Annotated in this window: 72 protein-coding genes and 6 pseudogenes (1 of these 78 cut by a window edge); 30 read left to right on the plus strand and 48 right to left on the minus strand. The window is 46.2% G+C overall.

What is annotated here, in order from left to right; genetic code table 11:
• Nucleotides 1-823, minus strand: the 5' end (the start) of a protein-coding gene (locus KQP79_RS13920; protein WP_004300134.1) for a family 20 glycosylhydrolase. Its footprint begins 1,484 nt before the window's first position; 823 of the gene's 2,307 nt are visible here — the first part of the coding sequence; the start codon lies at nt 821-823; its stop codon lies beyond the left edge, outside the window.
• Nucleotides 824-1,007: 184 nt separating this feature from the next.
• Here KQP79_RS13920 and KQP79_RS13925 point away from each other — a divergent pair, with 184 nt between their 5' ends.
• Both KQP79_RS13925 and KQP79_RS13930 read left to right on the plus strand, forming a co-directional pair.
• Nucleotides 1,008-1,922: a cation diffusion facilitator family transporter gene (locus KQP79_RS13925; RefSeq protein ID WP_004300135.1), complete on the plus strand. Its 915-nt coding sequence runs from the start codon at nt 1,008-1,010 to the stop codon at nt 1,920-1,922.
• 533 nt (nt 1,923-2,455) lie between these two features.
• Complete coding sequence (locus KQP79_RS13930) at nt 2,456-3,685, plus strand: site-specific integrase (RefSeq protein ID WP_004311878.1); 1,230 nt, start codon at nt 2,456-2,458, stop codon at nt 3,683-3,685.
• A 65-nt stretch (nt 3,686-3,750) separates the two neighbouring features.
• On the opposite strand, the gene KQP79_RS13935 is transcribed toward KQP79_RS13930, so the two are convergent.
• A complete protein-coding gene (locus KQP79_RS13935) occupies nt 3,751-4,062 on the minus strand; it encodes a helix-turn-helix domain-containing protein (RefSeq protein ID WP_004311879.1) in 312 nt (103 codons plus the stop codon).
• Nucleotides 4,063-4,067: 5 nt separating this feature from the next.
• Nucleotides 4,068-4,235 carry a helix-turn-helix domain-containing protein gene (locus KQP79_RS13940; protein WP_008771129.1) on the minus strand — a complete coding sequence of 56 codons (168 nt, stop codon included), beginning with the start codon at nt 4,233-4,235 and terminating at the stop codon, nt 4,068-4,070.
• 658 nt (nt 4,236-4,893) lie between these two features.
• On the opposite strand from KQP79_RS13940, the gene KQP79_RS13945 reads away from it, so the two are divergent.
• The gene (locus KQP79_RS13945; RefSeq protein ID WP_004311882.1) at nt 4,894-5,301 is read left to right on the plus strand and encodes a deaminase; all 408 of its coding nucleotides are present in this window, start codon (nt 4,894-4,896) and stop codon (nt 5,299-5,301) included.
• Nucleotides 5,302-5,335: 34 nt separating this feature from the next.
• On the opposite strand, the gene KQP79_RS13950 is transcribed toward KQP79_RS13945, so the two are convergent.
• The 11 genes from KQP79_RS13950 to KQP79_RS14000 all read right to left on the minus strand — a co-directional run bounded on the left by KQP79_RS13950 (nt 5,336) and on the right by KQP79_RS14000 (nt 17,801).
• A complete protein-coding gene (locus tag KQP79_RS13950) occupies nt 5,336-5,554 on the minus strand; it encodes a hypothetical protein (RefSeq protein ID WP_004318621.1) in 219 nt (72 codons plus the stop codon).
• Between the two features lie 11 nt (nt 5,555-5,565).
• Nucleotides 5,566-7,458 (minus strand): type IA DNA topoisomerase, encoded by a 1,893-nt coding sequence (locus KQP79_RS13955; RefSeq protein ID WP_005680137.1) that lies wholly within the window; start codon nt 7,456-7,458, stop codon nt 5,566-5,568.
• 209 nt (nt 7,459-7,667) lie between these two features.
• Complete coding sequence (locus tag KQP79_RS13960) at nt 7,668-8,540, minus strand: hypothetical protein (RefSeq protein WP_004318625.1); 873 nt, start codon at nt 8,538-8,540, stop codon at nt 7,668-7,670.
• The gene (locus tag KQP79_RS13965; protein ID WP_138343246.1) at nt 8,540-9,742 is read right to left on the minus strand and encodes a DUF6047 family protein; all 1,203 of its coding nucleotides are present in this window, start codon (nt 9,740-9,742) and stop codon (nt 8,540-8,542) included. The genes KQP79_RS13960 and KQP79_RS13965 overlap by 1 nt, the downstream gene beginning before the upstream one ends.
• An 11-nt stretch (nt 9,743-9,753) precedes the next feature.
• Nucleotides 9,754-11,520, minus strand: coding sequence for a DUF6047 family protein (locus KQP79_RS13970; protein WP_004311887.1), 1,767 nt, complete (start codon nt 11,518-11,520; stop codon nt 9,754-9,756).
• A gap of 20 nt (nt 11,521-11,540) precedes the next feature.
• The gene (locus KQP79_RS13975; RefSeq protein ID WP_004311888.1) at nt 11,541-12,611 is read right to left on the minus strand and encodes a DUF6047 family protein; all 1,071 of its coding nucleotides are present in this window, start codon (nt 12,609-12,611) and stop codon (nt 11,541-11,543) included.
• Nucleotides 12,612-12,640: 29 nt separating this feature from the next.
• Nucleotides 12,641-12,952: a hypothetical protein gene (locus tag KQP79_RS13980; RefSeq protein ID WP_004311889.1), complete on the minus strand. Its 312-nt coding sequence runs from the start codon at nt 12,950-12,952 to the stop codon at nt 12,641-12,643.
• A 6-nt stretch (nt 12,953-12,958) separates the two neighbouring features.
• Complete coding sequence (locus KQP79_RS13985) at nt 12,959-14,407, minus strand: DUF6047 family protein (RefSeq protein WP_004311890.1); 1,449 nt, start codon at nt 14,405-14,407, stop codon at nt 12,959-12,961.
• A 4-nt stretch (nt 14,408-14,411) separates the two neighbouring features.
• Complete coding sequence (locus KQP79_RS13990) at nt 14,412-15,227, minus strand: DUF6047 family protein (protein ID WP_004311891.1); 816 nt, start codon at nt 15,225-15,227, stop codon at nt 14,412-14,414.
• Nucleotides 15,228-15,231: 4 nt separating this feature from the next.
• Nucleotides 15,232-16,656 carry a DUF6047 family protein gene (locus tag KQP79_RS13995; RefSeq protein ID WP_004311892.1) on the minus strand — a complete coding sequence of 475 codons (1,425 nt, stop codon included), beginning with the start codon at nt 16,654-16,656 and terminating at the stop codon, nt 15,232-15,234.
• 5 nt (nt 16,657-16,661) lie between these two features.
• Nucleotides 16,662-17,801 carry a DUF4099 domain-containing protein gene (locus KQP79_RS14000; RefSeq protein ID WP_138343247.1) on the minus strand — a complete coding sequence of 380 codons (1,140 nt, stop codon included), beginning with the start codon at nt 17,799-17,801 and terminating at the stop codon, nt 16,662-16,664.
• A gap of 230 nt (nt 17,802-18,031) precedes the next feature.
• Here KQP79_RS14000 and KQP79_RS14005 point away from each other — a divergent pair, with 230 nt between their 5' ends.
• Genes KQP79_RS14005 through KQP79_RS14015 form a run of 3 tightly spaced genes read left to right on the plus strand, consistent with a single transcriptional unit; the run spans nt 18,032 to nt 19,451 of the window.
• The gene (locus tag KQP79_RS14005) at nt 18,032-18,484 is read left to right on the plus strand and encodes a M23 family metallopeptidase (RefSeq protein WP_008771124.1); all 453 of its coding nucleotides are present in this window, start codon (nt 18,032-18,034) and stop codon (nt 18,482-18,484) included.
• 16 nt (nt 18,485-18,500) lie between these two features.
• The gene (locus KQP79_RS14010; protein WP_004311895.1) at nt 18,501-18,659 is read left to right on the plus strand and encodes a hypothetical protein; all 159 of its coding nucleotides are present in this window, start codon (nt 18,501-18,503) and stop codon (nt 18,657-18,659) included.
• 45 nt (nt 18,660-18,704) lie between these two features.
• Nucleotides 18,705-19,451 (plus strand): toprim domain-containing protein, encoded by a 747-nt coding sequence (locus KQP79_RS14015; protein ID WP_004318633.1) that lies wholly within the window; start codon nt 18,705-18,707, stop codon nt 19,449-19,451.
• A 126-nt stretch (nt 19,452-19,577) separates the two neighbouring features.
• On the opposite strand, the gene KQP79_RS14020 is transcribed toward KQP79_RS14015, so the two are convergent.
• From KQP79_RS14020 to KQP79_RS14125, 22 genes and pseudogenes are all read right to left on the minus strand, one after another.
• Nucleotides 19,578-19,739: a hypothetical protein gene (locus tag KQP79_RS14020; protein WP_004308096.1), complete on the minus strand. Its 162-nt coding sequence runs from the start codon at nt 19,737-19,739 to the stop codon at nt 19,578-19,580.
• A pseudogene (locus tag KQP79_RS14025) lies at nt 19,740-20,483 on the minus strand (DNA adenine methylase).
• A gap of 38 nt (nt 20,484-20,521) precedes the next feature.
• Nucleotides 20,522-22,534 (minus strand): annotated as a pseudogene (gene mobC, locus KQP79_RS14030) (conjugal transfer protein MobC).
• Between the two features lie 33 nt (nt 22,535-22,567).
• On the minus strand, nt 22,568-22,867 hold the full coding sequence (locus tag KQP79_RS14035) for a hypothetical protein (protein WP_004308101.1): 300 nt from the start codon (nt 22,865-22,867) through the stop codon (nt 22,568-22,570).
• 138 nt (nt 22,868-23,005) lie between these two features.
• Entirely contained in the window at nt 23,006-23,692 is a 687-nt protein-coding gene (locus KQP79_RS14040) for a relaxase/mobilization nuclease domain-containing protein (RefSeq protein WP_138343248.1), read from the minus strand.
• An 89-nt stretch (nt 23,693-23,781) separates the two neighbouring features.
• The gene (mobA, locus tag KQP79_RS14045; protein ID WP_224202605.1) at nt 23,782-24,126 is read right to left on the minus strand and encodes a conjugal transfer protein MobA; all 345 of its coding nucleotides are present in this window, start codon (nt 24,124-24,126) and stop codon (nt 23,782-23,784) included.
• Nucleotides 24,127-24,368: 242 nt separating this feature from the next.
• Entirely contained in the window at nt 24,369-24,986 is a 618-nt protein-coding gene (locus KQP79_RS14050) for an RteC domain-containing protein (protein ID WP_004308105.1), read from the minus strand.
• Between the two features lie 214 nt (nt 24,987-25,200).
• Entirely contained in the window at nt 25,201-26,487 is a 1,287-nt protein-coding gene (locus KQP79_RS14055; RefSeq protein ID WP_138343249.1) for a sigma-54-dependent transcriptional regulator, read from the minus strand.
• Nucleotides 26,465-28,873, minus strand: coding sequence for a hybrid sensor histidine kinase/response regulator (locus KQP79_RS14060; RefSeq protein WP_004308107.1), 2,409 nt, complete (start codon nt 28,871-28,873; stop codon nt 26,465-26,467). The genes KQP79_RS14055 and KQP79_RS14060 overlap by 23 nt, the downstream gene beginning before the upstream one ends.
• Before the next feature lie 234 nt (nt 28,874-29,107).
• Nucleotides 29,108-29,644, minus strand: a complete 537-nt coding sequence (locus tag KQP79_RS14065; RefSeq protein WP_008775197.1) for a methylglyoxal synthase — start codon at nt 29,642-29,644, stop codon at nt 29,108-29,110.
• 54 nt (nt 29,645-29,698) lie between these two features.
• Complete coding sequence (locus tag KQP79_RS14070) at nt 29,699-30,517, minus strand: arginase family protein (RefSeq protein ID WP_004308109.1); 819 nt, start codon at nt 30,515-30,517, stop codon at nt 29,699-29,701.
• 6 nt (nt 30,518-30,523) lie between these two features.
• Nucleotides 30,524-33,081: pseudogene (gene glgP / locus KQP79_RS14075) on the minus strand (alpha-glucan family phosphorylase).
• Between the two features lie 6 nt (nt 33,082-33,087).
• Nucleotides 33,088-34,863, minus strand: a complete 1,776-nt coding sequence (locus tag KQP79_RS14080; protein ID WP_004308112.1) for a cation:proton antiporter — start codon at nt 34,861-34,863, stop codon at nt 33,088-33,090.
• 12 nt (nt 34,864-34,875) lie between these two features.
• The gene (gene pfkA, locus KQP79_RS14085; RefSeq protein WP_004308113.1) at nt 34,876-35,862 is read right to left on the minus strand and encodes a 6-phosphofructokinase; all 987 of its coding nucleotides are present in this window, start codon (nt 35,860-35,862) and stop codon (nt 34,876-34,878) included.
• A 22-nt stretch (nt 35,863-35,884) separates the two neighbouring features.
• Complete coding sequence (locus KQP79_RS14090; RefSeq protein WP_004308114.1) at nt 35,885-36,382, minus strand: RNA polymerase sigma factor; 498 nt, start codon at nt 36,380-36,382, stop codon at nt 35,885-35,887.
• Between the two features lie 100 nt (nt 36,383-36,482).
• Nucleotides 36,483-36,911, minus strand: a complete 429-nt coding sequence (locus tag KQP79_RS14095; protein ID WP_004308115.1) for an Hsp20/alpha crystallin family protein — start codon at nt 36,909-36,911, stop codon at nt 36,483-36,485.
• Nucleotides 36,912-36,987: 76 nt separating this feature from the next.
• A complete protein-coding gene (gpmA, locus tag KQP79_RS14100) occupies nt 36,988-37,737 on the minus strand; it encodes a 2,3-diphosphoglycerate-dependent phosphoglycerate mutase (RefSeq protein WP_004308116.1) in 750 nt (249 codons plus the stop codon).
• Nucleotides 37,738-37,749: 12 nt separating this feature from the next.
• Nucleotides 37,750-38,802: a class I fructose-bisphosphate aldolase gene (locus KQP79_RS14105; protein ID WP_004308117.1), complete on the minus strand. Its 1,053-nt coding sequence runs from the start codon at nt 38,800-38,802 to the stop codon at nt 37,750-37,752.
• A gap of 23 nt (nt 38,803-38,825) precedes the next feature.
• The gene (locus KQP79_RS14110; protein WP_004308118.1) at nt 38,826-39,308 is read right to left on the minus strand and encodes a ferritin; all 483 of its coding nucleotides are present in this window, start codon (nt 39,306-39,308) and stop codon (nt 38,826-38,828) included.
• Nucleotides 39,309-39,354: 46 nt separating this feature from the next.
• Nucleotides 39,355-40,002 (minus strand): MarC family protein, encoded by a 648-nt coding sequence (locus tag KQP79_RS14115; RefSeq protein ID WP_004308119.1) that lies wholly within the window; start codon nt 40,000-40,002, stop codon nt 39,355-39,357.
• Nucleotides 40,003-40,082: 80 nt separating this feature from the next.
• A complete protein-coding gene (locus KQP79_RS14120; RefSeq protein WP_005680129.1) occupies nt 40,083-40,538 on the minus strand; it encodes a ferritin-like domain-containing protein in 456 nt (151 codons plus the stop codon).
• A 1,216-nt stretch (nt 40,539-41,754) separates the two neighbouring features.
• Nucleotides 41,755-43,041: an IS1380-like element ISBfi1 family transposase gene (locus tag KQP79_RS14125; protein ID WP_004312659.1), complete on the minus strand. Its 1,287-nt coding sequence runs from the start codon at nt 43,039-43,041 to the stop codon at nt 41,755-41,757.
• A gap of 177 nt (nt 43,042-43,218) precedes the next feature.
• On the opposite strand from KQP79_RS14125, the gene KQP79_RS14130 reads away from it, so the two are divergent.
• The gene (locus tag KQP79_RS14130) at nt 43,219-44,346 is read left to right on the plus strand and encodes an AraC family transcriptional regulator (protein ID WP_004312658.1); all 1,128 of its coding nucleotides are present in this window, start codon (nt 43,219-43,221) and stop codon (nt 44,344-44,346) included.
• A 156-nt stretch (nt 44,347-44,502) separates the two neighbouring features.
• On the opposite strand, the gene KQP79_RS14135 is transcribed toward KQP79_RS14130, so the two are convergent.
• Nucleotides 44,503-44,745, minus strand: coding sequence for a transposase (locus tag KQP79_RS14135; RefSeq protein ID WP_004318648.1), 243 nt, complete (start codon nt 44,743-44,745; stop codon nt 44,503-44,505).
• Nucleotides 44,746-44,975: 230 nt separating this feature from the next.
• Here KQP79_RS14135 and KQP79_RS14140 point away from each other — a divergent pair, with 230 nt between their 5' ends.
• From KQP79_RS14140 to KQP79_RS14200, 13 genes are all read left to right on the plus strand, one after another.
• Complete coding sequence (locus KQP79_RS14140; protein ID WP_004318649.1) at nt 44,976-47,024, plus strand: hypothetical protein; 2,049 nt, start codon at nt 44,976-44,978, stop codon at nt 47,022-47,024.
• 72 nt (nt 47,025-47,096) lie between these two features.
• Entirely contained in the window at nt 47,097-51,065 is a 3,969-nt protein-coding gene (locus KQP79_RS14145) for a two-component regulator propeller domain-containing protein (protein WP_264386533.1), read from the plus strand.
• 390 nt (nt 51,066-51,455) lie between these two features.
• Nucleotides 51,456-54,614, plus strand: a complete 3,159-nt coding sequence (locus KQP79_RS14150) for a SusC/RagA family TonB-linked outer membrane protein (RefSeq protein WP_004318652.1) — start codon at nt 51,456-51,458, stop codon at nt 54,612-54,614.
• A gap of 18 nt (nt 54,615-54,632) precedes the next feature.
• Nucleotides 54,633-56,525, plus strand: coding sequence for a RagB/SusD family nutrient uptake outer membrane protein (locus KQP79_RS14155; protein ID WP_004318653.1), 1,893 nt, complete (start codon nt 54,633-54,635; stop codon nt 56,523-56,525).
• Nucleotides 56,526-56,568: 43 nt separating this feature from the next.
• Nucleotides 56,569-57,330, plus strand: coding sequence for a glycerophosphodiester phosphodiesterase family protein (locus KQP79_RS14160; RefSeq protein ID WP_004308129.1), 762 nt, complete (start codon nt 56,569-56,571; stop codon nt 57,328-57,330).
• 971 nt (nt 57,331-58,301) lie between these two features.
• Entirely contained in the window at nt 58,302-58,652 is a 351-nt protein-coding gene (locus tag KQP79_RS14165; protein ID WP_004308130.1) for a reverse transcriptase N-terminal domain-containing protein, read from the plus strand.
• Entirely contained in the window at nt 58,630-58,827 is a 198-nt protein-coding gene (locus KQP79_RS14170) for a reverse transcriptase domain-containing protein (protein WP_008775183.1), read from the plus strand. Before KQP79_RS14165 ends, KQP79_RS14170 begins: the two co-directional genes overlap by 23 nt.
• A gap of 120 nt (nt 58,828-58,947) precedes the next feature.
• Entirely contained in the window at nt 58,948-59,238 is a 291-nt protein-coding gene (locus KQP79_RS14175) for a helix-turn-helix domain-containing protein (RefSeq protein WP_008771115.1), read from the plus strand.
• Nucleotides 59,239-59,574: 336 nt separating this feature from the next.
• On the plus strand, nt 59,575-60,855 hold the full coding sequence (locus tag KQP79_RS14180) for a fimbrillin family protein (protein WP_004308132.1): 1,281 nt from the start codon (nt 59,575-59,577) through the stop codon (nt 60,853-60,855).
• 53 nt (nt 60,856-60,908) lie between these two features.
• Nucleotides 60,909-61,163, plus strand: coding sequence for a hypothetical protein (locus tag KQP79_RS14185; protein ID WP_225483524.1), 255 nt, complete (start codon nt 60,909-60,911; stop codon nt 61,161-61,163).
• Nucleotides 61,126-61,389, plus strand: coding sequence for a fimbrillin family protein (locus KQP79_RS14190; protein WP_225483525.1), 264 nt, complete (start codon nt 61,126-61,128; stop codon nt 61,387-61,389). The genes KQP79_RS14185 and KQP79_RS14190 overlap by 38 nt, the downstream gene beginning before the upstream one ends.
• A gap of 14 nt (nt 61,390-61,403) precedes the next feature.
• Nucleotides 61,404-61,883, plus strand: coding sequence for a DUF1566 domain-containing protein (locus KQP79_RS14195; protein ID WP_224262685.1), 480 nt, complete (start codon nt 61,404-61,406; stop codon nt 61,881-61,883).
• Between the two features lie 298 nt (nt 61,884-62,181).
• Nucleotides 62,182-62,355: a hypothetical protein gene (locus KQP79_RS14200; protein WP_004308133.1), complete on the plus strand. Its 174-nt coding sequence runs from the start codon at nt 62,182-62,184 to the stop codon at nt 62,353-62,355.
• A gap of 97 nt (nt 62,356-62,452) precedes the next feature.
• Here KQP79_RS14200 and KQP79_RS14205 read toward each other — a convergent pair whose 3' ends face one another.
• A complete protein-coding gene (locus tag KQP79_RS14205; RefSeq protein ID WP_004308134.1) occupies nt 62,453-66,418 on the minus strand; it encodes an ATP-binding protein in 3,966 nt (1,321 codons plus the stop codon).
• A gap of 902 nt (nt 66,419-67,320) precedes the next feature.
• Here KQP79_RS14205 and tnpA point away from each other — a divergent pair.
• The 3 genes and pseudogenes from tnpA to tnpC all read left to right on the plus strand — a co-directional run bounded on the left by tnpA (nt 67,321) and on the right by tnpC (nt 69,772).
• Nucleotides 67,321-67,755 carry an IS66 family insertion sequence element accessory protein TnpA gene (gene tnpA, locus KQP79_RS14210; RefSeq protein ID WP_004308135.1) on the plus strand — a complete coding sequence of 145 codons (435 nt, stop codon included), beginning with the start codon at nt 67,321-67,323 and terminating at the stop codon, nt 67,753-67,755.
• Between the two features lie 4 nt (nt 67,756-67,759).
• The gene (gene tnpB, locus KQP79_RS14215; RefSeq protein ID WP_074759520.1) at nt 67,760-68,104 is read left to right on the plus strand and encodes an IS66 family insertion sequence element accessory protein TnpB; all 345 of its coding nucleotides are present in this window, start codon (nt 67,760-67,762) and stop codon (nt 68,102-68,104) included.
• Nucleotides 68,105-68,186: 82 nt separating this feature from the next.
• Nucleotides 68,187-69,772: pseudogene (gene tnpC, locus KQP79_RS26030) on the plus strand (IS66 family transposase).
• A gap of 274 nt (nt 69,773-70,046) precedes the next feature.
• On the opposite strand, the gene KQP79_RS14230 reads toward tnpC, so the two are convergent.
• Nucleotides 70,047-70,208, minus strand: a complete 162-nt coding sequence (locus tag KQP79_RS14230) for a hypothetical protein (protein WP_004314566.1) — start codon at nt 70,206-70,208, stop codon at nt 70,047-70,049.
• Nucleotides 70,209-70,218: 10 nt separating this feature from the next.
• Between KQP79_RS14230 and KQP79_RS14235 the strand changes: the two are divergent.
• The 6 genes and pseudogenes from KQP79_RS14235 to KQP79_RS14260 all read left to right on the plus strand — a co-directional run.
• A pseudogene (locus tag KQP79_RS14235) lies at nt 70,219-70,668 on the plus strand (DNA methylase); the annotation flags it as partial.
• Nucleotides 70,669-70,875: 207 nt separating this feature from the next.
• Nucleotides 70,876-72,000, plus strand: coding sequence for a helix-turn-helix transcriptional regulator (locus KQP79_RS14240; RefSeq protein ID WP_004318663.1), 1,125 nt, complete (start codon nt 70,876-70,878; stop codon nt 71,998-72,000).
• Nucleotides 72,001-72,346: 346 nt separating this feature from the next.
• On the plus strand, nt 72,347-73,552 hold the full coding sequence (locus KQP79_RS14245) for a hypothetical protein (RefSeq protein WP_004308143.1): 1,206 nt from the start codon (nt 72,347-72,349) through the stop codon (nt 73,550-73,552).
• 33 nt (nt 73,553-73,585) lie between these two features.
• Nucleotides 73,586-73,855: a hypothetical protein gene (locus KQP79_RS14250; RefSeq protein WP_004318665.1), complete on the plus strand. Its 270-nt coding sequence runs from the start codon at nt 73,586-73,588 to the stop codon at nt 73,853-73,855.
• Between the two features lie 62 nt (nt 73,856-73,917).
• On the plus strand, nt 73,918-74,097 hold the full coding sequence (locus KQP79_RS14255) for a transposase (RefSeq protein ID WP_224263081.1): 180 nt from the start codon (nt 73,918-73,920) through the stop codon (nt 74,095-74,097).
• A 130-nt stretch (nt 74,098-74,227) separates the two neighbouring features.
• Nucleotides 74,228-75,202, plus strand: coding sequence for a transposase (locus KQP79_RS14260; protein WP_224202418.1), 975 nt, complete (start codon nt 74,228-74,230; stop codon nt 75,200-75,202).
• Nucleotide 75,203: 1 nt separating this feature from the next.
• On the opposite strand, the gene KQP79_RS14265 is transcribed toward KQP79_RS14260, so the two are convergent.
• The 7 genes from KQP79_RS14265 to KQP79_RS14295 all read right to left on the minus strand — a co-directional run bounded on the left by KQP79_RS14265 (nt 75,204) and on the right by KQP79_RS14295 (nt 83,113).
• Nucleotides 75,204-77,363, minus strand: coding sequence for a BACON domain-containing protein (locus KQP79_RS14265; RefSeq protein ID WP_004308145.1), 2,160 nt, complete (start codon nt 77,361-77,363; stop codon nt 75,204-75,206).
• A gap of 83 nt (nt 77,364-77,446) precedes the next feature.
• Nucleotides 77,447-78,337, minus strand: a complete 891-nt coding sequence (locus tag KQP79_RS14270; protein WP_138343250.1) for a hypothetical protein — start codon at nt 78,335-78,337, stop codon at nt 77,447-77,449.
• Between the two features lie 54 nt (nt 78,338-78,391).
• Nucleotides 78,392-78,898: a hypothetical protein gene (locus tag KQP79_RS14275; RefSeq protein ID WP_004308147.1), complete on the minus strand. Its 507-nt coding sequence runs from the start codon at nt 78,896-78,898 to the stop codon at nt 78,392-78,394.
• Nucleotides 78,899-79,807 (minus strand): fimbrial protein, encoded by a 909-nt coding sequence (locus KQP79_RS14280; protein WP_004308148.1) that lies wholly within the window; start codon nt 79,805-79,807, stop codon nt 78,899-78,901. It lies immediately after the preceding gene.
• A 47-nt stretch (nt 79,808-79,854) separates the two neighbouring features.
• A complete protein-coding gene (locus tag KQP79_RS14285) occupies nt 79,855-80,778 on the minus strand; it encodes a FimB/Mfa2 family fimbrial subunit (protein ID WP_004308149.1) in 924 nt (307 codons plus the stop codon).
• A gap of 238 nt (nt 80,779-81,016) precedes the next feature.
• Complete coding sequence (locus KQP79_RS14290) at nt 81,017-82,177, minus strand: hypothetical protein (protein WP_004318672.1); 1,161 nt, start codon at nt 82,175-82,177, stop codon at nt 81,017-81,019.
• A gap of 108 nt (nt 82,178-82,285) precedes the next feature.
• The gene (locus tag KQP79_RS14295; protein WP_225693909.1) at nt 82,286-83,113 is read right to left on the minus strand and encodes a hypothetical protein; all 828 of its coding nucleotides are present in this window, start codon (nt 83,111-83,113) and stop codon (nt 82,286-82,288) included.
• A 419-nt stretch (nt 83,114-83,532) separates the two neighbouring features.
• Between KQP79_RS14295 and KQP79_RS14300 the strand changes: the two genes are divergently transcribed.
• Entirely contained in the window at nt 83,533-84,045 is a 513-nt protein-coding gene (locus tag KQP79_RS14300) for a hypothetical protein (RefSeq protein ID WP_171033839.1), read from the plus strand.
• A gap of 7 nt (nt 84,046-84,052) precedes the next feature.
• On the opposite strand, the gene KQP79_RS14305 is transcribed toward KQP79_RS14300, so the two are convergent.
• Both KQP79_RS14305 and KQP79_RS14310 read right to left on the minus strand, forming a co-directional pair.
• Complete coding sequence (locus KQP79_RS14305) at nt 84,053-84,619, minus strand: DUF3575 domain-containing protein (RefSeq protein WP_004318675.1); 567 nt, start codon at nt 84,617-84,619, stop codon at nt 84,053-84,055.
• Between the two features lie 581 nt (nt 84,620-85,200).
• Nucleotides 85,201-85,555, minus strand: a pseudogene (locus tag KQP79_RS14310) (hypothetical protein); the annotation flags it as partial.

Below are 85,555 nucleotides of genomic sequence, written 5' to 3' on the forward strand. Positions count from 1 at the left end.
GCGTAGCATAGGCTACTATTTCTTTTATATCATCATGAGTGTAATAACCTCCATACAGCGTATCTCCTTCCACAATGCGTATCTTATCTTCCGGAATCAGGAAATCGGTATTATCTTCTTCTTTCGCACGTGCCATACAGGTACGATCCTGCGTATTGAATTTACGCCAGGCCCCTTTTTCTGTAAGCAACGGGTATTTCTCGATCTCTATACGCCAACCCTGATCGTCGGACAGATGCCAGTGGAACTTATTAAGTTTATACAAAGACATCAGATCTAATACATGCTTCACTTCTTTTTTATTCCAGAAATGGCGGGAAGCATCCAACATAAATCCACGCCATTCAAACCGTGGCGCATCTTCTATTTGCACGACAGGGATAGAATAATTCTGTTTCTCTCCCTGCACTTCTATCGTTGCAGGAAGCAACTGGCGAATAGTAGTAATAGCAGAAATAATACCCGAATAGTCAGTTGCCTCTACCCGAATATACTCCGGTGTAGACTCAAGTTTATAAGAGCTAGGCTTTCCAACAGTATCCTTCAACTGAAAATACATATCTACCTGACTCTTATCGGTAGTGACTTCAACAGAAGACGATATGACATTCCGAAGAATCTCCTGCAGATACCCGGCAGCCGGAAACAAGGACTGATCGGAAACCCCAATCTTCATTCCATCTTTTAAAACAAACGAGCCAGACTGCTCGGTCAGACTAACGGGGGTAGGTAAGATTGCAATCTCTTGCTTGACGGTAGGCGTGCAAGAAGAAAAAATACAAGCTGACACAATGAGAAAAGAGCTACTTAGTTTTTTGAACATGCGGTTAACTATTTAATAAATTAATTGTCCTGTTTTTAATTGACCATCTATATATAATACAACTAAAACGTATAAACTACTAAAAAGGCAGAAAAAGTTTTTTGCGACTTCATATCACAGACTCCTATTAATGTTTATCTTTGCTCCCCAATCCCATTACAAACAATTATAAAGAGTCACTTCAATGTCAAGAGAGAAAATACTAATCACAACCTCGTGGATCAGCACAATTGGCAATGCAATCTTGTCCGTATCCAAAATCATAATCGGTTTATTTGCCGGTAGTTTAGCCGTAGTCGGCGACGGTATCGACTCGGCAACCGACGTCGTTATCTCTATCGTTATGATTTTTACGGCACGCCTCATCAACCGCCCTCCTTCAAAGAAATATGTATTCGGATATGAGAAAGCGGAAGGGATCGCAACAAAGATTCTATCACTCGTGATATTTTATGCCGGTGTACAAATGTTGCTATCATCCACTAAAAACATCTTTTCAGATGAAGTGAAAGAGATACCATCGGCTATCGCCATCTATGTCACTATATTTTCTATTATCGGTAAACTCTTACTGGCTTCATACCAGTACAAACAGGGAAAGAAGATCAACAGTTCCATGCTCACGGCAAACGCTATCAATATGCGTAATGATGTTGTCATTTCAACCAGTGTTTTGTTAGGATTGATATTTACTTTTATCTTCAAATTGCCGATACTCGATTCGATAACAGGATTGATAATCAGTCTCTTTATCATCAAATCTTCCATCAGCATCTTCATTGATTCCAATGTGGAGCTAATGGACGGGGTGAAAGATGTCAATGTATATAATAAGATATTCGAGGCTGTAGAGAAAGTGCCCGGTGCCAGTAATCCGCATCGCGTCCGGTCACGAATGATAGGGAATCTCTATATGATTACCCTTGATATAGAAGTGAATCCACAAATCACGATCACGCAAGCCCATGAGATTGCCGATGCAGTGGAGAAGAGCATCATTAATTCGGTAGATAATGTATATGACATTCTGGTACATGTGGAACCTGCCGGTAAATGTCAGACAGGAGAAAAATTCGGGGTCGATAAAGATATGGTTTGATCCATCTCTACACAGAGTTTCTTTCACTTTCCTCTATCACCTATCACCGACACTTCCAAAAGCTCTTATTCATGGGGATTTCAGGGGTGGTGACAGGTTGTTTGCAACCTATCACCGCATCTATCACCTATCACCGCCCGATCAATCAATGATTAACAAGGAGAAAAGAACAAGTCTCTATACGACATATTAGTTTCAGCCGCTTGAAACTTTTAGTTTCAAGGCTTGGAACAAAGTGTTTCCCGGTGTGAAACAAATCGTTTCAAGCCTTGAAACAAAGTGTTTTTTCAAGATGCGCAAATATAGTGCAAACCTATTAAAATTCAAATAGTTATAAAACTAATGTTTTAATCGGATGTGGTGAATAAAGCTAAATAGAGCATATTTGGGAGTGAGTTATGTTACTTATCTGTTACCTCTTCCAATTTGCCTACTAATCGGATATAAGGCATTAGTTTTCAATATATTGCATTATTCTTCATAACTTCAAATACCTCAACAGTAATTAAATTTGTAACTAAAAAAGTTGAGTTATGAGAAGTACATTCAGAGTGTTGTTTTACACTAAAAATCAATCGATTAAGAATGGTAAAGTACCTGTAATGGGACGTATTACCATCAACAAGACCACAGCTTGCTTTAGCTGTAAGAAGGAGGTGTCTATTTCTTTATGGGACGCCAAAGCTAATAGGGCTAAAGGGAAATCCGAAGAAGCTAGAATGTTAAACCAGGAACTTGATAATGCCAAAGCCCAAATTGCCAAGCATTACCAATACATATGCGATCATGACAGTTTTGTCACAGCCAAGAAAGTCTATAGCCGCTATGTCGGTTTTAAAGAAGATTCCCACACCCTTATGGAGCTTTTCAGGGAACAGCTTGAGTCATACAAGGAGAAAGTAGGCAAGGAAAAGGCAAAAAGCACCTATCTTGGTTTAGTAGCCGATTATAAGAGCGCATTGCTTTTTTTGAAAGACAAAAAGAATGTTGAGGACATTGCACTTGATGAACTTGACAAAGATTTTATTGAAGACTATTATAATTGGATGTTGGGCACATGCGGCTCGGCCAGTTCTACAGCATTCGGACGTGTTAATACCATGAAATGGCTAATGCATATCGCTCAAGAGAAAGGTTTAATAAAAGTTCATCCCTTCACGGGTTTTGGATGTAAGCCGGGATATAAAAGACGTTCATTTCTCTCTGAAGAAGAACTGCAGAGGCTTATACATGTAGAATTGAGGTATAAACGTCAGCAGGCTATGCGTGACATGCTACTTTTCATGTGCTTCACAGGCCTCGCCTTCGCAGATCTGAAAGCAATTACTTATAAGAATATCCATACAGATTCTGATGGTGGCACATGGCTCATGGGAAACCGTATAAAAACAGGCGTAGCATACGTCGTGAAATTATTACCTATAGCAATTGAACTTGTAGAAAAGTATAAGGGTGATAACAAAAAGAAAGATTCTCCTGATTGCGTTTTCCCCGTCGGTGATTATGAAACCATGAAAAGTAGTTTTAAGGTTTTAGGGAAAAAGTGTGATTGTAATGTAAATATCACCCCTCATATCGGGAGACATACCTTTGCAGTTTTGGCTATATTGAAAGGCATGCCGTTAGAAACTTTGCAAAAAGTATTAGGACACAAATCGATTCTTTCCACACAAGTCTATGCTGAACTGATCAATCCGAAGGTTGGGGAAGATACGGATAGGATGTGCGACAAGATTGGTTCCGTGTATCGCTTGGCCAATTAGAATAAGTATGAAAAAACACCCTTCAGCAAATGTTGAAGGGTGTTTTTCGTATTCAGGCAGGTTGCTTATTTCAAGTAACGCCTGAAATCTTTATAGTTCTTTTTTAGTACCTCGTATAGCCCGCTTTCCGGATAGAGCAGTTTACCCCCGACAGAGGTAATTGAGGTATAAGGTATTGCCTTTTCATCCCGTAGTGTTTGTAATGTACGCTTGGAAACATGAAGCATCCGGCATACCTCATCTCCACTCAGATAATGTTCGTCTGCAATCGTCGGACGTATCCGTGCCGCAGCAGCCTCCAGATTTTTTCCTGTCCGTTTGATCCATCCGGTAAGTTCCTTGAACTCTTCCGAATCTTTAGTGATAATGTCTGCCATACTCTTTATTTTCTTTTTTTGATTAGTCCTTCCTCCAGAATTTGCTGGATGTCCACTTCTTTATAAAAGAATTTTCCACCGATATTAGAATAAGGAATCAGCCCGTTATCCCGGTAAGTCTGCAGTGCCCTTTTGGAAATATTGAGAGCCAGGCACACATCCTGCGCATCCAGTCACTTGTCCGGTGTTACGGGGGCTATTTTCTTTTGAAAGTCCATCATTTGCACGGACAGCATACTTAGTTGTTTCTTCAAGTCCTGATAAGCACTTGTTTCGATAATTGTCAGTTCCATGATTTATAAATTAAATTGTGAATAATGAAATTGGGTGCAAGATAAAGGGAATATTACTATAAATCAATCGTTTAGTTTCCAGTGTCGTTAATAGTCATTAATAGTCATTTTTTGTCAGCGTAGCTTTTCTTATACTTTTTATTTAACGGGGGAGTCGTGAAATCCGACATCCCTTATACAAATGGTAACTCTTTCATCTTTTTTCCTTTTTTGCCCTGCCACATTTCTTTATGATATGGATTTCTTCGGAGAAATCAGAAATATGAGTATCTTTGGAACGAAATATAGATTTAAATGGCAGGCAATAGCCTTCCAATTAGATATAGACATAACATTCGCAGAATGTCTCAAGACGGAAATCTGGTAAATTTCAATGAATAGAGGCTTTTTGTGTATTGCTTATGCTATGCTTTGTCATAGCGTGGCTTACACAGCTACTATTCATAGGTTTACCAGAACCTCCGTCTTGGAGTTGGGTAAGGCCACGCTTTCTCAAATACTTCTGCCGAATAATATTTATAGGTTAAATATTATACTTATGGCAAAACTCCAATTACTTGCAATCACTACTCTTGACGGATACCTCTTCGACAGGACTGTTTCTTCCCCTTTGTGGGATAATCCGAACAAATATGGCCTCACCAAAATACGGGAACGTGCTACACAGACTCTCGGGCCGGATGTATCTTTCATCTCATTGACACAATGGAAAAAGAAAAATGAAGGTATTTATTTCATAGAAGCGGCTCCGGATACAATTTCCGTTATAAGCAGCATGTTCAGATACTGGTTGGTGGATGAAATCATCCTTTTTGTCGCACCGTATATCCAAGGGGACGGCATACGTCTGTTTACAGAAATTCCCGGTCCTTCCTCATGGGAAATGACCGGGAACAAATGTTTCAGATCCGGTATTTGCAGGCTGGCCTACAAACGGATTGAATAACCTGCAATTATCTTCTTATCCTGACTGACTTGGTTTAGACAGGCATCTTATATTTCTCCCAATATTTTCTTGCCTTGTCCGGTCCTATCCAGTTCCGTTGGTCATCGATTCCCCTGTCCGAGAGTTGTTTCCTGACCAGCTTCTGGATATCAATCTCCCCTTTGGCTATCTTGATCAGCAGTTCGGAAGCAATCGTATTCAGCATTAAGTCCGGATTCAGTTCATCCGGTATCTCTTCCATTTCTTTTTTCATAAGTCGCTTCTTTATTTTTTAGGTTTATTATCCTTGAAAGTCATCTCAATCCTGTAATTGTCATCCAGCTCGAGTGATGCCTCATACTTCTTTCCTTTCTTGCTGGTAAACTTCAGATATCCGGTACGTTTCCCCGATAGCAGCAGGAGCATCTGATTATCCGTCAGTTCCCTGCCGTTGAACGTTCTAAATAACAGGAACCCACAATTGGGATCGCTGCATTTGGCGACCTTGTTAAAGACGATAATCGTTTCTGCTCCGCATTTGGGGCAGTTACAATGTGGCAAGTCCGGATGGTTAAGTTTCAGGGCAAGCAGTTCCGAGGTGATTTGTTGGGTATAGGAATTGATGCTCTGAGTAAATGTTTCCGTGGAAACTTTGCCGGTTTCGATTTCATGCAAGGCGCATTCCCACCCTCCGGTCATGCTCACGTTGGCGATCATCTTCTCTTTTACAATATCATATACTTCCAGTCCTTTGGGAGTGGGAATCAGTGACCGTCCGTTTCTTTCCACGTAGTGTCTGGCAATGAGCAGTTCGATGATTCCGGCACGTGTAGCCGGTGTACCCAAGCCGGAATCCTCCATTGCCTCTTTTTCCTTTTCATCGTCCAATGTTCTGCCACAACCTTCCATCGCAGCAAGCAGGCTTGCCTCAGTGAATATGGGCTGCGGTTTGGTTTTCTTGACCAATGTATCAATACCGAGCACGGGCAATATTTCGTCTTCCTGAAATTCGGGCAGAAGACTTCCTTCTTCTTTCTCACTGGGTTCGTTATAGATGCCTCTCCACCCCGGAACTTTGATTTGGCTTCCTTTTATCCCGAAAAGAACGCCGTTACAGTCCGCTTGTACGGATACCGTTTCTTTCAGGCATTTGCCGGAGAAAGCCTCCAACATGCGTCCCGCGATCATGGAATAGATATTCTGCTCGTCAAGGGAAAGCCTCTGGGGATAGTTCTCCGTAATGATTAACGCATGATGGTCCGTCATCTTGCTATCGTCCACACAGTGCCGGTTTAAAGGCTGGTTACAGAGGTTTTCCGCATGCCATGTGAAACGGGGATGTTGCTTAAGCAGGCCGATGAGGGAAGGGACTTGTTCGAAGATGTCTTCTGTGATATAGCTACATCCGGTACGGGGATACGAAATGTAGCCTCCTTCATATAATTTTTGAGCAATGTTCAGCGTCTGTTCTGCGGTCAGTCCGAGTTTGGTATTGGCACTTCGTTGCAGGGCGGTCAGGTCATAAAGTAGCGGAGCTTCTTCTGGAACCTCTTTCTTCTCCACTTGCACCACTTTGGCTGTCGTCTCTTCATACACTTTTTTACGGTCCACATCGAGTTTTTCCGGTGTATCATATTTCCCGGTACAGGTTAAGACGAGTTCTTTCCCTGCTTTCGTTGTCCGTAGCTGTAGCAGATAATAGGGTTTGGCTATAAAATCCCTGTTGTCCAGATATCGACGGCAAATCATGCCAAGTGCCGGTGTCTGTACTCTTCCCAGAGAATAGTTACTCTTGCCTGCAGCCATGCTCAAAGACAGGCTGGCATTCATACCGACGACCCAATCTGATTCTCTCCTGGCTTTAGCGGCACGGTACAGGTTGTCAAACTCCTTACTTGATTTGAGGCTATCAAATCCTTCCCGTATCGATTTTTCTGTCATGGAAGATATCCACAAGCGTTTGGTTTCCTTATGATATCCCAGATATTCAAGCACATATCTCATAATTAACTCTCCTTCCCGCCCTGCATCAGTACAGGATATCACTTGATCAGCCTGACCCAACAGTTTACGGATTACTTCCAATTGTTTCAGAGCCGTCGGATCAGCCTTGTATCCATCTTCGGTTTTAATCTGACGGACAACCAGTTTGAACGGGTCGGGAATAATAGGCAGCATCTCCTTTTCCACATGGACAATGCCGTAGTCTTGAGGCAGGGCCAATGCCAACAGATGGCCGTAAGTTCATGTGACGGCATATCCGTTCCCACTCAAGTATCCTTCCTGTTTCTCCGTTACGCCCAGGACCCGGGCAATGCTGCGTGCCACCGAGGGCTTCTCACAAATACAAATTGTTTTCATGTTACTTTCTTTTTTAATATGAATGACTATTTAATTTTTACACTCTTGACCTTTGATTTTTCTTTCCGTACCCTTTTCTTCGGTTCTTTGGGAATGGAGAGCTTCTCTTTCTTTTCCGATACTTGTATGCTTTCCGTCAGATTCGGCAGGGGTATTTCCTTTGCCGGAAAACGGCTGATTAAATCCATTGAGATTCCTGACATTCCCGCATTCAGTTTCACCTGATCTGCCGGTTGGAGGTATTTCTCCCCGTTCTTTCCGGTTGCCAGTTCGTACATGACTGTTTCACGGCCCTGGAGGATTCCTTCGTAATTTTGGTAAGGAAGGTTTGATTCAGACAGTCCGTTCTGCTGAAGCATCCCACAAATCTCATCGGGTGGCAATCCTCCGAACTTCCGGTCAAAAGGAGAAGAAAGAATGTACTTGTATGTTGCCAGAAGCTGCTTTTCATGGCTCATATCGGGACATCCTTCATATTCCTGCAGTTGTTTGATTTTCTTTTCAATGCTGTTCAGAGCTTTGAAAGTATGTCTGTCCTTATTCTGAATAGGCATACTACCCATTCGGACCAGTTCCATCTGGATACGGTTCAGGCTGGACGTTTCCCATTTATTCAACAGATTACTGCGATTGCTCCGGTAATCATCCCGGAGGATAGCGATTGGATTTTTGGTACGAAAGAATAATCCGATCCGTTTTCCCCATGAGGGTTCGTGGAGGTTGGACGCGCTCCAGCGGATCGTGTTGAAACGGTAAGTATCCATGAATCTCCTGAAATGATTCCGGCTGGTAAACAGGTTTCTGAAAGTTTGCAGGAATGCTTTCCTTCCGGCAGCCCTGCGGCTACGTGGTATCTCTTTTTCGGGAATGAATGTATTATTTATCAGTTCCATATGCATTATAATTTGGGCTTCGCCTGCTTTTTAACGGAAGCGGTTTTTGTCTTGACCTTTTTCTTTTCATTGCCACAGGACAGTCCGGGCTTGTCTTGCGGTTTTTCGGCTGTTTGAGCTTCTCCTTTCTTAGAAACAACAACAGGCGGGCTTACCCGATGATAGTTCTTCCGGACTCCATCCCTGTTTAACAGTGTTTGCGCCAATGACCTGGCAGCATTTTGTAATTCATCCATCTTCTGCCGGAAAGGATAATCCCGGTACAATTCCTTTTGCCGGGTAATCTCACGGATACCTTTCTCCACAAACAAGAAATCCTTTTTATAGGCAAACGATTCGTCTGCCGGTAAATGGGCGTATCCTCTGGCTGCTATGTCCTGAAGTGTCATAATGTTCCGGTTACGGATAGAGAGTTCCAATGCGCCGGCTGTGACAAACCGGTTGAGATTTTCTCTCGTAGGATGCATGTCGAAAGTGACGGACGGCTTGTAATTCGCCAGAATTTCCATCCCGACCTGCGGCATGGTGGTCTGATTCCCGTTGGAGAGTTCCAGCATCCGGCGGGAGACGGTTTCTATCCGGTAAATATTCAATGACTCCACATCCTGCAAAGAGCTTGAGTAGAAATTGTCCGCTGTCGATTGCAGGTAATCCCGAAACTTTATAGTCCCGGAAAGTCCGTCATTGAATACGCGGACACCTTGTTCCGTTTCAGCTATGGTGTAGAACTGTTTGGCTTGCTTTCCTGCCGCAATCTTCTCCATCGCATCTTCGTGTGCAATAAAGCACTTATAAGCTGGTGAGTAGTCCAGATCCCGGATATTCTCTGCCGTCAGTTCCCTTTGGCATGCTCTCAAATAAGCCGCTTTCCGTAAAGGTACGGAGTTGTTTTCAGTGATGCCTCCGTAAGAGGCGATGAAACTGAGGGCTTTCTCACTGTCTTTCGCCGGTAGTTCGCTGGTGAAAGGAATATCTTTAGCAGGTATTCCCTCAAAATGCAGCAATAAGTTATCCGGTATGGTTTTCTGATCCATAGCAATCCGGGCGGTCAGATCCATAAATACCTGAAAAGAGTCCTTATCCGTCGGAACATACGACACGACCATGACAGTCGAGACTTGATTATCCGGCTGTAACACAATAAACAGGCTCTTTAAATCCGCTTTAGCGGTGAATGTATCTTTTATTTTTTCCATCCATGCAGGCATGATAATCAGTTTTAGATGCGGGGATTATGTGACTTGTTCTGACGGGAAGCCGTCTTTCTCTTTTCCGAAGCCGCCGGTCCGGTCAGTTGCAACGGAGGACAGGTCAGTCTGTATCTCAGGCCAAGTATCTTGTCCGCGAGTTGCTGCTGCCTGTTTTGAATATTGTAGAATGCCTTTTCACTATATCCCTTTTTGGATTGCAGTTCGGACATTTCTTGATCCAGCGGTTTAAAATTTCCTTTGTGGGTGAACTCCTTATAGCTTTCATTAGTATTGAAATCAGCCGGTAATCCGTATTCCCGTATAAAGAGCAGGGTGAATATCTCGGCATTCTCCGGCGTTACCGAAAGCCGGTAATCTTCCGTAAACTGTTTGAATGCATGGTATGTCGGCTCTATGGGATAGCCGCCTTTCTTCAACAGCTCGGATTGCTCTATCGGATACAATGGCATTTTCGCCAGCTGCCCGTAGAAAGGATTGGACCGGAAAAGGTCCAGATGCTTCTGCATGTAATGCTCCGTGCTATGGTTCGGGCAGGAAATATAGAATTCTCTGATTCGTCCCAGAGCCTGTACTTCCGGAGTGAAGAAACGGTCAGCCAGATATTGCAGGTAACACTGTTTATAGATGGCTCCTTCATCCGTGGCGGGCAGGTAGACGGCTCCTTTGGGAGTCTGGAGGGAAATGATGGGGTCTATCTCTTTGTTTTGCAGGCTGTCCGGGATAAGCCCGTAATCACGTTTCAGGATATAGGCCGCCTGATCCCGGATCTGTGATTTGACCTTCTCCTGTCCGCCTTTATTTTCAGCCGGAATATTCTGCAGCGCATTGAACTGGGAGTTGAAAGAATTCTTGTGTATGAACGGAATCCTTCTGGTTGTATAGTCTATCCCATAGATTCCTGCGGTTTCCTGTAAGGATAGTAACCGGAGTATCTGGGCATTGGCAATACTGGGGAGCACGTTATAGGAGGAAGCAAACTTGTCATAGGCATCGAATGTCGGTTCTATGCGGTGGCTCCTGTCCAGCCGGGCATTCCGCAGGATAGTCGCATCCAGATATTGTGCTTTCTCCGGCAGAAAAGAGTTTGTATATAAGGAGAAGGCATTGGGAGATGCTTGGAATGCCTTTACCACTTCTGCGTCCGGACGGGTCAGCTTGTACAGGTTGACAAACTCCGGTTTCTCTTCGTCCGTAATGAAGAAACGGTCGGCCAGATGTTGCATATAGGCATGGCAGCATGTCTTTCCAAAGCCGGAATATTCGAACAGAAGCACTCCTTTGGCGGTTTCCACGGCGGTCAGGGTTTCCGACGGATCGTCGTGGAGAGTATCCTGTGCCAGCGCGAACCGTTTGGCTTCCGGCTGTACAAGCAGGTGGTCGGCAAGTCCGCTGGCTACCAGCATGGGCAGGCTTTTTTCTTCATCGTGAGAATGCAGGTATTCCAGTCCGCGCAATGAGACATTGCCCTGCATGCTTCCTCCGTTCCGGGTGATGAATTTTTGTACCAAGCTGTTATCCTTGTCAAAGAGCCGGATATCCGGGTAGCTTACTCCTGCCGGAAACTGGTAGCGGCACAGATAAAGATCCGGCAAGTGGCTTTGGACAAGGGACGGCTTGTACATTTCCCTTTGCCGCTGGAGGTATTCGGTGAATCGTTGATTCATCATCGATACTTCTTTCTCCGGCATCAGGTGCATCTCCAGTTGTCGGGGTTGCCCTTCCAAGTCCTGGGTAACAAAGAAAATCATAATGTTTGAAATCTCTTGCTTTTGCATACGATTGAAATTTAAAATAGTTACATGGTGATACTTCTACTCTTTTTCTTTTCCTGTTTGGGCGGTTCATAGCCCCGTACCGCATAGTCCGTCTGTAGGATTCTCTTTGCCGTATCCTTGATGGTCCGTTCAAGTGCATTTTTCAGCAGTGTGCCATCCTGCTTCCCCACATAAGACAGCCTGATCCGTTCATCCAGGGAGACAAAGCTGTTTTGATGGTTGAACCGGCTGTCTTTTTCCAAATTCCCGATTTGCCCGGTCTTGCAGATCCGGTCGAGTACGCCTATGTTATAATTCTTCTGGCTCTTGCCCAGATTCAACTTTTCGGCCAGTTGGTTATAACATTCCAAAGAGGGAGCCATGCTGCATTCTACCGCCGGGGTATAGTTGGCTATCATATTTGAATCCAGGAAATGAGCCTTTTGGGGAAGGTATATCTTTTTTAAGCCATGTTCAAACATGTTCGAACACTTTGACGCCTCTTTGATCAGATTGATATTGGAAGTGCTGAAATAATATATTTGCAGTTTATCCGCATCCCTGTAAACCGGCGAGAAGAAATTATCGCCAATATGCTGCAGGTATTTCTGCGCACACTGTATCCCCCTGCCGGTATCATTGAACATCAGGACTCCCTGGTTCGTATTTATTGCAGTAATCACCCTGTTGTAGATATCTTTTTCCTTTTCTTGATGGAATGCGCGGTAAGCGTTCAGTTGTTTTTTCAGCAGGGGATTGTCTTTGGCCTTTTGAAGCATTCTCTGGATGCTATCCACATTATGGATGCCATAAGGAGATGTATTCTCGTAAACGAAGGCGATATCCCGCAATGGGAAATGAGTTGCACAAGACAGTCCTCCGTTATGGGTCATGTCCTTGATGAACCTTTCAATGTTCCCCGGTTGTACAGCACCCTGATATGGTATTAAATAGACTTCTTCCTTAGGAATGTAGGAGCCTTTCAAGGCCAGTTCTGCCTGCCCGAAAAGAAATTTGCCGCCATCTGAATTGATGCCATAACGATTCTCTATGGTCTGGAAATGTTCAATCTGCCTGTTGCTGTTCAAATTGAAACCAATGTATGTACTCATATTATTTTATGGTTTAGATGAATGGTTGATTAAGATAGTCTATGCCGTTTCGACGGGTCGGGAACTTTTTTATTCTTCATTTTCTGCTCCATTTTCTGTTTTTCTTCCAGGTCTATAGTCCATGGAAAACAGGTCATGATCTTGTCCGGGCAGCAAAGGGAGATTCTTTTTTGTTTCATGGACTCATCATCCAGCCGGATATAGACAAAGTAATCCAGTTCCCCTTTTCCGGTTTCTTCAATGGCTGTTACTGTTCCTTTATAGGGAACAACGGGAGTTTCCTCTTCCGGATCGTTCTCTACAATCCGCGCTCCGAGGTACATCTGACTTTTAGGTATCATATCGCTTTATTTTAAACGGTTATTGTTATGTCTGTTCTTATTCTCAGTCTTTTTAACGGTATTCTTCTCTTCCGGCAGCGGACAGAGCAGTCCGTCCTTTATCACGTATGTCCTGACGCCGAAGGGCTTGGAGGAACCCTCAATTCTGCCCTGCTCAAAGTCGGTCTTGCAAAAAAGGAGATGCCTTGTCGCCTCCTTGTTGTTTTCCGGGAGATACAGTGCGTATCCCGAAGCCAGTGCCGTCTTTTGAACTTCATTCAGTTTTCGGCTTCCGACGGTGAAGGTAACGGTGGAGTCATTCAACATATTCTCAAGGGAACGGTGCCCTCTCACATCGAAATCCCTTTTCAAAATTCCATCGGCAGCCTTCCGGATTTCCGTAGACAACCGCTTGAACTTTCCCGTATCGAATTCGCCGGCAGATTTAACCTGCGTGACTTTTTCAAATTCCTTGGCATACGGCAGCAGTTCATTGAAATAGGTAAACGGTTGTTCATGAATATTCATATAACCGTTACGCATGACGGTCAGCAGCCGGTAAATGTCATGGTTCTCCCGGCTGATGGAAACCTGCGTATCCTTATTGAAATGCCAGTCGGTGGCGAATTTTATAAAATCCCCGGCTGTCGCTTCCATCGAATGGTAGCATACCGGTTTTAAACTGTCGATGAATTCTTTGGGCAGTTCGTCAAGACCGATATAGGATGCCGGATAAAAATCGAAGGAATAATCCAGTTCCATCGGTTTGCACGGCTTGTAAGCGGCATCTATGAGAGGAACCAGGTTCTTGTCCATGAACGTACTGTCGTAGACGGCCAGATGGCCGGTATCGTAGTGCGGGTCGAAGTAATGGTCCGTGATGTACCGGATGCACTCCCTGAATCCGTTCCTGCCGATCTCGTTACCGGAAAAGATAAGGTATCCGAAGTCATTCTCCACCACTTTTAAGGGGAATGTGTACCGCGGCTGGCACCGGTACAATGTCCTTTTTTCCTGTTGCTGTAATCGAAACTCCAAGTATGCGGGTTCCTGCATGAGATACTTCTTCAATATGCCGCCGTCCGGTTCATTCTTGTATTTATAGGTATAGACCGCATCACGCAGGGAAATGCGTTTGGCAGGGGGAATGCAGTGTTCTTGAAAATACGGCAGCAGTTCCTTGCTGATATATTCCTCGAAAGGGGTATGGGTATCTACCGGTGGAACCTGCCTCATGTTCGCCAGGTCAAACCGGAGCAGTTCCGTATCCGGAATATAGGGGCAGCACTCCGCTTCCTTGATATTGTCAATCAGGAATTTGCGGAACAGGCTGTCCGCATCTCCTTTCTGAATGAATGTGAGGGCATTTCGGGGCTGGTGGGGAGAGTACTGATGGTAACGGTCCATACCGACAAAAATACTTCCCGGCTTGTCGGGATCGAAAAAAGGATTTTCCATTTGGTTTCTCTTGTCCATATTTCTACAATTTAGGGTGGGTATTTCTTTTCTTTTTCACGTCCTGCTTTTTATTCAAAGCCTTTTCGATGACTGTTTTCACTTTGAACACCTGTTTGTTCGCAGGAGGATCCTTAGAAAATACGATCCGGGTGAAATCCCCGTTTATCCATGCATAGGCATGGGACGGGTTGCTTTTTGCCTCTCCCGGCAGGAAGAGTCCGTGCCCTGCCGCCAATACTTGCCGGTGAGGGGTAAAGAGCCGGACACCGTCTACGGTGACACATTCCATCGGGTCGCGGAGGATGTTCCCAACAGTCCGGTGTCCACGCACATCGTAATACTGCTTGAGGAGTTTGTCCAGCAAGGCTTTATCCTGGCCGGTTTCTTCTATCTGCTGCCGGATATCCGATGCTGTACCTTGTTTGGAAAGCTCCAGTAATTTACGGTCCTTGCTTTCTATTTCCTCCAAAATATCAGCGATATTACGGTTGCGATGGCTGCTGGTACAATGCATATTGTGGCAGAAACTACCGAAATCCTCCCAGGTCGGCTTCATCTCATTCCGGTAGACCAGCTCCATTTCCGGTGTCTTATCCATCTGCAGGTAAGCATATTCCGGGTACAGGCCTTCACCCGGATTGACATAGGATCCATCCTTTAGGACTCCTTCTGCCCGGTAAACATTTACCGGACCAAGATTGAAATGGGGATCGAAGTAATGGTCTGCCATAAATTGCAGAAAGTCCTGCCTGTTTTTCTGTCCTTCCGTCGTATCAGTAAAGAACACAAAGCCATGGGCTGTCTCTATGGCTGTATAGGATTGTTCAGGTTGCTTCATATCATTACATTTTGAGGGAATTGTTCCTTTTCGTTTTCGATACCTTTTTCAAAGCCGGTACATATGGAATGATTTTGCCGTTTTTCTCCTGATACACGGTCTTGTTTACGGGAGATTTGGTATATGCCATTACCCGGTTGCATGTCTTTTCGGCATGGAGGAAATGTAAATCTGGCATTGACTTGGATATTTGGGGACAGTAGATCCACTTTCCTTCCAGCAAGGCTTGCCTCATGGCTTCGCCGGCATCGGTTCCATTGATGAGAAACGGGACGCTCCTGTCATTCAGTGTCCTTTCCAATGTACGGTGTCCACGGACATCGAAATCCGTCAGAAGGATATTCTTCGCTTTCCAACGCATGTCATCCAGCACATCTGACAAATCTGGCCCCGAGGACTGTCCGTTGATACAGTCGTCTATCCGGGTGACATACTCCTGAAAGACATTCCGGTATCCGAAATCGGGATCATTTATTATATCCCGCTTGAATCCGTTCTCCATCAGATACAACAGTTTGCTGATATCCGCATTGTTACGGCTCGCAGGACATCCGGCAAATTCATTCAGGCGGAGAAATTCAGAAGCGCTCGGCTCCATGTCCGTTTCAAACGCCAGTTTCCACTGTTTCCTGTCACGGAAAGCCTCTTTTGAGAATACAGCATTATCAAAATCATATTCCCCTTTTCCGCTTTGGGGATTCTTCCGGTAGCAGGCATCCACCAAAGGACAGATATCGTCGGACAGGCAGTTGACGTTGTATTGCCTGACAGGACCGGGTTCGCCATGAACCCAGAAATAATTGCCGGATAACTGTTGGTAAAAGCTCTTCAATCCCTCCCGTCCCATTTTGGTATCACTGAAAAACAAGATTCCTTTGGACGTTTCCACAGCATGCAGCGGTAATTTGTAAACCGGATTATAATCATACCTGGCAGCCAGCTCATCCTGCTTCTGATGAAAATGGACCAGCTCGTCCAACTGCTGTGTGGTCAGTTTCGGAAGTTCTCCCGATATCATGAGGATATCGCTGCGTGACTGCGCAAACAGGACATTTCTCAGATTGGTACTTATTAGAGGAGCCAGTCCCTTTTCCCGGATATAGGGTAGTAATACCTGATTGATATATTCCTTTTTGGAAATATCTCCGGAGATAGCCGGTACATCCGTCATCTTCGGGAATGAATAGATTTCCAGACGGGTATTCGGTACGAAGGCGGAGTATTTGGCTTTTATCGATTGTTGGCTGAACAAGGCCATAAACGTATAGACAGGGTCTTGCCTGTCGGGATTGGCAGGATAAAGCATATAGGAGGATTCTGCATGGGGTTTCTCCTTGCCGGTTTCATAACCGACAAGGAGCTGGCCTTCACCGTCTTTCCTGAAAAGCTCGTCCAATAGTTTGGGATCATCAGAAATATAGGTTGCCATTTTTCTTACATTTTAGGTGTGATGGACGGTTTACGGGTACGCGGTTTCTTTTCCGCTTGCTGTGAGGCTTCCTCTTTTTTCCGGGGTTTTCCGGCTACTTGTACCGGTGCATGGGGCTGCTGCTGGCTTCCGTCTTGTTCCTGACCTTGTTTCTGTGCCTCTTCCAACTTCTTGGTGCTTCTTTCCCAGAGGAATTCCACCCCTCGCTCGGCGGCACTCATCTGGATGGAGGTGGCATAAAATTTTCCATTATCAGACTTGAAACGGATCGGTACTTCCTCACCGCGCACGGCAGCATCGTATTCTTTCGGAGAAAGCGTATAATCTTTCACCTTACGCGGAATGCGTGCCTGCTCTACGGGCATATGGAACAATTCATTGGTCACCGGGTCTTTGGAAAGGTAGCAGGATTTGGTTTCTTTGGTACGGTAGTCAATGACTACATCCACCGCCTTGCCGAGATTGCCGGTCTGGTTCAGGGCCTTGAGGTCTTCTTCCGTCAGGACATGTCCCCTGTAGTCTTCCCCGATCTTGGGAGCCTGACGGATGTAGTGGATGTCGAACTTGACAGCTCCGTTCTCGTCGCGGAACAGGGAGAGTTTGGCATCCCCGTTTTCACGCCCCAGCTCGGAATTTTTTGCCACACGGAAAGCGATAGCGGAAGTCTTTCCCTGCAACATTCTTTCGAGGCTGTCCTTTGCGTTCTTCAGTCCGTCCGGGGTAATGCCGTATTTGGCGGCCTGTTCCCAATTCACTTCCCGCTCGTTGAAGCGATGGTTATTATACACCCTGGTCGAAGCCAGTTCCCTTCTGACTGCTTCGTTCTGTGGTTCCTGCGCCGCTTCGATCTTTTCTTTGGCCTGCTCTACGAGCGTTTCCTTCGGCATGTTGTAGAGGGAGTAACGACCGGGATTATTGTACTGGTAGAGAAAATTCTTCCCGAAGTTGGTGAAGAAGTTTCCACGTTGGTCCACTTTGATAAACTGGTCCTTGTTCGCCTCGTTAGCTTCGAGCGTTTCCAGCTCTCCGTTCGCTGCGATTCCTTTTACACCTTTGGCTTTCTGCTCTTTCTTGTCATACGCCATCAAATACCCGTGTTCCGGGGTTGCTTCCTTGTTTTCAGGAGCTAAATTCACATCGTTCATATACGTTAATTTTAAAGATTAATGAATCATTTACGAGGGTAAAATTACTATCTTTGTCATTAAATAGTTTGATTATGAGGAAGTTGTCATTAATTGTCATGTTCTGTCACTTATTGTCATGTCCGGCTTTTGCACAGTCCCCGTCAAAGGGATATAAAGCCGGACTCAGTGCTGTCATCTACCGTATCCACTCTGCCCGGCAGTGAAAGTCTTTCATATGAGACAGCCGGTTGCCGGTTACCGTACTGGCCGATTATCCTATTCTGTATCCATTGAATGAAAGTCGGAGGAGGTATGCCGTTTCTTCCGGTTTCGGTATAAGGATGCATCCGGTGAAAAAGAAAAGGATACTCCATGCCGGAGTGGATCTTGCCGCACCCTATGGCACGCCGGTCTATGCTTCAGGAAGCGGGAAAGTCGTTGAAGCCAGGTATAGCAGCAGTTACGGCTGGTACATCGAAATCCGGCACGCGGGCGGCTTTTCCACGTTGTATGCACACTTGAGCAAATTGCATGTGAGGAAAGGGAGCGATGTACGCATAGGTCGGCATATCGGCAATGTCGGTCATACCGGCATAGCGACCGGCAACCATCTGCATTTTGAACTGAGAAAAAACGGGAAGCCGCAGAATCCGTTGCAGTGGGTGATACTAAAGGATTCCCGTTCTAAAAAGAGTCATTAATTTAATCCGTTACACAATGAACATTGAAGAAGCCAAGAGCATTCAGTTGGAGGATTATCTCCGGCGTATGGGGTTCAACCCGGTAAAACAACAAGGGGACAGTATCTGGTATTGTTCCCCTTTCCGTGAGGAGAAGACACCTTCTTTCAAGGTGAGCGCATCCCGCAACCTATGATACGATTTCGGCATCGGACAGGGAGGGGACATCATCACCCTGGCGATGGAGCTTCAAAAGACGAAGGATATCTCTTATGCGCTTAAAACGATAGAGGGACATTTTCCGGCTGCTTTCCGTCCGGTAGCAGCCTCTCCCCGGCAGGCGGAACCGCAGGCTACCGGCTACCGGCAGGTACGCATTGATCCGCTGACGAACCCGGTCTTGCTGGGATATCTCAAAGAAAGAGGCATCTTGCCTGAAATCGCAAGGGAAGCATGCAAGGAAGTGCATTTTCAGAACAAGGGAAAATGGTATTTTGCCGTAGGCTTTGCCAACCGGAGCGGCGGGTACGAGATCCGTAACAAATACCTAAAAGGCAGCATATCGCCCAAAGAGATTACCCATATCAAAAATGGCAGCGACCGTTGCATAGTGGTTGAAGGCTTTATGGATTATCTCTCATACCTCACGCTCAAGGCTACGCATCCCGGTAACGGACAGCCTAAAGGAAACGGTCCGGACTATATCGTTTTAAATTCGGTCAGCAATGTAGGCAAGGCTATCCCTGTCTTGAAAGAGTATAAGAGTGCCCTCTGCCTACTGGATAACGATTCCGCCGGAAGGCAGGCTTTTCAGCAGATGGCGCAAGCCGGATGCCCGGTCAGGGACAAGTCCGACTGCTACCGGGAGTATAACGATTTGAACGATTACCTGTTGGGCAGGAAGATGGCGCAGGAGAACAAGACGGATCATCAGCACGAAACAGCCCCGAAGCTGATTGAAAAGCCTGCAAAGAAACAGTCCGGTTGAAAATTATAAAATACCGGTCCTTGTCTGATGCATGAAAGGCAGGCAATAAAAAAGAGAGTCAAATCCCTGCTGGAGGGAATTTGGCTCTCTTTTTATTGCTACCCGGCTACCACCGGATATTTATTCTTAATAATTTCTGATCAGCAATTCATTGACCGCTTCTCTTTTCTCGGCTATGGAACAGATGGAACGGAAGATGCTGATTCGCTGGATATGGAAACCGGCATAGAGGTCGTCGAAGAAGGTGTTCTCAGGGTTCTTTTGCCGGGGATCGGAGTTGGAAAGCATTCATTTGGCACCGGTTTCACCTATTCCCTTGCAGAAATTTGCCAGGTTGATCTGCTCTTCATCTCCGAAGTCCTGTGGCATGTAGGAGGTGCAGGAGTTACCCTCATTGACCGGCTTATAAGGCGGGTCAAAATAAAATAGGGAGTTGGCTCCGGTGTATTCTGCGGTCTGCCGGTAGTCACCGTCCAGAATCACAACATCTTGCAGCAGCTTGTGGTTAAAGCGGATCAGTTCCTCTTCCAACAGTTTTACCCGTCCCCCGGCACCAAAAGTGACGGACAGCTTTCCGCTATGGTTCACGGAGTAGATGCCGTTATAACAGGTACGCATGAAGAAGATAAACAGGGCGGCACGGGTGATGTTATTCGGGTTTCCTTCATTGTAGTAGGTACGTTTCTCCATGAAGTAGACCCTTCTTCGGGTATGTTCCTCCAGCGCGATGTATTCGTCCTGTATCCGGGCAAGCACTTTAATAAGCTGCTCCGGGGATTCCTTGATGACGCGGTAGACATTGATCAGAGCCTCGTTGGAGTCGTTGATGACGCAACGGATTTCCGGATAGGCTTGTCTTATTCAGAAGAAGAGGGCGCCGCCACCGACAAACGGTTCTACATAGGTATCCATCTGTCCGAAGTCTTTCGGAAGGGATTCGATAAGTACGGGAAGCAGTCTTCTTTTACCTCCCACCCAGGGGAAGCAGGGTTTTCCCGGCAGGTTGGCCGGAGAACTTTTCTTTTTTTCCATGTTTACAACATTTAAATGATTAATAAATTAAATAGGGATTATTCATCGTCTGCCGTTTCCAGCAGGTGTTTCAAGTTGGGATCATTTTGGATGCGAAGCAGCTCTTTTTCGATGATTTGCGTCACGTCTTCCTTGATTTGATAGTAGTTCCTTTCGATTTCCTCTTGCATGTGGTCCTTACCATCCGCACCGGTAAAGTCGGTTATGACGGGGATAGGCTTGTAGGCTTTTGTTTCGGCGGCTACCCGTTCATTGTCCACCACGATCTCGCAATGGAATATCTTCTGTTCTATCTTCTCCCCGAAGTTGTCGCAGACACTGCCGACAAACTCTCCTTGCGAGAGGTTGGAGATTTTGGAGGCAGGTATCAGCGAGTCGAGCTGGGTACTGATATTGGTTGAGGTGTCTTCACGGGTCATATTAATGGATTTGCGCTGTTGGAGCACTTTCCCAAACCTTTCAGAAAGGTTTTTCGCTGTTTCTCCGACCACTTGCCCGGAAAAGATATTTCCAATTGTGTTCTGGATCACCCGCGCCTCCTTATCACCGTAGTCACGTATTAACTGGCTGAAATCCTGTGCTCCCAGACATACTGCCACTTTGTTGCTACGGGCGGTAGCGATCAGGGTGTCAAGTCCTTTAAAGTAAAGTGTGGGAACCTCATCCACTAGAATAGAGCATTTGAGCCTGCCTTTTCGGTTGACCATTTTAACGATACGGGCATTATACAATCCTAACGCACATGAGTAAATATTCTGTCTGTCAGGGTTATTGCCGACGCACAAAACTTTGGGTTCCTCCGGATTATTGATATCCAGCGTGAAGTCATCTCCGGTCATAATCCAATATAAGGCAGGTGAGATCAGCCTTGATAGCGGAATTTTGGCGGAAGCTATCTGCCCTTGGAGCTGCTCCATCGCACCACCTTTCCATGCATCCATAAAAGGTGACAGGTAATTCTCCAGCTCCCGGTAAGAGGTCAGTATGGTGAACAGGTCGGAATACGGTTTATTCAATAGCTCTATGGCATGTGGGAAGGTGCAGAATTTCCCGTTTTCATAGATTTTAAGATACCAGATCACCGCCGCAAATAGCACAATCGGGCTTTCTACAAAGAAATCTCCCTGCTTTTGAATCCAACTCTTGTTCAAATTTAACATGATTACATACGCTGATTCGTATGCATCCGCGATATCGGATAGAAACGAAGGATTGAGGGGATTGCACCGGTGGCTGTATCTGGGATCATCGAAATTAATCACATAAAATCCGACCGGCTTGGCATACTTATCCTTGTTTTTAAGCAGCTGGTTATAAGCAATTATGCTTAAATCCGGATACTTAAAATCATAGATATAGGCGGCGAATCCTTTCTCTATCTGCTGGCGGATATAGTTATTGATGATGGCATAACTCTTTCCTGATCCCGGCGTGCCTAATATCAATGAGGCGCGGAAGGGATTAATCACGTTTATCCAGCCTGAATAGGTCTTTCGTTGGTAACGGAAACGGGTGGGCAGGTTTACCGAGTATTCATTGGCAATCAACCTGCGCTCCTGCATGAAGCTCTCGTTCTCGTCGTTAAAGACGTCATCCATGAGTTGGTTCTTCAACAGGCGGCTGATCCAGGTTCCGGCGGTAAGCAGGCTGATATATCCGGCAGCTACGGTAGCTACATATAATAAGGTTAGAAGCGCGACGGGGAAGCGTGCCGTCAGTAAGAGCTCGCTACCAAAAAAGAGCAGCATCCCGGCTATAAGGTAACAGCCGATACTCCTTCATGACATCTCCACGTCCTTCCGTCCTTTCGCTCCCATGCAGGAGAAGAAAAGGAAGAGCAGACTGAAGGACTTGCTCACCAGCGAATGGGAAAACAGCCCGGTATCCCGCTGGAAATTGAGCAGTATCTTGTCCACGACACCGATGTTCAGGTTCATGGAAAGAAAATAGGGATAGCAGAAATAATAGACATTCATCACTAAAAATAGGATGCTGATGGCCCTCATGAAGTCAAGGTTCTTATTGAGCCCTCTGGTTTCGTCTTGTGACATAAGCGGTATGATAATTAATGGTGATACATTTTATTAGCCCAGATGCGGACCTCTGCGTTTTCTCTTTTTCTTTTTCCCGTAAGGGCTTTGCGTCAGGTCGTCTGCCGGATACGGATAGGATTCCAAAGAGAATATATCAAGCAGTCCTTCCACCAGCTCCGTCTCTTTCATTTCCGGTTCGGACGGATGGATAACAGGGGCTTCTTCAGTCTTTTCCGGTGGGATCGTGCCGTACTTCCGGTTTATAACCGATGCCGAATATTCTTTGCCCAGAAGCGAGCCCTTGAATACGGTCTTTGAGTTATGGTCGATGTAGGTCACGCCATAGATCACACCGGAATCGTTCTGCCAGAGTATGGCGGCAATGCCTTTTCCAGAAAGTTCCTGCAGGAATCCCTGACGGGTGGGCTGTCCTTGCAGGGCGGTAGCGATAGCTTCCTTCGTCTGTACGGGTACGGGATGTCGGGCAATTCATTGTTTGCTTTTCACAAATTTCTTTTGGAGTGCCTCGTAGCCTACGCTTTTACCGATCTTGCTGGATTTGATGGCTACGCCGGTCCGTTCTCCTTTTTCATCGGTAGCCGCATAGACCAGTCCATGATAGGTCTTTCCCTTTATCGTCTTGTGGGCCTCTTCCACCGTTACATGGAAAAGGCCAAGCAGGGCTTTAAACTCCTTGACGGATTGGAACTTGTATCCCTGCATGACGGGCTTGACCACATTGGCTATCTGATGCTTGATATCCCCCTTCCGGTAATCGACGGCAGTCAGCGGCAGGGATTCCCGTCGCTCCATCTTCTCGGCGGGTAACAGATGGTATTTCCTCTCCAGCTCCCGGTAAACAGCGGTCGAGCGTTGCCATTCTTTGTAATCTTTAATTTTCTTTCCCTGCTCGTCAATACGCAGGGAGACGATATGGATGTGGGGCCTGCCGATATCCTCATGCCGGTAGATGATATAGGGTTGGTTGCCATATCCCATTTTTTCCATGTATTCCTGGCCGATAGCGGTCAACTGTTCATCGGTCAGCACATCGTCCGGGTGTGGATTTAATGAAATGTGGATAACGGGCTTCTCAGTCCGGCGGTTAGCCGCCAGATACGGTTCGAAGGAACGGATGCAGTGCTGGATGGTCGGATGGCCGTCTGCCGGTTCCATGATCCGGTTTCATGCCAGTGGCCGTGCCTGCTGCTTGTCCACTTTTTCTTGATTGTAGTATAATGCCCCGTAAACGGAGGCTCCTGATGTTATTTTTGCAACCATTGTTCAAATTCTTGGGTGAGACGGATAATCTCCCGGTTGAGAGATATTAGTTCAATAGTCAGTTGCTCCAATTTATAGAGCATGGCAAGAGCCTTCTTTTCGGATAGTCCGGTATGCAGAGCTTTGACTGCCTGGTTATAGTTTACTCCGATCCGGCGGTATTCGCTCTGCAGGTTGGTCAGCTTGATGTAGTAGTCCGTTGCCGCCTTATCTATTTTCACGACTTTCATCGGTTTGTCGAAAAGGGCGGCAAGGATGAACTGGGATTTATTATTAGCTCCCGAATTCTCAAAGAGCCTCTCAAACTCGATGTTCTGGAGTTCGTCCAGACGGAATCCGTAATAATAAGAATGAAGTTCTGATTCCTCTTTGGGATTCCGTCCGCCTCTTCATTTGCTCGAAGTGTCAGCCCGTCCGGGTTTGCGTGTACTATTGATTTTAGCCATATCTTTTCAGGTTTTATTTATCCGGCAGCAAAATAAGTGATAATTTTGATACGAACCTAAAATCGGAAAGTGACTACAAATGACAAGAGATGACTATTTGTGACAGGGGGTAAAAATACCCCTGTTCACTTCCCGTTTCCGCAAGCCGCGATGTTCTTTTCAAAGGTTTCCTTTAGTTTGGGCAGCAGGACGGAATAGTTCTTTTTGCGCCGGGCAAGGTCGGCACGCAGGTCATATGGTTTGGGAATGGCAACATTGAAGAGTTTCTCAAAAGCGGAAACGATACCGGCGAAAGAGAGGCGTTTGCCGCTTTCGTCCGTAATCAGCCCGCTGTAATCCAGCGAGGAGATCAGTTCCATCAGGTTGACCAGCGAACCTTTCCAATGGAGCGATGAAAGAAACGAGGAAGGTGTCGTGATGGTTCCGGGGTACTGTACACCAAAATTGACCAGCTCTATTTCCGCCTCCACCAGCAGGAGGCATTTGTCCAGATAGAATTCGGCTACTGCCGTGTGGAAATGTCCTGTTCGGGTGAATAACTTCTTTAGGGAAATCAGTTCTACCTTGCTGTGAAGCAGATGGCGCAGCCTTTCCGATACGGAAACCGATTCGATGGCGAGGTCGTAAAGGTATTGTTCATATTCGGTATAGGAGGAAGAGAATTCTTCATCGGAAACTGTCTGTTTTGGGCTTGAAGCCAGAGATAAATAATTGAATATACGGCATTCTGTAAATGGTTTCATACGGCATACATTTGATTTGTTTATACCGGAGTAAGCCAAATGAAATGCCTCTGCTATCGTTTAAAGCTCTATACCTTTTTAAAATACTGACAATCAACAATAAACAAATTTCATATAGAAACGGGTGTAAATAAAAAGTGTAAGCCGTCCTTGACAAGAATGTTAGGACGGCTTACACTTTTGTAAACCTCATTTGCTTCGGGTTATCCTCCGGTCAGTCGATGATATGGTATTTCCTTAGTTTCTCATACAGGGTAGTCCGGCTGACATTGAGCAACCGGACCGCCTTGGAACGGTTGTCACCCGTCTTTTCAAGGGTCTGGAGAAGCAACGCCTTTTCTTTTTCTTCTTCCGTCCACTGCGTTTCTTCTTCTTTAGGAAGGGAGATTTCAAGGTTCAGGTCTGAAACGGAAATCCATTGCTCTTGGCAGATGAGTACGGCTCGACCTATTACATTCTTCAGTTCACGGATATTCCCCGGCCAGGGATATTCCAGCAGTGCCGCCTCTGCCAGCCGGTCAAAGCCACGAAACGATTTATGGGCCTTGGCGCAAGTGAGTTTCAAGAAAAAATAAGCCAGAGGAAGGATGTCTTCCCGGCATTCTGCCAGTGTAGGAATCCGCAGAGTGAACTCATTGAGCCGGTGGAACAGGTCTTCCCGGAAGCGTCCTTCTCCGATGGCTTTTTCCAGATTCTCATTGGTGGCGGCAACCAGCCGGATATCAAAAGAGTATTCTTTCGTGGAACCTACCGGCTTGCAGCGTTTCTCTTGCAAGGCCCTGAGCAGGAGCATCTGTGTCTTATAGGAAAGGTTGCCTATCTCGTCCAGAAACAATGTCCCTCCGTTAACGGCACGGAACAATCCGACCTTGTCGCTTTCCGCACCGGTAAAGGCTCCCTTCTGATGACCGAAAAACTCGGAGGCGGCAAGCTCATCGGAAATGGCCCCGCAGTCGATAGCCAGATACGGCTTGTTCTTCCGATGGCTCCGGGCATGTATCTCGGCTGCAATGTGCTCCTTCCCGGTGCCGGAAGCCCCACGGAGCAGAACGGAGATGTCGGCACAGGCAATCATCTCTATCAGACGGTACATCTCATGGGCTTTGGGGCTTTCACCTCGGTAGAACTCCTGTTCGTTATCGTTTTTATCCAGTATCTCCGTTATCAGAGCCAGGAGATTGTCTGGCTGCACAGGCTTACACAGGTAGTTGATGGCTCCCAGTTGCATGGTTGTCACCGCATTCTCCACCTGTCCGTAGTTGGTCATGATCAGAAAAGGGATAGAGTAGTACTTCTCATTCATCCATTTCAGGAGCGAGGTGCTATTTCCGTCCGGCAGGCGCAGGTCTGCCAGTATTAGGTCGAACTCCTTTTGCCCGATGGCTTTACGGGCATTCGCAAGGGTTGCCACGCATTCGGTTTTCATCCCTTTTTTCACCAGCCAGTTGCTGATGCTACGGCTGAACACAATATCATCTTCAATAATCAGGATTGTTTTCATAGGCTTTCCTCCCGTATTTTTCAGCGTATACTATCAGTTTTTCCACTGCCCGGATGATGTCCCGCATTTCCATGGATTGTCTATTGGTCCACTCTGTCGCAGGTTCTGTCACCAGTTCCCGTAAATGAGACAAGGGGAAATCCAGACGGACGGTTTCCCATAGGGGCAGGTTCTTATGCAGGATGGAGGAGGCGGCGGCCTCCTTGTCTTGTCGGTCTAAGGCAGCGGTTAATGCGGCAAGGTCTTTCCGGCTCTCTTCGATAAACAGGGCGAGCATTTCCTCCCTGTTGTCCTCTCCTGAAAGGATGAGTGAGAAATCGGGAGCATACTCCTTTCTGTCTTTTTCTCCTATCACTTGTGCCACTGTATTTATCAGTTCTTCCATAGAGAATGGTTTATGGATGCAGCCCGAAAAGCCGCCCGACAGATACTCGTTGTCATCATCCACCCGTGCCGTTACCGCTATGACGGGGATTGTCTTTGCGTTCTCCATATTGGATGCCCGGAGCAGTTCAAGTATTCCGTAGCCGTCCGTTTCAGGCATCTGTATATCCGTCAGCAGCAGGTCATATCTTTGTGACCGTAGCCGGGTAACCAGTTCACGGCTGGTCTGGCAGCAGTCGCACCGCACTCCGTTACGGTTAAACATCTCTTTGGTAATGTTCAGTTGCATCCGGTCGTCATCAATGACCAGTACGTTGATTCCATCCAGATGATAATCAGTAGCGATGCGTGTCTCATCCATCTGGGTGGATTCATCCGCCTCAAGGAGTGGCAGGAATGCGGTAAACGTGCTGCCTTCACCCGGTTTGCTTTTTACGGTAAGGCTTCCCTGCATCCCGGAGACCAGCCTGCTTGCAATGGCCAGCCCCAATCCGAAACCGGGAACATTACGGGCATTGTCCAACCGTTCAAAAGCTGTGAATATCCGGGTTGTTTCTTCCTCCGTCATCCCGGTACCGGTGTCCTGTACCGAGAAATGCAATTCTTTATTCCGGTATTCCGCTTGCAGGCGGATTTCACCTTGCCGGGTGAATTTAATGGCGTTGGAAAGCAGATTGTTCAGGATTTGCTGGAGCTGGGAACGGTCACCGCTTACTACCACATCCAGACCGGAAAAGGCGGTTGTCAGCCGCAGCTTTTTCTTTTTGGCCAGCGAACCGTAGTTCCGGGCTGTTTCGCTGAAAAGGGTCTCCAGCCGGAAAATCGAAAGGATGGGTTTGTTCCTGCCGGTATCCAGCAGGTAGAATCCGATCAGCGTATTGACCAGCCCGATCATGTAATCGGAAGAATGGAGTATATTTTCCGCATACTCGTCCTTGCGGCTCTTCTTTTCTTCCCCGGGGAGCAGTTCGGCGCATCCTTTGATAGTAGCCAGTGGCGCACGAAGGTCATGAGCGATGGTGAGCATCATGCGTTTTCTGGATTGTAGGAGCTCCGTGTTCTCACGATTGGAGGCTTCCAGCTGACGCTGATACTGGTTTATCCTGTTCAGATCCCGGTGGATGATAAGATACAGGAGGACGGTCAGCAACGAGATGAGGACAGCCAGCAGAGAGACCGTATGGAACGAGCGGTCGCGTGTGGAAATGAATTGCCTGTAACGCTCATCAAGCCGTATTCCAGCATCCGCCTCAAAGTCCCTGACAATCCGGTGTAGCCTGTGGTTCAGGTCCGTGTTGTTACTGTACAGGAGGTCCATCTGTTCCAGCAGCCTTTCCCGTTCGGCTTTCTGCATGTCGGTCACCTCCCTGTCAAGGGAGTGCAGCATGCTCGTGACAGATGTGGTACCCTGATGTTTACCAATGGACTGTCGCTGGCGTTCCAGCTGTTCCTTCTGCTGCAGATAGGCCGATTTTTTCCTCCCGGGCCTGATGAATGACCAGAAACCCTTCTTCGGAGTTTCCTCCTCCTTCTTTTTCTCGGCAGGAAGGACATCCGCCTGCTGGATATGGGACACGATTGCCGGAATCTTGCTGTTCACGATCTCGCCGGTCTTGCGCAGACGCCCGAACGTGTCCATGACCGTGTCTAACAACAGTTCCTTTCTTTCCAGCAGCAGGCATAACGAATCTATGCGCGACTGTTGTTCGGGAGACTTCACATACCTTTTCAGTGTCTGCAACATGTTACAGACACTGTCTTTTTTTGTGTGGTAGAGTCCAAGGTCGCTTTCATCCCAGACGCTGGCTGTTTCACCGTAAGTGGCCAGTCCCAGCAAGCCCGCGTATGTTTCTCCGGCCAGATGCCGGATACAGGCCAGTTCATGCTCATCCTGTCGCAGGCTGTTCCGCCTCGTCTGTTCCTTGCGGAAGATATGAATGGTCAGGACGAGCAGGAGAAGCAGTATGACATATCCTAAAAGGATTTTAAGTTTCAACCACATGGAAGTCTTCATTCTTATATTGGAATCCTACAAAAAGGCGTGTTCGCTCATATAAAAGGGAATAATAGAAACTTATGATAAAAGTTTATTACTGTTTCAAACCATTTGAGGATACCTCGCAAGTTTGCTATCACACAGTTGATCTTTTAATCTTTTTTTATACTCACAGAAAGGATAGGAACCTGCTTTTTATGACTGAAACATATCACATCCCCTTTATTGGACATTACATTCTCATTCGATCATATTGTTTTCATTTCGGCTCATCCGTTTCTTCACCCGTTCTACTGCTTCCGATACAATTTCTTTGTTTTCAAAGCGTTGTGTATAATTGGTATAGTCTGGATGAATCCGTTTGTAGGTCGGGTCAAGAAACAAAGGACTGGAAATAATATGGTCCGCTGTCGAACGGTTACAACAGAAAACTATATTTTCAACTCCCGCCAGCCGGGTCAGTGCCTTTACATCCGTGTCATGTGGCTGCAATGTCATCGGATCCGTGAAAAAGAACAAATAATCAATCTCTCCTTCCACAATACGTGAGCCCATTTGCTGGTCACCACCTAAAGGACCGGATTTCAGAATCGTGATATCCCATTCTGTTTCAGGATGTTTCTCTTCGAGCGCTTTTTTAATGAGTGTACCGGTGGTTCCCGTACAATAGAACTTATGCCCTATCAGACGTTCCGAGTTCCAAAGAACCCATTCTATCATGTCCTTTTTCATTGCATCGTGTGCAACCAGACCGATTTTACGAACAATTGTTTTCATCATAATAATAAAATATGGTTTATGTGATAATATAATTAACAATATCCAACAGCTTTATAAAAAACAGGAGAATGACTGTATGAGTTTGAGCAGCTCCTTGTTCGCCCGGCTGTCCACGGTGGCTTCCCGCCTCTCCTCAAACAAAGTAAGCGTTGCGGAGCATTCCCCGCAGATATCAATGCCGACTACACGTTCCTTTCGAAGGACAATTGCCAGTAATTCCTCCAGTTCCTGCAGGCTGAAAGACCCTTGATCCCAGTCTGTTACTGCGGATGCCGGGTTCAGGACATCCTTGTCTATGGACAAGTAAACCGGTCCTTCAATATACGCAGAGGAGAAATTGCGCCAGCCCTTCTCGTGAGCTAACGTCGCTTCGCTATAAAAACTGACTCGTTGTCCGTATTCTTCCGGTACGGTGCGTATCAGTTTGTCCGATGCACCGACTATCACCACTTTCTTGCAAAGCATATTCCAGTCTAACATGTCTTTTACCCAGCTCCCACAAGAAAGCATGCCCTTGAACAAGGGAGGCTGCATGTCGGGGTGATGGTCGAATACAATCAGAGAGAACGGAACTCGAAGTTTGTCTGTCCATAATTTGGTCAGGTAATGATAATTGCCCGAATCAATGAAATGGATACCTTCCGCTGGATAACCGGCAATCACCCGCTTCAATTTTCGTATCCCCTCCTTGTCACAGTAACCTCTCGTTCCAGAAAGGTGACGGCAGTCTAGCCAAATGAACTGATTGTTCCGTGCAAATACCTCATGGGCATACACACCGGTGAAGTTCATGATGACAACCGGCCAGACGGTTTCTCGGTCCGCCTTCTTCTTACACCGTCCATTTGTCAGTAACTCTTGCTTATTCATGTCCGTTCAGAACCATCGTACATAACAAAAATCTTGCCGGTGAGGTAACAGGGGATGGTTGGGATACATTCTGAATGCCTGTTTGAAGCTTCCAGCGCTGAACATTCTGGTTATTGCCTTGAAAGTGTATAGGTTTCCGTCTTTGGATGTCAAAGAAAAAGGAATGACCTCATGGATGCGATCCTCATTCTCCTCATGCCGTATAATGACCGATTCCAATCCGATCGCGTTGTCCAGCCCTTTCTCGTCAATGACGACCGTCATCTCGTATTCCTTACCAGCCTCCACCGTGGCGTCCAATCCTTTTCCCGCATTCACGGAAACGATTTCCACGGCATTCCATCTGCTGTCGACAGCTGCCTTCCAGCCGGCAAGCGTTTTCGCCTTTGCATAATTGTCCGCCGCCAAAACATGAAAGTGTTCCGACAACTTGTTGTAAAATCCGTCATAGTAGTCATCCAGCTGTCTTTTCATCGTGAAGCGGGGAGCTATTTGCGCAACCGAGTTCTTGATGTACTTGACCCAGGTTTCCGGATAGTCTTTTTCTTTCCGTTCATAATATAACGGCAGGATATTATGTTCCAGCAGGAAATAAATTGTTTCCGCATCCAGTTGGTTCTGGTACTGTTCATCCTGATAGGTGGCCTTGTCGGTGATGGCCCATCCCGCCTCCTTGCGGTAGCCTTCGTACCACCAACCGTCCAGCACGGAGAAGTTGAGTACGCCGTTCATCAGAGCCTTCTCACCGGAAGTTCCGGAAGCCTCCGCAAGACGGGTGGGAGTATTCATCCAGATGTCAACCCCAGAAATAAGATGCCGTGCCAGGTCCATGTCATAATTCTCAAGGAAGATGATTTTACCCAAGAATTCAGGACGGCGGGATATCTCCACAATCTGCTTGATGAGCCCTTGCCCGGCAGTGTCGTTTGGATGGGCTTTTCCTGCAAAGACAAACTGTATGGGATGTTCCTGATTGTTCACAATCCGCGCCAGACGATCCAAATCGGTAAACAAAAGATGAGCTCTTTTGTAAGTTGCAAAGCGCCTTCCGAAGCCGACAAGAAGAGCATTCGGATTAAACTTCTCGAAAATGGAGACACCCAATGCCGGGTCAACCTGGCTTTTGAGCCAGTCCCGGCCGCATTTCCACTTGATGTAGGATATCAGTTTGGTTTTCAACCTTTTCCGCATGTTCCATATCTCTTCATCGGGTATATTATAAACGCCTTTCCATATTTCCTGATTGGACTGGTCGTTCATGAAATTCTCATCGAAATTGTCCTTAAACAGCTTTTTCCACTCCGCCGTACACCAAGTGGGAAAGTGTACGCCATTCGTCACATAGCCCACATGGTTCTCTTCCGGGAAATAGCCTTTCCAGAGAGGCGCGAACATCTGCTGTGAAACGGACTTGTGCAGCTTGCTGACACCGTTTACCGCCTGGCTGGTTTTGCAGGCGAATACCGACATGCAGAAACGTTCTCCCTTGTTGCCCGGAGTTTGCCGTCCGAGGTTCATCAACTCGTCCCACGTAATGCCCAGCTTATCAGGATATCCTTTCATATATTTATTGAAAAGCCCCTCATCGAAATAGTCATGGCCGGCAGGCACAGGTGTATGCACAGTGTAAAGCGAGGAAGCCCTAACCAGTTCCATGGCTTGTCCGAAGTCCAGGCCTTCGGATATATAGTCGCATAACCGCTGGATATTGATCAGTGCGGCATGCCCCTCGTTGCAGTGATATACATCTTTCTCGATGCCCAATACTTTTAATGTCATCATTCCTCCGATGCCGAGCAGTATTTCCTGCTTGAGCCGGTTTTCCCAGTCACCGCCATACAGGTGATGGGTAATCGGACGGTCGAACTCGCTGTTCAGTTCATTGTCCGTATCCAGCAGGTAGAGGGAAACACGTCCCACATTGGCCTTCCATACATTGGCATGGACCGTGAAACTGTCGGCATAGGGAACATGGATTACCAGTTGTCGCCCGTCAGGCTGCATCACTTTCTCTATCGGAAGCTGCCCGAAATTCTGTGGGTCATAATGAACCTGTTGCTGCCCGTCCATCGCCAGAGCCTGGTCAAAATAGCCATAACGATATAAAAGCCCTACAGCGCAGAGGTCTACGTTACTGTCCGAAGCTTCCTTCAGATAGTCACCTGCCAATATGCCCAGACCGCCGGAATAGATTTTAAGAACCCTGTCCAGACCATATTCATGCTGAAATAGGCAACTGACGGACGGCTGTGGTCCGGCTCCACATCAAGATACGCCTTAAAAGTGGAATATACGTTTTCCATCTTACGCATGAAGTTTCCGTCATGTGTCAGTGCCTCCAGCTCTTCATAATCCATCCGTTCCAGAAACAGTACCGGATTCTGTTCCGCCTCTTCCCATAGTTCCGGGTTCAAACCACTATATAAACTCTTCGCATCCTCGTTCCAGGTCCACCAAAGATTATGTGCCATCTCCGCAAATCTCCGCAATTCTGCCGGAAGGTGTGAACCGACTGTAATCTCCCTCCATTGTGGGACGTTTACATGATAACTTGAATATTCCATAACATTTTACTTATTTGATAGTTCATGATTTTTTTCTGTGGAGGTTTCTCCTGTTTCCGGTTCTTCCTGTGGAAATGTCCCGGCTGTACCCTGGAAATTCTCGAGGAACTGTTTTTCCATACTTAGCGATCGTTTCCGTATCCGCTTGGAAAAATAGATAACGACAATGATCAGGAAAGATAATATCAGTCCTGACCCCAAAGCGACATTGAAAAGACGGATGATGATACCCATTACGATAATGATACAGATCAACACCTTGATCACTATCATTGATACCAGCAGCCCCCTGTTGAACCTGTTGTCCGCCCAAAGTTTGCGGAATTCGACGGAATTGTTTTTCTTCATGATGATGGCGCACAAAAACGGGGATATGATAAGGAGGACAAGAACGAAGCTCAGCAGGCTTCCTTTCATCCCCGGAATACGTCCCATTACCAGAGGATACGCATAGGAGAAGAACAGCGCTATGAAAAACAGGCATACCACCAGATAAAGGGTGACGGATACCAACATGGACCTGATGAGCTTGTGCCAGGAGCCTTGATGTCTTGTGGTCATTGTTCCAGAAGAATAATGCGTCAGGTAATCTTTCAGGAATTGTGGCAAGTGCCTGTCTGCAAAACAGTAGACGGGATCCGACAGTCTTATCATATAAGGAGTAAGGAAAGTGGTGATGACCGATACTGCCACTATGACCGGATAAAGGTATTTGTCCATTACATTCAGACTGATTCCTAACGAAGCGATGATGAACGCAAACTCACCCACTTGTGCCAGGGAAAAGCCGGCTTGTATCGCAATCTTTAGCGGTTGTCCGGAAAGCAACACGCCGAAACTCCCGAACAGGACCTGCCCGCATAGGACCAGTGCCGTCAGGATAAAAACAGGAACGGCATATTCCCATATCATGGCAGGGTCGATCATCATTCCCACTGATACGAAGAAAACGGAGGCGAACAGGTCCTTTACCGGTTGCACGATATGTGCGATTTCTTCCGCTTTATCTGTTTCTGCCAGCAGGGATCCCATGACGAACGCACCCAGCGCGGCGGAGAATCCCGCCTTTGTCGCTATCATCACCATTCCCAGGCATAGTCCCAGGGAGGTTGTCAACAGTATTTCATTGCTAATAAAGCGGTTCAATCTTTTCAGAAGGGTAGGAATCAGATAGATTCCCAATGCTGACCAGAAAATAAGAAAGGCCGCAAGTTTCAATATGCTCTCCAGCATTTCGAAGCCTTCAAAATGCTTGCCTACAGCCAATGTGGAGAGGACCACCATCATGATTACCGCCACCACGTCCTCAATGATTAGTATCCCCAGGACAATACCGGTAAATTTCTGATCGAGAAGCCCCATGTCACTGAATGCTTTGAATACGATGGCGGTGGAGGACATGGACAGCATTCCGCCCAGAAAGATACAGCTCGTGTGTGAGAAGCCCATCGCATTGCCTGCCGTATATCCCAGGAACATCATGCCGCAGACGATGATAACAGTGGAGAATATGGCCGAGGCTCCCACACTTATCAGCTTTCTGAACGAGAAATCCAGTCCTATGGCGAACAGGAGGAAAATAACACCGATATCCGCCCATATCTTGATATTGGCCTGGTCGGAAACAGTCGGGAATAGGGAAATGGAAGGACCTGCCATAATACCGGCCACAATATATCCCACTATGACCGGCTGTCCCAGCCATTTGAAAATGACGGTTATGATACCGGCTATAATCAAGATAGTGGCAAGGTCTGATATTAAAGGGGCAACTTCCGACATAGGAGTAACATTTTATATGGACAACTCGTTAAGGACACGGATCAGGTTTTTGTCAATGGGCTTGTCGTTCTTGATAGCCTGGTCAAAAGGAACATAGACAATCTCATTGTTATGTATGCCTACCATGATATTGTGCTGGTCCTCCATCAGGGCCTGTATGGCGGCCTCACCCAGCCGGCTGGCCAATATGCGGTCGTTGGCACTTGGCGCTCCTCCCCGTTGTAGATGTCCCAGGATAGAGACCCTGACATCATATCCGGGGTATTCCCTTTTTACCCGGTCGGCATAGTGCATGGCTCCGCCATTCTTATTGCCCGGGCTTTCCGTCACGATGACGATGCTGCTGTTCTTGGTCTTCCGGAATCCGCGTCCGATAAAAGTCTCCAGCTGATCCGCATCCGTCCGGTCTTCCGGAATAATGGCGGCCTCGGCTCCCGAGGCTATTGCGCTGTTCTGGGCGAGGAAACCGGCGTCGCGTCCCATCACCTCGACAAAGAAAATTCGGTCGTGCGAGGTGGCTGTATCCCGGATTTTGTCCACACACTCCACAATGGTGTTCAGGGCCGTATCATATCCGATTGTAAAATCGGTACCGTACAGGTCATTGTCGATGGTACCGGGCAGTCCTATGCACGTGACAGGGTATTCCTCGGCAAATATGCGGGCTCCAGTCAGTGAGCCGTCGCCCCCGATGACTACCAGCGCCCCGATTTTTTCTTTCCTCATGGTATCGTATGCCTCTCTGCGTCCTTCCGGGGTGGTGAACGCTTCGGAACGTGCCGTTTTCAGGATGGTTCCCCCACGCTGGATGATGCTGCTCACATCCTCGGTCGTAAGTTCCCTGGACTCGCCCGCTATCAGGCCTTCGTACCCTCTGTAAATTCCTTTGACTTTGAAGCCGTTGAAAATGGCGGTACGGGTCACGGCACGGATTGCCGCATTCATTCCGGAAGCGTCCCCTCCGGAAGTAAGGATTCCTATATATTCATCTTTTTTCATCTATCTCAGTTCTTGTTTTGTTTCATTCTGCCAATATAGCTTTCAGTTTTTTCCGGCAGTGAAAAATACGGCTCTTTATGGTTCCCAAACTCACACCGGTTCTTTCCGCTATCTCACGGTATTTGAACCCTGACAGGTACATCTCAAAAGGTATGAAATGCGACTCCGGTATACTTTTGATGGCATTACGTATCTTTTCCAGGTCATAGTTCCTGTCCACCTCCTCTGTACGGGACTCGTCCATGATCCGCGAATAATATGCAGGATCGGAGGATATGTACAGACGGGTATGACCGACCTCCGCCCGGTAACCGTTGATAAACGTGTTACGCATGATGATAAACAGCCACCCTTTGAAATTTGTGTTCTTGTTGTAACTTTCTTTGTGAAGCATTGCCTTGAGCAGGGTATCCTGCAGCAGATCTTCCGCCTTCTCCCTGTCCGCTGTCAGTTTGTACGCGAAACGGAACAGTTCGTCCTGTACGCTAAGCAGCTCTTTTTCAAAATTGAATTCCTTCATCGGTTGTGCCGGTTCCCTGTTCCGGAAGTGCCTGTTAAAGGCCGGACGGCTCTCCGGACAGGAAAAGCCTGTCCGGCCTTACACCATTCCAGATATGGAATTATTTAACCTCGATAGCCTTGGAAGTTTTTTGTTTTTCTTCCTCCTTCACTTTCGGGATTTCAATGGACAGGATCCCGTGTTCGACTTTTGCGGAAATCTTATCCTTCTCCACGTTTTCAGGTAGCAGGATGGTCTGCTGGAACTTGGAATAAGAGAATTCGCGGCGGAGATACTTCTTGTCTTTCTTCTCCTCCTTCTTCTCTTCTTTCTTTTCCATGCAGATTGTCAGGTTGTTGTTTTCGTCAACATTCACCTTGAAATCATCCTTCGTCATTCCGGGAGCCGCCATTTCAACCTTGTAGTCCTTGTCATTCTCAATGACATTGATGGCAGGAGCCGTAACTCCCGTTTTTGCCAGCCACTCATTCTCGAAGAAATCGTTAAAAATACTCGGCAACCAGTTTGAATTTGTTTTTACAGGTACCATTTTTACCTCCTTTTTTAAATTGTTAATAAATAAAATATTCAAAAAGACAATACAAATCAGTCTGATTGACTGACTCTTATCGTCTGATCATACCTTGTTCGGCTACAGCCTCCGTCCGTCTCCGTATCTCCTCCTGGTCTCCGAGGAAATAGTCCCTGACAAGCACCGGCCGTTCATCAAATTCGAATACATAAGGTACTGCCGTGGGCAGGTTCAAGAGGGATATGTCCGTATCGGAAATATTCTTGAGATGCTTGACTATCCCGCGCAGACTGTTTCCATGGGCAACGACAAGCAGGTTGTCCCTATGCATCAATGTGGGTAGGATGACACATTCCCAATAGGGCATGACACGCATGACGGCATCCTTCAGGGATTCAGTCCGTGGCAGTTCCATTTCGGGAACACCGGCGTAACGGGTGTCGTTCCCCGGATAGCGGGGATCGTCTTCCTTCACCGGCTCGGGCGACACGCCGTAACTTCTCCGCCAGATATGGACTTGTTCCTCGCCATATTTGTCTGCTGTCTCCCTTTTGTTAAGTCCCTGAAGTATGCCGTAGTGTTTCTCGTTCAACCTCCAGCTTTTCTCCACCGGGATCCAGTCTTCATTGAGACGGTCCAGAACACAATTCAACGTTTTCACAGCCCGTTTCAGATAGGATGTGTAAGCCGCCTCAAAAGAGAATCCCGCTTCTTTCAGCATATCACCGGCTTTACAGGCTTCTGCGATCCCCTTATCACTCAGGTCTACATCGGTCCAACCGGTAAAGCGGTTTTCCTTGTTCCATAGGCTCTCGCCATGTCTCAACAATACGATCCTTTTCATGCCATATAGTTTTTATGCAACGGTTATCGAAGGATCCAGATAGACATCCTGAATGGTGTTCAGAAGCGAGACCCCGTCTTTCATCGTCTTCTGGAAGGCTTTTCTCCCACAGATAAGTCCCATACCTCCGGCACGTTTGTTCACCACTGCGGTTACGACGGCATCATGCAGGTCAGATGTCCCATGGGACTCGCCCCCCGAATTGATCAGGCCAACCCTTCCCATATACCCGTTGGCCACCTGGTAGCGGCAGAGGTCTATCGGATGGTCGGAGACCAGTTCCGTATACATACGCCCGTCGGTCTTACCGAATCCGATGGCTTTAAAACCTCCATTGTTGGACGGCAGCTTCTGCTTCACGATATCAGCCTTGATGGTGACCCCGATATGGTTGGCCTGCCCTGTCAGATCTGCTGCCGCATGATAGTCAATCCCGTCTTTCTTAAAACTGCTGTTTCTCAGATAACACCACAATACCGTGGCCATCCCCAACTCATGGGCATATTCAAACGCCTGTGAGACCTCCACAATCTGGCGGCGGCTTTGTTCCGAACCGAAATAGATAGTTGCCCCCACGGCAACGGCACCCATGTTCCATGCCTCCTTCACTGTACCGAACATGACCTGGTCATAACTGTTCGGATAAGTCAGCAGCTCGTTATGGTTCAACTTCACGATGAAAGGAATCTTATGGGCGTACTTACGTGCCACAGCTCCCAGAACTCCGAATGTGGATGCCACGGCGTTGCATCCTCCCTCGATAGCGAGTTTCACAATGTTCCCGGGATCGAAGTAAAGAGGATTGGGTGCAAAGGATGCTCCGGCAGAATGTTCTATCCCCTGATCCACCGGCAGGATGGAGACATACCCGGTATTGGCCAGACGCCCGTGCCCGTACAGGGCTTGCAGGCTCTCCAAGGTGCGTATATTCCTGTCGGAATCCACCCATGCCTTGTCTATCATATTCGGCTCGGGGATATGGATGAGTTTCTTGTCTATTGTCTTGCATACATGGTCCAGGTAGTATCCTGCCTGCGTTCCCAACAAATCAATAATCGTGCTCATGTCAGTCGTTTTTTTATTCCAAATCAGGACTGGCGTTCCCCCAGTTTTGCATCCATGAAAAGGATGCCGCTCTCTCCGGCTTTCTTCATCAGGTTTACGATGTTCAGGAAATTCGCCTCTTCCTCCACCTGCTCCCTGACAAATCCCCAAAGAAAATCACGGGTGGCATTGTCTTTCTCCTCGGAAGCCAGATGTACCAGTTCGTCAATCAATCTGGAAACATGTCTCTCGTGTTCCAAGGCATGTTCAAAGACTTCGGTGGGACTGCCCCAACCCTGTGGAACCACATCGACCTTGTCCACTTTTGCCTCCGCCTCACGTTTGGCCATATATTCGGCGATGGCACATGCGTGTCCTGTCTCTTCCGCCGATTGCTTGCGCATCCAGCGGGCCATGCCGGAAAAACCTTCCTTTTCCAGATAGAAGGACATTGAAAGATACAGGTTGGCGGACCATAATTCCGCAGTAATCTGCCCGTTCAGGGCCTTTTGTAAATTCTCGGTCATAATGAATCTAATTTTTAATGTTGGTACTATTTTTTATTTTTCATATTCAGGGGCAAGCGTGTGCTTGTCTCAAAATATCTGTCAGGACAGGTTGCATCCCGTTTATGAAACATTCCACGGCGATGACCATCAGAATAAGCCCCATCAGTCTCATCATCACATTATTTCCGGTTTCTCCAAGAATTTTCAAAAGCCGCGTTGACACGCAAAGGATAATGAAAGAGAGGAGACAGACTAGGGCGATCACGCAAACCAGTGCAATTTTGAAAATATGCTCAGGGGCATCTTCCATCAGTGTTATGCCGCTTGAAATTACACCCGGACCGCACAGCATCGGAACGGCAAGAGGCGTGACGGTGATGTTCCTGGAATATTCTTTTTTCTCGTTCTCGTTCAGTTTCACATGGGTGAAGTGTGCCTGCAGCATGTCATATCCGATTTTAAAGATGATGATACCTCCCGCAATCCGGAAACCATTGGTCGAGATCCCGAAAAAATGGAACAGGAACCTGCCGCACAAGGTGAAAAGTACCAGTATGACGAACGTGAGGGCGCAGGATTTTAAGGCGATGCTCCGGCGTTCTCCGGCACTCATGCCCTCGGTCATCTGCAGGAAAACCGGCATCACTCCGAGGGGGTCCATCAATGTGAACAACGAAGTGAAACACAACATTGAGTATGCGAATATATCCATAGGATGATACTTGTTTTATTTTTAGACCATTATTTTCTCTGTGAACAATAAACTCCGGTCAGGTTACACGATTTGACACATCATATGAAGCAGGGCAGCCTGCGTTCATATTCCATGGCCAGGATACGCAACAATTCCATAAACGCCGTACTTACATATATCCGTTTTGTGTACAGCCCCTTGATGAAAGAATGGATGGATGAATCCGTATTCTGGCATAGTACGTGAAGTTCGGATATCTGACGGGATATATATTGTTCATGTTCAAGCAGGGTGTTCAAGGCAGCCAGCGGTGTCGGCCATTGCCGGATGTCGCGCCTGATTTCATGGATGGTTACAGCACCTCCTTCATGATAGATGCGGTTCATCATCTGATAGACCTTGCCCATATTGTCCTGTGCCTGTGCACTTAGCCATGAGGCCAATATCGGAAGTTGCTGCCCCTCAAAATAGACCTGCAATGACAGGTACAGGTTAGTTGACCAGATTTCTGTATTGATCAATGTGTTCATCGCATATTCAATTCGTTTATCCATGGCTGTTCTGATATTTGAAATTAGACAAAATAAATCGTAATTCATATCCTGCAATAATCATGAATTTATGTGATAGCATCTGTAAATCGGACTCTTATGGAGTTGTAAAATGAATTTTAATGCTTGCGAGACAAATAGTCATAAAAATGTATAATTATCATGCCTTTTTGTCACAAGATCCCTACAACATTCTCAACAAGATATCCAGTTCTTTCTCTATCATGTTGATCTTGTCGTATATGTAATCCAGCGTATTATGATAGTGCAGGCAGGCCCTGCATTCCTGCAATTCCCTTGACAGGGAGAGTATTTGTTGCCAAAGTTCCTCTTCTGTATGTCCAGGGGGATTATTGAATGCCATAAATGGATTCAGAGAAACTGTTTGGCATGTAATTTGTGTAATAATAGCCGCAAGTCCCGAAAAGGGGCAGGAATGGAAACAAAAAGGCAGAGAATTCCACTAAAGACAGTAACAGACAGAGGAATGAAAACGGAAGGCAGGACCTGTCCGGTTTTGAAACAAATTGCTTTCATAATGCGATTATATGACAACTCTGTTCCCTGAAGTTGTGTTTATATAAAGTTAAGCGTGGGAACTTTGGTATTACCGTTCAGAAGTATCCCCATACTCAACAACATATAATACACAAAGCCCCACGCCTANAAAGTTAAGCGTGGGAACTTTGGTATTACCGTTCAGAAGTATCCCCATACTCAACAACATATAATACACAAAGCCCCACGCCTATATATGCTAACAAGATATAATAGTGCATAGGGACACCTGATGTATTATCCAATTGTTGTCTTGAAATTGGGGATTTCCTGAACATGGATAATGCCTAACGCTTACTGTTATTAATCTTTTTTGGTAAAAGACAAGGCAAAAATACTAAAAGAATTGATTCGCGTCAATAAAAATCCAACTTTTTTATTATTTTACTCTCTGCGCCACTGAATTTCATCGCTCTCCGCTCTCCAAATCCCGTGCCCTTCAGCGATAAGTAATCCTGAGTTCATCAATTGCCTCATAAAAGAGCTTTTGTACATCCTAAAATCCGCAACCTGTAATATTTTTGATATCTGGGGTTGCAGATACCTCTCTAAAACGACTCGTTTTCGTAAAGAACCCTAATGGTGCAGTCGCAAGAGACAAAATCCCCTTACCCCATGATGCGACTTGAGGCAATACGCAAAAGGCCACGAAGATTTGAGGCTACCCAAAATCAAATTTGAAGGCCATCATGTATGCATCATTGCTTGTGTATATGTTCAGTATGTGCTGTCTTGCAGTCTTAATCCATTTTGCAGGGACAGAAACATACTTGAATACAAAAGTTTTGATTCTGCTTGTGCGTTTAAGTCCAAAGCTCTTCATGTTTGCGTCAGATATGAGGTGTCTGTAAAAGTTTCGTATTAAAGCGGTCAGAAGCAGGAACACCGTGTTTTCCGCCATGAACGATTTTGGCAGCCGTTTCCAGCCAAAGCCGTTGTTCATGTCGTCCAATACACGCTCAGCACCGCCACGCTTGTTGTAATACTCCACGATGTCACGGTCTGTCGAAGTATAGTCATTTGTCAGTATGCATCTGTATGTATATTCCCCTTCCCACAGGTCGAGTTCCTTGTTGATGCTTCTTTGCCGCTGTATGACAAGGCGGTACGCTTTGCCGACCCATTTCTCTGCAATGATGGAGCATATCTCAAACTCGTGACCGTTTATGTATTCGGTCTTCCATCCGCGCAAGGCAAAGATATCGTCATACAACGATACACACCTGTTTGCGCGGATATAAAAATGCCGACTGTGCTTCTCCACCATTTCCACCATAGCCTCAGAGCATGAGCCACAATCCATCCTCGCACGGTTTATATGTATTCTGGCATTCTCCAAACGCTCAAAAATACGTTTTAGAGTGTCTTCCTGATGGAAACGGACATTGGTATTGCCGTCGCGGTTCTCTATCCCGACGATGACATCGCCGACCGTTGCTATTCCTGGACTGTAACCGGTAAACTTCTTGTAGGTTATTTTTGCGTCAAATTTCTCCGTCTCAATGAACTGGTGGTCAAAATCAAAGTCATATTCATTGTCTGGCAGCAACTGTCCAGTTGCCAGCAATGCATTGACAAGCAGATTGTTAAGGTCGGAAGCCACGTTGAAGTCGTAGCTTTTGCCCGAATCAGACCTGTAGGTCAGATTCGGTGTGGTCAATTCACGAATGGCCCTAAGTATTGTGTCTGCGCTGCATGTACGGAGGGGTGGATGCAAGCAAAGTGCTTCCATAAGGTGTGAGGTCACGTCTTCGACACATGACCCTCCACAGAAATATACGCACATCAGAGAACGTATTATCTCGCTATATTGATAGCCATACACTTTGCTACGCAAACCTAAAGTAGAGTCTATTGTACAAGACAACATCCTGTCGAATTTCTCCATAATTGGAAATATACCACCAAAAGATGTGAGTTTCTCGGATTTTATTTGTACTTTTACCATGCTTGATGAGGTTTTGTTTGACTATTTTTGCAACACTAAGTTAAGTGAATCCTTTGACATGACAAAATCCTGAGCCGCTCGGCTTTGCCGCTTGGCTTGTCCAAGAACTTTTTGTTGTTCAGGATATTATAAAAGTTAAAATTTATAGTGTTGCGGAATTAAGGTAATAACAATACTATGAAATCGTTATTCATATTACAACTTGTATGTTGCGTCATTACAGCCATGCTAGCATTGCAATTAGCCATGGCAAGTTTGCAGGTGAGATGGAAGGTGTGGCGCTACGAAATATCAAGATGGATTCTCGTTGCATCCATGCTATTCTTCTCCGTCCACTACCTCTTACAGATGATTCATGGACTCCGTGCACAAGGTACCGATGTGGGCGCAGCATTCAACATATTGTTCTATACTCCAGTGGCATTTGCCATCACTCTCTCCATAATCAACATAGAGAGCACAGGCAACAAAGTGCGACGGTATTGTTTACGTGGTATGATGGCATACATACTCATCGCCATAGTTTTCGTCATTGGCATGTTCAAAAGTCAAAGTTTACACATTGGCAATATGCTCTATGTGATGCTCGGTCTTTTTGTGGCTAGCATGGCATATTTTATTCTTATCATTCGCAAAGAAACAAAAGCCCGAAAGCAGAAGCTCATGGAGAATTTCGGAATCGACTTGATTCCATACGTGCGCTATTCGCAAGCCAGCATCATTTTGCTATACTTTGCTGCTGGACTCCTTCCTGTAGCAATCCTCTTCAATACCTTATTATATATAATAGGTCCCTTGATATTACTCTCTGTCATCTTTTTCGTCCACACTTTCATTGCTATGGGCTATTACATCACACCCAAAGAAGTCATTCCTGAGGAAAATGACGCAGAAGCAAAAGTCACGGAAGCAGAAGACATGAAAGACGGCAAGAACACTCATGGCACAAATATCTTGACAGCTAATAGAAAGATGGAAATAGAATTAGCCCTCAAGAAATGGTGTGAAGAGGGATTTTATAAGGACTATGAAGTTAACATCTATTCGCTAGCTACCAAGTTGGGATACAAGAAAAACGAACTGACAGAATACTTCAATCAGTCAGAATACACCAATTTTAGAACCTGGCTTAGCGACATTCGTTTTAATGAGGCTGTTCGCATGATGAAAGCCAACCCCGAATATAGCATTGACGCTATTTCCACAGAGTGCGGTTTCTCATCCCACACATGGATTTATCGTATATTCAAACAAAAAACGGGCATGTCACCTAGCCAATGGCGCAAACAGTTTGCCTCCATCTAAATGCGTATTTTTGTAATTTCGCATTAAATAGCATTTAAAAGAGGTGTGTCAGCGTTTTGACACAACCTCTACTTAAAAGATTTAATTTACAATAGTATTGCGGAATTAAGGTACATGAAACCGATAACCTGTCATAGTGGCATTGGGAAAAGCCGTTCAGACGATCCGCATCATGGTCGGCAAAAGATCTAAAGTGACCTCTTTGGCTGTCTTGCGCTTGGAGACATGAATCATTTCAAGCACCTTTATGACGTCTTCAGACTTCGTGCCACGTATCATGGTCACAAGTGTACCTCTGCCACCACGTCCCGCACGATTAGTGACAACAGTATATAATTCTCCGCAGCTTAAAGAAGTCTCGTCAATACAAAGGCTAGGGACCTGAGGTTGTGCCCGCATTCTGACACATTTACATTTGTAGTATTAAATATCCCAATAAAAATATAAGTGTATATTGTAATGGGATCTTAATAGAGGATTAAAAAATAAATACTTAATGGGCTGTTTCTTATGAATTCTACTGAAATCTTATAATAATTGCTCAAAAAATCACATTCTTTGTATACGTAATATCCTAATTTTGGAACGCAAATTAAAAGAATATTAATAAACTAAATTATCTGATTTATATGACAAAATTAAGATGTATGCTTTGTTGCCTGATGATCTGTACTATTACTATTGATGCTAGGACTGTTAATGATATATATAAAAGAATATCTGCACAAGTCTCCTTGAAGGTTCCCGGTAATCAATCACGAAACTATTCCCTTGCTTTTCAAGGAGCCGTTGATGATAAGGGAATCTATCTGTTAGAGTCTGAAGAAAAAATACCATTAATCATTACAGAGAGAATAGAACGTGACAATGTTAAATGTGTAATGGTAGTAAGTATTACGGCATTGGAAGACGTGTACTTTAATTATCAACAACAGTTGAAAACAGGCTTCCGACATAATGACTGTATGTTTTATCTACCAGGATTCTGGTATAGTCGCAATTTACGTTCTCCTAAAGGTGCTCCTTCATTTCATATATCAGAGAGTTGGCTGGTACGTGAGGATCGTCTGAGCTCACCCCTTACCGGTATCTTCAATCAGAAAGATGGACGTTATATGACTGTGGCACGCAAGGACGATTTTCAATGGGATGCCCTTGCTACCCACCAAACAGGCGAAATCATCCTCTCGGGCAAAACGTCCCTAGGGTTCACCGGCTTTGAGAGCCATGACGGAACATCAACACTATCTTTTGGATTTCCTTACCGAGAAGCTCCTAAAACCTATATTCGTAAGTTGACGCTGGCTCCGGAGGTTACATCTTTCCAATATCTAAAAAAAGGAGAAACAGTACTCCTGACCTGGGAATTTATCGAGGGGCAGGCTACAGACTACTCAGATTTTATTTGCCATACTTGGGAATATTGTTATGATACATACCGTCCCCAACCTGTGAAAATACCTTTTTCTCCAGAAGAGATAAAAGGAGTGCTGAGCAATTATTTTGTGGAAAGTTTTGTTGGGGACAAAGCTCTTGCCTATTACTCCAGCCCTGAAATGAAAGTGGCAGCCTGTGCCAACATGAATGTAGCAGAGATAGGTTTTGTCGGTCGCGTACTTCTAAACGCTTTCAATGCATGGGAGTTTGGCAATGAGAATGGACGTGATGACCTTGCAGCTAGCAGTAAAAAGATATTTGATAGTTACTTAGAAAATGGCTTTACGGAAACCGGTTATTTGCGTGAATGGGTAAATCTGGAAAATGATAGTGATGTGAAAGAAGAACGCCCAGTGCATAGCATACGTCGTCAGTCGGAAGGAATTTATGCCATGTTTCATTATCTGAATTATGAACAGAAGTATAAACGTCACCATCCTGATTGGGAACAACGCTTAAAGAAAATGCTCGATATGTTCTTGCAACTGCAAAATCCAGATGGAAGTTTTCCACGTAAATTCCATGATGACTTTACAGTTGTTGACGGAAGTGGAGGAAGTACTCCATCCGCTACATTACCTCTGGTTATGGGATATAAATATTTTAAGGACAAACGCTATCTGTCCGCTGCCCGGCGTACTGCGGAATATCTGGAAAAAGAGCTTATATCAAAGGCTGACTATTTCTCCTCTACGCTGGATGCAAACTGTGAGGATAAGGAAGCTTCCCTCTATACCGCTACGGCAACTTACTATTTATCATTGATAACAAATGGTACGGAACATAACCACTATGCCTCTCTGACACGAAAAGCGGCTTATTTTGCCTTGTCCTGGTATTACGTCTGGGACGTTCCGTTTGCTCCCGGGCAGATGTTGGGTGATATCGGTCTGAAAACTCGCGGCTGGGGAAATGTCTCGGTGGAGAATAATCATATTGATGTATTTATTTTTGAATTTGCCGATGTGCTCCGTTGGCTTTCCAAAGAGTATAATGAACCTCGTTTCTCTGATTTTGCTGAAGTCATTTCTACTTCCATGTGCCAGTTACTTCCTTATAAAGGACATATGTGTGGAGTGATAAAAGTTGGTTATTATCCGGAAGTGATCCAGCACACCAACTGGGATTATGGAAGGAATGGAAAAGGATATTATAATGACATGTTTGCTCCCGGTTGGACGGTAGCATCCCTTTGGGAATTGCTGACACCGGGACGTACTGAGAATATACTGTTGAAATAGCTCTGATATCCACTTTTCAGGATATTCTTATATCCTGTTGTATGTTAATTAATGAAACTAACAATTAAGACAATGCAGAGACTACGTATTTTAGTTATATTAATACTTCTTTCTTTGATGCCTCTTTATTCCCTTGCCGTTCTGAATGAAGGACAATATGCATTCCGTTCACTTGATATCAATAATGGATTATCCCAGAATACGGTCCATGCCATCCTTCAGGATAAACAAGGATTTATGTGGTTTGGGACGAAGGATGGTCTTGACCGGTATGATGGTATCTCTTTTCGGACTTTCATGAAAGAATCCGGAACCTTGGGCAATAATTTCATCACTTCTTTGTATGAAGACAATCTTGGGCAAATATGGATTGGGACAGACGTAGGCCTATATGTCTATTGCCCACAAATGGAAAAGGTCAGGCATTTTACTCTGATAAGTAATTCAAACATAGATATAGACTGTACGGTCAATCTGATAACTGGGGACCAGAAAGGAGGTATCTGGGTTGTAACTCAGACGCGGGGAATCTTCTATTACAATCCCCAGGATAGCCAGTTGGTTAATTATCAGTCGGACGGGTCCGGTACTCTGAACCTTAAAACTTCCGGCCAACTCTATTTTGATTCGGACGATGTCTGCTGGTTGGACATACGTGATGGAAATCTGTATTATTCAAAAGACAAGCTTAAAACTTTAACTCCGATTTTTCCAGAAGATTCAAAAGTGTCTTTCAGAGATGAATACATCTATAAATTGCTCCCCGGACCCTATAATTGCATGTATGTGGGAACTGTATTCGGACTGAAAGAAGTGAACCTAACTAATAAGACTATCCGTACCCTTCTTTCCAAGGATGAATTGGGAGGTGATATTTATATCAGGGAACTTGCATTTTATTCAGATGACGAATTATGGATAGGAACCGAATCGGGACTTTATATCTATAATCTGCACACGGCAAAAATCATCCACTTGCAGAACGTCAACGGTGATCCCTATTCAATCTCTGACAATGCCATCTATTCGATTCTCAAAGACCGTGAAGGCGGAATGTGGATAGGGACTTATTTTGGGGGTGTGAATTATTACCCCCGGCAATATACCTACTTTGATAAAGTCTATCCCCAGAAAGAATCAAACAAAATGGGAAAAAGGGTGCGGGAGTTTTGTGCCGCCCATGACGGCACACTCTGGATAGGTACAGAAGATAAGGGGCTTTTCCATTATTATCCTAGTACTGGAAAAATCGAACCGTTCATTCATCCGGATATTTATCATAATGTTCACGGATTGTATTTGGACGGAGATTATCTGTGGGTTGGGAATTTTGCAAAAGGATTGAAGCGTATTGATTTGAGGACATACGCTGTAAAGCACTATGATAATATTGCAAGTGATATCTTTTCTATCTGCCGGATAACTGCGGGCGATCTGTATCTTGGAACAACAATAGGATTGTTTCGGTACAACCCAGATACGGAACGTTTTAAACGCGTCCCCGAACTTGGGTGGACGTTTGTTTATTATATAAAGGAGGATAAGCAGGGGAATTTATGGCTGGCAACTTATGCCGATGGCGTCTATAAAAAGAATGTCCGTACAGGTGGTTGGGAACATTTCGTACATGAGGAAGCAGACTCGTCCACCCTTCCATCCAATAAGGTGCTGAGTATTTTTGAAGACAGTCAAAATCAGCTATGGTTTACCACACAAGGAGGTGGCTTCTGCCGCTTTGTGCCTTCCGCCAACACCTTTGTCCGTTATGACGGTATCGGTCTGCCAAGCAACGTCATTTATCGGATTGAAGAAGATGAAAAGGGATTGTTCTGGGTTTCAACCAATAAAGGGCTGGTGCATTTTAACCCGAAGAATTCCAGTTTTAAAGTGTATACAGTTGCTAATGGGTTGCTGAGTAACCAGTTTAATTACCAGTCCAGCTATAAGGATAAGAATGGACGGATTTATTTTGGCTGTATTAACGGTTTCATCTCCTTTGCCCCCTCCTCCTTTATTGATAATGATTTTTTACCCTCTGTTTTGATTACCGATTTTATGCTCTTTAATAAAAAGGTGGTAGTCGGAGAAAAAGGCTCTCCATTGAAACAAAGTATCACTTTGTCAAACCATATCGAACTTCAGTCAAATCAGAATTCGTTCTCCTTCAGGATAGCTGCGATAAGTTATCAGTCACCGAGCATGAATACACTGCTATATAGACTGGAAGGGTATGATTCCGAATGGCATACAGCGGGTAAGGGCCCTATTACGTATTCCAATTTACCTTATGGGACATACATGTTACGCGTGAAAGGTGCGAATAGTGATGGTGTATGGAATCCAGATGTACGCACATTGGGGATCAGGATATTGCCCCCGTTTTATTTATCCGTATGGGCATACCTGATTTATATCCTATTGATACTCGGTACATTTTTCGCCCTCTTCTTTTATTTAAGGAAGCGTACTATTGAAAAGCAGCGTAAAGAGATGGAGAAGTTCGAACAGGAAAAGGAGCAGGAACTCTACACCACTAAGATAGATTTCTTTACAAATGTGGTACACGAAATCCGTACTCCTTTAACACTGATAAAGTGCCCATTGGAGAATGTACTTGCTGATAGGGAACTCTCCGAAAATGTAAGGATGGAATTGGAAATTATGGATCAGAACGTGGAGAGGTTACTGAACCTGATAAACCAATTACTTGATTTCCGTAAAGCGGAAAATAAAGGTTTTAAATTGAATCCGAAAGAATATAATATCGGTACTATCGTCCACTCTGTTTATAAGTATTTCACCACTTTGGCAAAGCAAAGGGGAATTAAACTTGAAGTAGAAGTTCCAGAGGAAGAATTGTTGGCTTCTGTTGACAAAGAGGCTTTGACCAAAATTCTCAGTAATCTGTTTGCTAATGCATTGAAATATGCCCGGACATACGTTTATCTCCATTTGTCTGTTGATGAGAAGAATGAGGTGTTCACTATCTCTATGAGTAATGATGGGAATATAGTCCCTATCGAAATGCGTGAAAATATTTTTAAAGCCTTTGTCCAATACCGGGACGGGAAAGATATTGTCTCGGGCACAGGCATCGGATTAGCTATGGCTCGTTACTTGGCAGAGTTGCATCAAGGTATGCTGGTGATGGACCGGGAGCTAGATTGTAACCGTTTCATTCTTTCCATTCCAATATTACACCAGACACTTCCGGATGATTCGGAAGAACAACATAAGAAACCTGGGTATGATGATGAAGATCGTGAAGTTTCTGATAAAGATAAAAGAGAGGTTGCTTCCATATTGGTTGTAGAAGATAATAAGGATATGCTTGCTTTTGTGTTCAGGCAATTGTCTTCATTGTATCATGTACTGATTGCGGAAAATGGGGTCGAGGCGTTGGACGTTCTTGAACAGAAATCTGTGGATCTGATAATAAGTGACATTATGATGCCTCTGATGGACGGGGTTGAATTATGCAAGCATCTGAAACAAAATCTGGACTATAGTCATATTCCTGTAATATTATTGACAGCTAAAACTAATCTGGAATCAAGAATCGAAGGACTTGAAGAAGGGGCGGATGCGTATATTGAAAAGCCGTTTTCTATGGAGTATCTTCGTGCCAATGTAGCAAATCTGTTGAGTAATCGGGAAAGATTACGCCGTCACTTTATTGAATTTCCTTTTATCAAAGCAGATGCAATGGCGCAGACAAAGGCCGATGAGATGTTTATTAGCAAGTTAAATGAGTATGTATTACGCCATCTTGATAATACGGACCTGCAAATTGATGATATAGCGGATGCAATGAATATGGGACGTTCCAACTTTTACCGGAAATTGAAAGGAATCCTAAATATGAGTCCGAACGAATATCTCCGCCTTTTCCGTTTGAAGCAGGCAGCTTCCATACTGAAAGAAGGAACCTATGGAGTGGTGGAAGTCTCTTACATGGTAGGGTTCAGTACCCCCTCCTATTTTTCAAGCTGTTTTAAAAAACAGTTCGGAGTACTGCCTAAAGATTTCATATCGCACTAGTAATATGTATTTTGCTTTAAATTTTATAATATCAGGTCATTTTCTGATATTTTATCCGAGTTGTTCCGGGTAATTTTGCAAATATATTAACAACTAAATTTGATGTATGACAAGGTATTTACTTTTTTTTGCCAGCCAGCCTTCGGGCGGAAGAGAGAGTTGTTTTCCTATCGTATATATAAACGATTCTTAGTTTGAGAATTTGTACTGTAATTTATATAAAGTCAAAGAAATAATTATAAAATAAATTGCACACACAATGAATAATAGAAAAGAAAATGAACAGAGTTGTATAGTAATGAATAAAAAAGAGGGTACATCGTGCATTACGACACACCTCCCTGTATTTCAGAGAAAAATCTACACTACTAATCAAAAATCTATTGATATATGAACTGTAAAGTAAAACAAGGATGCCTTACCAGCGAAAGCTGTTGCATCCTGTTATGGTTAGCCTTCACATTATTTCCCGTTTCCGTTGTAACGGCGGCAGATAATAGAAAGATCGACGAGAGCCAGCAAAAAGAAGTAAAAGCAGAAATGAAAGGATATGTGGGAGACGAAAACGGAGAGCCTGTTATTGGAGCTACCGTATTGGAAAGTGGAACGCAGAACGGGGTTATAACAGATGTGGACGGTATATTCACTATACAGTTGGCAAAGAACGCATCATTGACCATTTCATATGTTGGGTACCAGAAGAAAACGGTAGTGGTAAAAGATAAGAAGTTCATTTCCGTTAATTTGACTCCGGACAGGAGTATGATGCTGGATGAAGTGGTCGTGGTCGGTTTTGGCAAACAAAAGAAAGAATCCCTCGTGGGAGCTGTGCAGGCAGTGAAGCCGGAAGACCTGAAGATGACATCCAGTAATCTTAGTACTTCATTTGCCGGGAACGTTCCAGGTATCATCGCCGTACAAACACAGGGTGAACCAGGCTCTGATGAGGCGAAATTCTATATACGTGGTATATCAACTTTTGGTTCGAATACCTCACCGCTGATCATACTTGACGGTGTGGAAATCAACGCTACGATGATGAACAATATTCCTCCAGAATCTATCGCGTCGTTTTCTGTGCTGAAAGATGCTACGGCAACGTCCCTATACGGCTCACGGGGGGCTAACGGAGTTATCATCGTTACTACCAAGCAAGGACAGCTTTCCGAGAAAATGTCTGTAGATATCCGCTTTGATAATACTTTCTCCATGCCTACCTATGTGCAGAAAATGGCAGATGGCCCGACTTACATGGATATGTATAATGAAGCCGTTTATAATCAGGCTATTGCCAATAACCAAGAGTATGAGCCTTTCTATAGCCGGGATAAGATAGATAAAACACGTGCCAATGCAAATCCCTACCTGTTCCCAAACAATGACTGGTACAGTATGTTGTTCAAAGACTTCGCCGTTAATCAGAATTTGAATATCTCCATCAAGGGCGGAAGCAAAAATGTGGATTACTTCCTGAATGCTGGAATCTTCTATGAAAATGGTATCATCCGGCAACCCAAGGAAGATAAGCTTGATGTGGGTATGCGCAACAAGAAATACCTGTTTCAGAGTAATGTGACAGCCCGTGTTACCTCTACGACGAAAGTGGGGCTAAATATGAATACGCAGTTGTTCTACCACCATGCCCCCAAAACAAGTACCCGGAATTTGTTCGCCTATTCCATGCATGGGAATCCCGTACGTTTTCCTGCTACACTTCCTGCTGAACCAGGGGATACATACATCCGCTACGGTAGCAATGATCCGTGGGATGTGGGAAAATCAGAGCCGAATCCTTACGCCAAATTGAGTGAAGGTTATACGGAACGAAATTATGTCTATATGACGACCGCTTTCAATCTCGAACAGGACTTGAAGTTTGTCACACCAGGGTTAAAACTCACCGGACTGGCATCTTTCTATAATTACAGTTTTAACTGGCTGGATCATTGGATTGTACCTTTCTACTATAAAGTATCTGATGACTATACGATGGATGATCAGGGAAACTACCTTTATAAGACTTCGACTATCGGTGAGCCGGGAGAACCTTATCTGAAGAGCAATTCCGGGCGTGATCCGACAGAGAGTGTCTGGTCTTTACAGGGAGCGCTGGACTACTCACGCCAGTTTGGTGGACATGATGTGGGAGCTACCCTTGTTTACCACATGAAAGAAACCAAGAAAGTGAAGGACGGCGGAGCTGAAAAAGATCTTCTTCCTTACCGTGAGCAAGGGATGGCCGGACGTCTGACCTACAGTTTTGGTCAGCGTTACCTGCTTGAGGCTACCTTTGGTTATAATGGCTCGGAGAATTTCAGAAGCGGGCATCGTTTCGGATTCTTCCCTGCGATTGCCCTAGGATGGACTATTTCTAATGAAAAGTTTTTCCAACCGTTAAAAAAAACAGTTTCCACTCTGAAAATCCGAGCTACTTATGGATTGACCGGAAATGATGCGCTTGCCACTCGCTTTCCCTATGTAACAGAAGTCAGTATGAATAATAATTTGGATTGGTGGACTGGTAGCGGTACCCGCGTGAATGGGCCGCTTGTAAATATTTATGGTAATGCGAACGCTACATGGGAGAAATCGAAAAAGCTGAATTTAGGTGTCGATATGACCCTTCTTGAATCTATGGATATAACCATTGATTATTTCAAGGAAGACCGTAGTGGAATTTTTATGCAACGTTCGTCCGTCCCTTCAACAATGGGAGTGACAGGTATGCTGCCTTATGCCAACATTGGCTCGGTAAAGAATAAGGGTGTGGATATGAGTGTAGCATACAGCAAAGTAATTGGCAAAGATTGGGTGCTCCGCCTGAACGGTAGTCTGACCTATGCACATAATGAGATTACGGAGATAGACGAACCGGTGAATGTAGAACCCTATTCTTCAAGAATCGGACACCCGATAAACAGTATTATGGGATATGTGTCTGACGGATTGTTTACTTCTCAGGAGGAAATAGACAGATCTCCCAAACAGTCGTTCGGAAATTATACGGTGGGAGATATTAAATATAAAGATCTGAATGGTGATAACGTGGTGAATGGTTATGACAGGACGATTATCGGCAATCCTGAAATTCCGGAGATTATCTATGGTTTTGGAGGAACGTTGAAGTATAAAAAGTGGGATTTGTCTCTGTTTTTCCAGGGAGTGGCCAAAGTCAGTTTAATGATGAGCGATATTCATCCGTTCAGCGAAGCGGGCCATAAAGGATATAACATTGCACAGTATATCGTTGATGACCACTGGTCGGAAAGCAATAATGTAGCCGGTGCCGCCTATCCCCGATTATCACCCGAATTTATCACGAACAATGCGCAAACCAGCACTTATTACCTACGTAACGCAGCTTTCCTGCGCCTGAAGAATGCCGAACTGGGCTATTCCTTCTTCCCGTGGCTGCGTGTGTATGCAGCAGGTACTAATTTGCTGACATTCTCTCCGTTCAGTACCTGGGATCCTGAAATGGGAAGTGGGAATGGTTTGAAATATCCGCTACAGCGCACGGCCAAGATCGGGATTCAGTTTCATTATTAATTAAGAACAGAATAAGTTATGAAAAATATATATACAAAGTTATGCCTGTCGGCAATCGGCTGTTTAATGATGGCATCATGTGATTTTCTTGATGTGGTTCCGCAAGGTACTGCTACCGTGGATGATATCTACCGGACACAATATCAGGCTGAAGGAATGGTACTGTCTTGCTACGCGAATATCCCTAACTATTTCCATCCCCAACAATTTCCTGATTTTACCGGAGGAAACGAAATCATAACGAGCAAAGGAGGAACAACGCGCTGGTTTCATTTCCGCAGTCTGGTTTATGGGGAAGAATCCCCAACAACGACTTATTACTCATTATGGAGCAATACAGCAAAATCTTATCCGCAGGGTGCTGTGAAGAAAGCAGTATGGGAAAGTATCCGCAATTGCTATAATGTGCTTAATAATCTGGATAGGGTATCGGACATTACCCCCGAAAACCTGAGCTGGTGGAAAGGTGAAGCGCTGTTTTTGATCGGGTATTATCATCAGATCATGCTGGAGTACTATGGACCGATAGTTATTATTGACAAGGAAATACCAATGGAAAGTTCTCCGGCCGAGATGATGACCTCCCGTTCTCCTTATGATACATGTGTCGATTTCATTGCCAATAAATATTCGGAAGCAGCTAGATTACTTCCTGGCGTATGGGATTCAAGTAAGAGAAACAGGGCTACCTCTTCTGCTGCCTTGGCTTTCAAGGCTCGGCTGTTGCTTTATGCCGCCTCGCCGTTAGTCAATGGGAATAGTGAGTTTTATTCCGACTTTAAAAACCCCGACGGCACTTTTCTGATTAACCAGACTTATGACCGGGAAAAGTGGAAGAGAGCGATGGATGCTGCCAAAGAGGCCATAGACCTTTGCGAAGAGAACGGTTACAAACTTTATGGAAATTCGACCAATGACTTGGAGCAAGGGAAGAAAAACTATCATGAAGCCTTTGTCGGTGATGGGATCAGTGGTAGCGGATTTAACTGGAATGAAGTCCTGTTTGGCTTTGCTGAACAGGGAACTATTTCCTACTGTATCAAGAATATGGCTCCTCGTGTTGAATTTACAAGTTATTCGACCAAAGGTTTTAGAGGGTCCTTATTCCCGACGTGGGATTGTGTGAGTAGGTATTATACCAAGAACGGTCTACCTTGGGCAGATGACCCCGAGACTAAGAAGCTTGATCCGTATTCCATTGCACCAGGTGATAGTACGGTACGTTTTCACAGGAATCGTGATCCGCGCTTTTATGCCTCTATTGGCTTTGATCGTGGAAATTATGACGTGCAGGGAAAGACAATAGTGCTCAAATGCAGACGTGGTGAAATGCAGCAGAATAATGGCAATGCCAAGGATGAGTATCAAACGGACAACGGTTATTATTGTCAGAAATGGGTGTCTAAATATGATACCTATAATAGGACTACCGATCAAATAACCTACAACCGTTGGTGCTTTCCTTATATGCGTCTGGCCGAACTCTATCTGAGTTATGCAGAAGCGGATTTCGAATATAGCGGCACACTGAGTACTGCCAGTCTGTCCTATTTGAATAAAGTACGTGAACGTTGCGGATTACCTACCTTTGCAGATTCATGGGCAAAAGCCGGTGGTATTCCTTCAGGAGAGAAGTTGCGCGAAATATTACATGATGAACGCTCCATTGAATTGGCTATGGAAGGCAGACGTTTCCATGATATGCGCCGTTGGAAAATTGCCCATACTGAAATGATGCGTTATCAGAAATCCTGGACATTATCCGGAAAAACCGCTGATAGTTTTTATAAACTTACGGACATGAAAGAAACCGGCGTTCGTAATTTTACCGCTCCCAAGAACTATTGGCTTGCTATTCCACAAGATCAGATAGAAGTAAATCCCAATCTAGTGCAGAATCCGGGATACTAGAGAATCAGCTCTTATATAACTAACAATTAGAGGAAAGGACAAAATGAAAAAGGTAATGTGTTTATTGGCAATTATGTTTATGATTGCCAATACTTCGGCACAAACACGGGTGATTGCCCATCGTGGTTTCTGGAAAACCCAAGGATCAGCACAGAATAGCATTACATCTTTGTTGAAAGCGGATTCTATAGGATGTTATGGTTCGGAGTTTGATGTCTGGCTGACAAAAGATAATGGTTTGGTGGTTAGCCATGATGGGATTATTCAAGGGCATAAGGTTGAAGAGTCCACTCTGAAGGAATTAACCGGGTTATGGTTAGCGAATGGAGAATGCGTACCCTCCTTAAAAGAGCTTCTGGAAACAGCTAAGCGGAAAACATCTTTGAAGCTGGTGCTGGAGTTGAAAGCTCATAGTAAACCCGAACGGGAGATAAAAGCTGTTGAAGAGATCGTTTCGATGATAAAGAAGATGGGACTCGAACCCCGGATGATATATATCACCTTTTCGTCTCACGCATTAAAGGAACTGATCCGTCAGGCTCCCACAAGCACTCCTGTATATTATCTGAAAGGGGACTTATCTCCACAACAACTGAAAGAATTGGGTAGTGCCGGACCGGATTATCACTTCTCTGAATTTTACCGTTATACCGATTGGATTGAAAGTTGCCATGCCTTGGGGCTAAAAGTGAATGTATGGACGGTTAATAAAAAAGAGGACATGCAATACTTTTGGGATAAAGTCGACTTTATCACTACAGATGAGCCGTTGGGACTGTTGAAAGATATAATGAAGGTCAAATAGATATATTTTCTGAGATAATGTATAGTCCAACTGATTACCTTTAATAATCTGTTGATTATTTATGTTTTTGGAAAATGAGTTTCAAGTTTTCAAACGACTGTTCATGTTGATACAGTTGAATGCTGATTGAAAACAAAACAATAGCGGAAACAATGAATGTCAATCTTGTATAAGAAGGCAAACGTCCAAATTTATAGTTCAGCTCCATTAATCGAACTGAATAGGGGTATTTATTAAATAATATAAAATTAGCCAACTAATTCATAGCCAAATTATTGCGAATTAGTTGGCCTTTTTGTATCTTTAGGTATTCCGTGCGACAAGAAGTCGTACAAGTAATTGTTCAGCACTGTGCCTGAACCTATTGTTCTGTCAATAGTAGTCTAAAGAGGCGTGCTTTACCAGTCATGGTTTAGTGCGAAGCCCTCTTGACAATGCAGTCCTTTACAGAAATATCCAATGTATAGGCTGTTAGGCTGACTGATATGAGTAACATATGTGAATCGCTACACCATCGTAATAAAGAAATAGCTTACGGATATTTATAAGCTATAGCCAAAAGGTGGGTAGTCAGGATAGTCTTTTGGGAATGTAAGGCTACACGGACATCATACTGGCGGTGGAGGGGCGGGCTCTAAGTCGGGCGTCAGTTACTTGTACGGAACTTGGTAAACCCGTATTTCTCCTGTCTATGTCAGGCAGGTAAGCCAATTGCAAGAAAAGCCGAATGTGGTGCGGGTAAAGGATTGCGGAGAAAGTGAATGATTCTGTGTAATGCGGAGGATAGAGGTTTAAACATCACCCCATGCGAAATCAGGCAGACTTCCGCAGGGTAATTCTTTGTGAAACGATTGTAGAACTTTAATAAAATGAAGAAACTGCAAATGAGCAAGGCAAAAGCCGAGTGTGCATCTTTAACCGTACGAAACACGACATGAAAAGATATCGATTCTTCCAAATATGAGCGTAAAGTGAGAAAACTGCAGGTCCGAATAGCAAAGGCCCACAAAGAAAAGAGGTACAACAAGGTAAAGGCCTTACGGTACCTACTTGCCACTTCCTACGAAGCCAAGGCATTGGCGATAAGGAAAGTAACTTCCAATAAAGGTAAACGTACGGCAGGGGTTGACCATATGAAGTGGGACACTGATGCCAAGAAAATAGAAGCTATATGTTTATTGAAAAGGAGAGGATATAAGGCCTTCCCGCTGAGGAAGGTCAACATAGCCAAAGCAAATGGCAAGACAAGATCTTTGGGAATACCAACCATGAAGGACAGAGCCGTGCAGGATATATCTTATGGCTTTAGAACTTATAACTGAAAGTGAAGCGGATGCGAACTCATATGGGTTCAGAAAGTTTAGAAGTACTGCGGATGCAATAGACGCACTTCATAGATGGTTGAGTAGAGACTGTTTACCACAATGGATACTGGAAGGTGACATTAAGGGTTGTTTTGATCATATTAATCATGAATGGCTTCTCAACAATGTGTAGATTGACAGGCTGGTATTAAGGAGATGGCTGAAAAGCGGAGTAGTATTTAATTGCAAAGTATCAATAGATACGCTACACTTTTTCTTTTCGTTGGCAAATCTTAATCCGTATCTTCGTTGCATGAAAGAAGATATACGGATGCGCCAAAAATGGCTTGAGCTATACGTCGAAACGGGTTCTGTGACAAAAACTGCCCTTCGGTGCGGGATTACCCGTTCCACGTTATACCGTTGGATAAATTGCGAGAAAGAACAAGGCAAGTCGGAATTGTCCGATAAGTCTAAACGTTCATCAAGACTTGCCAATATGAAGATAACACCTGAAATTGAAACCATTATCCTTAATCTGTGCGTGAGACAAGAAGATGGGGAGCGCAACGGATTGCCAACTATCTGCTTAGGAAGAGAATAAAGCTCTCAGGCATGACGGTGTGGCGTGTGTTGAAAAGCATCAGGTCAAAGCTGTTGTGAAACGTTGCGAGAAATTTATTTCTTCTTCCAGCCGATTTTTTCCATCGGCAACATCCGGATAACCATATACCCCCGCCGTTGTTCATAGCGGCAGGAAAAACATGCCTGACGGCGATACGTGACGCACGGCACTCAAACCCTCTATTCCAACGTGAAACTGACCGCAGAGAGGGATGCCGCCACGGGCGACCTCGTGTGGAAGTCCAAGGACAACACGACACTTGTGGGGGGATTGTCGGATGAGCACTACTACCTCTACTATCCCTACTAAACGGATATGAGCGGAAAGACTGCCACTCCCACAGGCTCAGCCTTGACCGACACGGAATTCTTCGCCCCGTTGGTTTCCGCTTGGCAGCCTCAGGACGACCAAAGTACTCATGCGGCATATACCGCCTCCGACTTGATGACTGCCGAAGGCTCCGCAACGACAGGGGAAGACAACACCCTCCACCTCTCTTTCACCATGAACCATCGTATGGCATTGGCCGTCATCGAGATGCCGAATACCGTTAAATACAAGTTTACCGACGAGAGGATTCCTGATTACGCCGTGTCACCCGCCACTACATTCTCTGGCATTGCCCAGCCGCTGCGCGTGAACGATGGTACATACCGCTACTTGGTGAATCACGCGACTCCCGCACCGACTATCGAAGGACATTATGACGAGGGAAGCAAGGAGTTCACCATAACCCCGTCCGGCCTTTCTACCGGCAGTTACAAGAGATACAAGGTGGACGGCGCGGTGACAACTGTAAAGGACTACACGATGCAACGGGGAGATTACCTGCTCGCCGACGGCAACCTGCTGCCTAAGGGTACTACCCTGACCGAGGAGCAGAAGGCAAGCGTGGCGGCCATCGTCTTCTGGACACCGGCAGAGACCAATCCTGAAGGACGGATCACGCCGGCGTCTCTGGATTTCGACAAGATTATGGTGAAAGAACATCCCAATTGCACCCATGGCCTTGCCGTGTCGATTAAAGATGCTCCGGGCAACGTCTCGTGGCAAAACGTTAACGACTGGGTGGCGGATTTTCAAAGAGGAACAGATTTCAATCCTGTCGATAAGGATGAGTACGTAAACATTGCCACTGGTTTCGATGCGACCGGCAACATAAACAGGATACTCGGTTACCAGAACACGAAAGTGCTGTGGGCGTATAACGGATATTGCAAGACAAACGGCAAAACCGATGCCTTGGTCAATCCTGCTGAGGTCCTGAAAACATTTATCGCAAATAATCCAGCCCCGGCAAACAGCACCGGATGGTTCTTGCCGTCGGTAAAGGAACTGCACATGCTATGTTATAAGGATGTCGATAATATTGCGTACACACGGGACAACACAGAGACGAGGGATATAGTCGAAGTCTCCATCTCCGCCGTTGGCGGTGACGCATTGTCACCGCGCAATAACCATAAACGTTTCTGGTCTTCTTCGGAGAGCCCCAGTAATAAGAATGGCGCTTTTAGCGTGTATTTCTACAATGCCTTCGCACAGCTCAGCGAAAAGGACGGCGCACTCAATGTGCGTGCCGTGTGCGCTTTCTAACCACATAAAACAAAGAAAAATAACGATGTGAAAGGAACAGGATATTCCGGACGATGGATGCGCATCAGCGGCTGGTAGCCGATGTTGATGCTCGCGGGCGGGCTACTCGTCTCTTGCGGCAAGATGGAAACGGGAGAATCTACTACACGTTTACCCGATGGCAAGTACCCATTGCGACTGACAGCGGAGGTGGCGCAACCGCACCCCCGTGCCGGCGGCAAGGAGATAGGAGTGATGCTGGATGGCATGCTCAGCCTCCAAAGGTACGTAATGGACGCCTCGGGCAATACTGTCCCAAAGGATGCTGAAAACACCATTTACCGGAAGAGCACTACCGAGACATGTGTCACGGCACGGACTCCGAATGCCGATATCGACCAAAGTGGCGGGTATGCCGGCTTCGGCCTTCTATACGTCACCGTAGTGGGAGGTTATGACCAAGCCGTCAGCCTCCGTTTCAACCACCGCATGGCAAAAGTAGAGTTCACGCTCATGGCGGGCGAAGGTGTCACGGAGGAAAAACGAATGAAATAGACGTGGTGCAGACGGTGCCGGGCAACACCTGGATTGATGGCGGCGAGGAGAATGTGGCGGTAGCCAAAACAATACACTACACTGCCGATGAAGTGAAGGCTGGGGACTACATCTATTCGGGCAGGAGCACTTCGGACGGCGGACTGCGCAAACGCTATCCCAATGGGAAAGCTCAGGTCATCGCAGACCCGAAGCCGCAATCCGTAGCGGGCAAGACGGTCGCCGGTGTCGTCTTCTGTATACCGAAAGACACTGACCCCACAGGCAGACTAACCCCAGCCCGACTTACTGATGATAAGATTATGATGAAAGATTTTCCGAATGCCGAAATTTGGAATTATATAGTCAACCCATCCCTCGTCGCTGCCGGCGGTCCGACGCCAATTTATACCACCTCTTACTGGTCGTCTACGGAGGCATATTATAGCCCTAACAATGCATATGCCATACACTTTCCAGATGCCACTCTGGAAAGTAATGATAAGTACTTATAAAGTTAGGTTTCTGGCCGTGTGCGCTTTTTAATCACATTAAAGAAAGAAACTGTAGCAAAGCATTCTACATTCGATTCCGGCGGCGGTGCTCCTATCGCTTGCCGCCTGTACGCAAGAAGAGCTCCCGGGCAACCAAGACAAGGCGCAGCAACTTACTTTCTCCGTTACCGATGGTGGATATACGTCGGCTGTTCGCAAAACCACCCGTACTGTGGAGAATGGCTGCCAAACCAAGTTTTCCGAAGGCGGGGCCTGCGGCCTATACGTGGTGCGGGGCACTCAAACAGTCTATTCCAACGTGAAACTGACAGCCGAGAGGGATGCCGACACGGGCGGTCTCGTATGGAAAACTGAAAGTCCGACACCGCTCACAGGCGGGCTGTTGGACGAACACTATTATTTCTACTATCCCTATCAGGCACGAGCCTCAATACTGGGGCAGGGCGGCTGTTCGCCTTCATCATTACGGTGAACGAGTTAACCGTGCCCGGCTTGTCGGTGCGGAGCGAAACATACACCATCTCCGACAATAAGACCTGCCATATCCTGGAGTCTGTCTGCCCGTGATGTTATCCTCTCATCGAATTCCTGTACTCACTCGGGCTCATTCCATAGTACTTCCTGAACACCTCCCTGAAATATCTGACATCGGAGAACCCCGAGTCATCCGAGATTTCCGTTATCGAACAGTCTTTTTCCCTGAGCAGTTGTGCCGCATATTGCAGCCGCATGGAGCGGATATAGTCAGCCGGGGCATGGCCGGTGAGCGCCTTCAACTTGTTGAAAAATCCGGTGCGGCTCATGTTCTGCATGCCACAGAGCATGTCCACACAGAAACCGGGGTTGTCGATATTCTTCATGACACATTCCCTTACGGAGGCCATGAATTTCCAGTCCCGGGTATTGTGGCAGTCCGGCGGAACCTGTCCGACTCCGTCCTCAAGACCGGCGTATGCCCGTTTGAGCAGTGCCCGGTTTGCCAGTATGTTCCTGATATTCGCCCTGAGCACGTTTATGCTAAACGGTTTGGTGATATAGGCGTCAGCTCCGTTTTCCAGCCCCTCCAGCATGTCCTTCTCATCTCCCAAGGCGGTCAGCAGCATGACCGGGATATGGGATGTCTCAATATCGGATTTGACGGACGCGCAAAGTTCGTCCCCTCCCATTTCAGGCATCATAACGTCCGAAAGTATCAGGTCCGGATTGTATTCTCTCGCCACAAGCAGCGCGTCCCGTCCGTTGGAACAGGTTTGGACCAGGTATTCCTCTTTCAGCAGCCCCTCAAGGTAGGTCCGCAAATCGTCATTGTCCTCCACAATAAGAATACGCTGCCGGTCCCCGCCGGTCATTGTTGGAAGGATCTCACGCATGGGGCCGCAATCCGGTCCCATGCGGGTTTCCCCGGTATCCTGTTTCCTGGGCGAAGCAACGGGGCATGCCTTGTCAAGGCGTCTGCTCCTCAGGGGAAAAATAACACATACCATGGTCCCCTTCCCCTCGGTACTGGTAACGCGGACCCTGCCTCCGTGCAGCCTTACCAGCCTATGTACCATCATCAGTCCGACACCGTTTCCCGCCACTTGCAGATTGACGGCATTACTGCCCCTGAAATGGTTCCTGAACAGTTTCTTCCGTTCCTCAGGTGGAATGCCAATCCCCGTGTCTTCCACTTCCACACCCCATACATGCCGGTCCGCGAAGGCACGGACCTGGATACTCCCGCCCCGTGGAGTGTACTTCAGTGCGTTGGACAGTATATTCTTCAATATAGAGTCCATTTTGTCCTTGTCAAACCGGACATTCAGGTAAGGGAAGCCGCTCTCACGGGTGATATCGATGTCCCTGATGGAGGCATATGTGCGGAATGCCTCACAGGTCGTCTCCAGATAACTGTTGAGCTCATATTCCGAGACATGAAGTCTCAAGGTGTAGTTGTCCGTACTCTCGAAATCTATCAGGCTGGTGACCAATCCCAGAAGTCCGTCCACGCTTTTCAGGGCCATCCGTACATTGTCCATCCCCTCCGCCTTCACCATGTCTTTCTCCACCACCTCTTCCAGCGGAGCCTTGATCAGCGTAAGCGGAGTACGGACATCATGGGCAGTATGTATGAAGAAGCACGTCTTTTCGTCTGATATCCTTTTCTGCCTGCGCAACATGGCAACGCGAAAAGACACCACCCCAGCCAACACACACAATGACGCATATCCGGCAATGGCCCATGTACCCGCCCACAGCGGCCGGGCGACACTCAGACCGAGGCTTCTTTCCTCATACACCTTGTATTTCTCCTCATTGGAGACGGCACGGATACGCAGGGTGTAGTTGCCTGGGGGCAGGCTCGTGAACTGTATCCGCCCGCTCTGGACCGGATGGCTCCAGCCCTCGTAGAGCCCCTCCAATTTCCATGAATATAGGATGTTCGAGGGATAGTCGTAGTTGATGGAGACAGCTTCCAGGGAGAAGGTATTCTGGTCATATGCAAGTTCCAGCCTGACGGTATTGTCAATATCCTCCCTCAAGGGGGATCCCTTGTCCCCGGGATAGACGGGGCGGTAGGAGATCATGAAATCCCGCAGGAGCATCCGAGAAAAATGCGGGGCGGGTATCCTCATGTCGGAGGGGAACATGACGGCTCCGGTGTTACTCCCGAACACGAAGCTTTCCCCGTGCCGGAAAGTGGATACCCCGGCATTGAGGCATACGCTTGCCAGCCCTTGTTCTGCCGTCCAGTTTCTGAAAGTGCCGCTCTCACGCCGGAACAGGGCCACGCTGTTTTCGGTCCCCAGTAGCAGGGTGCCGTCCGCACGGGGGACAATGGTATGGATGTTATTGGATATCAGGGCGCAGTTCTCGGTCTGGTATTGGCGGACGAACCTGTCCTCCACGCTGTCATAGACGAGAAGTCCCGCCCCGCCGGTGCCGATATACAGGAGCCCGTCCGGTGCCTGGTACAGTGCATAGACATGAACCGCCTCGACTGGAAAGGCGATATGTCTGCAGGTCCCCCCGTGCCCGTCAAGCAGGTACAACCCCATGCCGGTACCGATCCACATCCATTCCGGAGCCTTCTCCAGTATGGCGGTGATGGGGCCCGGGACCGGGTACAGGCGTACTGTGCCGTCATGGGGATCGAAACGTTTGAGATTGTGGCAGCCCCCTGTCCATATACATCCTCCGGAATCTTTTCCGATGTCATTGATATACTGGTCTGGACGCCCCTCTGCTGCAAAGGAGGGGGGAAAGTATTCCACCCTCCCGGTTTTCTTTTCGATCCTGTACAGGCCCGAAGCGTACCCGCCGGCGCAGATGACACCCGGCGAGACCTCGCAGAGCGTCAGGAAGATATGGTTCCCGCCATCCTGTATCCCATCGGACCGGCTGAGAAAGGAGCGCCACCGTCCTACCGCAGGCTGCAGCAGGCTGATCCCGTTGCTGGTGGCGAACCACAAGTCGCCTTCGCTGTCTTCGATGACATCATGCACCTGATCGTTAACCAGCGACCGGCTGTTGCCCGGTGAGTGCCGGAACCATTCATAGCTCTGGTAGCGGTTATTCCGGATTGTGACTCCGGCGGGGTAGTTGGCAAGCCAGATACGGTCCCCGCCATCCACATAAATGTCATTGATATTGTCTCCGTTCATGCCGTTGTGGCTGGCGTAGTCGGCGGTTATATAGGGTTTGGGCACTAGCGAGTCCATATCCATCCTGTATACCCCCCTTCCGCCCGTGGCTATCAGCAGCTCCCGGTCATTGAGAGGGGTGATCCGGTTGACGGCCACATTCCGCAGCGTACTGCCTGCGGACACTCCGTATACAAGTATGCCCTTCCTGAAGGTTCCCACGAACAGTTTCTTCGAACCGGGGTGGTAGTAGAGTTCGCTGACCGGCGTCCGGATGCTGTCCGTGTCCGCAAGCGCCTCAAGGACACCGTCCCTTTCCCGTACCGGAAAAAGTCCGTTCACGGTACCGATGAAAAGGTTTGTACCGTCCGTCTCGCTGATAGCGGTTATATCACCTCTTAAACGGGAGACCAGCCGCTGCGCAATGCCTGTGCGGGTGTCATAGCGGATGATATGGTCACCCTGACAGAGCCATATGCGGTCCCCACGGTCCATATAGGCGTAACAGAGCATGCCCGTGGCGAAGTCATCCTGAAGACCGGGTATCCTGTATACCATCCGGAAACGGTCATGGAGGGTGTCGTAATGGAAAATACGGCCTTTCCTTCCCACAACCCACAGCGTGTTCTCCGTGTCGGTGTAGAGCCAGTTCAGATTGACTTGCGGGGCCACCTTCAGATTGCCGTCAAGAACAGTGTAATGCCTGATCCGCTTGCCGTCATAACGGTCCATCCCCTCCTGGGTGAGGAACCACATGTATCCCCTCCCGTCTTTTTGGATACGGTAAATCCTCCGGTTACTCAATCCGTCCTCTATTCCCAAGTATTTATATATCTGGGCTCCGCACATGGAGGAAATTCCCAGCATGAGGAATGCGGACAGTATTCTTCCCATATTCCGAACACGTGTCATTCTGATGTAAATTAGACAACAACTGTTGCAAATATATAAAAATATAAATTAATATACAAATTTAAACATAACCTCGGATGTCGGCATCAGGCGGTATGTCCTCAATGTCATGTACCCCGGAAAATAGCTGCATACGGGACCGGCCCATGATATGAACATATTCCGAGAGGCGGTTGTTCAATTGACCCGACGGAATTATGGCTTGCCGGGCTCGGGACTGTCCGCAAGGGTACGTTGGTCCGGTGTGCGGAATACCATCCATACCTCCGGTCCGAATTTATATCCGCGGGTGGTACAGGTGCCGGTCGAGGTTTGGCAGCCCCCAATAAAGCGGGCCGAATTGTTTGTAAGCACTCTTACCCTCATGCCCGATTTATAGATAATCTTCCAACAGTAAGAAGTTATAATTCGCATTTAAGAACAATGGCGGGCATTTCTTGTTAATATTATAATCATATAAAAGAGGCGCATCCGTTAGTGCCAGATTTGTTCACCACTTTCATCGTTGCGTATCGTATTGCGAGTTGTCCGTATCAGATGTTTATCCCCTCTTTCTTAAGACTTCCTGAGAACTGCCTGGGAAAGGACGGCTTTCCGCATTGCGACTTCATCCACAGCCCTTGGCGGTATAGCCATGCCTTTCACGGGGACTACGGTTGATTCATGCGACACAGCAGATTCCGGTGCTATAACAGGGTTGCCTACATACTTGTGCCTCTTTTCAGCTTGCTGTCCAGATCCGAGTTGCGCACTTTACCCGCAGGTTGGACGGTTGTACATAACAATATTGATCTTTTTGGGGGCTAAAAGTCGAATATCCCCTTAAAGTAAGCGCCTGAGTAAGTACATCTTCTACAGTTCATTTTCCCTCCTTACTTTTGCTGCAAAAAAAATAATATCCTATGATGCAGCGACGTAAACACATGATGAGCAGAGAAAAATTTATCTCCGTTCTTTTCCGTCAGCAGCAGAGTGGTTTGTCCATTGCTGATTTTTGTGAGAATGAAGGTTATAGCCGTAGTAGATTCTATCTTTGGAAACAAAAATACGGTATAACGGAGCGGGAGTTATTGGCAGAAGCCTCCCGCTTAGGGGTTAAAGACAGCTTTGTCCCCATAGTAATCAATGGCGACACGCCATCCCCCGGTATATCTCACGAGGCTCCCCTGCCATCTCCCCAGCCTAGCGTCCCCTTTCCCTTGAAAGGAAAGGACAGCTCTGAAATATCCTTGGAATTACCCAACGGATTGAAGTTGAAGTTTAAAGGGTCTTCCGGCTGTGAAGCTGCCCTGAATCTGATCTCTAAAATATATAATGCCAATGTTCTGCCTAAATGACAGCATGAGATATTTCCTGTGCCCCGGTTATACGGACATGAGGAAAGGTATGTTCACTCTTTGCGGCCTTGTGCATGAGAGGATGGGAGGCGACATCAGAAGTGGGGAGGTATTCATTTTCTACAACCGTTTCCGGACCAAGATAAAATTGCTCCATGCCGAACCGGGCGGTCTGGTCCTTTATGAGAAACTGCTTGAAGAAGGCACCTTCAAGATACCCGCCTATAATCCTGCCACCCGTTCTTACCCCATGACCTGGAGTGACCTGGTCGTTATGGTGGAAGGCATCAATGAAGATGTCAGCAAAGGCAGGCAAAGACGGCTTTCCAATTTGAAAAAGCATTGGTAAAACAGTTGTAAACAAACAGCTTGAAGGCTTGTTTTTCTTGTTGTTTTTGACTATCTTTATATCATCAAAAAAAAGATATTGAATGGCAAAAGAAGATGCAACCGGACAAGCTGTGGAACCCTCAATGGAACAGCTGCTGGATATCAACCGTAAACAGAGTGAGATCATCTCAGCCCAGGCAAGGACCATAGAAGAACTCCGGGGTACGATAGTTGAGTTGAACGCCTCCCTGGCATGGCTGAAGAGGAAGGTGTTCGGAAAGATGAGTGAGAAATGCAAGCCTGTCGATAACGGAGACCCGAAGCTCCCTTTTGACTATGGCGACCTGGAACAGATAGAGGCGGAAATCGAAGATGCCCGGAGCAGGGCGGCTGAACAGATTACCGTCCCCAAGTCCCGGGCCGCCAATAAAACGCCGCGCCGTAACCGGGTCGTCATGGATAACCTTCCGGTTGTAACAGTCGTCATCGAACCGGAGAATGTCGATTTAAGCAGATACGTCAAGATAGGCGAGGAACATACCAGGACCCTTGAGATGAAACCCGGCTACCTCTATGTGAAAGACACGGTACGTCCCACATACGCCCTGAAAAATGAAATGGAGGCCGTTGATAACGGAGAAAAGGCTGTAATAACCGCTCCCATGCCACTGATGCCCATATATAAAGGTATGCCAGGGGCTTCCATGCTCGCTGAGGTCCTTTTACAGAAATACGAATATCATGTCCCGTTCTACCGACAAGTGAAACAGCTGGAACATCTGGGTGTGAAACTGTCCAAAAACACATTGGACGGCTGGTTCAGACCGGTCTGCGAGCTTCTCAGGCCACTTTATCTGGAACTCAGGAAGAAAGTACTGGCCGCAGATTACTTCCAGGTTGACGAGACCACGCTTCCGGTTATAAACCACGACAGGCATAAAGCCGTAAAAGAATACATCTGGATAGTCCGAGCGGCTGTGCCGCGTCTGCCTTCTTCCATTACGACAACGGATCGCGTTCACAAAAAGTTGCGGTCAGGCTTTTGAAAAACTTCAAAGGATATCTCCAAAGTGACGGCCATCCCATTTATGACGCCTTTGAGGATGGGGAGGACGTATGTCTGTGTGGGTGTCTCGCGCATATCCGCAGACATATAGAGCTGTGCAAGGAAGAAAATCTGGAATATGCCATGCAGGGACTCAAATTTATCCAGGATATGTATAATGTGGAATACATGGCGGATAAACAGGAACTCCCGTATGAAGGACGTGCTGAATTACGCCAACGTCTATCCAAGCCGATGCTTGACAGCTTTGAACTCTGGCTTAAAAACACATACCCTAAAGTTCTAAAACGAAGTCTTATGGGAAAAGCCATAGCCTATGCCTACTCCCTGCTGCCAAGAATGAAACCGTATCTCCATGACGGAAGAATTTTCATTGACAACAATCGCTGTGAGAATGCCCTGAGGCCACTGGTCATATCAAGAAAGAACATGCTGTTCTGCGGAAACCACGAAGCGGCTGAGAATACGGCTATAATCTGTTCCTTGCTTGGCTCATGTAAGGAACGTGGTGTCAACCCCAGAGAGTGGCTGAATGATGTGATCAGTAAACTCCCCTATTATCTGGCTCCCAAATCAGACAGAGACCTGAAGGAACTGCTACCGGATGTATGGAGAAAATAATCAGGACAGTTCCGGGAAAATGCAGGAAAAAACGGGAAAAAGCGAGACTGACACTCAATGACAACCCTGAGATAAGTTGGTATATGGAAATTGAGATGCACTTACAATGGAGTGCATCCCACTGAAAAATTGAATGCACAAGATGTAGTTGAGCAGTCGCTTACCCCTTAAAAACAAGGAGCTGACGCATGTGTACAGCCCCTTATTTTTTGTATAGCCCGGCCTCCTCTGGCATATTGCCGTTGCTTCCATCTGTAACAAGCAAAATCAGAATCTATATGCGGAACTTTTTGTTCCCGTAGCTGAGAAAGTCCTTCGTGGCATATTTCACACTGAATGGTCCGTAGTCACCGAGAGCCGAATGCGCAATTTGCTTGTCCGGTTCTGTCACATGCTCGACAGGTTCTCCCGTAGTATCAGTATCCTTGTATGACATAGGCTGCATGCTGGCGATGGCTGACCCGGTAGCCGCCGCACGCAATTTCCTGAACGCATTGGAGAGGATTCCGTCCATCATTGACCAGTACAAGGCGAAGAACGAGGTGCAGGAAAAGGAGGTCTCACAGTTGTAGGAGATAGCCGGGAAGGTATGGAAGAAGGAGGACGAACTGAAACAGTTGAAGTCCGAACTTGCAGCACTCGACCGAAAGATACAGTTGGAGCTTGAGCCGCCTACGCCCGAAGTCGCCGAAAAGGAGAATGACGGACAGGAGGTCAAACCGGATGCGGAAGGTGTACGAAACGTATCTCCACAACACACCGAAGATGTGCCGCAGATACGCAGCTCGGTGAATGAACGCAGTCCGTCTGGCAATTTTATTGCCGACCACATCATCATCGGGCGGCCGGGATTCAACGTCCGTGACGAGTGCAAACCGAAAGGTATAAAAATGTGAACGAGTGTGCGGATATATATGGCAGGATTGGGAACATACCATTCCTTTTCCTGCTTTTTCCATCAATATGACATAATGGCAAGGATACCATACAACAAGCCCTCGATTATATCAAAATAGGGTGTTGAAAGTAAATCGTCATGGCAAATCCGCCATATATTCAGTATTTTCGCTAATTTTGCATTCAAAATAGTTAGGCATAATAAAATGGAACCATCTATATACAGTTATTCACTTTGTATTGCGCTACCGTTGATGTTGTTCTTCGGCTTTTATTTTTTGTTGGCTCCAACCTCGGAAAAAGCCATTTTCAATAATTATCTGCGTTCCCGGCGAATTATGGGGGTAGCCATACTGTTACTTGCCGCCAACTATTCGGTACATTTCTTTTTTGGAATCAGGTTCAAGAATACCGATGCCGCCATCCTGATGAACCTGTCCACCTATTTTTTGTGCTACTGGTTGTTCAGTTCGGCCCTCACCACTCTGCTTGACCGCTTTTATATCACCAAACGTCGGTTACGGACGCATATCTGTCTATGGATACTGTTTTCCATCCTTTCCGGCATCGTTCTGCTGTTGTTACCAAAAGGTGGTTTACAGACAACGGTGATGTTTGCCTTGGCCGCATGGTTGGTTATCTATGGGCTGTTCTTGACCCGTAGGCTTCTCCGGGCCTATCACAGGGTCATCCGCATTTTCGATGACACCCGTGCGGACGACATCGGTGCCTATATCAAATGGCTTTCCATTTTCACCTACTGGGCTGTCACATTCGGGGTGGGATGCGGACTGCTGACATTCCTGCCTGATGAATACGTCTATATCTGGATTCTGTCATCGGTACCGTTTTACATTTATCTCTTCCTTTGCTATCTGAACTATCTGCTGTTTTACGAACAGGTGGAAAACGCGATGGAAGATGGCATGACTTCTGAAGAGGAAGACCTGTGTGACACCACAAACCGGGAACAGGCACAGAGGCAGGATACTCCTTTTTTCCATGCCGAAATAGCGAAAAAAATCAAAGGTTGTATCGATGCGGACGGTTATATCCGGCCCGGCCTTACCATAAAGGAGCTTTCAGATGTGCTTCATACCAACCGTACCTACCTGTCCGGGTACATCAAAACTACGTATGACATGTCGTTCCGCGATTGGATTATCGGACTTCGTATAGAATATGCGAAACGTCTGCTTGCGCGATATCCGAGGTTGACGGTTGCCGACATCTCCGAGAAATCCGGTTTTTTGTCACCAAGCCATTTTATAAGGCTGTTCAAGGAAAATGCGGGCTGTACCCCTAAATGGAGGAAAACAGAGGCGGAATAATACGGTGTGTTATGGATGGAGGAATAGCCCAAACGACAAAAAATAGCCTAAACTACAAAACTAAAATGTTCTAAACCACAAAGATGTGCGATTCTGACAATTGAGACAATTTTTATAGGCAAGAATCGGGCTGAATTTAAATCTTTTCGCTTATTTTGCACTTGTCGGTTGAGCCTGCGTCATCTCCAAAAAGAGTAAAACAGGGTTTTATGGGTGATTTTAACGTGTGTAAAAGAAAATGCTACCCAAATAACTTCAAATAAAGACAACTCTATTTCAAGCGGCAAATGAGTTCTACAGCTTGAATTTGAATAATACAAACAATAGGATTCTCCTTTAAAAAGTCATGAAAAAGATTCATTTACTTCATTACTTATTGTTGTGCTACATGGTTCTTGCGGTAGCTACATCGTGCGGCGATGACGAGGATGACTACGCCCCCGACAATGTAAATGATCCCGAGAAACTAACTGATCCTTTGCCTACTACCGACCAGTTAGGCGTAACACACAACAACACGCTTTATTACCTTTCGTTCTGGAGCAAAGAAGACCATATGATATCCGAGAACATGATAAACCGTTACAAGGAGGCGGTTCCTTATGCTCCGGGAAAGAAGATGGAGGTTGGCGACGCGTTCTTCTTTACCCGGCAGGACATTGACCGGATTCAGTCGGATACCGATTTGCTGGCTGACATCAAGGATATGTTCCATAAGCGGAGCATCGTGATGATGATGGAGGGAGGAACGAACGAGGATTTTAATACCGTCTGCACGTTGCTGGATTGCTATAATCCTTATGCGAAGGAAGATGAGTCTTATTCGGACGAACTGCCGCTGTGGGTATTTTCTGGACCGCTTCCGTCGGCGAGCGGATTCTATTCCAAGCTCAATGCGCTCAGTACTGCTACCGGAGCTGATGGCAAAGAATCTGTACAGACGATTAATGAATACGGGCAGGGATTTCATTGCGACATGACAAGTCAAAGTTTACAAAGAGCCCTGGAACCGAAAGCTCCGTCAAACGGTTCGTCGGATTTGAAAAACTTGATATCTGCCTATATCGTTATCGGTCAAAATAGCTATACCGCACCTCCTGTTCATGGACATGAAGGTAAAGGGACAACCGATAATTTTCAAGTAGAAGCTAAGATATGGACCGCTTATAGCAAAGACCGGAAAGAACATTTTTATTTGGTAAATCTGGGTTTTATAGCCTATGTAGAACCTTCTTTTTATGGAGAATGGCATACCAAGGTCAGTACTCTGAAAATGAAAGGGTATGGCTTTTGCCTGACTGACGTAAATTTGGAATTCGCTCCGGTTCACCCGAATGGTGCCATTATTCATGCACATTCCCCGCAAACTACAGAACGCCAGAGCTCTTATACCAGCAGTGTCTCTTTCGAGTTAGGAGGAAGTGTCAGTGTCACTGGACCAGAGATTTCAGGAGGAATAAGCATTTCCAATAGCCATACGGAAACAATAAATGATATTGAAGTTATCAATAGAACCAATCCGGCCCAAGGAAGCCCACAGCTTAGGTGGTAGTTTAATTTACGCGAACCTTCTTCACATTTTAATATGTTTTGTTACGCGTCGAGTGCTGTCAATGGAGGTGCTAAGGCCGGGATAACCACTTGTAGCTTGTCCACAGATTTTATTATTTCTGTACCTGATGGAGCTGACAACGAATGGAAAGTAAGCATGTATCCAACACTGAAAACATATTTCTTTAGTGACCTTTTTGGATTCCATGATCAATATGAAACGCTATTTGATGATGCGGCAGAAAGCTGGATTGGCATCGAAAAAGTTTTTAACTTGCCGACTGTCGATCTGAAAGATGAATGATTTGTTACGTTGATATTAATAATTTCTAAAGTTATTGGATTATGAGAAAAACATTCTTGGTGATGAGCAGGCTTATCGATTTATTTGTGGATATCTTGCCTATAGATGAGCTTGGGTTTAAACATGTCAAACTTCAATCAGAAGGGAGACCACCGTATAATCCTGCAACATTACTAAAATTGTATTTATATGGTTATAAGCACTCAATAAGATCATCAAGAAAGTTGGAACACTTCCTGTAAAGTAAATGTGGAATTATGGTGGCTATTAGGAGGCTTAATGCCCTCTTTTCGGACAATTGCTTATTTAAAAAAAAATAATGCGGAGGCTTTTAGAAAAGTCTTTAGGCAGTTTGTCCTTATGCTAAAGGATATGGGTCTGATAGAAGGCGAAACCATAGGTATAGATTCTTTCAAGATATTTGCCCAAAATAGTCTCAGAAACAATTATACACAAAAGAAGATAGACAGACATCTTGAATATATAGATAACCGTATTGAAGAATTTGAAGTAGCTTTAGATAAGACTGATAAAGAAGAAGAAAAAGAACTTCTTAAATCTAAGATTAAATTACAACAAGACAGGCGTAAGAAATACGAAACTCTTGATACGGAATTGAAGAATAGTAATGATACTCAAATAAGTCTAACAGACAAAGATTCAAGAGCATTAATGTTAACCAATAATGTATCAGGAGTTGAATATGCGGTTCAAGCAGCCTTTGATAGTAAACACAAATTATTGGTTCACTCTCATATTGGAGCATCAACTGATAAAAGAGAACTATCAACAGCGGCATTGACCGTCCAGGAACTACTACAATTAGATTCGTTCAACACACTTAGCGATGCCGGTTATACTAGCGGCGACCAACTACAAGCCTGTAAATATTCAGGAATATGTACTTATTCATCGCCTATGCCATCAACATCACCTAATTCGAATTCCATACCACTGGCTGAATTTCATTATATAAATGACGGAGATTATTATATCTGCCCTTGTGGAGAACAAATGACAACAACAGGGAAATGGAGAATCCGTCCCAATTATAGATCAAAAGTATATAAAACATCAGCTTGTGTAAATTGCTCAATAAGAGAAAAATGTACTCAAAATCAAAATGGCAGAGTAATAGAAAGAAGTGAATATCAAGATGTAATAGATGAAAATAACGCCAGAGTTATGAATCATCTGTTGCAAGGGCGCGCAGCAGACATTCGTAATGTCGCACAACTTCCGCCTCTTCACCGCCCTGACGGGAACTGCCACAGCCCCCCAAAAACAGTCCAAACAAAAAGACTAAAACAGTTGATCGTTTCATGGTGCTGTTTGTTTAATGGTTAAATTACTGGTCATGCACACAACGGACACTACCGCCCAGCAGATAATGATAACCATAATATTCATTAAACCCTGCAGGTAACCCGGCCGGACTATGAATGTCATTACCGGCACCATGCATTAAGGCCCATCTATTACGATTAACCCTATATGTGGGCGCTGTTTTTCCAGCTCCGATATCAGGATTCCAATATATTCCTGTATGTAATACAGAGGCAGGAGAATGTCGTTGAGGTGATGAATATATCATTGGAGTTTGTGTCCAGATAGCTAAAACGCCTTCTTCATATCCACCATCGGGGGCAGATATGGCTGGAAAAGACTTAGCTATTCCCGCACCGCTTTCTATCAATCGAGTAAATACAACAGGATAAGAGCCTGTTATAGACTGTATCAGATTAATAACCTCCCAAGCCGTAGGGAGTCGCCAGCCATCGGGGCAGGCACGTTGGGGAATACTGCCATAATAAATGGGTCCGACCATAGCTGGTGCCAAAGAATATGAACGAGGACGAGCAGCCATATTAGGACCTCCTTCCCTACTGGCGTCTATCATCCAACAAACACCACCATTACCCATACGGGTAGTCTGATAGTTACTGCCACCGATACGCATAAGTTTCATGGAATTTCCGAAACCACAAGCTGGTTGCTGGCTTACATGCAAACGATATTCCAATTCGTTAGCAGAATTTCCTGTTCGTATGGAAAGGACAGCACTACGCATATTCTGGGTAAAGTTCTTACTGTTTGCCGAAATAGTAACCGTGGCTGGTACTCCCGCTGTACCCGAGGTTTGGCTGAGTGAAATCCATGAAGGTTTTCCGGTTATTTGCCAATTGGTATTCTCTGTAGTTATATTTACGGGTAATGAAGCGACACCTATTTGGATATCACCGTCAAAAGCGAACACCCGTTTGTCCACCGTCAGCCGTTTGTTCCCTCGTACTATTACTTCTTCTTGTACCTCGTTCCACGGCACGATACGGCATTTAAGGGTATGGTTTCCTTTGAAAGCTTCCTCGGGAGTTTGGGCCGGCAACCCGTCCACACTTTCCACTTGTACTTTATATTCATGATTACGCAGAATATCCATCGGCACTCCCGAACCGTAGTCCTTGAAGTCGAGGCGGTAGTAACCGTCTACCGACGGCTTAGAGCCGGTGAGATACGGCTTCACGTGCATAACCAGACAAAGGTCGTCCAGCGCATTCCCGCCCGAGGGGCGGTTCTTGTTGTCCACCTCGCACAGGTAGAACGTCTTTTGTGAGCCGTTGAAAATACCGATATTCCCGGGTGACACATCGCTGTTCAATGAGGTGAATGTACCCCGTGTCTGCCGTGCCCCGACGGGTACGGTGGGAGTATTCACTTGCTTGCCCGTCACATTATAGTTGTCCGGTGCAATGCGTCCTTTTGCCCGGTAATTGTACAGCCGCAGATCGTTGTAATAATAGAAAAAGCCTTTTAGGTCGGATTCAAGAGGATTGATAAGCGTGAACTTAGCTACCGCACGTATCATCGTCACCTCTTGGGGAGCGCCAGAGGGAGAGAAACCTTCGCCCACCGCTTGGTTGGGAAGCTCGCCCCACATGGGTATGCCATTCGTAAAGTCGGGTGCGGCATCCGTTCCGACATCGAATGCCAGGCGGTTCATTACCCCCTCTTTCTGTTCTCCGAATGCAGCAGCAAGGGTATTCACCTGCTCACGGACATTGGCAAGCACCACGAGTGTCTGATGTTCGGGAGCTCCCATCAGCTGTACACGTACGGTTTGTGTGCCGATATCGTATGTACCCTGTGCACGGTAGAAGAATGTACCTTTCTTTATATTCGTAGGATCTGCAGGATCAACCTTGAATGAAAGTACATCTACAGTATTGATTCCATTTTCATCTATAGCACGTGTCAGCGGCGCACGCGTTTCGGAACTTTGCGAGGTGTTCATTTCAGCAGCCTGTTTTGAAGCACCGGTTTTAAAGTTCAGGTAAATAACGGCTGTATGTCCGTTCGCTTGCGGCACCGACTGCTCCGCATCATCACTGCAAGCGGTCGGAAGGAGCGCCGCCATTGCAATCCACAGCACAGCTGAGGCATGTCGCCTCCACAGATATGCCACACGGGTGAAACCGGATAAACCGGAAGTCTGAAATCCTATATTCATTTTTCTTCTTTTTTTAGTAATATATCTATTTTTTATATCAACTTTCTTACAAACTAAATTGCATCGGTCATATACCGTCTTACTTATTTATCGGCGAACAGACGAACGGAAAACCCGTGGTGTTTAACGTCTCTGTAGTTCGCGAACGCAGAGTACGAGTAGAAAGACACGTTCCAAGCATTGCCGAGGAGGCTGGGAAACTCCGTGCTCGACCAATACCGACCATATTCGCCTCGGGCTTCGAGCAAACCACTCGAAATGAACGTTGGGAAGGAGATATAACCGGCAGCCGGAAAAATACGAACGACAGCCTCGGAAGTATGGCTATCCCACCAAGAATCATTATTGATAGTGCTAATGTTTCCTGTAAATGCGCTGCCCAAGTAAACACAATCCACTTTCAATAGGGAAGTAAAGTCATGGTTGGCAAACGAACCCACGCGGGTGTAACGGTAAGCACAAACCATATTATTATCAGTAGCAAGAGGGAAATCGGATAGGGAAGAATCATCGATAGGATTACCGGTACCTTGTTTGAAACGCAGAGCGTAACAAACACCGTTACCCGAAGAGAAATAATCGTTGGCGAAAGTTTTTTTGATGCCACCGAACTCAATAGCCTCGTTGACATTAGAAGTATTAGTAGGGGAATCATATTGGGTATTACCGCTGTAGGAGAAAACGCCCGTCAACTCCCAGCGGGAAGGCAGGTGGTAACCATAACCGGGATGCCCCAGTTTAAAAAAGACATCATCAAAGAGCTTCTTGGCATTTGGATTGTAAGTATCATTATTCTCTCCTGTGAGCACGTACCAATTATAATAACCGGATTGGGCATTGCTATGGCTCGAAGCCCAATGAAGATTAGGGTCAGTCTGGGCTGCAGTGGGAGAAATACCCGGAGGAACGGAAGAAATGAAAGGAGAATTATAGATAGAGCCACCGGCGAGGTTATATTCGGCAACATAATCCAAAGGCGTACCGATCTGCTTAATATTGATTTTAGTATAAAGTCGTCCAGCCCGTATCTACAGATAACCATCCTTGAATCCCTTGCCATTCGTGATGGCCTGCAATTCCTCCGTAACCGGATTGGTGAGAGTGGCGCCAGCCGCCCCACTGTTTTGACTGGGTTTCAGCCATGAATTAGAAACTGAAATTGTTGTTCCGTCGGCATTATAGGCACCGACCTTCCACCCACTGGGGTAATTGGTGCGCACAGAAAATTTGTTCTGTGTGCTTGTGGCATCGTGCTTGCCTTGAAGTGTCATCGCCGTTCGGGTCACTGCCAAGAAATGCCCCGATTCATTGAACGTTATATCTGTGAATGCGTCTATCACGATGGGCACTACTACGATGTTATGGTTGGTAAAGTTGTCCGGGCTGGTTACAGCCTCGTTCAAAGTGGCAAACCCCGGCCCTTTCACTTCCTTGATGGTGAAAATATAGCGGTGGTTGCGCAGAATGGGCATGTATTTACCCTTTTCGTAAGGACTCGTGCCACCGCCCTTGATACCGTCCCATGTATAATCCATTCAGTAGTAGTATTCTCTTCCTTGATAGGCAAGATTTATAACTATACAAGGACGGCTGCCGCCGGAGATAGCCGACTGTTCATTCAAATAATAAGTGATGACATTCGGAGATGCGGTGTTTGCAGTTCCCTCAAGCGGGTGCCCGCCACTGACTGCTGGCTGCGATGTGGCAGGCAGTGTGGGAGTCATGTATCCCGACTGTGAAGCGGTGGTATTGTATGTAGCAAGATCTACCCAAACGCGTCCGTTGCCTACGGAATTGACGAAGTAAACCTTTCCCGCAGCTGTCGTGGCTCCCGAAGTTGTAGGATTGATGATATCCACCTTCGCCAGCATGCGGATAAGCGGTATTTCCTGCGCAATGGTTTGCGACACACCGGCTTTCAGTTCAAAGCCTCCCGCCGGGGCATGCTCGCCGTACATGGGTATGTATGTGCCCGTACCTTCTTGTCCGAACCTACCCACGACTTCCACTTGCTTAAGAGCATCATAGGTGGAACCGGCTGTTATATTTGCCAGTTCTGTTTGGGCATTAGCTATGAGAGCTATACGTTTGTATCTGCCCGCAATAACGGGCACAGAGAAGTATTTCGTATCCGAAGAGCCTGAAAGTGTATGCAACGAGCTGCCCAGAATATCATATTTCACCTTGACTTTCTCCGTACCGCCTTCATCGGCAAACATCAGTACGGTAATCTCTGTTATCCCTTTCTCGTCTACACCACGAGTATTCGCCGCCCGGAAATCGGGAATCCTGACAGAAAGTGTCACTTCGGCCGTCTCACCTTTGCCGGACACGGGCGGAACAGGAAGAATGAGTTCGTCTTGCCGGCACGAAAGTACGAGCGGCAGTAATAACAGGACCGACAGCAGGTTGCGGAACGGTATGATGATTGAACTACTTGGCATAATATATTGTTTTATGATTTGCATTTCATGATTGACCGGTGCGTTTTTTACACTCCTCCGGGTTTTACATTCTGATTTTCCCAATTCCTGATCGTTATTTTCGCATGACCGTTTGTAAAGGTAATCTCGATAGGAATGGTTACTTCAATATCTTCCTCCATCGGTATGTGGTAGCGGGCAATAAGCCCTGCCAACGAAATCGGGGGCACGATATGGTTTCCCGTGGTGGGATCGATAATTTCCACCATGCCGGGGGTATCGGCCTTGAAACGGGGGATGTCAGTCGTGGCATTAGCATGGCGGTTGGTGACATCATATGCTACGGCAGGCTGGAATGTCTTGTTCCGGCTTACGGACTGGAGACGCCATGTGCCCGAGGTTTCGTCGAACACCGGTCGCAAGGCTGACTCCATGCCCGTGATGTGTACCACAGGCTGCACGCTCACACCATCAAGGTGAAGACTTACACGGATAGTGCCGGGGCTGAAATTGACAGTATGGTCTCCAGTCTCGTGCTCACTGACCGTAAGTGGCGTGACAGCGAAAAGAAGCCGATCAAGCGTGGGGATGGAAGCGGAAGTCTCCGCATGCGGGTGTGAGGCGGAAAGGTTCCTTATGGTTTCTCCTTCGGAAAAGCCGCCGAGCTTGGTCTGTGCATCCGAAGCATTCGCCCAGAGCACGACAGTGTAGTTTCCCTGCGGCAGATACATCTCAACACCCTGCAAACGGTCAAGTTCACTCTTCTCCAGCGTCTGCATATGCTCAATACTGCCATCGGGACGGTACACACACAGCCTCACCCTCTGAACACGCTCTCCGAAAAGGTCAGCGGCAGAGCCGCGAGGCTTGTAGGTAAATCGTAACAGGGTATCCAGAGGGCAGCCCTCCAGGGACTCCCTGATGCACCTCGACAAGACTAAGGTTAAAATACCGGAAAGCATCAGGAAGCGTATAGCTTTATACAATTTCATGCGTAGTATCTTTTAGGTGAATAACTGTGGTTATGACTTTATATGAATATACGTGTTATGATTTAACAGGTTATAGAAATACAGGTCGTGAGGTCAGGGCAAAAGACACCCACGACCTGCTTACATTCCGCCGTGCGAGAGGAACTGGTGAACTAGTAAAATGAGCTAAAAATCTCCTCTACGCAAACGGACTTGTAAAAGAAACAAACAAATACAATATACCTTGATGGTATGACAGTTAGAGATTAGGCTTGACAGGAACGACCGTCCAGGCTTTTACCGTCACCTTCAACCAAACGCTGACAGCACTGGTATTAGGTATTGTGGAAAGGTTGCTCTCGTCAAATGTAAAGTCGGCTTTCGAGATAGTATAAATCTTTCCTTTTTCCAGTTCTACAATATTGCCACTGCCATCTTTGAATCCTCTCACGGTGATAAACTGGTCACCTGTGCCGAAATTCACGCTGCTGCCGGCCTTAGCAGCCAAATTACTCAACTTAAATACGAGCTGGAGTTGCTCGTTCGCGTCAGTACTGTTACCGTTAGGAACAACCTGATATGCCCAACGTTGCCCTGCAGTTGGCGGAATGACTTCCTTTGGGATACCTGTAGCAGCGACGGCAGACTGGTCAAAGAGTTTTCCAGCGTTAGCAGGGGTGTAAAGCCCCTGTCCTTGAGCATAGGCAGCAGGAGTAGCACCATATTGTACTTTCGTTCCCACAACGGTACCGGCCAGGTTGAACTTTTCAAAGAAGTTATTCACATAGATTCCTTCCAGCGTAAAACCATCCACCGCACTGGAGGCCGTAGTCGCCAGACCTTCGATTTCGACACGTGCCACGGCAGGACCGATTTCCACTTCGGCATACTTGTCACCGTCCGTTATTCCAGGGGCATAAGGCAGGGCCGGACTACCGGTAGTCCATGTCTGCAGGGGTTTGTCATCGCCGCTCAACACCACATCCGCAACTGCAGACTGGCTTGTGATTTCCAGTTGTACAGCTTTCAATGCAGCTACGGTTCCACCTGTAGGCAATGAAGTTCCGGCAGGAATATTACCACATACCGTTACAGTGGTAGCCGCCGCGGGTACATCCGTTATTTGGGTACCGGTAGTCAGATTCGCAATCGTGATGGGAGTGGTTGTAGTCGCGTTCACATATTTCAGAATGCTGGTCCCGTCATGGAAGTATACATGCAGATTACTTACCGTAGCAACCGTTCCCGAGGCTACAGGAGGCTCGGTCGATCTCGTCAGCGTCGGCAACTCCAGCTTCATGAATACGCTTCTCGCTTCCCCGTTCTTTACGTCAGGCACTTCGATGTCATCGTTACTGCACGCGGTGAATGCTGCAGCCATAGCAACCATTGTAAACACGCTTAACAAACTTTTTTTCATAATCATTGTAATTAAATTGTTAATAAAAAAATAAACACTAATAAAACACTTGTTAATATTTAATTCGTACTTATACTTTTTTTCCTGTTTTGTTCTTTCTACTTTTTACTATTTCCCTTCCGCTATCCTGTCCAGTTCCATACGGAGCCCGAAGAACTTGGGAATGAGGTCCGACAGTTCCGGATCCAGGGGAATACGCAGGACAAGATTGGGATTCATGCGGCAGGCCGCAAGCATATGTTCCACTGCTAAGTAATCATCGCCCTGCCGGGCGCTTACCACAGCATGCAGGTATTCCTTGCGGGAATCTACGGGTAACTGGTCTAAAAGAGCGGAAGCCTCTTTATGATAACCGAGCTGTGTCAGGCAAAGGGCGGTGTTATAGTCAGGCCGTTTTTCCAATATCGGCAAGGCTTGCCGGTATTGTCGCTCTGAAAGGAGCCGCAAGGCTTCGGCATACTCTTCTCCCTGCGGAGTATATACGGGACCGCTTGCCGCAAGAGAGTCTGTCTCCGCAGAAGCTATGACATATTGGTCCAGAGCGGAACGGTCAACCAGGTCGCTAAGCGAGGCCACAATGAAGAGCAGCGTGTCCGAGGCGGCAGGCCGCCATGTGCTGCGGTCGGTGGCTTCCACGATAGACTCTAGCCGCACACGGAGCTTTTTCATTCCATCGGTGACGGGCAGAGAATATACATAGTTGTAGATATAATCATGTCCGGAAACTGAATCCGAATTCTGGCGGACCATCACGGAGTCGATATAGGGGAAGGGAATCATACGCCGGCGGATTTCATCACGGTTACGGTCATTCATCTCATTTTCGGCAATCCGGTCGTAGAAATAACGGTGGCGGGAGATGTCCATCGAATCGGTGGCGGTGAGGACATAGTTGTGTATGTTGGACAGGCTGCGCCCCCCCGTTATAAAGGTCACGGAATTTCGAAGGTACACGATCGGCGGTAAGCTCGCGTTCCAGCCGGTACATCGGCCAAAAGGAGGCCGTACGATGATATTTACGGTCATAGGAGGCCCACAACCCGAGCGTGTCACGACCAGCCACATAGCGCCGTACGCTTTCTTCGATCCGCTTGCGTTCCAGGCGGTGACGGAGTGTCGCACGGTTGGCCTGCGTACGCGTGTTCCAGAAATTCTGGCGTTCAAGGGCAAGGCGTTTCCACTTCTCGTAGGCAAGCTGACGGTCGCGCTCCTTGCCGTAAAGTTCATAGAAGAACCTCTGCCGGCAGGCGATATCCTTATTGATGCCTTTACGGTCAAGATACACACTATCATAAGCCGAAGGATCGACAATTCCATTAAGAAACAGCCTGTACGCCTTATAGTCCGCTTCCTGCATGCGGGTAAAGGAAGAACCGGAAAGCACAACAGGTGGTAGCGGGAAGCCTGAACTGTCAGAGGTGCAGAGCATCGGGGTGAGTGTGACACGCCAGCAACTGTCAATCAGGAGGGAAGGGACATGGATATTGAATTCCAAACGCACGGAACCTTCCCGCATGGTGACCTGCTTGACGACCGTGCGTGCAGCGACGATGTCAACACCGCCCAGGTGTATGGTTTTCCATACGTCATCCGTACTGTCGGAGACCTCTTCGAACTCACCGGGAAGAGTGTCCGAAGAAGTGGTGAACCCCACCTGTTCGGCAAGCACTCCGGAAGGTGCGCTCTCCTCGTGGGGAAGAAAAATATTAGGACGGCCGGACTGCATAAACAGCCGCATAGTCCGCGGTTCGCGGGAAGTGGAACAGGACACGGCCAGTAACACTCCCGCGCAGAAAGCGGCGGCCGTTATGTGGGATTTGAGATACTTATTCATCATTCAACTTTTTATATCTTGTTTCAACAGATAAGATGGTTTCAGAAAAGATAAACCAGATTAACGGCGGTACGTGTGGGTGTCACATAGACACCGGAGCCCTTGCCGGTACGCTTACCGCAGTTCACGCAACGGTAACGTTCCCAGTCGGCCCAGACAACACCGAGACCCAGTTCGAACTCCAGATTCCAGCGACGCGAAAGGGGGCGCACCAGCCCCGCAGAAAGCCCGCCGCCGAAAGCTGTGCCTTCGTAACGGTAGCGATGTCCGAACAGACCACCCGCATTATATATGGAGAACACACCGTGGAGCCCGATAAAACAACCCCTTCCGTAAGTTTCGCGCATCCAATAACGCACACCAGGCTGGACTGTGAAGTTTTTAAGCTTGCCGTCATCCCAAAGACGGAAAGGATTGTACTGTACGGGAAGATGGGCGGACCAATGCGTGGAAAAAGCCATGGAACCCTCCACATTCAGATTCCCCGTACCTAAACCCACCAGATTGGTTCTGACAGAATAAAACTGCGCGGAAACCTTGTCTGAATACACAAGGCAGGCCAAGACACAGGCAAAACATAAAAAGTACTTTTTTCTATTCAAATTCATAATTCAAACTAGGATAACTCAAACTTTAAGTGGATAAACAAAACATGCACCCAAAGTAAACGGATGAAAAGCTGTGTCATCATAATAAGACTGTTCTTATTCTACGTGCAACCTGTAAAAATGAAGTATTTTAATGAACAAGAAACAGTTTTATATTATCACATCTGTTTTGTTTTTCCTGGTTGCAAAAGTAATAACACATAAATCACGAGTTACAAAATGAAACCACAAATCTAACGTCCGCATTGCATAAAACATTATAATACAGAAACATAAAGACTTCGTTCTTCTTATTTTTCTAACACGACGCTAACAGATGATTTACAACCTTAAAAAATATAGGGCAATCAATAAGTTTCTGACAATTGACTGGAATAGTAACAGATATTATAATGAAAGCATCTTCATACTTTCCGGACATACCTCCCAGGAGAATTAAACCTGTTATGGCTTACCTCCATGACAAAACCATTCTACAATTACATCATTCCGGTATTATGGCAAAAACAATCTGAACATATTCTAGATTTAATTACCGGATGATGCATTAGTCATTGGAACCTAGTATAAAGTTGAAATACCTATCCCAGAAGGCTTAAGAATAATTCTTTATTAGCTGTTTCCGTAGATTTAATACGTGATTTGAGCCGTGACTTGCGAGCGTATACATTAGCCACCGTATCCTTCATGAATAAGCTAATTACTTGCGGTGAAAATCCTACAAAAATATAGCATAATAACCTGGTGTCGGAAGCTTTCATAGTTGGAAAATCTTCCTTGAGCTTGTACATGGCATTGTCATGACAAGTGTTTACGATTTTTTCCAGTTCTTGCAGTATGCCATTGTTTTCTGCAAAATCTGTAATTATCTGCTTTACTTCATTAAATATGACTGACTGTTGCGATGTTGTATTTTCACGTTCATAGTAGGTCTTT

The organism is Bacteroides sp. DH3716P (genome assembly GCF_025914115.1).
In the GTDB taxonomy this organism is placed as follows: Bacteria; Bacteroidota; Bacteroidia; order Bacteroidales; family Bacteroidaceae; genus Bacteroides; species Bacteroides ovatus.

What these genes read in the sequence shown, in the direction of transcription:
- KQP79_RS14250 (WP_004318665.1), top strand. Translation starts at nt 73,586, where the DNA reads ATGTTTTGTTACGCGTCGAGTGCTGTCAATGGAGGTGCTAAGGCCGGG.
- KQP79_RS14185 (WP_225483524.1), top strand. Translation starts at nt 60,909, where the DNA reads ATGGATGCGCATCAGCGGCTGGTAGCCGATGTTGATGCTCGCGGGCGG.
- KQP79_RS14285 (WP_004308149.1), bottom strand. Translation starts at nt 80,778, where the DNA reads ATGAAATTGTATAAAGCTATACGCTTCCTGATGCTTTCCGGTATTTTA.
- KQP79_RS13955 (WP_005680137.1), bottom strand. Translation starts at nt 7,458, where the DNA reads ATGCTGCCTATTATTCCCGACCCGTTCAAACTGGTTGTCCGTCAGATT.
- KQP79_RS14105 (WP_004308117.1), bottom strand. Translation starts at nt 38,802, where the DNA reads ATGAGCACGATTATTGATTTGTTGGGAACGCAGGCAGGATACTACCTG.
- KQP79_RS14260 (WP_224202418.1), top strand. Translation starts at nt 74,228, where the DNA reads ATGGGTCTGATAGAAGGCGAAACCATAGGTATAGATTCTTTCAAGATA.
- KQP79_RS14050 (WP_004308105.1), bottom strand. Translation starts at nt 24,986, where the DNA reads ATGAAACCATTTACAGAATGCCGTATATTCAATTATTTATCTCTGGCT.
- KQP79_RS14190 (WP_225483525.1), top strand. Translation starts at nt 61,126, where the DNA reads ATGGACGCCTCGGGCAATACTGTCCCAAAGGATGCTGAAAACACCATT.
- pfkA (WP_004308113.1), bottom strand. Translation starts at nt 35,862, where the DNA reads ATGAAAAAAGATGAATATATAGGAATCCTTACTTCCGGAGGGGACGCT.
- KQP79_RS14300 (WP_171033839.1), top strand. Translation starts at nt 83,533, where the DNA reads ATGCGGGTAAAGGAAGAACCGGAAAGCACAACAGGTGGTAGCGGGAAG.
- KQP79_RS13930 (WP_004311878.1), top strand. Translation starts at nt 2,456, where the DNA reads ATGAGAAGTACATTCAGAGTGTTGTTTTACACTAAAAATCAATCGATT.
- KQP79_RS14095 (WP_004308115.1), bottom strand. Translation starts at nt 36,911, where the DNA reads ATGGTACCTGTAAAAACAAATTCAAACTGGTTGCCGAGTATTTTTAAC.
- KQP79_RS14245 (WP_004308143.1), top strand. Translation starts at nt 72,347, where the DNA reads ATGAAAAAGATTCATTTACTTCATTACTTATTGTTGTGCTACATGGTT.
- KQP79_RS13970 (WP_004311887.1), bottom strand. Translation starts at nt 11,520, where the DNA reads ATGCAAAAGCAAGAGATTTCAAACATTATGATTTTCTTTGTTACCCAG.
- KQP79_RS14160 (WP_004308129.1), top strand. Translation starts at nt 56,569, where the DNA reads ATGAAAAAGGTAATGTGTTTATTGGCAATTATGTTTATGATTGCCAAT.
- KQP79_RS14000 (WP_138343247.1), bottom strand. Translation starts at nt 17,801, where the DNA reads ATGAACGATGTGAATTTAGCTCCTGAAAACAAGGAAGCAACCCCGGAA.
- KQP79_RS14290 (WP_004318672.1), bottom strand. Translation starts at nt 82,177, where the DNA reads ATGAAAAAAAGTTTGTTAAGCGTGTTTACAATGGTTGCTATGGCTGCA.
- KQP79_RS13975 (WP_004311888.1), bottom strand. Translation starts at nt 12,611, where the DNA reads ATGAGTACATACATTGGTTTCAATTTGAACAGCAACAGGCAGATTGAA.
- KQP79_RS14040 (WP_138343248.1), bottom strand. Translation starts at nt 23,692, where the DNA reads ATGGAACCGGCAGACGGCCATCCGACCATCCAGCACTGCATCCGTTCC.
- KQP79_RS14280 (WP_004308148.1), bottom strand. Translation starts at nt 79,807, where the DNA reads ATGCCAAGTAGTTCAATCATCATACCGTTCCGCAACCTGCTGTCGGTC.
- KQP79_RS14090 (WP_004308114.1), bottom strand. Translation starts at nt 36,382, where the DNA reads ATGAAGGAATTCAATTTTGAAAAAGAGCTGCTTAGCGTACAGGACGAA.
- KQP79_RS14255 (WP_224263081.1), top strand. Translation starts at nt 73,918, where the DNA reads ATGAGCAGGCTTATCGATTTATTTGTGGATATCTTGCCTATAGATGAG.
- KQP79_RS14110 (WP_004308118.1), bottom strand. Translation starts at nt 39,308, where the DNA reads ATGACCGAGAATTTACAAAAGGCCCTGAACGGGCAGATTACTGCGGAA.
- KQP79_RS14150 (WP_004318652.1), top strand. Translation starts at nt 51,456, where the DNA reads ATGAACTGTAAAGTAAAACAAGGATGCCTTACCAGCGAAAGCTGTTGC.
- KQP79_RS14230 (WP_004314566.1), bottom strand. Translation starts at nt 70,208, where the DNA reads ATGTCATACAAGGATACTGATACTACGGGAGAACCTGTCGAGCATGTG.
- KQP79_RS14180 (WP_004308132.1), top strand. Translation starts at nt 59,575, where the DNA reads ATGAGCGGAAAGACTGCCACTCCCACAGGCTCAGCCTTGACCGACACG.
- KQP79_RS14240 (WP_004318663.1), top strand. Translation starts at nt 70,876, where the DNA reads ATGGAACCATCTATATACAGTTATTCACTTTGTATTGCGCTACCGTTG.
- KQP79_RS14010 (WP_004311895.1), top strand. Translation starts at nt 18,501, where the DNA reads ATGAACATTGAAGAAGCCAAGAGCATTCAGTTGGAGGATTATCTCCGG.
- KQP79_RS13945 (WP_004311882.1), top strand. Translation starts at nt 4,894, where the DNA reads ATGGCAAAACTCCAATTACTTGCAATCACTACTCTTGACGGATACCTC.
- KQP79_RS14205 (WP_004308134.1), bottom strand. Translation starts at nt 66,418, where the DNA reads ATGACACGTGTTCGGAATATGGGAAGAATACTGTCCGCATTCCTCATG.
- KQP79_RS14125 (WP_004312659.1), bottom strand. Translation starts at nt 43,041, where the DNA reads ATGGTAAAAGTACAAATAAAATCCGAGAAACTCACATCTTTTGGTGGT.
- KQP79_RS14070 (WP_004308109.1), bottom strand. Translation starts at nt 30,517, where the DNA reads ATGAATAAGCAAGAGTTACTGACAAATGGACGGTGTAAGAAGAAGGCG.
- KQP79_RS14130 (WP_004312658.1), top strand. Translation starts at nt 43,219, where the DNA reads ATGAAATCGTTATTCATATTACAACTTGTATGTTGCGTCATTACAGCC.
- KQP79_RS14115 (WP_004308119.1), bottom strand. Translation starts at nt 40,002, where the DNA reads ATGGATATATTCGCATACTCAATGTTGTGTTTCACTTCGTTGTTCACA.
- KQP79_RS14170 (WP_008775183.1), top strand. Translation starts at nt 58,630, where the DNA reads ATGGCTTTAGAACTTATAACTGAAAGTGAAGCGGATGCGAACTCATAT.
- KQP79_RS13925 (WP_004300135.1), top strand. Translation starts at nt 1,008, where the DNA reads ATGTCAAGAGAGAAAATACTAATCACAACCTCGTGGATCAGCACAATT.
- KQP79_RS14145 (WP_264386533.1), top strand. Translation starts at nt 47,097, where the DNA reads ATGCAGAGACTACGTATTTTAGTTATATTAATACTTCTTTCTTTGATG.
- KQP79_RS13950 (WP_004318621.1), bottom strand. Translation starts at nt 5,554, where the DNA reads ATGAAAAAAGAAATGGAAGAGATACCGGATGAACTGAATCCGGACTTA.
- KQP79_RS14120 (WP_005680129.1), bottom strand. Translation starts at nt 40,538, where the DNA reads ATGGATAAACGAATTGAATATGCGATGAACACATTGATCAATACAGAA.
- KQP79_RS14080 (WP_004308112.1), bottom strand. Translation starts at nt 34,863, where the DNA reads ATGTCGGAAGTTGCCCCTTTAATATCAGACCTTGCCACTATCTTGATT.
- KQP79_RS14020 (WP_004308096.1), bottom strand. Translation starts at nt 19,739, where the DNA reads ATGCTTTCCAACTCCGATCCCCGGCAAAAGAACCCTGAGAACACCTTC.
- KQP79_RS14155 (WP_004318653.1), top strand. Translation starts at nt 54,633, where the DNA reads ATGAAAAATATATATACAAAGTTATGCCTGTCGGCAATCGGCTGTTTA.
- KQP79_RS13965 (WP_138343246.1), bottom strand. Translation starts at nt 9,742, where the DNA reads ATGCCTGCATGGATGGAAAAAATAAAAGATACATTCACCGCTAAAGCG.
- KQP79_RS13995 (WP_004311892.1), bottom strand. Translation starts at nt 16,656, where the DNA reads ATGGCAACCTATATTTCTGATGATCCCAAACTATTGGACGAGCTTTTC.
- KQP79_RS13980 (WP_004311889.1), bottom strand. Translation starts at nt 12,952, where the DNA reads ATGATACCTAAAAGTCAGATGTACCTCGGAGCGCGGATTGTAGAGAAC.
- tnpB (WP_074759520.1), top strand. Translation starts at nt 67,760, where the DNA reads ATGAGATATTTCCTGTGCCCCGGTTATACGGACATGAGGAAAGGTATG.
- gpmA (WP_004308116.1), bottom strand. Translation starts at nt 37,737, where the DNA reads ATGAAAAGGATCGTATTGTTGAGACATGGCGAGAGCCTATGGAACAAG.
- KQP79_RS13960 (WP_004318625.1), bottom strand. Translation starts at nt 8,540, where the DNA reads ATGCATATGGAACTGATAAATAATACATTCATTCCCGAAAAAGAGATA.
- tnpA (WP_004308135.1), top strand. Translation starts at nt 67,321, where the DNA reads ATGATGCAGCGACGTAAACACATGATGAGCAGAGAAAAATTTATCTCC.
- KQP79_RS14015 (WP_004318633.1), top strand. Translation starts at nt 18,705, where the DNA reads ATGGAGCTTCAAAAGACGAAGGATATCTCTTATGCGCTTAAAACGATA.
- KQP79_RS14055 (WP_138343249.1), bottom strand. Translation starts at nt 26,487, where the DNA reads ATGAAAACAATCCTGATTATTGAAGATGATATTGTGTTCAGCCGTAGC.
- KQP79_RS14060 (WP_004308107.1), bottom strand. Translation starts at nt 28,873, where the DNA reads ATGTGGTTGAAACTTAAAATCCTTTTAGGATATGTCATACTGCTTCTC.
- KQP79_RS13990 (WP_004311891.1), bottom strand. Translation starts at nt 15,227, where the DNA reads ATGAAGCAACCTGAACAATCCTATACAGCCATAGAGACAGCCCATGGC.
- KQP79_RS14140 (WP_004318649.1), top strand. Translation starts at nt 44,976, where the DNA reads ATGACAAAATTAAGATGTATGCTTTGTTGCCTGATGATCTGTACTATT.
- KQP79_RS14265 (WP_004308145.1), bottom strand. Translation starts at nt 77,363, where the DNA reads ATGAATATAGGATTTCAGACTTCCGGTTTATCCGGTTTCACCCGTGTG.
- KQP79_RS13985 (WP_004311890.1), bottom strand. Translation starts at nt 14,407, where the DNA reads ATGGACAAGAGAAACCAAATGGAAAATCCTTTTTTCGATCCCGACAAG.
- KQP79_RS14305 (WP_004318675.1), bottom strand. Translation starts at nt 84,619, where the DNA reads ATGAATTTGAATAGAAAAAAGTACTTTTTATGTTTTGCCTGTGTCTTG.
- KQP79_RS14175 (WP_008771115.1), top strand. Translation starts at nt 58,948, where the DNA reads ATGAAAGAAGATATACGGATGCGCCAAAAATGGCTTGAGCTATACGTC.
- KQP79_RS14065 (WP_008775197.1), bottom strand. Translation starts at nt 29,644, where the DNA reads ATGAAAACAATTGTTCGTAAAATCGGTCTGGTTGCACACGATGCAATG.
- KQP79_RS14275 (WP_004308147.1), bottom strand. Translation starts at nt 78,898, where the DNA reads ATGGATTATACATGGGACGGTATCAAGGGCGGTGGCACGAGTCCTTAC.
- KQP79_RS13935 (WP_004311879.1), bottom strand. Translation starts at nt 4,062, where the DNA reads ATGGCAGACATTATCACTAAAGATTCGGAAGAGTTCAAGGAACTTACC.
- KQP79_RS14135 (WP_004318648.1), bottom strand. Translation starts at nt 44,745, where the DNA reads ATGCGGGCACAACCTCAGGTCCCTAGCCTTTGTATTGACGAGACTTCT.